General features: G+C 34.6%; 102 protein-coding genes, 5 pseudogenes and 2 riboswitches (1 of these 109 running past the window's edge). Of the genes and pseudogenes, 74 read left to right on the top strand and 33 right to left on the bottom strand.

The genetic code is table 11. The features are described 5' to 3' along the window. From AC1DMU_RS11075 to AC1DMU_RS11065, 3 genes are all read right to left on the bottom strand, one after another. On the bottom strand, positions 1-294 hold the start of the coding sequence (locus AC1DMU_RS11075; protein WP_088064035.1) for a GAP family protein. 363 nt of this gene lie to the left of the window's left edge; 294 of the gene's 657 nt are visible here — the first part of the coding sequence; the start codon lies at positions 292-294; the stop codon falls past the left edge of the window. Between the two features lie 13 nt (positions 295-307). Continuing rightward, positions 308-1,066, bottom strand: coding sequence for a MerR family transcriptional regulator (locus AC1DMU_RS11070; RefSeq protein WP_088064034.1), 759 nt, complete (start codon positions 1,064-1,066; stop codon positions 308-310). Positions 1,067-1,131: 65 nt separating this feature from the next. Then, positions 1,132-1,275 (bottom strand): hypothetical protein, encoded by a 144-nt coding sequence (locus AC1DMU_RS11065; protein ID WP_179196846.1) that lies wholly within the window; start codon positions 1,273-1,275, stop codon positions 1,132-1,134. Between the two features lie 216 nt (positions 1,276-1,491). Here AC1DMU_RS11065 and AC1DMU_RS11060 point away from each other — a divergent pair, with 216 nt between their 5' ends. From AC1DMU_RS11060 to AC1DMU_RS11045, 4 genes and pseudogenes are all read left to right on the top strand, one after another. After that, positions 1,492-2,067, top strand: coding sequence for a TetR/AcrR family transcriptional regulator (locus AC1DMU_RS11060; RefSeq protein WP_088064033.1), 576 nt, complete (start codon positions 1,492-1,494; stop codon positions 2,065-2,067). Positions 2,068-2,116: 49 nt separating this feature from the next. Continuing rightward, positions 2,117-3,338: pseudogene (locus AC1DMU_RS11055) on the top strand (MFS transporter). Between the two features lie 165 nt (positions 3,339-3,503). Beyond that, positions 3,504-3,607, top strand: a riboswitch (purine riboswitch). A 163-nt stretch (positions 3,608-3,770) separates the two neighbouring features. Next, positions 3,771-4,649, top strand: a complete 879-nt coding sequence (locus tag AC1DMU_RS11050; protein ID WP_088064031.1) for a 5'-methylthioadenosine/S-adenosylhomocysteine nucleosidase — start codon at positions 3,771-3,773, stop codon at positions 4,647-4,649. Positions 4,650-5,122: 473 nt separating this feature from the next. Further along, the gene (locus AC1DMU_RS11045) at positions 5,123-5,950 is read left to right on the top strand and encodes an endonuclease I family protein (protein ID WP_048544587.1); all 828 of its coding nucleotides are present in this window, start codon (positions 5,123-5,125) and stop codon (positions 5,948-5,950) included. A 142-nt stretch (positions 5,951-6,092) separates the two neighbouring features. Here the strand turns inward: AC1DMU_RS11045 and AC1DMU_RS11040 are convergent, their stop codons facing one another. Further along, positions 6,093-7,523 (bottom strand): YfcC family protein, encoded by a 1,431-nt coding sequence (locus AC1DMU_RS11040; RefSeq protein WP_088064030.1) that lies wholly within the window; start codon positions 7,521-7,523, stop codon positions 6,093-6,095. A 200-nt stretch (positions 7,524-7,723) separates the two neighbouring features. Here AC1DMU_RS11040 and rraA point away from each other — a divergent pair, with 200 nt between their 5' ends. The 7 genes from rraA (at position 7,724) to AC1DMU_RS11005 (ending at position 15,377) form a co-directional block, all read left to right on the top strand. Beyond that, a complete protein-coding gene (rraA, locus tag AC1DMU_RS11035) occupies positions 7,724-8,203 on the top strand; it encodes a ribonuclease E activity regulator RraA (RefSeq protein ID WP_088064029.1) in 480 nt (159 codons plus the stop codon). Between the two features lie 338 nt (positions 8,204-8,541). After that, positions 8,542-10,377, top strand: a complete 1,836-nt coding sequence (locus AC1DMU_RS11030; RefSeq protein ID WP_088064028.1) for a DUF4430 domain-containing protein — start codon at positions 8,542-8,544, stop codon at positions 10,375-10,377. Between the two features lie 57 nt (positions 10,378-10,434). Continuing rightward, complete coding sequence (locus AC1DMU_RS11025; protein ID WP_088609313.1) at positions 10,435-11,262, top strand: DUF4430 domain-containing protein; 828 nt, start codon at positions 10,435-10,437, stop codon at positions 11,260-11,262. Positions 11,263-11,284: 22 nt separating this feature from the next. Beyond that, the gene (locus AC1DMU_RS11020; protein ID WP_088064026.1) at positions 11,285-12,163 is read left to right on the top strand and encodes an energy-coupling factor transporter transmembrane component T; all 879 of its coding nucleotides are present in this window, start codon (positions 11,285-11,287) and stop codon (positions 12,161-12,163) included. After that, complete coding sequence (locus AC1DMU_RS11015; protein ID WP_097906982.1) at positions 12,136-13,797, top strand: ABC transporter ATP-binding protein; 1,662 nt, start codon at positions 12,136-12,138, stop codon at positions 13,795-13,797. The genes AC1DMU_RS11020 and AC1DMU_RS11015 overlap by 28 nt, the downstream gene beginning before the upstream one ends. After that, a complete protein-coding gene (locus AC1DMU_RS11010) occupies positions 13,770-14,471 on the top strand; it encodes an ECF transporter S component (protein ID WP_000044898.1) in 702 nt (233 codons plus the stop codon). Before AC1DMU_RS11015 ends, AC1DMU_RS11010 begins: the two co-directional genes overlap by 28 nt. A gap of 183 nt (positions 14,472-14,654) precedes the next feature. Continuing rightward, positions 14,655-15,377 carry a YwiC-like family protein gene (locus AC1DMU_RS11005; protein ID WP_088064025.1) on the top strand — a complete coding sequence of 241 codons (723 nt, stop codon included), beginning with the start codon at positions 14,655-14,657 and terminating at the stop codon, positions 15,375-15,377. Positions 15,378-15,409: 32 nt separating this feature from the next. Here the strand turns inward: AC1DMU_RS11005 and AC1DMU_RS11000 are convergent, their stop codons facing one another. Continuing rightward, positions 15,410-15,601: a hypothetical protein gene (locus AC1DMU_RS11000; protein ID WP_000545003.1), complete on the bottom strand. Its 192-nt coding sequence runs from the start codon at positions 15,599-15,601 to the stop codon at positions 15,410-15,412. A gap of 122 nt (positions 15,602-15,723) precedes the next feature. After that, a riboswitch (SAM riboswitch) is annotated at positions 15,724-15,822 on the top strand. 40 nt (positions 15,823-15,862) lie between these two features. Between AC1DMU_RS11000 and AC1DMU_RS10995 the strand changes: the two genes are divergently transcribed. From AC1DMU_RS10995 to AC1DMU_RS10980, 4 genes and pseudogenes are all read left to right on the top strand, one after another. Then, positions 15,863-16,180 (top strand): hypothetical protein, encoded by a 318-nt coding sequence (locus tag AC1DMU_RS10995; RefSeq protein WP_002096439.1) that lies wholly within the window; start codon positions 15,863-15,865, stop codon positions 16,178-16,180. Positions 16,181-16,433: 253 nt separating this feature from the next. Further along, a complete protein-coding gene (locus AC1DMU_RS10990) occupies positions 16,434-16,823 on the top strand; it encodes an SWIM zinc finger family protein (RefSeq protein WP_060487719.1) in 390 nt (129 codons plus the stop codon). Positions 16,824-16,846: 23 nt separating this feature from the next. After that, positions 16,847-17,422: an NAD(P)H-dependent oxidoreductase gene (locus tag AC1DMU_RS10985; RefSeq protein ID WP_088064024.1), complete on the top strand. Its 576-nt coding sequence runs from the start codon at positions 16,847-16,849 to the stop codon at positions 17,420-17,422. Continuing rightward, positions 17,419-17,773: pseudogene (locus AC1DMU_RS10980) on the top strand (group-specific protein). The gene AC1DMU_RS10985 and the pseudogene AC1DMU_RS10980 overlap by 4 nt, the downstream one beginning before the upstream one ends. Positions 17,774-17,813: 40 nt before the next feature. Here AC1DMU_RS10980 and AC1DMU_RS10975 read toward each other — a convergent pair. After that, entirely contained in the window at positions 17,814-19,160 is a 1,347-nt protein-coding gene (locus tag AC1DMU_RS10975) for a short-chain fatty acid transporter (protein ID WP_060487716.1), read from the bottom strand. 412 nt (positions 19,161-19,572) lie between these two features. Between AC1DMU_RS10975 and alo the strand changes: the two genes are divergently transcribed. The 3 genes from alo to AC1DMU_RS10960 all read left to right on the top strand — a co-directional run bounded on the left by alo (position 19,573) and on the right by AC1DMU_RS10960 (position 24,172). After that, positions 19,573-21,111 carry an anthrolysin O/cereolysin O family cholesterol-dependent cytolysin Alo gene (gene alo / locus AC1DMU_RS10970; RefSeq protein ID WP_476941500.1) on the top strand — a complete coding sequence of 513 codons (1,539 nt, stop codon included), beginning with the start codon at positions 19,573-19,575 and terminating at the stop codon, positions 21,109-21,111. A gap of 322 nt (positions 21,112-21,433) precedes the next feature. Then, positions 21,434-22,663 carry a serine hydrolase domain-containing protein gene (locus AC1DMU_RS10965; RefSeq protein ID WP_088064021.1) on the top strand — a complete coding sequence of 410 codons (1,230 nt, stop codon included), beginning with the start codon at positions 21,434-21,436 and terminating at the stop codon, positions 22,661-22,663. A gap of 768 nt (positions 22,664-23,431) precedes the next feature. Next, positions 23,432-24,172: a DUF7225 domain-containing protein gene (locus AC1DMU_RS10960; protein WP_088064020.1), complete on the top strand. Its 741-nt coding sequence runs from the start codon at positions 23,432-23,434 to the stop codon at positions 24,170-24,172. Here AC1DMU_RS10960 and AC1DMU_RS10955 read toward each other — a convergent pair. Further along, positions 24,169-24,267, bottom strand: coding sequence for a YjcZ family sporulation protein (locus AC1DMU_RS10955; protein WP_088064019.1), 99 nt, complete (start codon positions 24,265-24,267; stop codon positions 24,169-24,171). The two genes, AC1DMU_RS10960 and AC1DMU_RS10955, sit on opposite strands and share 4 nt — an antisense overlap. A gap of 49 nt (positions 24,268-24,316) precedes the next feature. Between AC1DMU_RS10955 and AC1DMU_RS10950 the strand changes: the two are divergent. Continuing rightward, positions 24,317-24,562, top strand: a pseudogene (locus tag AC1DMU_RS10950) (DUF5360 family protein); the annotation flags it as partial. Between the two features lie 164 nt (positions 24,563-24,726). On the opposite strand, the gene AC1DMU_RS10945 reads toward AC1DMU_RS10950, so the two are convergent. After that, complete coding sequence (locus AC1DMU_RS10945) at positions 24,727-25,272, bottom strand: transcriptional regulator (protein WP_088064018.1); 546 nt, start codon at positions 25,270-25,272, stop codon at positions 24,727-24,729. 127 nt (positions 25,273-25,399) lie between these two features. On the opposite strand from AC1DMU_RS10945, the gene AC1DMU_RS10940 reads away from it, so the two are divergent. Genes AC1DMU_RS10940 through AC1DMU_RS10930 form a run of 3 tightly spaced genes read left to right on the top strand, consistent with a single transcriptional unit; the run spans position 25,400 to position 27,326 of the window. Next, positions 25,400-25,639, top strand: coding sequence for a PLD nuclease N-terminal domain-containing protein (locus tag AC1DMU_RS10940; protein WP_087984180.1), 240 nt, complete (start codon positions 25,400-25,402; stop codon positions 25,637-25,639). Then, positions 25,636-26,541: an ABC transporter ATP-binding protein gene (locus tag AC1DMU_RS10935; RefSeq protein ID WP_088064017.1), complete on the top strand. Its 906-nt coding sequence runs from the start codon at positions 25,636-25,638 to the stop codon at positions 26,539-26,541. Before AC1DMU_RS10940 ends, AC1DMU_RS10935 begins: the two co-directional genes overlap by 4 nt. Further along, positions 26,538-27,326, top strand: a complete 789-nt coding sequence (locus AC1DMU_RS10930; RefSeq protein ID WP_088064016.1) for an ABC transporter permease subunit — start codon at positions 26,538-26,540, stop codon at positions 27,324-27,326. Before AC1DMU_RS10935 ends, AC1DMU_RS10930 begins: the two co-directional genes overlap by 4 nt. A gap of 63 nt (positions 27,327-27,389) precedes the next feature. Here AC1DMU_RS10930 and AC1DMU_RS10925 read toward each other — a convergent pair whose 3' ends face one another. From AC1DMU_RS10925 to AC1DMU_RS10915, 3 genes are all read right to left on the bottom strand, one after another. Continuing rightward, positions 27,390-28,649: a serine hydrolase domain-containing protein gene (locus AC1DMU_RS10925; protein WP_088064015.1), complete on the bottom strand. Its 1,260-nt coding sequence runs from the start codon at positions 28,647-28,649 to the stop codon at positions 27,390-27,392. A 101-nt stretch (positions 28,650-28,750) separates the two neighbouring features. Next, positions 28,751-29,950 (bottom strand): MFS transporter, encoded by a 1,200-nt coding sequence (locus AC1DMU_RS10920; protein ID WP_087984184.1) that lies wholly within the window; start codon positions 29,948-29,950, stop codon positions 28,751-28,753. A gap of 15 nt (positions 29,951-29,965) precedes the next feature. After that, complete coding sequence (locus AC1DMU_RS10915; RefSeq protein WP_046954781.1) at positions 29,966-30,382, bottom strand: MarR family winged helix-turn-helix transcriptional regulator; 417 nt, start codon at positions 30,380-30,382, stop codon at positions 29,966-29,968. A 174-nt stretch (positions 30,383-30,556) separates the two neighbouring features. Between AC1DMU_RS10915 and phaZ the strand changes: the two genes are divergently transcribed. The 4 genes from phaZ to AC1DMU_RS10895 all read left to right on the top strand — a co-directional run bounded on the left by phaZ (position 30,557) and on the right by AC1DMU_RS10895 (position 33,262). Next, positions 30,557-31,474: an intracellular short-chain-length polyhydroxyalkanoate depolymerase gene (phaZ, locus tag AC1DMU_RS10910; protein WP_142291779.1), complete on the top strand. Its 918-nt coding sequence runs from the start codon at positions 30,557-30,559 to the stop codon at positions 31,472-31,474. 60 nt (positions 31,475-31,534) lie between these two features. Then, positions 31,535-31,768, top strand: a complete 234-nt coding sequence (locus tag AC1DMU_RS10905) for a hypothetical protein (protein WP_088064013.1) — start codon at positions 31,535-31,537, stop codon at positions 31,766-31,768. A 113-nt stretch (positions 31,769-31,881) separates the two neighbouring features. Then, complete coding sequence (locus AC1DMU_RS10900) at positions 31,882-33,078, top strand: MFS transporter (RefSeq protein ID WP_088064012.1); 1,197 nt, start codon at positions 31,882-31,884, stop codon at positions 33,076-33,078. Then, entirely contained in the window at positions 33,062-33,262 is a 201-nt protein-coding gene (locus AC1DMU_RS10895; RefSeq protein WP_000166305.1) for an NETI motif-containing protein, read from the top strand. Before AC1DMU_RS10900 ends, AC1DMU_RS10895 begins: the two co-directional genes overlap by 17 nt. Positions 33,263-33,363: 101 nt before the next feature. Here AC1DMU_RS10895 and AC1DMU_RS10890 read toward each other — a convergent pair whose 3' ends face one another. Then, positions 33,364-33,774 carry a DUF4279 domain-containing protein gene (locus tag AC1DMU_RS10890; protein ID WP_088064011.1) on the bottom strand — a complete coding sequence of 137 codons (411 nt, stop codon included), beginning with the start codon at positions 33,772-33,774 and terminating at the stop codon, positions 33,364-33,366. A 339-nt stretch (positions 33,775-34,113) separates the two neighbouring features. Here AC1DMU_RS10890 and AC1DMU_RS10885 point away from each other — a divergent pair. Then, a pseudogene (locus AC1DMU_RS10885) lies at positions 34,114-34,571 on the top strand (VOC family protein). A gap of 130 nt (positions 34,572-34,701) precedes the next feature. On the opposite strand, the gene AC1DMU_RS10880 reads toward AC1DMU_RS10885, so the two are convergent. Further along, complete coding sequence (locus tag AC1DMU_RS10880) at positions 34,702-35,802, bottom strand: S-layer homology domain-containing protein (RefSeq protein WP_088064010.1); 1,101 nt, start codon at positions 35,800-35,802, stop codon at positions 34,702-34,704. 397 nt (positions 35,803-36,199) lie between these two features. Between AC1DMU_RS10880 and AC1DMU_RS10875 the strand changes: the two genes are divergently transcribed. Next, positions 36,200-36,532, top strand: coding sequence for a DUF3895 domain-containing protein (locus tag AC1DMU_RS10875; RefSeq protein WP_087984191.1), 333 nt, complete (start codon positions 36,200-36,202; stop codon positions 36,530-36,532). Positions 36,533-36,631: 99 nt separating this feature from the next. Here the strand turns inward: AC1DMU_RS10875 and AC1DMU_RS10870 are convergent, their stop codons facing one another. After that, positions 36,632-37,339, bottom strand: coding sequence for a DNA alkylation repair protein (locus AC1DMU_RS10870; protein ID WP_088064009.1), 708 nt, complete (start codon positions 37,337-37,339; stop codon positions 36,632-36,634). A gap of 349 nt (positions 37,340-37,688) precedes the next feature. On the opposite strand from AC1DMU_RS10870, the gene AC1DMU_RS10865 reads away from it, so the two are divergent. Beyond that, a complete protein-coding gene (locus tag AC1DMU_RS10865; RefSeq protein WP_088064008.1) occupies positions 37,689-38,147 on the top strand; it encodes a hypothetical protein in 459 nt (152 codons plus the stop codon). Positions 38,148-38,331: 184 nt separating this feature from the next. Here AC1DMU_RS10865 and AC1DMU_RS10860 read toward each other — a convergent pair whose 3' ends face one another. Further along, positions 38,332-39,564 (bottom strand): MFS transporter, encoded by a 1,233-nt coding sequence (locus tag AC1DMU_RS10860; RefSeq protein WP_088064007.1) that lies wholly within the window; start codon positions 39,562-39,564, stop codon positions 38,332-38,334. 225 nt (positions 39,565-39,789) lie between these two features. On the opposite strand from AC1DMU_RS10860, the gene AC1DMU_RS10855 reads away from it, so the two are divergent. After that, on the top strand, positions 39,790-40,371 hold the full coding sequence (locus tag AC1DMU_RS10855; RefSeq protein WP_088064006.1) for a TetR/AcrR family transcriptional regulator: 582 nt from the start codon (positions 39,790-39,792) through the stop codon (positions 40,369-40,371). An 81-nt stretch (positions 40,372-40,452) separates the two neighbouring features. On the opposite strand, the gene AC1DMU_RS10850 is transcribed toward AC1DMU_RS10855, so the two are convergent. The 3 genes from AC1DMU_RS10850 to AC1DMU_RS10840 are packed head-to-tail and all read right to left on the bottom strand — an operon-like array spanning position 40,453 to position 41,757. Next, positions 40,453-40,899, bottom strand: a complete 447-nt coding sequence (locus tag AC1DMU_RS10850) for a DUF7832 domain-containing protein (RefSeq protein WP_063220963.1) — start codon at positions 40,897-40,899, stop codon at positions 40,453-40,455. Between the two features lie 26 nt (positions 40,900-40,925). Further along, entirely contained in the window at positions 40,926-41,228 is a 303-nt protein-coding gene (locus AC1DMU_RS10845; protein WP_088064482.1) for a contact-dependent growth inhibition system immunity protein, read from the bottom strand. A gap of 49 nt (positions 41,229-41,277) precedes the next feature. Beyond that, a complete protein-coding gene (locus AC1DMU_RS10840) occupies positions 41,278-41,757 on the bottom strand; it encodes a hypothetical protein (protein WP_063220964.1) in 480 nt (159 codons plus the stop codon). 448 nt (positions 41,758-42,205) lie between these two features. On the opposite strand from AC1DMU_RS10840, the gene AC1DMU_RS10835 reads away from it, so the two are divergent. The 3 genes from AC1DMU_RS10835 to AC1DMU_RS10825 all read left to right on the top strand — a co-directional run bounded on the left by AC1DMU_RS10835 (position 42,206) and on the right by AC1DMU_RS10825 (position 47,528). Next, a complete protein-coding gene (locus AC1DMU_RS10835) occupies positions 42,206-43,987 on the top strand; it encodes an S-layer homology domain-containing protein (protein ID WP_088064005.1) in 1,782 nt (593 codons plus the stop codon). A 324-nt stretch (positions 43,988-44,311) separates the two neighbouring features. Beyond that, positions 44,312-45,058 carry a DnaD domain-containing protein gene (locus tag AC1DMU_RS10830; protein WP_476941499.1) on the top strand — a complete coding sequence of 249 codons (747 nt, stop codon included), beginning with the start codon at positions 44,312-44,314 and terminating at the stop codon, positions 45,056-45,058. Positions 45,059-45,137: 79 nt separating this feature from the next. After that, the gene (locus tag AC1DMU_RS10825; RefSeq protein ID WP_476941498.1) at positions 45,138-47,528 is read left to right on the top strand and encodes a penicillin acylase family protein; all 2,391 of its coding nucleotides are present in this window, start codon (positions 45,138-45,140) and stop codon (positions 47,526-47,528) included. A gap of 223 nt (positions 47,529-47,751) precedes the next feature. On the opposite strand, the gene AC1DMU_RS10820 is transcribed toward AC1DMU_RS10825, so the two are convergent. The 3 genes from AC1DMU_RS10820 to AC1DMU_RS10810 form a co-directional block, all read right to left on the bottom strand. Then, complete coding sequence (locus tag AC1DMU_RS10820; RefSeq protein WP_088064002.1) at positions 47,752-49,539, bottom strand: helix-turn-helix transcriptional regulator; 1,788 nt, start codon at positions 49,537-49,539, stop codon at positions 47,752-47,754. A gap of 114 nt (positions 49,540-49,653) precedes the next feature. Further along, the gene (locus AC1DMU_RS10815; protein WP_088064001.1) at positions 49,654-50,232 is read right to left on the bottom strand and encodes a sensor domain-containing protein; all 579 of its coding nucleotides are present in this window, start codon (positions 50,230-50,232) and stop codon (positions 49,654-49,656) included. 354 nt (positions 50,233-50,586) lie between these two features. Beyond that, positions 50,587-51,912, bottom strand: coding sequence for an erythromycin esterase family protein (locus tag AC1DMU_RS10810; protein ID WP_088064000.1), 1,326 nt, complete (start codon positions 51,910-51,912; stop codon positions 50,587-50,589). A gap of 360 nt (positions 51,913-52,272) precedes the next feature. Here AC1DMU_RS10810 and AC1DMU_RS10805 point away from each other — a divergent pair, with 360 nt between their 5' ends. Next, positions 52,273-53,154 carry a CPBP family intramembrane glutamic endopeptidase gene (locus tag AC1DMU_RS10805; protein ID WP_088063999.1) on the top strand — a complete coding sequence of 294 codons (882 nt, stop codon included), beginning with the start codon at positions 52,273-52,275 and terminating at the stop codon, positions 53,152-53,154. 743 nt (positions 53,155-53,897) lie between these two features. Here the strand turns inward: AC1DMU_RS10805 and AC1DMU_RS10800 are convergent. Next, entirely contained in the window at positions 53,898-54,074 is a 177-nt protein-coding gene (locus tag AC1DMU_RS10800; RefSeq protein ID WP_157835323.1) for a SpaA isopeptide-forming pilin-related protein, read from the bottom strand. 752 nt (positions 54,075-54,826) lie between these two features. On the opposite strand from AC1DMU_RS10800, the gene AC1DMU_RS10795 reads away from it, so the two are divergent. The 17 genes and pseudogenes from AC1DMU_RS10795 to AC1DMU_RS10715 all read left to right on the top strand — a co-directional run bounded on the left by AC1DMU_RS10795 (position 54,827) and on the right by AC1DMU_RS10715 (position 80,050). After that, complete coding sequence (locus AC1DMU_RS10795) at positions 54,827-56,056, top strand: helix-turn-helix domain-containing protein (protein WP_088063998.1); 1,230 nt, start codon at positions 54,827-54,829, stop codon at positions 56,054-56,056. Between the two features lie 1,355 nt (positions 56,057-57,411). Then, complete coding sequence (gene hblC / locus AC1DMU_RS10790; protein ID WP_088064481.1) at positions 57,412-58,731, top strand: hemolytic enterotoxin HBL lytic component L2; 1,320 nt, start codon at positions 57,412-57,414, stop codon at positions 58,729-58,731. A 62-nt stretch (positions 58,732-58,793) separates the two neighbouring features. Next, positions 58,794-60,014, top strand: coding sequence for a hemolytic enterotoxin HBL lytic component L1 (gene hblD / locus AC1DMU_RS10785; protein ID WP_002128070.1), 1,221 nt, complete (start codon positions 58,794-58,796; stop codon positions 60,012-60,014). A gap of 36 nt (positions 60,015-60,050) precedes the next feature. Continuing rightward, a complete protein-coding gene (gene hblA, locus AC1DMU_RS10780) occupies positions 60,051-61,178 on the top strand; it encodes a hemolysin BL binding component B (protein ID WP_000591974.1) in 1,128 nt (375 codons plus the stop codon). Between the two features lie 325 nt (positions 61,179-61,503). Beyond that, positions 61,504-62,901 carry a hemolysin BL regulatory component HblB gene (hblB, locus tag AC1DMU_RS10775; protein ID WP_088063997.1) on the top strand — a complete coding sequence of 466 codons (1,398 nt, stop codon included), beginning with the start codon at positions 61,504-61,506 and terminating at the stop codon, positions 62,899-62,901. Positions 62,902-63,313: 412 nt separating this feature from the next. Next, entirely contained in the window at positions 63,314-64,861 is a 1,548-nt protein-coding gene (locus AC1DMU_RS10770; protein ID WP_044444144.1) for a spore germination protein, read from the top strand. A 4-nt stretch (positions 64,862-64,865) separates the two neighbouring features. After that, positions 64,866-65,969 (top strand): GerAB/ArcD/ProY family transporter, encoded by a 1,104-nt coding sequence (locus AC1DMU_RS10765; RefSeq protein ID WP_044444145.1) that lies wholly within the window; start codon positions 64,866-64,868, stop codon positions 65,967-65,969. Further along, positions 65,966-67,069 carry a Ger(x)C family spore germination protein gene (locus AC1DMU_RS10760; protein ID WP_476941497.1) on the top strand — a complete coding sequence of 368 codons (1,104 nt, stop codon included), beginning with the start codon at positions 65,966-65,968 and terminating at the stop codon, positions 67,067-67,069. Before AC1DMU_RS10765 ends, AC1DMU_RS10760 begins: the two co-directional genes overlap by 4 nt. Before the next feature lie 190 nt (positions 67,070-67,259). After that, positions 67,260-67,469: pseudogene (locus tag AC1DMU_RS10755) on the top strand (IS4 family transposase); the annotation flags it as partial. Between the two features lie 600 nt (positions 67,470-68,069). Next, positions 68,070-70,475, top strand: a complete 2,406-nt coding sequence (locus AC1DMU_RS10750; RefSeq protein ID WP_088063996.1) for a PAS domain S-box protein — start codon at positions 68,070-68,072, stop codon at positions 70,473-70,475. A gap of 275 nt (positions 70,476-70,750) precedes the next feature. After that, the gene (locus AC1DMU_RS10745) at positions 70,751-72,967 is read left to right on the top strand and encodes a binary toxin-like calcium binding domain-containing protein (RefSeq protein WP_088063995.1); all 2,217 of its coding nucleotides are present in this window, start codon (positions 70,751-70,753) and stop codon (positions 72,965-72,967) included. A gap of 370 nt (positions 72,968-73,337) precedes the next feature. Continuing rightward, on the top strand, positions 73,338-74,051 hold the full coding sequence (locus AC1DMU_RS10740; RefSeq protein WP_088063994.1) for a response regulator transcription factor: 714 nt from the start codon (positions 73,338-73,340) through the stop codon (positions 74,049-74,051). Further along, a complete protein-coding gene (locus tag AC1DMU_RS10735) occupies positions 74,048-75,106 on the top strand; it encodes a sensor histidine kinase (protein WP_142291778.1) in 1,059 nt (352 codons plus the stop codon). The genes AC1DMU_RS10740 and AC1DMU_RS10735 overlap by 4 nt, the downstream gene beginning before the upstream one ends. A gap of 98 nt (positions 75,107-75,204) precedes the next feature. Next, positions 75,205-75,702: a DM13 domain-containing protein gene (locus AC1DMU_RS10730; RefSeq protein ID WP_002017161.1), complete on the top strand. Its 498-nt coding sequence runs from the start codon at positions 75,205-75,207 to the stop codon at positions 75,700-75,702. Between the two features lie 1,123 nt (positions 75,703-76,825). After that, positions 76,826-77,524, top strand: a complete 699-nt coding sequence (gene sdaAB / locus AC1DMU_RS10725; RefSeq protein ID WP_088063993.1) for an L-serine ammonia-lyase, iron-sulfur-dependent subunit beta — start codon at positions 76,826-76,828, stop codon at positions 77,522-77,524. Positions 77,525-77,546: 22 nt separating this feature from the next. Next, entirely contained in the window at positions 77,547-78,425 is an 879-nt protein-coding gene (gene sdaAA / locus AC1DMU_RS10720) for an L-serine ammonia-lyase, iron-sulfur-dependent, subunit alpha (protein WP_088063992.1), read from the top strand. Positions 78,426-78,730: 305 nt separating this feature from the next. Then, entirely contained in the window at positions 78,731-80,050 is a 1,320-nt protein-coding gene (locus AC1DMU_RS10715) for an aromatic amino acid transport family protein (RefSeq protein ID WP_088063991.1), read from the top strand. Positions 80,051-80,498: 448 nt separating this feature from the next. Here the strand turns inward: AC1DMU_RS10715 and AC1DMU_RS10710 are convergent, their stop codons facing one another. Continuing rightward, positions 80,499-81,812 carry a condensation protein gene (locus AC1DMU_RS10710; protein ID WP_088063990.1) on the bottom strand — a complete coding sequence of 438 codons (1,314 nt, stop codon included), beginning with the start codon at positions 81,810-81,812 and terminating at the stop codon, positions 80,499-80,501. A 500-nt stretch (positions 81,813-82,312) separates the two neighbouring features. On the opposite strand from AC1DMU_RS10710, the gene AC1DMU_RS10705 reads away from it, so the two are divergent. From AC1DMU_RS10705 to AC1DMU_RS10675, 7 genes are all read left to right on the top strand, one after another. Then, positions 82,313-82,522, top strand: coding sequence for a hypothetical protein (locus AC1DMU_RS10705; protein WP_242475724.1), 210 nt, complete (start codon positions 82,313-82,315; stop codon positions 82,520-82,522). A 289-nt stretch (positions 82,523-82,811) separates the two neighbouring features. Beyond that, entirely contained in the window at positions 82,812-83,879 is a 1,068-nt protein-coding gene (locus AC1DMU_RS10700) for a glycoside hydrolase family 113 (RefSeq protein WP_142291777.1), read from the top strand. An 89-nt stretch (positions 83,880-83,968) separates the two neighbouring features. Continuing rightward, positions 83,969-84,160 carry a DUF378 domain-containing protein gene (locus AC1DMU_RS10695; protein WP_000670803.1) on the top strand — a complete coding sequence of 64 codons (192 nt, stop codon included), beginning with the start codon at positions 83,969-83,971 and terminating at the stop codon, positions 84,158-84,160. Positions 84,161-84,370: 210 nt separating this feature from the next. Further along, the gene (serC, locus tag AC1DMU_RS10690) at positions 84,371-85,453 is read left to right on the top strand and encodes a 3-phosphoserine/phosphohydroxythreonine transaminase (RefSeq protein WP_087984264.1); all 1,083 of its coding nucleotides are present in this window, start codon (positions 84,371-84,373) and stop codon (positions 85,451-85,453) included. Positions 85,454-85,465: 12 nt separating this feature from the next. Further along, a complete protein-coding gene (locus tag AC1DMU_RS10685) occupies positions 85,466-86,638 on the top strand; it encodes a 3-phosphoglycerate dehydrogenase family protein (protein WP_087984206.1) in 1,173 nt (390 codons plus the stop codon). A gap of 15 nt (positions 86,639-86,653) precedes the next feature. After that, the gene (locus AC1DMU_RS10680) at positions 86,654-87,901 is read left to right on the top strand and encodes a DUF1015 domain-containing protein (protein WP_088063989.1); all 1,248 of its coding nucleotides are present in this window, start codon (positions 86,654-86,656) and stop codon (positions 87,899-87,901) included. 85 nt (positions 87,902-87,986) lie between these two features. Beyond that, the gene (locus AC1DMU_RS10675) at positions 87,987-88,364 is read left to right on the top strand and encodes a hotdog family protein (protein WP_048544764.1); all 378 of its coding nucleotides are present in this window, start codon (positions 87,987-87,989) and stop codon (positions 88,362-88,364) included. A gap of 187 nt (positions 88,365-88,551) precedes the next feature. On the opposite strand, the gene AC1DMU_RS10670 is transcribed toward AC1DMU_RS10675, so the two are convergent. Beyond that, complete coding sequence (locus AC1DMU_RS10670; protein ID WP_088063988.1) at positions 88,552-88,962, bottom strand: DUF3224 domain-containing protein; 411 nt, start codon at positions 88,960-88,962, stop codon at positions 88,552-88,554. Between the two features lie 126 nt (positions 88,963-89,088). Next, positions 89,089-90,120: a S66 family peptidase gene (locus AC1DMU_RS10665; protein ID WP_088063987.1), complete on the bottom strand. Its 1,032-nt coding sequence runs from the start codon at positions 90,118-90,120 to the stop codon at positions 89,089-89,091. A 290-nt stretch (positions 90,121-90,410) separates the two neighbouring features. Here AC1DMU_RS10665 and AC1DMU_RS10660 point away from each other — a divergent pair, with 290 nt between their 5' ends. The 5 genes from AC1DMU_RS10660 to AC1DMU_RS10640 all read left to right on the top strand — a co-directional run bounded on the left by AC1DMU_RS10660 (position 90,411) and on the right by AC1DMU_RS10640 (position 94,926). Beyond that, positions 90,411-91,052, top strand: a complete 642-nt coding sequence (locus AC1DMU_RS10660; protein WP_088063986.1) for an ATP F0F1 synthase subunit alpha — start codon at positions 90,411-90,413, stop codon at positions 91,050-91,052. A gap of 176 nt (positions 91,053-91,228) precedes the next feature. Then, the gene (locus AC1DMU_RS10655) at positions 91,229-91,498 is read left to right on the top strand and encodes a 2TM domain-containing protein (protein WP_088063985.1); all 270 of its coding nucleotides are present in this window, start codon (positions 91,229-91,231) and stop codon (positions 91,496-91,498) included. A gap of 352 nt (positions 91,499-91,850) precedes the next feature. Further along, positions 91,851-92,690 carry a YitT family protein gene (locus AC1DMU_RS10650; RefSeq protein ID WP_088063984.1) on the top strand — a complete coding sequence of 280 codons (840 nt, stop codon included), beginning with the start codon at positions 91,851-91,853 and terminating at the stop codon, positions 92,688-92,690. Between the two features lie 180 nt (positions 92,691-92,870). Next, positions 92,871-93,548, top strand: coding sequence for a response regulator transcription factor (locus tag AC1DMU_RS10645; RefSeq protein WP_002013739.1), 678 nt, complete (start codon positions 92,871-92,873; stop codon positions 93,546-93,548). 1 nt (position 93,549) lies between these two features. After that, complete coding sequence (locus AC1DMU_RS10640) at positions 93,550-94,926, top strand: sensor histidine kinase (protein WP_088063983.1); 1,377 nt, start codon at positions 93,550-93,552, stop codon at positions 94,924-94,926. 146 nt (positions 94,927-95,072) lie between these two features. On the opposite strand, the gene AC1DMU_RS10635 is transcribed toward AC1DMU_RS10640, so the two are convergent. Then, positions 95,073-96,332, bottom strand: a complete 1,260-nt coding sequence (locus AC1DMU_RS10635; RefSeq protein ID WP_088063982.1) for an MFS transporter — start codon at positions 96,330-96,332, stop codon at positions 95,073-95,075. 69 nt (positions 96,333-96,401) lie between these two features. Beyond that, positions 96,402-97,025, bottom strand: coding sequence for an ArsR/SmtB family transcription factor (locus AC1DMU_RS10630; RefSeq protein WP_000803870.1), 624 nt, complete (start codon positions 97,023-97,025; stop codon positions 96,402-96,404). A 185-nt stretch (positions 97,026-97,210) separates the two neighbouring features. On the opposite strand from AC1DMU_RS10630, the gene AC1DMU_RS10625 reads away from it, so the two are divergent. Next, entirely contained in the window at positions 97,211-98,275 is a 1,065-nt protein-coding gene (locus AC1DMU_RS10625) for an ABC transporter permease (protein ID WP_088063981.1), read from the top strand. Beyond that, the gene (locus AC1DMU_RS10620; RefSeq protein ID WP_000202602.1) at positions 98,275-98,946 is read left to right on the top strand and encodes an ABC transporter ATP-binding protein; all 672 of its coding nucleotides are present in this window, start codon (positions 98,275-98,277) and stop codon (positions 98,944-98,946) included. Before AC1DMU_RS10625 ends, AC1DMU_RS10620 begins: the two co-directional genes overlap by 1 nt. Positions 98,947-98,995: 49 nt before the next feature. On the opposite strand, the gene AC1DMU_RS10615 is transcribed toward AC1DMU_RS10620, so the two are convergent. Both AC1DMU_RS10615 and AC1DMU_RS10610 read right to left on the bottom strand, forming a co-directional pair. Then, positions 98,996-100,114, bottom strand: a complete 1,119-nt coding sequence (locus AC1DMU_RS10615) for an LPXTG cell wall anchor domain-containing protein (RefSeq protein ID WP_088063980.1) — start codon at positions 100,112-100,114, stop codon at positions 98,996-98,998. A 150-nt stretch (positions 100,115-100,264) separates the two neighbouring features. Next, entirely contained in the window at positions 100,265-100,846 is a 582-nt protein-coding gene (locus AC1DMU_RS10610; protein ID WP_088063979.1) for an ATP-binding protein, read from the bottom strand. A 220-nt stretch (positions 100,847-101,066) separates the two neighbouring features. Here AC1DMU_RS10610 and AC1DMU_RS10605 point away from each other — a divergent pair, with 220 nt between their 5' ends. From AC1DMU_RS10605 to cuyA, 4 genes are all read left to right on the top strand, one after another. Beyond that, positions 101,067-101,981 carry a class I SAM-dependent methyltransferase gene (locus AC1DMU_RS10605; protein ID WP_142291776.1) on the top strand — a complete coding sequence of 305 codons (915 nt, stop codon included), beginning with the start codon at positions 101,067-101,069 and terminating at the stop codon, positions 101,979-101,981. A gap of 553 nt (positions 101,982-102,534) precedes the next feature. Beyond that, positions 102,535-104,076, top strand: coding sequence for a serine hydrolase domain-containing protein (locus tag AC1DMU_RS10600; RefSeq protein ID WP_088063977.1), 1,542 nt, complete (start codon positions 102,535-102,537; stop codon positions 104,074-104,076). Positions 104,077-104,272: 196 nt separating this feature from the next. Beyond that, positions 104,273-105,505 carry a DUF4073 domain-containing protein gene (locus AC1DMU_RS10595; protein ID WP_088063976.1) on the top strand — a complete coding sequence of 411 codons (1,233 nt, stop codon included), beginning with the start codon at positions 104,273-104,275 and terminating at the stop codon, positions 105,503-105,505. A gap of 311 nt (positions 105,506-105,816) precedes the next feature. Further along, positions 105,817-106,812 (top strand): D-cysteate sulfo-lyase, encoded by a 996-nt coding sequence (cuyA, locus tag AC1DMU_RS10590; RefSeq protein WP_088063975.1) that lies wholly within the window; start codon positions 105,817-105,819, stop codon positions 106,810-106,812. A gap of 169 nt (positions 106,813-106,981) precedes the next feature. Here the strand turns inward: cuyA and AC1DMU_RS10585 are convergent, their stop codons facing one another. Beyond that, a complete protein-coding gene (locus AC1DMU_RS10585) occupies positions 106,982-107,272 on the bottom strand; it encodes a hypothetical protein (protein ID WP_088063973.1) in 291 nt (96 codons plus the stop codon). A 102-nt stretch (positions 107,273-107,374) separates the two neighbouring features. On the opposite strand from AC1DMU_RS10585, the gene AC1DMU_RS10580 reads away from it, so the two are divergent. The 3 genes from AC1DMU_RS10580 to AC1DMU_RS10570 all read left to right on the top strand — a co-directional run bounded on the left by AC1DMU_RS10580 (position 107,375) and on the right by AC1DMU_RS10570 (position 110,728). Further along, positions 107,375-107,797, top strand: a complete 423-nt coding sequence (locus AC1DMU_RS10580; RefSeq protein WP_097907138.1) for a YhfM domain-containing protein — start codon at positions 107,375-107,377, stop codon at positions 107,795-107,797. A gap of 944 nt (positions 107,798-108,741) precedes the next feature. Beyond that, on the top strand, positions 108,742-110,187 hold the full coding sequence (locus tag AC1DMU_RS10575) for a L,D-transpeptidase family protein (RefSeq protein WP_088063971.1): 1,446 nt from the start codon (positions 108,742-108,744) through the stop codon (positions 110,185-110,187). A 325-nt stretch (positions 110,188-110,512) separates the two neighbouring features. Continuing rightward, positions 110,513-110,728, top strand: a complete 216-nt coding sequence (locus tag AC1DMU_RS10570; protein ID WP_001104093.1) for a hypothetical protein — start codon at positions 110,513-110,515, stop codon at positions 110,726-110,728. A 192-nt stretch (positions 110,729-110,920) separates the two neighbouring features. Here AC1DMU_RS10570 and AC1DMU_RS10565 read toward each other — a convergent pair whose 3' ends face one another. Together AC1DMU_RS10565 and AC1DMU_RS10560 are read right to left on the bottom strand one after the other, a co-directional pair. Beyond that, entirely contained in the window at positions 110,921-112,294 is a 1,374-nt protein-coding gene (locus AC1DMU_RS10565) for a sensor histidine kinase (RefSeq protein WP_088063970.1), read from the bottom strand. After that, a complete protein-coding gene (locus AC1DMU_RS10560; RefSeq protein WP_087984229.1) occupies positions 112,291-112,965 on the bottom strand; it encodes a response regulator transcription factor in 675 nt (224 codons plus the stop codon). Before AC1DMU_RS10560 ends, AC1DMU_RS10565 begins: the two co-directional genes overlap by 4 nt. Before the next feature lie 176 nt (positions 112,966-113,141). Here AC1DMU_RS10560 and AC1DMU_RS10555 point away from each other — a divergent pair, with 176 nt between their 5' ends. Both AC1DMU_RS10555 and AC1DMU_RS10550 read left to right on the top strand, forming a co-directional pair. After that, positions 113,142-113,612, top strand: a complete 471-nt coding sequence (locus AC1DMU_RS10555) for a hypothetical protein (RefSeq protein ID WP_088063969.1) — start codon at positions 113,142-113,144, stop codon at positions 113,610-113,612. Positions 113,613-113,632: 20 nt separating this feature from the next. Further along, the gene (locus AC1DMU_RS10550; protein ID WP_088063968.1) at positions 113,633-113,956 is read left to right on the top strand and encodes a PepSY domain-containing protein; all 324 of its coding nucleotides are present in this window, start codon (positions 113,633-113,635) and stop codon (positions 113,954-113,956) included. Positions 113,957-114,099: 143 nt separating this feature from the next. Here AC1DMU_RS10550 and AC1DMU_RS10545 read toward each other — a convergent pair whose 3' ends face one another. Further along, a complete protein-coding gene (locus AC1DMU_RS10545; RefSeq protein WP_088063967.1) occupies positions 114,100-114,432 on the bottom strand; it encodes a DUF1904 family protein in 333 nt (110 codons plus the stop codon). Positions 114,433-115,343 lie beyond the last annotated feature (911 nt).

The raw sequence follows: 115,343 nt of genomic DNA, 5'->3' as shown, positions 1-115,343 counted from the left end.
TGGAATATAAAAGCTTGCGATGAATAATAGGGCTCCAATAATAAAGAACGTCCAGCTTACGATTTGGTTTTGAAATACGCCAGAAATAATCTCAAACAAAAAATCTAATCCTAGCATGAGTGAAACTCCAACAACAAAATAACATCCAGCTACCGTCAATAAATAAACGAATAAACGTTTCGTGAGACGCTCTTTATCTGTTAAAAGTAGATATATTGTTACTCCTATTGTAGTAGGGCTTAGCGTGTCCAATATAGCTAATCCGCCTATTAGGAGAAGGTGTTCTGTACCCATCGTGCTTTCCCCCTTATTTCGGCTCAGGATTATTTTTTTCAGTCATAAAAATGGCATATGCCTCGTTCATAAACTGAAGCACATCTTGATCAATTGGATATAAACTAAGTTTCTCTGATTGTTTGGGAGACATCCTTATCTCCCAAAGCTTATTTAGAAATTCATCCTCACCTTCAAATTCATCTAAGCGTTTTTCCTCCATTCTTCTTATGATATTTTGAACTTTTGTTGCTTTTGGACCGTCCTTCATATAACGCTTTAACTGGCCGATGAGAGCAATCCATTCAAGTGAATCAGAACAGTCACTTGCCATTTTGGGAACCTTTTCCAATAGTTTTATTTCTTTTTCTTTAAATACAGATTCGCGATAATACTGTTGTATATCTTTATCTTTGCTGGATAATTGCATAATCTTCTGAATCGCAATCCAGCTTTCTTCTCCTTCTATCGCAATTCCATTTATCAATTCCCGTAAGGATAATTCTATTTTCTTTAAATGTTCCTGCTCTTTTATGACATAAGATAATTGACTCTGTAAACTATCCGACCAATTCCACTCATTGAAGTCGAGCATATTTTTAATCTCTTGTAACGGAAATCCAACCTTTTTTAAAAATTGAACTTGCTGTAATTTTTTTATTTCTTCATTTGTATATAAACGATGGCCACCCTCTGTTTTGGATGCTGGTTTTAATAATCCGATTTTATCGTAATAACGCAGTGTCCTTACTGTAACGCCTGTCAGTTCTCCAACTTTATTAATGTGTATCAACGGATAAACCTACCTTTCTGTACGTTAAGATTTTATCGTTAACGATTATTTTCTTCAAACCACATCTATTTTTCTTTACTAAAAATGTTTTTAAGTAAGTATCCTGCTCCTAGCCCAATTAGTACACCAGGAAAGGCATGATCCAATGTCATTCCGATCCCTGCACCTATAATGACGCATCCATAAATAATAATATCGCCTTGCTTCATCTAAAAACCTCCTATTTTTTTAATTTCTTTTATGAAATTGCTAAATAGTAGCTACTTAACAGTATATAAAATGACCCAACGTCAACTTCAAGTGTTTTTGATTTTTATTAATAAATTTATATAACTCTTTAACAGAAGGCTTAGTTTCGAAATGTTTTTATGGACTTATCGTTCCGAAAAATTTATACTAAATTATATAATAGGGGGTGTTGTTAAATGGGTAGAAAGATTAGTTTTAACAAAGAACATGCTTTAAATAAAGCGATGCATTTATTTTGGGAGAAAGGTTATGATGCTACGTATATTTCAGAGCTTATTGAGACAATGGGTATAAGTCGCTCTACTCTGTACGATAGTTTTGGAGATAAGGATGCACTATTTAAACTAGTTTTGGAACATTATAAAAATTATGGCTCTCAAAAGAGAAATTTACTTTTTAGTGGTATAAACACAAAAGCATCACTTCAATCCTTTTTTTATCAACATATTGAAAAATGTTATTCAGATGAAATTCCAAAAGGTTGTATTATAACAAATTCTTCACTGCTTATTGGACAAATTGATCCTTCCATAGAAGAGATACTCATAAATGATTTTAATGAACTTGAAAAAGTATTTAAGCAAGTTATCGAAGAAGGAAAAAAGAAAGGCGAAATTTCACAAGAGGCTGATACTGAATTAGTTGCATATTCTTTATTAAGTTTAAACCACAGCTTGAATATAATGTCCAAATATAAAAAAGAAAAAAATTTAGCCTATCGCCTAGTGGATAAGACTATTGCAGACCTATAGTCTTTCTTTTTTTAATGATTTAGGAATGAACGTTCCAAAAAAGAAAGGAATGGTAAAGTTGAATAACAAGACAAATTTTCTAATATTTATTTTAGCGATTAGTTGTGGCTCACTTGCTGCAAATATTTATTATGCGCAACCAATTGTACAATTCATTGCAAAGGACTTGAATATCTCCTCTGATTTATCTGGATTGCTCACTACTTTTACGCAAATTGGTTATGGATTGGGATTGTTTTTTATCGTACCAATGGCAGATTTATTTAAAAGTAAGAAAATAATAGGGGGTCTTATCGGGCTTACTATTCTTTCATTAATTGGTGCGTTAATTTCGACACATGGAATTGTTTTTTTACTATTAACAACTATAATTGGCATTGGAGCCTGTGCTGCTCAAATGTTAGTTCCGCTAACAATGAGGATTGTGCCTATTGAAGAGACGGGGAAATATGTCGGTAAAGTAATGAGTGGTTTATTGATTGGGATTATGATTGCTCGCCCATTATCGATCGGAATAGCTGAATGGTTTGGCTGGAGAATGGTATTTCTTTTTTCATTAATAGTCTTAGTTGCTGTCTTACTGTTAATTATAAAATTTTTACCCAACTATGAAGTGGTATCGACTAGTAACATGTTATATCCAAATTTAATAGCTTCTATGGTAAAACTACTCATACATACTTCTCCGTTACAACAACGAGCTTTTTATCATGCATGCTTATTCGCAACATTTAGCCTTTATTGGACAGTTATTCCCATTTTATTAAGGTCGGAGCCATTACATTTCTCAAATAATGAAATTGCATTGTTTGGATTTGTTGCAATAGCTGGAGCTGTATTAACTCCTACTATTGGTAAAATAGCAGATAAAGGTTATATGTTTACAATGACTAATCTATCAATGGTGCTCGTACTATTATCTGTTGTACTACTATTTTTTGTTCAAGATCATTCACTGTTTAGTGTGATTTTAATACTTATTTCAGGCATTAGCATCGATATTGGTGTAGCAGGAAATTTATTATTAGGTCAAAAAGTTATCTTTAGTTTGAATCCCGAGATAAGAAACAGACTGAATGGATTATATATGACCATCTTCTTTTTGGGGGGGAGCCTTTGGTTCATGGGTTGGAAGTTATACGTACTATAAATTTAATAGTGAAGTAACTTTACTCATTGGAGCAGCTTTTCCTTTAATCGCCTTAGTTGTTCATTTCATAAAGAATAATACAAAAAAATTATCGAAAACCAAAAGTGAGTTCATATCATGACTATAGTTTAGTGTTTTTGATTGTAAGTTTTTTTGTGGTATTATCCACTGAAAAATGAATAACATCATCTTTTTTTGTGTAAAAACGAACATTTTAATTATTTTTAGTTAAAATGTTCATATTTAGATTGCATGCACACTAAAAGTTTGATATATTACCAATATAATAATTTTACACATCATCACTCGTATATACTCGGTAATATGGTCCGAGCGTTTCTACCTAGTTCCCAATGAAAGAACTGGACTACGGGTTAAAGTATTCGGCCGTGCTATGTAATGTACGCTACCGATTTATAATTTTGCATGTGCTTAATTAACTTTGACTACCGTAGTTCTAGAAAGTAGAGATTCTTCTACAATTTCTAGAACTTTTTTGTTTGGACTAAAAGCATCGAGTATAGAAAACAACAAGAGAAAGAGGAGATTATTTATGAAGAAGAATACGTTGAAAAAATGTGCTGCCCTAGTAACTACTGTTGCATTGTCATTCTCAATACTTGCGGGATGTAATGTGACTCCAAAACAAGTTGAGGCAAAAAGTAATCAACAACCTATTTTAATTCAAGGGCCAATGCCGATAGAGGCTGAGAAGTTTGCAAAAAGGTTAAAAAATGTGAAAGAAGAAAAGTCTGGAACTTTCGTATTTTATAAAGGCACTGTCGACAATTATCCTGTAATCGTAGCGAAAACAGGTAAAGGAATGGAAAATACAGCAGCTGCTACAGCAGTGGCTATTGAAAAATATAAGCCTAAGGCGATTATTAACCAAGGAACATCAGGTGGGCACGATCCAAATTTAAACGTATTTGATATTGTTTTAGGAAAACAAGTAGCAAACATAGGTTCATTAAAAACAACAAATATGGATGAGAATCAAGGGATTGAACCGACAAAGTGGATTTCAATGGACTTAATGGCTTCTGAAGGAAGTGCAGGAGAAGATCCAAATGCTGAGAAAATCCGATACTACGAGGGGGATAAGGATTTACTTGCAGCAGCTAATGCGGTAAAAGATAAATATACAAAAGGTAAAGTGGTTGAAGGGACTATAGGTTCAGCAGATCTTTGGAATAATGAAGTTGATAGAATTAAATGGTTCCATACAAAATACGGTACATCTGTTGAAGAAATGGAAGGTGCTGCCGCAGCGCAAATCGCAAAAGCTTATGACGTACCATTTTTAGGGATTCGAGTATTATCTAACAATAAAACAAACGGCGGAAAATACAATCCAAATACAGCGGCGGCAAATCAAGAATATGTATATGAAGTAGTTAAAAAGTATATAGATTCGATACCAAATAAATAGTAGTAGTTCTGTCTCAATATAAAAATGTTATCATTACTGCGCAATGTGTTGTGAACTCAGAATTACCAAAGTTTCTTTAATTAAAATAGATTGGTGCCTTACATGGTATCCAATCTATTTTTGTACTTATTTTTCAGAGGAAGAAGGGTTTTACACCAAAAAATAAAGACAATTATAGAAAAAGGAAAAGTCGAACGATTTATCAAATATGCATAATTGCATGAAAAAATTGAAATTTATAAGTTAACATTAAACTACTTTTTAATTGTAAAGAATATTTTAATAATCTTTACTAGAGAAGGATATTCCTTGAGAAGTAGATAAACCAAAAGTGTGGAAATAATACAGACTCAATAGAGTTTTGTATTAAATAAAAAGAAAAGGATGGGTATGGCTTTCTAAAAGTTTTTGGGGGTTAGAAAGCATTTTTTAGTTAATGGCTTCAAATTATATGTTAAAGGGGAAATGGGTATATGAAGTTTCGAAATACAAAGCTTGCTATGGTTACACTATCTTCATTTTTTATTTTAAGTACTGCATCTCTATCATTCACAGATATCATACACGGTGAAGTAGCTTCTGCATCACCACAAGAGATTACTGTAAAAAGCTATGATGATACATATTATAATAATGCAATAGGAAAAACGGGTTTAGAGTTAAAGAAGGAACTTCATAATATTATTGATGATCATACAAAGTTATCATACAGTGCGGTTTGGGAAGCACTAAGAGATACTGATGAAGATCCAAATAATAAAAACAATGTGATACTCTTATATACTGGGCGTTCGCAAGGGAAACTTACGAATGGTTCAGGAGTTGATAATTGGAACCGAGAGCATGTTTGGGCAAAATCTCACGGTGATTTTGGAACGACTGCAGGAGCTGGAACAGATTTGCATCATTTAAGAGCGACGGATGTATCTGTAAATAGCTCACGTGGAAATCTGGATTTTGATAATGGTGGTGTGAATCATTCGGAAGCGACAGAATGTAAATATGATAGTGATTCTTGGGAACCTCGTGATAGTGTAAAAGGAGATATCGCTAGAATGCTATTTTACATGGCTGTTCGTTATGAAGGAGACAACGGCGAAATAGACTTAGAATTAAATGAAAAGGTGAATAACAATAAAGATCCATACATGGGCAAACTATCCGTTTTACTAAAATGGAATGAACAAGACCCTGTAGATGATTTAGAGCGAAAGCGTAATGAAGTGATTTTTACGAAATATCAACATAATCGTAATCCTTTTATTGATCATCCGGAATGGGTAAATAAAATTTGGAAGTAAAATACTTAAAGGTATTTTACTTTGAGAGAAGGGATTGATCACTATGATCAATCCCTGTTTATATCTATACTAGAATAAGTGATTTTTATAGGATTGGAGAATAGAATCGATATTTTATTAAGTAAAGTATAATATGAGTCTTTTAATACGGTCCCCACTCAATATTCACGCCAATAATAAGAAAAATAAGTCCGATGATAAACCAAATGAATGCAAGTGGAGCCATGAAGCGAATCCATTTGCCGTAAGAAATGCCGCTCGCTGCGAGTACGCCCATTAAAACACCGGAAGTTGGATTGAGGCAGTTTACTACACCTTCTCCAAGCATAACAGCTTGTACTGTAACTTGACGTGTAATGTGCATGAAATCAGCTAATGGAGCTAATATCGGAATGAAAATAACAGATTCTCCTGTCCCGGATGAAATGAGGAAATGTAATGCGGCACTACTTACATACATGCCGATAACGCCAAATACAGGGCTTTGTCCTTCGAGAGACTGTGCGAGTTGGTTAACGATTGTATCAAGTAATTTGCCTTGTTCTAAAATGACTGAAATACAACGAGCCATTCCGACGATCAAAGCACCGTATATGAGATTTTGGCAGCCTGCTAGAAAAGTAGAAGCGATATCGTTCGCTTTCATACCACCTATTATTCCAGCTGTAATTGCTATGAAAATAAAAGTAGCGGTCATTTCTGCGTCCGTCCAATGTAGACGAAAAGCGCCTATTAAAAATGCAATTAACGATAAAGCTGAAACGAGTAAAATTAATTTGTGACGTATTGTCCAAGGAACTTCAGTTTTCTCTAGTTCTTTCTCACTTGAAAGAGCATTACTTGGAAACCAGTTATCTCCGAGTATGCTTCCTTTATTCGATTTCTTCAAACGTTTTACGTACCAATTAATATATAAAATGGTAGCAATTAAAAAAGAGATATAGATTGCTGTGCGTAAACCAATTCCTGAAAACATCGGAAGTTCGGCGATTTTTTGTGAAATGCCTAAAGGTGAGGGAGATAATATAGTAGCATTAAAACCAGCATAAGTGCCTAAATAAATAATTGCTACACCGACGATAGCATCCCATTTCAATGTGCGTGCAACGATGATGCCGATGGGGATAAAGCCTATAACTGAGTTAACGATAATGCCAGTTGTTCCGAGAATAGAAAAGAGTGCGGCGACAATACAAATGAAAAGTAATTGCTGATTACGAAATTTGTTAATAACATGATAGATTAAACCGTCAAGAGCGCCTGTTTTTTCAAGAATGGCAATGGCTCCACCTGTAAATAAAATTAAGAAGATGATAGGAGCAGCAAGTGTCATTCCTTTTTCAATAGCGGTAAAAAAAGAAACAAACCCTACCGGCGATTGTGGAACGGAATGATAACTTCCTGGTATTGTCGTTGTAACAGTACCGTTTGTAACTCTTTTAAACTCTCCAGCAGGAACGAAATATGTAGCAATGGCACAAAGTAAGGCAATAAAAAATAATAGTACGTACGCGTCAGGCATTTTAAACTTTCGTTTACTCGGCTGCTTTTTTACCTCGGTATGTAATTGCATAAAAAACCTCCTTTTTCACCTAGTTAATTTTTAATATTCTGAATCTTATCTGTGAAATAGATTATAATAAAGGTGGCTTCTTAAGGCAATAGTTTTTCTATCCTTTTCTTACACATACAAATTCTTGCAACATTAGACAGGGAAACGAAAAAAATCAAAGAATATGTTATATAGAAAGAATAAGGAAAAGAGGGAAAAAGATGTGGAAAACTACGGATCTATGTGATGAGTTTGAAAAGGATTTACAAATATGTCGCCAGTCTTTTCGGTCTTTTGGGAAGAAAGAACAATTTCACGGGAAAATTGCAACGGTAAAAGTGAAGGATGATAACGTACTAGTGAAGGAAGGATTGCAAACATTACCAGAAGGAACGGTATTAGTCGTTGATGGCGAAGCGTCTACGAATTGTGCGTTACTTGGCGATAATTTGGCAGCTATTGCGGAGGAAAGAAAGCTGGCAGGAATTATTGTGAATGGATATGTTCGTGATTCTAGTGAACTAAAGAATATTAATATTGGTATTTTAGCGTTAGGAACGATGCCAAATAGAAGTATAAAAGAAGGAAAAGGAGAGCGTGGTATTTCATTGCAATTTGGACAAGTAGAATGGAAGCCGAATGAATATGTGTATGCGGATGAAGATGGCGTCATTATTAGTGAAAAGAGTTTGCATCGTTAAAGGATAGTAAACTACTATTCTTAGAAAATAAATCCGATAAAGCATGGACAAAATTCTTTGTCAATAGTAAAATAATACAGAAATTTATAATTAACAGAATGTATAGGTTTATCGTTTTACGATAACTGAAATGGAAGTAAGTAGTGCCTAGAAAAGTGAATGTTATCACAATGATACGTTCATAAACAAAATTATTTTTCCTATACAAATATAGCCGCGAATGATGTGGGTAGGAGGTGTTGCACAGTTTGTTCGACACTTACAAAAAAAGAGTGTCAATTGCACGCCCTTGAAGGGTCTTTTTTTGTGTGAATAGTAGTAAGGGAGGAAATTTTGGGATGGCAATGTTGAAAAAATGGCTGCTTACGTCGTTAATGGCAGTTACACTCGTATTTGTTTCTTTTGCGAATACAGTACATATTACGTTTGCTGAAGGAAATAAAGCAAAACTTGCAATTATTGGTGAATCACAAAAGGGCATTATGTTATGCCCGAAAGAAGAGCAAATTACAGATGGGGAAACAGCTTTAAGTTTGCTGCAAAAAGTCATGGGGGACAAAGTAACAGCAGAGACGATGTCGTTTGGAACGTATGTTAAAGGCATTGACGGCTTAATGGCTGGGGACACAAGCGGCTGGTTGTATGATGTAAATGATAAATCTGCAGAAGTTGGAGCAGATAGTTATAAATTAAAGTCTGGAGATGTTGTTGTCTTTCGTTTTGTTGCAGACTGGAGCAATATGAGCCAGGAAACATTACAGCAAACATTAGATAAATTTGGTACTTGTAAAACTGTAGAAGAACCAAAGACAGATGACCCAAAACAAGAAAAACCAGAAGAACCAAAAACAGATGATCCAAAACAAGAAAAACCAGAAGAACCAAAAACAGATGATCCAAAACAAGAAAAACCAGAAGAACCAAAAACGGATGATCCAAAACAAGAAAAACCAGAAGAACCAAAGACAGATGATCCAAAACAAGAAAAACCAGAAGAACCAAAAACAAATGTTGAAAAGGTAGAACAACCAAAGCAAGAGAACATTCAAGTTCCAGTAGCGCAAGTAAATGAAGCGATTTTTAAGACATCTGAAAAGATGTTACAAGATGGAATTGAAAGTGATTGGGTAGCTTTAGGCCTTTCTCGTTCTGGAAAGAATGTTCCAATTGAGGCGAAATTAAATTATGTTAAGTCAGTAACTGAAAAAGTAGAAAAGCGCATTAACCGTTTTTCAGCGACAGATTTAGCTAGAACGATTATTATGATGAATGCAATGCAAGCAGACCCTACAAAGGTTGGCGAACATAATTTAGTTCAAAAATTGTACGAATCAGATAAAGTGAATTCTGTTACAGGTTATACATTTGCTTTACTTGCATTTGATACGAAGAAATATGAAGTGCCAGTGAATTCAAAATGGAATCGAGTTGCTTTAGTAGATGCGCTTTTAAACTCACAGCATACAGATGGTGGCTGGACTTACGATAGCGCAAGCAGTAAAGACAGTGCTAGTAGCGTTGATGTAACAGGTATGGTTTTATCAGCATTAGCTCCTTATCAAGAACGAGAAGATGTGAAACCCGCTGTGCAAAAGGCTGTTGCCTATTTATATAACGAACAGCTAGAAAACGGTGGTTTTTCTGCTGATGGACAAGAAAATTCTAATAGTGTTGCACAAGCAATTATTGGATTATCTCTTGTACAAGATGTAGATCAAAATCGTCTACATAAGGCAATGCAAAATCTACTGTCATACCAACTTCCAAATGGTGAATTCAAATGGTTACCAAGTGATCAAAACGGTAGCGGAATGGCTACAGAGCAAGCATTCTTAGCTTTACTTCAGTTTAAAGATCTTGGGAAATCGATTTATGACTGGTCAACTGTATCTGTTCCTGAAATTGATACGAAACCAAATGTGGATGCAGAAAATATTGTAGTAGAAAAAGAAGTTACTGAGCAACCAGAAGAACAAAAACAAGTACAACAAGAAACGAAAGATGACACGCTAAAAGTTGTTGTCGATAACGAACCGGTTAAAAGCAAAAAGTCAGGAAACGGTAGCACGTTACCAAAAACAGGAGCATCTTCTCATAGTGCAGCTACAGAAGTAGGTATGGGTGTATTATGTATTGCTTCTGCATATGTATTATGGAGACGTAAAGCAGCTTAACAAAAATTAGGAGCAATCATTTGCTCCTAATTTTTAATATGAAAGGTGAGAGACAACATGAGTAAGATGAAATGGTTTATTTCTTTAATGCTTTCACTTGGGCTACTTGCCGGGTGTGAAGAGGCAGCTGTAAAGCCTGAGAAGAAAGTAGAACCAAAGCAAGAAGAGGTAGCAAAACAAGAAGAGAAAAAAGATGAAGCGAAACCGGAAGAAAAACCGGAGGAAAAACAAGCTGAACAAGAGCAAAAGCAGCAAGAAGAGCAGAAAGAGAAACAAGAGCAAAAAGTAGAAGAGAAGCCGAAAGAAGAAAAGGCACAGGCACAACCGGAAGTAAAGAAAGAAGAGAAACCTCAGGAACAGCCTGCTACTAAGCAACCAGAACAGCAAAAAGCACAAGAAGAGAAACAACCGAAAGCGCAAGAAATAAAAGAAGAAGCGAAGGTTGTGAATCAGCCGAAAGAAACACCGAAGCAGGAGCAGAAGGTTGATCCGAATAAAGAGCAACAAGCAACTGTACCAACGCCACCAACACCGGTACCAGATCCAGTACCGCCAGTGCCAGTGCCAGATCCAGTAATACCAAAACCAAAACAAGTCACTATCTCAGTAAAAGGTGATAAAGGGTACTTATTAGGTGCGAAAAAAATGGATGTACAAGAAGGCGATACTGTTTATAAAGTATTGCAGCGTACAGGTTTAGATGTGGATGCAATGGGCTCTAAAGGTGATATTTATGTAAAAGGTATTAATGATTTATATGAAAAAGATATTACAGATACTAGTGGATGGAAATATCGTGTGAACGGTGCGTTTCCAAACCATAGTGCAGGTGTAGTAACAGTTAAACCAGGAGATACAATTGAGTGGGTGTATGTATTAAAATAAGAAAGGCATTCGGTAAAGGACTATGAAAATAAGTTTTTCTTCTTTACATCCTTTTGTGAATTTTTTCTATTATATCGGGGTGATGATACTATGTATGATGTGTCTTCATCCTCTTTTTTTAATTGGAGCAATACTATTAATCGTCATAATCAATATAATGCAAGGGAATAGTGAAAAGATAAGAAAGATGTTACCGAGCACAATCGTTTTCTTTTTTATGGTCATTTTATTTAATTCGTTATTAACACATAGAGGGCGAACTACGTTATTTTGGTTAGGTGATAGCCGTATTAAGCTTGAGGCGATTATGTTTGGAGTAGTAATGGGATTATTATTAGTTGCGATTATGTTTACGTTTGCTTCGTATAATGATATTATTTCGAGTCATAAATTTTTATATTTGTTTTCTAGAATTTCACCGAAGGTAGCATTGTTAACGATGATTACGGTGAGGTTTGTTCCTTTGTTTATGAGGCGATTACAGAAAATAACACTCGTTCAAAAAACGAAAGGTGTACAAGTAGACGCAGGTTCCATTGTAGAACGGGTGAAAAATGGTATGCAATTGCTGCAAGTATTATTAATTTGTTCATTAGAAGATGCGCTGCAAACAGCAGATTCTATGCAAGCTCGTGGATTTGGTGTAACGAAGCGTACGACATATATTCGGTATAGAATGGAAAGACGAGATTGGTATACGCTCAGTTATTTAAGTATTCTACTTATCATTGCTATTATATGTAATACGTATGGCGGGGGAAAGCTAATCATTTATCCGAAAGTCGAATCTATTCTATTTCAGCAATACGATGGAGTGATGTTCGGAGTATTTATGATGTTTATTAGTCTACCAATTATAATGGAAGGAAAGGAATGGATATGGTGGCGCATGCAGAAATAAACAATTTATCATTTGTATATGCTGATGAAAACGAATATGCGTTACAGCATATTTCTCTTTCTATTCAAAAAGGAGAGTTTATTGCACTTGCTGGAGGGTCAGGCTCTGGAAAGACGACTTTATTGAAACATTTTAAAAAGGAATTACTTCCAATCGGTACACGTTCAGGAGAAATTTTTTATGATGACGTTTTATTAGAGGAAGTACCTGATTTATTATCTGCACAAGAAATTGGTATGGTATTTCAAAATCCAGAAAATCAGCTCGTAATGGATACGGTCATTCAAGAATTAGCATTTTCTTTAGAAAATATCGGGTTACCATCACAGATTATTCAAAAACGAATAGCAGAGCTTATTAGCTTCTTAGGATTTCAAGATTTATTGCATCAATCTGTTCATACGTTATCTGGTGGACAAAAACAACTTGTCAATTTGGCTGCGGTACTAGTTATGCAGCCAAAACTATTATTATTAGATGAACCGACGGCGCAGTTAGATCCCATTGCTGCGAAAGAGTTTTTAGGATTGTTAAAACGTATTAACGAAGAACTTGGTATTACGATTGTGTTAAGTGAACATCGTTTAGATGAAGTGATCCCACTTGCTACGCGCGTTATTTGTATGAATAATGGTCAAATCGTGTATGATGGAAATCCTAAAACGGTTATCGCGAACATGTGGGAAGTAGAAAAATTCCGTCCATTTATTCCGCAAATTCCAAGATTGTTTTTAGAATGGAATGCGGAAGATATTCCGTTTACAGTGCGAGAAGCGCAAATGAAACTGAATCATTTTTCAGCGATATCATATGTGAATGAGCCAATAGCACAAAGTGAAAAGCGAGAAGTCATTTTAAGTGCAGAGCATATTTCGTTCCAATATGAAAAAAATAGTCCACTTATTTTACGAGACTTAACCGTATCGATTGAAAAAGGAAAATGGGTAGCTCTCGTTGGAAAAAATGGTACAGGTAAGTCTACACTGTTAACGATTTTAGCTGGATTACAAAAAGCGAGAAGAGGGAAAGTAAAGTGGAATGGGAAAGTGATACATAAAATTGATTCGAAAGAACGATTTAAAAGGATCGGGTATGTATCGCAGCATCCGTATTATCATTTTACATTTGATACAGTGTGGGAAGAAGTGTATGAACGTGCACGAGAGTTATACGGAAAACAAGGAAAAGAAATAGCAGAAGATATGTTGAAGAAGTTTTGGTTGTATTCGCTTAAAGAACGCCATCCGCATGATTGTAGCGGGGGAGAGCAACAACTACTTGCGTTATGTACAACGTTATTATCAAAGCCGACTTTATTGTTACTTGATGAACCGACAAAGGGATTAGATCCGTGGAAAAAAGAAAGAGTAGGAGAGCTATTTAGAAAGCTGCAAAAAGAAGGTACAACAATTGTAATGGCAACGCATGATATTGAGTTTGCAGCGAAATACGTTGATCAATGTATGATGTTATTTGACGGAGCAGTCATTATGAATGACACACCGAAAGAATTTTTTAGTGGCAACTTCTTTTATACAACCTCTATTAATCGATTTATTCGAAAAGAGTTACCATATGCATTAACGTGGGAGGATGTGTACGAAGCGTGTCCAAACGATATGTTGCATTCATAATATGTATTTTTGCAGTAATAATAGGCACACTACTCTTTACTACACTTATCATGGATGGTTATTACATGTTAAGTAGTTTGTTTTTATTAGTTGTTATTATGTTGCCGTTTTATATCCGTTTTGAAAGGAAGGCGTTTGTTTCACGTGAAATTGTTCTCGTTGCTGTGTTAGCGGCAATTGCAGCAGTTAGCCGTGTACCATTTTCTATTTTACCAAGTGTACAACCGACTTCTTTTGTCATTATCGTTTCTGCAATCGTGTTTGGAAGCGAAACTGGTTTTATGATCGGTGCAACAGCAGCTATCGTATCTAACATCTTTTTAGGGCAAGGTCCGTGGACGCCGTGGCAAATGTTTTCATGGGGCATGATCGGGTTTATAGCTGGATTACTTCGTAATACATTTTTAATGAAAAAGCTATGGGGAAGGCTTCTATACGGATTGTTTGTTGGATTTTTATTTGGCTGGATTATGAACTTATGGGGGCTTCTCGGTTTCATACGTGAGGCAACGTGGGAAGCAGTCGTTTCGTATTATATTGCAAGTTTTTATTTCGATTTGAGTCATGCAATTTCGAATGTTATTTTCTTACTACTATTTAGTACGTCTTGGATTACGATTCTTACGAGATTTAAAAAGAAATACGGCATATTAGATAAGCATAACATGGCATAGAAAAGCATACTCATATAAGGTAGGGTCGCGACTTACATATTCGTTTGCCTCTTTCATGCTTCTTACACATTGTAAGGAGCATTTTTTATTGTCAAAAAATAGTCCAATATATATACGTTACTATATAAAATTATTTGTATAATAGTAGGTGAGAACTGCTTTCAAAAGGGAGGTGTATAGTTAATGAAGTTAGTTATTCCGAAGCAACACGGTGCATGGGCCATGCTCGTTATACCATTTCTATTAAGTGTCATGCTTGGGAAACCTACTATGTATCATATTCCATTGTTTTTAGCTTGGTTCTTTATCTATTTAGCTACGTATCCATTTCTTACGTACATAAAGCAAAAACGAAAAAAAGAGTACTTACATGCTGCAATTGTATATTTTATCATCGCGTTCGTATTTGGAATGATTTCTCTATTATATGAATGGCGCATTCTTTTATTCGTAGTATTCATGATTCCATTATTTATTGTAAATATGTATTACGCTCGTCAAAAAAATGAAAGAGCGTTACTAAATGACATTAGTGCGATTATTGTTTTCTGTATTGGTGGTTTAGTTAGTTATTATTTTTCAATGAAACTTATAGATAAAACAGCATTATTTATTGCGCTTATTTCATTTTTATATTTTTTAGGAAGTACATTTTATGTAAAAACGATGATTCGCGAGAAAAATAACCCGAAGTATCGTCTTATATCATGGGGGTATCATATTGTATTAACAGTCATTGTCTTTGCTATCAATCCGTGGTGTTCTCTTATTTTTATACCGAGTGTCATCCGAGCAATTATGTTATATGGCAAAAAAATTTCTATTATAAAAGTAGGGGTTTTAGAAATTGCTAATTCTGTATATTTTTTAATTATAACGGTAATAATTATGAAGTATGCCATTTGAAAAAACTTCCCACCTTATGATGGGAAGTTTTTTCAATCTTGTTCTAAAATATGAACCGTGTAATCACAGCGTTGAATAGCTTGTTCGATCGCATAAAGTGATTGTTCAATACGAGCGCGATTAAAATCTTTTTCAACAGTCTGTAGCGCTTCTTCTAAACAATGTTTTGCTTCTTGTAATGATTGAAAAGAATTTTGGACATATCCGCGAGCATTTTCGTGCATTTCATAATCCTCCTTGCATATTCATATATGTATAGTATGAACAGTAAGGAACAAAATATAATTTGTTATATTTGTTTGACAATTAGAATGAAATTACGTATAGTAAGAATTAAGTGAATATTTTCTTATCCAGAGAGGTGGAGGGACTGGCCCGATGAAACCCAGCAACCGCGATGCAGGTGCTAATTCCAGCAGAACATATTTGTTCTGGGAGATAAGACGAAGATATATACGTAACTTCTTCTTATCGGAGAGGTTTTTTTGTTGCAAAAAAACCGATTACGAAAATTTATATTAAGAAGAAAGGGGTTGCGAAGTACTGTGACACTCGAAAAATACGTAAAACTGCGTAGTACAGTTTATGAATATATGATAGAGCAAGATAAGCCAATATCATTGTTAGATATTCAAGAACATATCGTTTCGCATCATGAAGGAAAATTCACGAAAAAGATGTTACATCAATTTTATTTATCAAGACTATTAGATGAACTGAAACTGGATGGGAAAATTACATTAGCTGATGAATATCTCTATACTGAAAAAGGGGTATTTTATAAGGCGGGAAAAGGGAGCTAAGCTCTCTTTTTTTTGGAGTATGTAGCGTAAAAGACTGCTTAAGCAGCCTGATACAAGGGAATGGTGTTGAGTGTGTAGTGTCAAAGATTGAATGTGCCTGAAAGAGGCACTTCATATCGGCTGCAAATGAAAAGAGACACCTCCGCCGAATAGGTGTCAGTCGTTTTGTCATATAGACTTGCTATTTGACAGTTATTAGAATAACATGCAGGGTTTTGGAAGTCAAAAGGGAATTAAAGGAAGAGGTGTTGTTATGTACGCTTACTTACTAAATGATATAACGAAATGGATTCCTAAGTACATTATGGATAAAGGTTATGAATATTATGAAGAAGGACATGTAGAAGATGTTGAAATACAAGAAAAGAAAATATTTGCTTTTGTTACTGGAAATGCAGGAAACTATGAAGTAATGATTGATCTTGAAAATTTTACAGAAAGTAGCTGCGAGTGTCCATATGAGAATTATTGTAAGCATATGGCAGCAGTTGTTTATGATATTCAAAGTGCTGGTGAGAGTACGGTGAAAGAGAAACTGAAAGATTTAGAAAAGGAAGAGTTACTTACATTATTAAATCGTTTATTACAAAGTTCGAAAAACGTGCAAATTGTAGAGAAAATGTTAAAGAAGGGGAAACTTTAACTTATAGAGGGAGTTGTTATGTAGTGAATGTACTAATTGTATACGCTCATCCTAGTCCTTCCAGTTTTAATGCGGGGATATTAAAGCATGTGCAAAAAGGATTACAAGAAACAAATCATTCGGTTACGGTACTTGATTTATATAAGGAACAATTTAATCCCGTCCTTGTATTTAATGAGGAGAAGAAAAGACGTGATTTAGTAAATGAAGAAGAGACAGCTCGGTACAGAACGTTAGTGGAAGAAGCGGATACTCTTCTCTTCATTTATCCAATATGGTGGTGGGGGATGCCAGCTATTTTAAAAGGGTTTATTGATCGCATTTTCGTAGCTGGTTTTGCTTATAAATATGAAGGTGCCCTGCCGAAAGGCTTATTGAAAGGTAAGAAGGCATGGGTAATTAATACGTTAGACTCACCGTTATGGTACGTCGCACTACTATATCGATCAGCCGATTGGATTATAATGAAGAGAGGTATTTTACGTTTTTGCGGCATTCGCGATATAAAACGATCTGTTTTTCAATCTGTGAAAACGAGTAAACGAGAGAAGCGGGAAAAATGGTTATTACAAATAGAAGAAAAGGCTCGTACGTTATGAATGAAATGGAACGTATTATAAATTGTTGTCAGTATGATAACGAACTTTTTCGTACATATATTAATTGCTTAATCCAATTGAAGAAATGTAGTGAAACGTTTCAACAAATACAGATTCAATTAAGAAATGATTATTTAATAAGAGGAATTTGTGAAAGAGAAGTGGATGAGGTAGTAAGAGGAAGTAAAGAGTATGAAACGTATTTTCTTCCTAAAGCGTTACAGTGGAATTTCTTGAGGGAAAATCCACATCTGATTGAAAAAGTATGTGAAGATTTTTTTGCATTTGAGGCATTACAGCTTACGGATATAGAGTTGGAAGATCGTGATAAATTGCGTGGGAAATAAGTGATTTATTATATAAAAAAGCTAGTATAAAACTAGCTTTTCGTTTAAATAAATAAGAAACATAGACTAATGATAAATCCTGCATATAGTAAGTTAACAACGCAAAATCCCATAATATCACGAGCACCTAAACCAGCTATCGCTAATGCCGGTAATGCCCAGAATGGTTGAATCAAATTCGTCCAAGCATCGCCCCACGCAATTGCCATTGCTGTTTTTGCGGCAGGTACACCAAGTTCAGCGCCAGCTGGAATCATAATTGGTGCTTGCACAGCCCATTGACCCCCACCAGATGGAACGAAAATATTAACGATTCCAGCACTTAAAAAAGTAAAGAGCGGGAAAGTCGTTTCGTTTGAAATGCTAATAAAGTAATTCGAAATAGCCCCTCCAAGTGAAAGTCCTTCACTATTCGCTCCAATCATCATCCCCATAATTCCTGCGTAAAACGGAAATTGAAGTAAAATGCCAGAAGCACTTTTCGTAGAGTCTGAAAAAGCGCGAATATATTGAATCGGAGTACGGTGGAAAATAAGTCCAGCAATTAATAACATAAAAATAACGATGTCTAGCGTAAGGTTAAAGCCTTTCGTATAAAAATAATTGAAAATATAAATGAGACCTAACAATCCAACGCAAAGTGTAATAATGATGCTATTTTCCATTTTTTCGGCGAATGTATTGTTTCCTACTTCTTGCGCGGCAGCTTCTTCATGGAATACGCTAGGATCTACCGTTATCGTATGTTTTTCATCTGGATGCATCGCTTTATTAATGAGAGGCATCGTAACGAGAAAAATAATAACTGGTACAAGTGCGTATGGTGAGAATAACGTTTCTGTTATTGGAATCGCTTCTTTAATACTTCCAGCTGTCGTTTTAATTAACGTTTCGCCGCCTGTTGCTAACGTAAGAGGAATAGAAGCAGAAAGCCCCGCATGCCAAATGAGAAATCCAGAGTAAGAAGAGGCAATGGCTAGTCTATAGTCTAATCCTTCAAGCTGCCGTGCTACTTCTTTTGCATATAAAACAGATACAACAATACCAAATCCCCAGTTTATGTATGCCCCTAGTAAACTTACGATTGAAATGGCAATAATACCTTGTCCATTCGTTTTCGGTAGTTTTGCCGCTTTCGTTAATCCTTTTTTAATGAGAGGCGCGTTTGCTAAAGCAGATCCTGTCACGAGTACAAGTGCCATTTGCATAGAAAAGGCGAGTAGTCCCCAAATGCCATTACCCCAGTGATTAATCATTTCCACAGGTGTTTGGTGAGTCGCAAACATGCCGAAGAAAATAACGAAAACAGTTAATAAACATGATAAAATAAACGGCTCTGGCAAGAAACGTTGCACTAAGGCGACGCAACCATTTGTAAAAGAACGAAACAAAATAGATCAACCTCCTTATGTATATGTATATGTATTACAATTATTCGAGGTTGATTCGTTCATAACCTTTTAGAATTAGAAAATTCTGATATTTTTGGAGGGATTGAAATATTGTCAAGAAGAGTAGTACCACCATCACCCTGACAGAAAAAGTTGCTTTTCCTCAATATGAAATATTGCATATAAAAATGAATTGATGCAAATGCAAAAGCTTATTATAATGAAAGCATAAATATACAACGCATCTTAATACAGCAAAGAGGAGGAAGTAATATGGAAATCGCAATGGCAGTTTTAAAATTTTTAGGTGGAGTAATTCCTTTAGTTCAAGAACTTTTAAAAGCGTTTATGTAAGGTTATTAGTTAGCTATCATATATCAATCATTATTATATCTTACTAAAAAAGAACGGGGTGATTTTTCTGAATAATAAGAAAAGTACCAAGAGAAGAAAGTTCCTTGCATGTTTATTAGTTAGTTTATGCACTCTTAATTATTCATCTATTTCTTTCGCAGAAACACAAGCCGGTAATGCAACTGATATAACTAAAAATGCTAGTAGTATTGATACTGGTATAGGAAATCTTAAATACAATAATCAAGAGGTTTTAGCTGTAAATGGTGATAAAGTAGAGAGTTTTGTTCCGAAAGAAAGTATCAATTCAAATGGTAAATTTGTAGTAGTGGAACGCGAGAAAAAATCACTTACAACGTCACCAGTCGATATTTCGATTATTGATTCTGTAGTAAATCGTACGTATCCAGGAGCTGTACAACTTGCCAATAAAGCATTTGCAGACAATCAACCGAGTTTATTAGTGGCTAAGAGAAAGCCTTTGAATATTAGTATAGACTTACCTGGTATGAGAAAAGAAAATACAATCACTGTTCAAAATCCGACATATGGTAATGTGGCTGGAGCAGTAGACGATTTAGTATCTACTTGGAATGAAAAGTATTCTACAACACATACGTTACCTGCAAGAATGCAATATACAGAATCTATGGTTTATAGTAAATCACAAATCGCAAGTGCTCTTAATGTTAACGCTAAATATCTTGATAACAGTCTAAATATTGACTTTAATGCGGTAGCAAATGGAGAAAAGAAAGTGATGGTGGCCGCATATAAACAAATATTTTATACTGTAAGTGCTGAACTACCAAACAATCCATCTGATCTCTTTGATAATAGTGTTACTTTTGGTGAGTTAACTCGTAAAGGAGTAAGTAATGCGGCTCCACCTGTTATGGTTTCAAATGTAGCTTATGGTAGAACGGTTTATGTAAAATTAGAAACCACATCTAAGAGTAAAGATGTACAAGCTGCTTTTAAAGCTTTACTTAAGAATAACAGCGTCGAAACGAGTGGACAGTATAAAGATATTTTTGAAGAAAGTACCTTTACTGCTGTCGTATTAGGCGGAGATGCGAAAGAGCATAACAAGGTTGTTACAAAAGATTTCAATGAAATCCGAAATATCATTAAAGATAATGCTGAATTAAGTYTTAAAAATCCAGCATAYCCAATTTCATATACAAGCACTTTCTTAAAAGATAATGCAACTGCTGCTGTTCATAACAATACAGATTATATYGAGACGACAACTACAGAATATTCAAGTGCTAAAATGACACTTGATCATTACGGTGCTTACGTTGCTCAATTTGATGTATCTTGGGATGAATTCACATTTGATCAAAATGGGAAAGAAGTATTAACACATAAAACATGGGAAGGTAGTGGCAAAGACAAAACGGCTCATTACTCTACAGTTATCCCTCTTCCACCAAATTCAAAAAATATAAAAATTGTAGCAAGAGAATGTACAGGTCTTGCATGGGAATGGTGGAGAACAATTATTAATGAACAAAACGTTCCGTTAACAAATGAAATAAAGGTTTCAATTGGAGGAACAACATTATATCCAACTGCTACTATTAGTCATTAGGTTGGAGTAAAGCGCCCTGGTTATAGGGCGCTTTTTTACTTGTTTGAAAGAATATCGGTGTTTTTAGATGTATCATAATCAATTCGCAAATCTTGTAATCATATTTTTTTATGGCTGTATCAATGTTATTAATGATTGCATTTCCCATTATTAAATCCCCATAAATGTAGCCTATCTTAGGTTGATAGTGATGCATGGTGCCTCAATGTATATAAATGCATTTTGTCGAAATTATTAAAAAGGGGAATTTTTCTATTTGAAGAACTAATAATTGATTGTCAATATGTATTAGAAATCTCAATCTAAACTAAAGGAGAACAAAATGGGACAAAACAATAAGGGCTTTTCTGAAACAGGATTGCGCAAAATGCGCAATATATTGGCGCGGCATGTTGATTCTGGAAAGATTCCTGGGCTCGTCGCCTTAGTCAGCCGAAACGGCGAGACGTATGTCGAAGCGCTTGGAACAATGAGGCATGATGGTGGTGCACCAATGCGTCGGGACACGATTTTTCGATTGGCGTCCACTAGCAAGCCAATCGCAGTTTCACCAGTAATGGTTCTGCTCGATGAGTGCAAACTGCATTTAGACGACCCAGTAGACAAATGGCTACCGGAACTCGCCGACCGACAAGTGTTGAAACAGCCCGATGGCCCGCTAGAAGAGACCGTCCCAGCACGACGTCCTATCACTGTACGAGACTTGTTGACCTCCACATTCGGGCTCGGAGTGGATCTCACGTTGATGGGTTCTCCAATCATGAACGCGTTCTTCGAGAGTGGGATATTCGACACGCCAGGTCAGGATATGCCCGATCCAGATGAGTTTATGCGTCGCCTAGGTGCACTTCCGCTAAGCTATCAGCCCGGAGAGCGGTGGCAGTATCATATCAGTATAGAAGTAATCGGCGTTCTTGTTGCCAGGGTCACGGGTCAGACGTTCGAGTCGTTCTTGCGCGAACGCATATTCGATCCGCTAGGAATGAAGGACACTGGATTCTACGTACCTCAGCTCAAGATTGATCGGCTTCCACCAGCCTTCAACCCCAATCCGCAGACAGGTGAATTCATCGTTTGGGATGAGGGGGCGGGTGGACGTTACAGCAAACCTCCAGCATTCCAAGCAGGCGGTGGTGGACTGCTTGGAACCGTCGACGATTATCACGCGTATTTGCAGATGCTTTTGAATAAAGGGGTGCAYGGTACTAAACGGATCTTGTCTAGGCCCGCAGTCCAGCTGATGACCACCAACCGTCTTACTCCGGAACAACAAGTATACCGAGACGATTTGGCCAAAAATAACGTCCATTTGTCGTTCGGACAAGGGATCCAAGGTGGCTGGGGCTTTGGGATGGCGGTGCGTACCTATCTTGGAGACTACGCGTCTATTGGTCAATTCGGCTGGGATGGTGGAACCGGTACTTCAGCTTACGCTGATCCAGATAAACAGTTTATTGGAATTCTGTTCACCCAGGTTGGGATGTCCACTCCGGCCCCATCGCATCTTATCCAAGACTTCTGGACCACGACCTATCAAGCGATCGAAGACTAGGGTATCGTTTAAAGGAAAACGCCAAGACGGATAGATAATCATAGGCTTGATGGCCACGATCAACACCATGGTTAAAAGTTAGGATAGGACCGTGTTGGAAGTACTGCGGTAATAGTTGGGCATTATTAATAATAGCACAACAAAAAATCCCCTTGGATGCAAGAGGATTTTTTTATTGGGAATAGTAAGGACGAGAGGAGGTGCATTACATATGGGAAAAGGTAGAAGTAATAATGCTGGTAAAAAGCAACCGAATTTCGATGATTCATCTAATTTCGCTAAACAAAGCCAACCGACAGAAAAGAAGAAGAAGTAAAAAAAGGATCTCTCTTGATAAAGAGAGATCCTTTTTTAATATATTGACGTTTCGGCACAACATATCGATTGCTCAACCAAATAGTCATTATAGTCATTCAGGCAAGGCTTAAACTCCTTCGAATGGAAGTTAATTTAATATTATTGCCCTGCTTTTTATAATGCTTCTTCACGTTTACCTTATTTAAAAAGCCAATAAAAAAAAGACACGTTTCCTAAATAAACGAGCTCTTAATGGAGTATTATCTTTATTTTGAGCATTTAATAAAATTCTCCAATTTATATTTTACTCTAATAGTCTATGAAATTTAATTAATTAAATGTAAAATTTATATAGTAAGTTATAAAAATTTATGAAGAACTTTAAATATATTATTCTACAATTAGGCCAAATTATAGAGTGCAAGTTCTACTAGGCTTAAAACTATTGAGAAACATGAGGAGAGGATTACATTGACTATTTATGAGCAATTTATAGAGGCTCTTAAAGAAAAGATAGGCGATACTGTAACATCTGCAGAGATAAAGGACAGATTAATAACAAAATTTAATACAAAACCGGGGAGTATTAATCCTGCTGATTATTGTTATAACCGTTATAACAAAGGGAGAGCTGTTAATAAAAATCTGTTTATATATATAAATAAAAAAACTTTTAGATATGTAGGTGAAAATTATCCTTATACAGGATTAGTTTTTCACAAACCTAAAGGGACAGATTGTGAATCTGTTGTAGGTGAGTGGGATAATGGGAAACTTCTTGTCTATGGGGATAAGGATAAAATAGGAATCTCACAAATTAAAAAGTTATATGAGGCATATTTTGAAATGTTACGATTTGAAATGAATGTTCTTGGTTGTAAGGCGACTGAATTAAGGCATCTTATAGGTCGTCTAGGTGAATCTTTTTGTGTTCTTTATACGAATGGTGAGCTATCCAAAGTGACGAATCAGCATGGATATGATGTCATTAAAGATGGACGAAGAATAAGTGTTAAAACAACTGCCCAAGAAAAAGGGTTTATCACGATCAATCAAAACACATTTGACCAATTTGATGACTTCTTTGTAGTTCAGTATAAAGATGATGAGTTGAAAGTATTATTTTATGGGCCAAAGGAAGAACTTTCGGCGCTTAGACCATATGGGAATAATTATGAGGTCGATATAAATTCTTTTCTTATAGTTTTTTAGCAGAAGCAAGCAGCTCCAACGATGATTAATAAAATAAACAATACAACTAATAAAGTAAAACCTTCAGCAAAATCGCAACTACCACCAAATCCCATAATAGTTCCTCCTTTAATAAGAGGGAACAACAGGGGTATGCTCATGTAATTACATTCTAAAAAAAAACATATTTGGAGCCACTTGGCGTTCTTATCATTAATTTTAACTTTTTGTTCAGGAATACAAGCTCTAGCATTTTGGACAATCCGTTTAGATTTCGATATTTCTTGGTGGATTCCTAATTTATATTTATTAGTTTACCCATGCTTCTTTTTAAAAAGTGTTTGGAGAGAGTGTGGACGGTATGACAGTAGCATGAGAAAAGAAAGAAAAGAAAGAAAAGAATTCATTTAATAAAAGAAAGACAGGGGCTTTAAGCACATTCGAATTCTAGATCAGTTTTTTCGCTAGCCTTACAGCAGAAGTTAAAACAGAAGCTAAACAATTTTTGAAATGAAAATAGCCGATGTTTCCTTAACATAGGAAACATCGGCTTGTATTATTTATATTGAGTTAGTTTACGTTTCTGGAATAATTGTAATAGCGACGGTCCGAACAGGAGCCTCTTTTTCGTCACCTTTACTTTGGGTATGGTAGTATTTATTCATTAATTCATTAAGTTCGTTTTGAAAGTTCATAAAGTGTTCTTCATCTAGCTTTAATTCCACTACAGAAAAAGTAGCATTATCTTCTTGACTGTTTTGTTCCTCTAATTTTTTAAGGTAACTTTGATATTGTGTCATAAGTGATAATTGGTAATAGGAAATGTAATTTAACTTTTCCTCATCACATAATCCTTTCCACTCACTTCCTTCAATTTTTGCATCTTCTTCATTGATTGCGTAATATTTTTCAGAAACAGATTTTACCTTTTTTTCGTTAATTACATGGACGATATCAGAATCAACCATAGTTTGTAGATGTCTATATAGAGTTGCTTGTGGTACATTTTTAATGATTTTTACCATTTCTAATGGTGTTAGTCCATCTTCTTTATTTCTCATTAATACTTGGCAAATTTTCATTCTTACTGGATGCATTAAGATTTCAACTTTATTACTCACTATATATCACCTTATTCATTATTTATTCTCATTATAAATAATGAGAATAATGTTTGCAATGCATCTGCTCTTGATTTATCATTATTATTATCAATAATGATAATGAGTTTAGGAAGGAATGATAAAAATGCAACTACATTATGGATGGAATGATCTTAAAGACATGGATATTATGGCGTTTCTCCCAATCATATTGCCAGTTATTGCAGTCGGGGTACTTTTAGTTTTCATTGCACTAATTGATTTATACCGACATAGAAAAACAAGAAAAAATGTACTTGTATGGGCGCTAATTATTCTTTTTGTTAACGTATTGGGACCTATTCTATACTTTGTTATAGGGAGAAAGGACAGTGAGAAATTATGAAATTAGAGATTAGAAATGTAACAAAATCATTTAAAGGGAAAATTGCTGTCAATACTTTCTCAATGGAACTGCAATCAGGGGAATGTGTAGGGTTAATCGGACCAAATGGAGCAGGGAAATCTACATTAATAAAAGTGATTTCGGATATTATTAATCCAGATGTGGGTGAAGTGTTATTGAATGGGATAAAAATATCAAAAATGAAAAGGGAAATTGGCTACTTACCGCAATACCCTAATTTTTTTCATTGGATGACAGCGCGAGAAACCCTTATGTTTATGGGGCAACTTTCAGGGATGAAAAAAGAAGCATTGTCAAAGTCGATACCAAAAATTTTGGAGAAAGTTGGATTAAGTGGGGAAGAAGATTCGAAGGTGAGTACCTTTTCTGGTGGAATGAAACAAAGACTCGGTATTGCACAAGCATTACTGCATAAACCGGCGCTTATTGTCATGGATGAGCCAGTATCCGCATTAGATCCAATAGGTAGAAGGGAAGTATTAAATCTCATTGAAGAAATAAAAAAAGATACGACTATTTTATTATCAACCCATATATTGAGTGATGCAGAAGAAATCTGTGAACGATTTGTCATGATTAAAGATGGAACAAAGATAGAAGATACAACAATTACTGAGCTTTTACACCGTAATAGCGAAAATAAATTAATCATTGAAATTACAGCTAAAGATCGAGAGTGGATTGACGTTGTAAAAAATTTGCCTTATGTGAAGGATGTAGAAGTGATTGGACTTAAAGTCAAAGTGAAGGTTGAAAGTATCAAAATAAATAAAAATATGTTACTGCAAAATGCACTCGAACATAAAGTGGACATCGTTAAGTTTGAAATAAACAACGATACTTTAGAAGAAATTTTCTTGAAATTGGTGGTGCAAAAATGAATAACTCAATGATATTGATAAAAAAAGAATGTGTTCAAATGTTACGTGATTTTAAGATCATTTGGCTACCAATTGTTTTTATATTTTTAGGGGCAACACAGCCAATAGTAACGCATTACTTACCATCCATTTTAGGAGCATTAGGTGGAGGGCAGGGAATTACCATCGATCCAAGTATGACATCACAAAAAGGAGGCGAAGTATTAGCGAGTACTTTGGGGTCTCAGTTTGATCAGCTCGGACTTATGATTCTAGTGATTTCTATGATGGGTGCTATTCAAACAGATAAAGCTAACGGTATGTTGGCCTTTATTTTAACGAGACCTGTTACGGTTACTTCATATATAGTGGGGAAAATAGTATCAAATTATGTAATAGTAGCGCTTAGTGTAATGATTGGATACTTTACCTCTTATCTATATACAAACTATCTTTTTACTGTTGTTCCGTTTTCGCACATGATTACTGGATTACTATTTTATTTAATTTGGGTTCTTTTTATCGTATCTTTCACAACAATGATAAGTGCTATTTTTCACAGTCAAGGTATTATTGCACTAATTTCAATTGTTGTTCTTTTAGCTTGTAGAATAATCGTCGGTTTGAGTCCAATAATAGATCAAGTTAATCCAGCCAGTATGAGTAAACACGCAATGGAAACGTTAGTCACAGGGGGAGTGAATGCAACTGCAATGGTCAATGTACTACTAACGATTATTTGGATCTTATTGACACTCTTCGTGACAAATTATTGGATTGCTAATAAAAAATTCACGTATGAATAAGAAAAGAATAATCGTGATGAGGGGATTTATTAAAATAAATACCCCAATAAGAAGAAGCTTCCACTACTGTGGAAGCTTCTCTAAATGATGTGCAATATCAATATACATATTTGAGTAGACTGAATGTATTTCATTACTTGGCGTAGCGTTAGAAGAGAAGTGGACAATGACCATATTTGCTTTCGGATCGATGTAAAGTGTTTGTCCGTAACTACCTAACACTTCAAAAGCACCTTGTTCATTGTGCGGAATCCACCATTGATTATGATAAGAAATGGAAGCTCCAGGGCCAACTGCAAGTTCACCTTCTTGGACATTTTTTATATCTTTAGTAATAGAAGAAGGGAGAATTTGTTTTCCATTATATTCCCCGTTGTTTAATAGTAATTGCCCGAATCTAGCCATATCTCTAGCAGTTGCATTTAAACCAGCGCTAGCTTGTTCAACTTTTGTTTCATCGGTGACATAATAAGCATTTTCTTCCATACCAATTTGAGACCATATGCGTTCGCTAACATTTTCAGCTAATGATTTACCCGTGATAGTTCGAATAACCCAAGCGAGTGTTTCGGCTGATCCGTTATCGTAAGAAAAATCGGAACCAGGCGTTGCAGTTTCTTCTGCTTCTCGTAACATATCATAAATTTTCATCGGACCGTCGTAGTTTTTACCTCTAGGTAAAATATTGCTCGCTAAATATAGTTGTGCATCTTGATTTTCTAACGCTGGATGTTCGTATCCGTGAGTAGGGTATTCTACAGAAACTTGCATGTCCATTAATTGCTGAAGTGTGGCATTACCGAACGGTGTATTTTTTAATTCTTTTATATATGCGTCAGCTGTTTTTTCTAAGTCAATACGATTTTCTTCAGCGAGAGATTGTATAATTGCACCGGTAAAAACCTTTGCTAATGACGCCATGCCATGAGGTTCACTCTCGTTATACCCGTTGAAATATCGTTCATAAACAAGTTGTCCATTGTGTACAACGACAAAAGCATCCGTTTTGTTATCGTCTAAAAGTTTTTTTAGAGGAGTTGTATTTCCAAATCTACGCTCTACAGCAAAATCGTCTAAGTTTTGTGATGCGGTAGAGAAGTGGGAAACGTGATCCGGGTTATTATTTACCTCGTTAATTAAAGTGAATTCTTTCATATGTGTGTACGACCAACGTAAGTAAGGATCATCTAACCAATTTTTTTTCGTCACGTTATTTTTTGATGGGATTGTTTTATTATGTTTGAAGTATGTAAAACCGAGCCCTGTAATTACAAATATGAATGTGATTATGAGTAAGAGTAGGGGAGATTTTTTAAGTTTCATATCGGTCCCTCCTTTTTTATTTCTATTATAAGTATACGCTTCTATTAAAAGAAATACAAAATAAGGAAAGTAAACGGGGAAGTTTACTTTCCTTATTCATGTTAAGCGGAAACTTTTCCATCTGTATGTTGTTTCTTGAATTTTTGTTTTCGTCCGTGTAATCCATAATATAGAAGTAAAGTGAAGGCAACGATAATAGCTGCGATAAAATACATATTATGGTAACTGGATTTCGCTGCGACGATACCTAAAATGAAAGAACCAAAGCCAATACCACTATCAAAGAATGAGAAGTAAGTAGCTGTCGCAGAACCACGTCGGTGGTTTGGAGCGGCAGAAATCGCAATCGTTTGGAAGCTAGGAATTAATGTCCCGTAGCCTAAACCGATTAGCATACCTGCGCCAAGGAACCAAAATGAAGTTTGTGCTTGGCTTAAAATAAACATCCCAATTGTGAAAATAATGATAGCAGGGTAAACAAGTACATTTTCACCGAAGCGATCAAAAATCTTTCCTGTAAATGGACGAGAAATTACAACAACAAGTGCGTATACAATAAAGAAGTAACTAGCAACTTCTCCTAAACCGATCTCTTTCGCATAAATAGGAATAAAGGATAAAATGCCACTATAAGAAAAGGCTAAAACAAATCCTGTCAGAGCGATCGGAATAGAGGATGGTTCAATTAAGTCCTTCCATTTCATTTTTTCTCGTTTTTGTTTGTTCACTGGTGCTTCATGCGGAATATTTACAAGTAGTCCTAATAAAAATGCAAGCAATGAAAATACGGAACAAACGATAAATAGTACAGTAAATGAAAAATGAGAAATAATTGTTAAACCTAAAAAAGGACCAATTACCATCGGCAGACTCATGAATACGCCGAAATAGGCAAGTGCTTCGCCTCGTCTATGAGCTGGCGCAACATCTGTGACAATCGTACCAGTTGCTGTCGTTGCCATACCGAACCCAATACCATGTAAGAAGCGAAGGGCAAGTAATAAAAATAAACTTTGCGCACCGAAATACATAACAGTAGCAGCTAAAAATAATGAAAGTGAAATAAATAATATTTTCTTTCTTCCTAAATCATCGAGCCATTTACCTGTAAATGGTCTACATAAAACAGATGAAATAAGAAAAACAGTTGCAACTAAACCAATTTCCTCAGGTTTTCCTTTTAGGCCGTCTATTACATAGACAGGCAGAGTAGTCATAAGCATGTAAAATGTTAAGAAGAGAAATAGACTACTAAAACAAGTTCCGAGGAAATCCTTCGTCCAAAGTTTCTCACTTTGCATCGTCATCCCTCCAATTTAATCTAAATTTTTAATAATTTGTTGTAACACTTCAAATGCTTGATGTAAATCATCTTCGTTAATATCTTCTAGTGTTTTTTCTTCGAAAGTATCAACTTCTTCTTGCCATACCGGAATCATTTTTATCGCTGTCTCTGATAAAGAAATGAGCTTCTCACGACGATCTTTTCCTTCTGTACGAATAATCCAGCCCATCGTTTCCATACGTGTTAACGTACGAGTCATCGTTGGTGATTCAACATTTAAGTACTGGCACAATTCTGTTTGCGTACAAGAACCGGTTTGATTAATGCGGAAAATAACAGCCCATTGCGCACTGAATAGCCCAGTTGGAGATACGCGTTCATTAAATTTCTTTGTGAATTTTCGAGAAGTCTGGCTGACAATGTGAAAAAAATGTTGTTTTTCGTCCATGTATTTTGATCCTTTCAAATTAGTTACCTAGCTAACTATATACTTTTTCATTATAATTGTCTAGTAATAGACATGTTGATTTATGTAAAAATTTCGTATAGGTTTTATGTTGCGAACGTATATTCTGCATGCTATTCTTTAAGTAAGTAAAGAATTTTCTTTCTATTAAAAAGAATGGGGGAACTTGTGATGATTAAGCCTGCAACAATGGAGTTTGTTTCACTATCGAACGGAGAAACGATTGCGTATCAGGAAGTTGGAAGGCAAAATGCAGAAATTCTTGTACTCATTCACGGAAACATGACATCGTCACAACATTGGGATTTAGTAATTGAAAAGCTGCAAGACCGATACCATATTTACGCTCTTGATTTAAGAGGATTTGGACAATCAACATATAATCAATCGATAGATTCATTACAAGACTTTGCAAGAGATGTAAAACTATTTATTGATCAATTAAAACTAGAGAAATTTTCATTAATGGGCTGGTCAATGGGTGGTGGTGTTGCGATGCAATTTACAGCGAATCATCCAACTTTTGTTGAAAAGTTAATTTTAGTAGAATCAGTAGGCATGAAGGGATATCCAATTTTTAAAAAAGATATTAACGGGCAACCGATCGTATCAAGTTTAGTAAAGACGAAAGAAGAAATCGCGCAAGATCCCGTACAAATTGCTCCAGTGCTAGATGCGATAAAAAATATGAATAAATTATATTACCGTACAGTATGGAATCTATTAATATATACACATAATCAACCGGAACCGGATCGTTACGAAAAGTATTTAGACGATATGTTAACGCAACGTAATTTCGTAGATGTGAATTATGCACTCATTACATTTAACATTTCGGATGAACATAACGGGGTTGTAGAGGGAAATAAGCAAATTCATCATATTAAAGCTCCAACACTCGTCATACAAGGTGACAGAGATTATGTCGTACCGCAAGTAGTCGGTGAGGAATTAGCAAAACATTTGCCGAATGCAGAGTTGAAAGTGTTAGAGGATTGCGGTCATTCGCCGTTTATTGATTGTTTAGATGTATTTATAAAACATGTAGAGGATTGGTTAGAAGAGAAATAATCCCCGAAATGATAAGTATTGCATATACTATAACATTGTAGGTAAAAGGGGAGATTATCCATGCATCAGCCGTTCTTAATTGCGCATTCGCCATATAATCATCACTTATATACAAAAATAATGATAGCTCCGATGTATATGCAAGTTTCACCAGCTGTAGTTCCTTTACAAATGCAATACCCGCAGCCACCAATTGCTCATGCACAGCAATACGTGTATGAAACTGCTTTTTATAAACATCCGTATTTCAAGCAATTCCATAACAATGTGAAAGCGCAAGTATGGGAAGGATAAGAAGCTAAAGGATTCATTCTTTTAGCTTCTTTTTTATTCATAATATTCGTACACGCATTTGGAGAAACAGTTTATAATGAAAAGTGGAAAGCGTGAGAAGGAGAGGGAAAAGGATGTCGATGCGTTTTACTTTTTGGATTATGGTTGGAATTGTAGCAATCTCGGGTTTGTCACAAGGGATGCTTTTACCGGCCATTGCAATGATTTTTGAACAAGAAGGGGTAAGTTCAAGTATTAACGGTATTCATGCGACGGCATTATACATTGGGATATTAGTTATTTCACCGTTTCTTGAAAAACCGATGCAAAAGTTTGGAATGAAGCCAATTATCGTTATTGGTGGGTTTCTCGTTATTATTTCATTATTCTTTTTTACACAAACTTTTTCATTTTGGGTATGGTTTATTCTTAGATTTCTAGTTGGAGTCGGAGATCATATGCTTCATGTCGGAACACAAACATGGATTACGACAACATCAGACCCGAGTAAAATAGGGAGACAAGTATCGATATACGGTGTATTCTTCGGAATTGGTTTTGCCGTTGGTCCGTATTTAGCAAGCACTGTGCAGTACGGTCTTGCAACGCCATTTATTATATCTACTATACTTTGCTTAATAGGTTGGCTATTATTACTTCCAACGAAAAATGCATTCCCGGCGCAAGATGAAAGAGAAGTGAAGAGTGAATCATCATTTTCTCGTTATAAACAAGTTGTTGGATTAGGGTGGATTGCATTACTAGGACCACTTGCATATGGCGTACTAGAAGCAATGTTAAATAGTAACTTACCAGTATACGCGCTTCGTAAAGGATGGTCTGTATCAGATGTATCCTTCTTATTACCAGCGTTCGCAGTTGGGGGCATTATTACACAAATTCCACTCGGTATATTAAGTGATAAATACGGAAGAGATCGTATTTTAACGTGGACGTTCAGCGTAAGTACGGGCATTTTCCTACTTGCAGCAGTATTTGATCACTATTACTGGATCGTCTTTGCCTGTATGCTGTTAGCGGGTATGGTCATTGGATCATGCTTCTCACTAGGTCTTGGATTTATGACAGATTTATTACCGAGACATTTACTACCAGCAGGTAATATATTATCTGGAATCGCCTTTAGTTTAGGAAGTATTATGGGACCTGTATTAGGAGGCGTATTTATAGAAAAAATACAGTATACAAGCTTTTTTATTGCGGTTATGATTATAATGGGAATTCTCGCAATGGTATATATGGTCTACATGAAGAATCAATTCGCATCAAGAAAAATAGAAAGTAGGTTAGGGCATGACAAAACAACCTAATAAAAAGAAATTTGAAGTACTCGAAAACGAAACAATTACAGACTGCTTAGCACGTATGGAACAAGAAGGCTATGCACCGTCTCGTCGTATGGAAGAACCAATCTTTCATGAAGTGAAGAAAAACGGCAAAACAGAAGTTGAACCGTGCGGTAGAAAGATTGTCTTTGAGGGGAAATTGAAGTAATACGTTATATAAAAAGAATTTGCTTTTGGGTACAAACAAGATAAAACATAAAGTCACATAAGAAAACGCTATTGATTCCAATATCAATAGCGTTTTTATTTTTAACAAATATATAGATCAAAATGAATTTCTGCTTGAATGGAACTAACAAAATCAATAATGTTTTTTTGTAAATACATCGCGGGTGATTCGTTATTCTCCACTTGCATTACTACCATAAAAAGAAACTCTAAACTATACTTCTTCTTGAGATGTTTTAATTGCTCTGTTTTTCCTTCAAGGGATTTTAGAATAACTTGCAACTGATTATTTATATCGTATGATTCTTGATAGCCGGTGCTGAAAGTCCAATTAGTTTCTTTTCTATATAGGGTTTTGGTGGATACAAGATTCGGATTATCACGTTTTGCAACAACATCACCTTTTTTATAAGTTCTTGTAGGCTCGATACTTAGGGCGTCGGTAATTGCTTCAACAGGGAATATATTACCCGTTGCACTAAAATAAGCCATAACTTTTGTTTTATCCAGAATGGCTCCTCCTCTATTATTAAGATGTTAATCTTATTACATTATAAAAATTTATGAATGTAAATAGAATTTTTATCCTGCTATTTGTGGGCAGCAAAGCTTCTAATGGGAGAAAAGTAGGTGAGAGCCAATTTTTCATAAAAGCTCACTAGTTCCATTGTATTGAATTCCGGCGTTGAGGCATTAGTTAAAGATGGATACCTATACATTTGTAGGACAGAACAATTATACAAAAGTAGGATGCTTAAAAATATAAATATTTGTATGATAAAAACAAAATATATTTTAAAAATCAGAATGTAGAGGAGAGGGAAATATATAATGATACAAAGCATATATGAAACTCATTTACATGTAAGAAATTTAGAAAAGGCGATAGATTTCTATCAAAATAAGTTAGGCTTAACAGTAGCAAAAAACTATCGAAAAGACGAGTTGCGTTCTTTTGGATAGGCGAAAATAAAGAGCAAATGCTCGGATTATGGGAAGTACATACGAATGAAGAGTTTGAGACGAAACACTTCGCTTTTCGTGTAGATTTAGAGTTTTTAAAGATTTCTAAATTATGGCTAGAGAAGCGTGGAATAGAGGTAGTAGGGAGTCAAGGGAAAGGAAATCGAGAACCAATTGTCCAAAGGTGGATGCCAGCTGCAAGTGTATATTTTCTAGATTGTGATGGAAATAAATTAGAGTTTATTTCTATGTTACATGATGATCCAGATGAATTAGAATATGCAACGTATTTAAGTGAATGGGATGCGGAGCATCAAGAAAAATAAAGTTTAAACAGTAGGAGTTATATAGTTTTGGATTATATTAAATAGATAGAGACAAATAAAATCCCTCAAGAAAAAGCACGTTCTTGAAGGATTTTTTATGCTTTATATATTTTATATTGCTTGTAACTTATTAATTGAATTTATTTTTAGATATTTCAGCGCGTTGAATATAACCATCAGAGAAGCTGAAATAAAGAGAATAGCTTCCTCGATTATATATAAAGCCTTCACTAGTCATATCCTCTCCGATTCCATCTGGCTCACCAAACCACTCTTTTAATTCATTAATAGTGATATCCATTTTCACTGAAATATATCTAGCGTCCGAAGGGTACATGTCAATATTATAATCGCCGTATACCGCTATATTAGGTGCATCACATTCTGTACATGATGCTTGCTTCCAAACATCAGGCGCTCCAAATTCTTTTTTCACTTCAGATATATCTTTACCTAGTGCATCTAATTTAAATGGACCAAACGTCCCATTCTGTAAAGCTGTTGTTAACATTTGTTTCATTTCTTCTTTTGTATTGATGTTGAAATTATAAGATCGGTTCTTGGCTATTGCATTATAGAAAAATTGTGCATATTGCTCACGCTTCACAATCATGTTGCCATTAAAATTACCTGATTCGTCACCTTGTGCTATACGGTTACTACGCACTGCATTTACAGATTCATAGGCCCAATGACCTTTTGGTACATCTTTAAAGCTCCCTTGTCCTTTTGATTCTAAATGAAATGCTTTTTGTAACACTACTGCCATTTCATATCGAGTTAATACATCATCTGGACGAAATGTACCTGATCCATCACCTGTCATAATTCCAGCTTGCGCAATGGCTTTAATATCCTTTTCAAACATATGATTTGTAATGTCACTAAACATATTCGCCTGTTTATCATCTGCTATTAAACCTAAATGTCGATTGACTAAAGAAGCTACCTGTCCTCTAGTAACATTGTCCCCAAAACCAAATTTCCCATTTCCGTATCCTTTATAAATTCCTGCTGACGCTAAGTAATCGATAGCATCTTTTGACCAGTGGTCCTTTGGTACATCTGTAAATACAACGTTCGCATTGCTAGCTACCTTATAGCTATTTTCATTACCGTTTGTTTTCGTAGTTGTTTCTGCATTTACTGTACCTACCATCGTTGTAGTTGCTAATGCTGCAGTGATTATGAAACCGAAAAATTTTTTAGCTTTGCTTGTTTTCTTGCCCATTTGCGCAAGCCTCCCCAGTTTAATTTAACTTTATTAAATATACGTATTACACATTTAATATAACTAAATGCATGCATCGTAATTATAACATGTAAATTATAATTATTTGTCATTTATTTCCGCAATATGGATAAATTTTTGATAATATAACTGAAAATGTAATATTTGGATAATGGATATTCAGCTCTATTTAATAATGGTATATACAGTAAAACATTCTGCTTTCCAATCTGTAATAGAAAACAGAACGTATATTTGGTATAATCGAAACATACTATATGAAACGATGTACATGAGTTTGACATTTACGTAATAAGGTAAGTACTACATAATAATAACTACGCTATAGAATTCAGTTCATGTTATACAAATCAATCGTTAGAAAGGAAAAGAAGTAATGAATCAAATTTCATTTGAAGATTTATTTGAAGAAGAAAACAAACCAGAAAAGGTGGAGGTAGCTGATATACCAGTACCTTTATCGCCATTGCAAAAAGATATATTGGAATTAGTGGATTCTGAAGAAATAAGTACACTTGAGCTATGTGAACAATTAATACGATCCGGCAAAATATCAGATGAAAGATTCACAACGAATAAGCCGAAAGCATATGGACAAGTATGCTTAGTATTAGAAGATTTTGTTAAAGAAGGAAAGCTTATTTTTGTCAAAAGCGATGAGAAAAGAGATAGGGTTTATAAGTTAAAAGAAGAAGTTTCTAACATATAAGTTGTCCAGAGGTAAATGAATGTTTTCTAAGAAGAGAGTTCAGTAGTCAAAGAAAAAGGTGGTATCAATCAAGAAAGATTGATACCACCTTTTTCTTTTTTAACATCTTACATACTTACGTTTGAAACCAAGTCTGCCTCTATCAAGTTCTTTCTGAATACTTTCGGAAGCATTTAGCAAACTGCTTTTTTTATTATCACGTTTTACTTCAACTATACCAACTTCTTTTGCAATCTCGACTGCCTTTTCGTGTAGTGGCACATATGAAATTGCTACAGTGTTTAGAAAATTATTCATAGCGGATTTTGTTCGTTCTGGTGAATCATGGATCGTATTTTTTACCATTTCAAGCATAGTGGAAATTTTGCTTTCAGAAAACTCATTGTCTTTGCGATTTCCTAAAAGCCAGCAGTAGCAACTCCAGCCCGCTGACATTCGTAGCTCGTCTCCACTTGCAATCCATTTATCAGCAACATCTTGTGCAATATTTGATTCTGATAAAGTTACTGCCACCACATAATCGGACAACATATAAAAATATGCTCCGTCTATCCAGCGATCAAAATCAGACTCACTCATAGCTTTCGGGTCTGCAATAATGCCTGCAAAATACATAGCATCGTAGTTGCCTGTCGCATACAGTTCTTCAGCTAACTCTTGGTTTAATTTTATTTTTTTAGCGATTGGTTTCATAGCGCCTGTAGCTACGCCGAAAACTGGCTCGTGCGCACCGTTAGATATGTATATTTTTTTCGTTCTTTCCTTACCGAGGGATTCAAGCTCTTGCATAACTGTTTTTAAATCCATAGCTGTGCACTTCCTTCCTTCATATAAAAATCATTTTAATTGCGATCATCTAGTTTAAATTTTTTATCATGTCTTCCATACTTCCTAATTTTAAATCTTATGTGAGTAGGATGTCTACTTTCTGTAATTTATCGATAATTCAGTTATTGATTTTGAAATTCTAGCTATCTATAATTGTAAGGGTACTATATGAAAGTAGACGGGAAGGAAATACAGAAGTATAGCTTTTTACATAGATTGTTGGGATGAAAATAATATTTTACCTTTGGCTCTTTCTCGGTATTATCATGTTATTATTTGGAAAGGGGATAAATGGAATTTAAAGTTAAACATGTGAGGTTGGTTATAAGTGATAAAGAAATTTACTAGAGTAGTATTAACTGCAATTATGCCAATTGGTATAATTGCGGGTTGTGGAAATACTGAAAAAACTGAAGCAAAAGAGCCGAAAGCGGTACAATCGGAGAAAAAGGATTATACGGATTACTCGTATGGAAGCAAAGGTATAGTAGTAAGCGGCAAAGCGAAAGAACGTCAACAATACGAGGTTGGATATATGGATGACAATAAGTTAATTGGAATTGATGAAAATATTGAGGATTGTATTATTTTAGATAATAAAGATGAAGCAGGTCTCGTTTGGAAACAAATAGAGCGTGGGTCTATTATTGAAGTGCAATATGGTAAAGACCGCAATGATATTGTAGGCGTACAATTAGTAGGAGATCGTGAGCCATACGAAATTAGTGATAAGTTTGATCGGAATACGATAAACGAGATTGTCGAAAACGTTAAAGGGAATTTGTAATAGATGTACTTCGCTAGTATAGGATTTATTATTATAAAATGATGAATCGCATATGTGAAAATTTAGAATCAACGGCATTTTTTATATGAAAATGCCGTTGATTTGTGTTAAAAAGTAAATGCTATTCTATAGTCTTGTAGAAAAACACGTATGAAACATAAATGAATTATTCTTCTTTTAGCTGTTATGATCGCCGTAAGGTTATTATCCAAAATAAAAGAGCACAAGCACTAACAGATACACCTAATATGCATACTCCATCCCAACCATATTTTGCATACGTATTTGTTGAAAGAATTGCACCTGTTGCACTACCGATAGAGTAAAAAATCATGTAACTGGCAGTGAGTCGACTTCTCGCTTCAGGACGCACTGTGAAAAGCATACTTTGATTGGTGACATGTACAGCTTGCACCGCTAAATCTAAAAGGATAATTCCGAAAATTAGTAATAATAGAGAATGGTTAATAGATTTAATTAGGAGCCATGAAAGTACTAATAATGATAAGGCTATGCCAGTTGTTCTTTGTCCGAATCCTTTATCAGCTAATTGTCCAGCTTTAGTAGCAGCTAATGCACCTGCAACTCCAGCAAGGCCGAATGCGCCAATAGCTGTATGAGATAGATTATGTGGTGTAGCACTTAGAGGTAATACTAAAGAAGTCCATAAAATACTGAATGAAGTAAAAATGAGAAATGCTAGTATTCCGCGAACGCGTAAAAGTCGTTCTTCTACAAATAATAAGAGAACAGAGTGTATTAATTTTCGGTAAGACATAGTTGTCACTTTTTTAAGTTTAAGAGTTGGTAAGTTCCGGTGTAACAAAACAGTTACGAAGAGTAAAAGAATAGCGGAGGTGAGATAAACGGATCGCCATCCAGCTAAATCTGTTAATGTGCCTGCAAATGTACGAGCAAGGAGAATACCTATTACAACGCCACTTGTAACGAAACCTACTATGCGTCCACGTTCTGCTGGATTAGCTAAAATTGATGCATATGCGACGAGTGTTTGCGTAACCGTTGCAAGAATACCTACTAAGGCCATACCTATAAAAAGTACGGTGCTTGAGGAAGCGCACCCGATTATAATTAAAGCGAAAACAGATAAAAGCATTTGGAGAATTATTATTTTCTTTTGGTTTAATAAATCACCAAGTGGAACTAATAAAAGTAAACCGAGTGCATAACAAACTTGAGTAATAGTAATCACAATACCGATAGTTGAATGACTAATCTTAAATTCATTTGACAATGAATCAAGTAGTGGATGAGCGAAGTATATATTTGCTACAGCCATCCCACAAGCGATTGCGAATAATAGAGTCATATAGCGAGACATGGTTGCATGAACAGGTGGATGTATCTGAGTGTGAGTATGTTTTAGAATGGGCATCATTTTTTCTTTACTATTCATAAAAACAGCTCCTTTTTGCATTACTTACAAATAATGTACCGAACGGTATGTTATTTGTAAGTAAAATATAATCTCGAAGAAACATATATGTCAAGTTTATTTTGAGTTAATTATAATTTTTTTGACATGTCGTTTATAATCTAATACGATATATAACATACTGATTGGTACATAAATGACGATGTGTAATCTTAATAACTAGATATAGAAAGGATATGGTTTTAAATGGCACGACTACGCGAATTTGATGAAGAAAAAGCTTTGGATGCTGCTATGCAACTTTTTTGGGAGAAGGGATACGCAGCTACTTCATTAAGCGATTTAACTGCAAAAATGGAAATACAAAAGCCGAGTTTATATTCAGCCTTTGGTGATAAAGAGGGTTTATTTGAAGCGGCATTAAGGAGATACACAAATTTACATGCGGCTAATATACGAACAAAACTTCAAAACGAACAATCTGTAAAAGGAGCAATTCGGACGTTTTTTGAAAATATGGTGGAAGAGGAATATAAAAAAGAGTTCAGTAAAGGTTGTTTTTGTATTAACACAATGGTTGAACTTGCTCCTCATAATGAAAAATTTGAAGTACTGACTAGAGAACATCAAATGTATCTTGCAGTTATTTTTCAAGAATTAATTACGAAGGGAATACGATCAGGTGAACTGCAAAGTGATTTGAACGCTAAAGCATTAGCGCAAACATTAGTCACGTCCTTAATTGGATTAACAGTGTTAATGAAATCACGTCCAGAACGTTCCGTTATAGAAAATTCGATATCGATAATAGTATCGTTAGTAAAATGATCTTTGGGCGAGGTGTTAATCAGCAAATTAGATATTAAGAAAGTCGATTCCTTATTAAAATAAGAAATCGACTTATTATAATTATTTATTTTGTAAGTTGTCTTTCCAAAAATTATAGCTATTATCAATAACGTTTTTTAATTTGAAATAGTTTTCCCAAGTATCTTGCACATGGTAGAGAGTTTCGCCTTCGTCTATAAAAACATCACTGTAATCATTTATATATTTCCAGTCCTCGTCATGGTTAAAGTAGTACTTTGCGAATTGGTTGCCCTCATCATTTAACATGTCGTCTGCTAAAACGCCATCCCAGTTCATATAAATTTCTGTGCCAGTCATTTGTTTAAGTTTAAACTGATTAATTTCGTCTTGAGACTCTTCTTCAAATTCTTCACTAAATAAATTATGTTCAAGTATCCATCCTAAAAACATACCAGTATGTACAAAAGCTTGATCAATTGGTAAGTCCTCAGGGAAATCACCTTGATAATGGTACTTCGCTTTATCATAAACGATCGTATTTAACAATTAGGTCATCCCCTTTAATGTATAATCTAATAAACTTGTATGGTTTGTTTTAATATTTCAACTATGTTTTCAAGCCATTCTACCGGTGTGATTTCTAGCCCTTCAAAATATATCCCATCTGCTGAATATCGAATGTACGCTTGTTTTTCTTCAATGCTATAATCATTTTTTAGAAATTTAGATAGAAAAACAATAGAGTCTTGTAAATATTCCTTGTGTGCCTCTTCTAATAATTCTTTAAGTGCTTCTTCGTAGAAAGTATCTTGATGGAAAGTGCCAGCTAGAAATTGGAAAACTTCATCATCTTCCATATTTTCTATTCGTAGCATACTCATACTCATCCTCCTTGTTTCGTATGTAGTGATATTTCACAATTAATTAATCTAGAATAATTAATTGTGAAAATAAACTTTCTATGTCTTTAGCATCTTTCTTGAAAAATTTAAGTATGCGTGCCATAACGTAGTAATTTTCCCCGCCACGCTCTGATACTAGAACATTCTTTTCGTTTTCTTTTGTCACTTCATTTTCTAATACAGAGTAGATGTGTTTGAAATCGCCTTTTTCAAATACTACACAACATGTTAATAATGCTATGCTGTAGTAATAGCCAATAACATCATACATAGCAAATTGATTGTTTGGCATTAAATCTAATTGGTAAGAGTGTACTGTATTGGCAACGAGTCTAGTTATTCCTTCAGATTCAATAAAAGGTTTCATACGTAAGCAGTGATTTTTATTTAGTGGTGCATGAGCAAAAGATTTTAACTTATTAACTAGTTTCTTTACAATTTTTTGGTCTTCTTCATTTAATGTATCAATATTAGTGAGTAAAATATGAGCAATTTCTTCCATATAAAAACTCCTTTCAATGTAAAAAGATGACAACTATATTATAACGAAAAATTGAAAAGCTTAGTATTTTCAAATAGGGAAATTACATTAAATCAGGATCTAATTAATAGATACATAGTATTTATGAAAAAACGTAAAGGTCCTTCTTGGTGAAGAAAATCAGTAAAAGGTATCCTAATCTATTTTTTGAGAAGTAGTAGTGTGTAAGGGGATAAGTGTTTTTGACGGCAATTGCAATTGGTTATAAAATAATGTCTGTTAAGGGATTTTATAGAAACTATCATTCACCTGCTGGGGATAAAATGAAAGCATGTATAAAAGGATGAATATACATAGGTGATGAAAAAGTTTTGTTACAAGTACATAGTAGATTCATAGTCTTTCACGAGTGAGAATAGAAAGGGAGGTTGAGGTATTTACACGAACAATGTAGATATCGATTACAGCAATGAATAAAATTATAAAAAAAAGAGTAATTGCACTATCAACAAGTTTAGTAATGTTAGGGAGTGCACCTTTAGCGATATCAGCAGAAGAGAGCAAAAACCTTCAAACGGATCAACTTCGTATCGCACAAGGGGAAGGTGGAACGAGCGGATTAAGTTATTCGAATTTCAATCTAGAAACTCCTGATCACATGCAAATTAACGAAGCAGAAGTATCAGAAAACGAGAAAATACTTCTAGAAGAATATAAGCATAAACATGATGAAACAGAAGAACTAAATAAAATGAAGGAAGCTAAAAAAGGTCAAGTAGCAGAAGATGAAGCTATTTCAAACATTGAAAAGGCATTTGAACATGTAGACGGTAAAAATGATGGCTCTACTCGTGAAATGAAGCCGGTTGAAAAGCCAAGAGCCATTCAGTATAGTGCATCGATGACTACAAAGAAATATGGAACACTTGCAGGAACTCCATTTGTAGAGTGGATTGTTCCAGCAGGAAACCCTGATATTCGCCCTGCTAATCCGATGAAAGCACGCTACATTACAATTCATGAGACTGCAAACACAGCCCGTGGTGCGAATGCTGAAAATCATGCGAAATATTTGTATAAACAAGCAACGGAAGGTACGTTCCGAACAGCTTCATGGCATTTTACTGTAGACGACAAACAAATTTATCAGCACTTACCAACAAATGAAAATGGATGGCATGCAGGAGATGGCGATGGCTCAGGAAATAGAGAGTCTATCGGTATCGAAATTTCAGTTAACCAAGATGGAGATTACAATAAAGCATTAGAGAATGCAAAGAGACTTGCAGGTTATTTAATGAACAAAGAAGGTATTAGTGCGGATCACATTTACAGGCATCAACAATGGAGCGGAAAAAACTGTCCTGATATTTTAATTTCTCGTGGGAATTGGACTGGCTTCGTACAAGGTATTCAATGGTATGCAAATGTTAATGCGCAAATTGACTCGCCTTTACAAGAAAGAGATGAGCTATTTGATTCAAATGAATATAATCCAGCTGAACCTAATATGGAGCTTGTAGTGAATGGTGACGGTATAAACGTACGTAGTGGCGTAGGACTTGAGCATCATATTGTTCGTAAAGCTTCAAACGGAGATCGTTACAAAGTGTTAGCAGTTAAAAATGGTTGGTATAAAATAGGTAATGATGAGTGGATTTTCTATAACCCAAGTTGGATTAAGATAAACTATAATGTGCCAAATAAAGAAGTGCAAAAACCAAAAGATGATATTACAGGTGGATGGTTTGAAGGGCATATTCGTAAGCTGAACAGCCTAGGAATTATGCACGGTGAAGGAAATGGTGTATTTGCGCCTTATCGTAATGTAACGAGAGCTGAGTTTGCGACATTAATCTCAAATGCTCTAAAGCTACCAGAAGGAAATAAGTCATTTGTAGATATTAACAAAGCGCATCCATCACTTCATAGCGGTATTAAACGTAGTGCAAGTGCAGGAATTATTAACGGTCGTGGCGGAGGGATTTTTGATCCTAACGCATCTATCACACGTGAAGAAGCATCTATCATGATTGACAACGCATTACAGTATAAAGGTGTTACAGGTAAATTAGTCGTATTACCATTTACAGATCAACATTTGATTACATACAAACAGCCAGTTCAGCGGTTATATAGCTTAAAGGTAGTTACAGGTGTTGGAAATAATGAGTTTAATCCTAAAGGGACAACAACTCGTGGTGAAGCAGCTGCCTTTTTAGTGAAGATGTTAGACTCTATGCAGAAATAAATGAATTGTATGTAGTAGTTTGTACTGGTACAAGAAAAAGTAATAAGGATTTTAAAGGAGCTATTCAAATGGAACAGCTCCTTTTTATATTAGCCACTATTAAGCCCCTTCCAAGCCCCTCATAAGCACCTACCAAGTAATAAATCACTAAGAAAAAACAAAACAAAAACAACTACAAGAACAAAAAAGCGCGAAAAAATAAAACCGGCGTTGTAGTAGTTAAAAAAATTTGGAATTCAAATGCAAAAACAAAGCCCTCATTCCTATATGTATATTGAAGGGGTGAATTCTGCCTTTTTATGAATAAAAGGAGGAGGGAAATATATGGCGGTGTACCGTAATGTGCAGGTGAACTTTTGGCAAAATGAATTCATATTAGATTTAACGCCAGAGGAGCGTTATTTTTATATATATTTGTTAACTGGTACGAAAACAAAGCAATGTGGAATTTACGTATTACCGAAGCGTGTGGCAGAACTGGAAACAGGCTACAGTATGGAAACTGTTGAGAAGCTGTTAAATAGATTTGTTGAATACGGAAAGATTTTATACGATGCGGAAACGAAAGAGTTATACATACTAAATTGGCTACACTATAACCCTATTTTAAATACAAATGTAGAGAAGTGTGTGTTACGTGAGTTAAAGACTGTAAAAAATAAAGAGTTCATACATATGTTTTTACGTAAATGTCTTGAAGAAGAATGGAAGATTCCATYGTTATTGCAGCATTTTGGTATGCTGAAAGAAGAGGATAATAGTAGTTTACAAGAAGTTGTTGAGGAGAAGGAAGAAGAGATAGAAGAGACAGAAGAGGATACGTCGCATAGTGAAGTTTATAAGTTTTACAAACAAAATATAAGTAGTCTATCTCCATATATCGTGAAGGAATTAAAAGAGTGGATACAAAAAGCTTCAGGAGAGACAGTACTAAAGGCACTTAAAGTTGCGTTTGAACATAATAAGCGAACGTTTGCTTATGTGAAGGGGATTTTGAGGAATTGGTGTAAGAAAGGGCGGGGAGATTTCAGTGGAAGAAAGGAAGGAGAAGTCTGTTTACATGATCCATAGCATAAGAAAAGATGGATTTTTCCTATTCAAAAAGGTTCTTTCAAAATAGAAGCGAATAGTTTGAGAAAGGAGGGGTTATATGGAAGTCGTCATAAAGAAGAAACGAACTAGAGGGAAGAAAATTTTTATTTGGTCTAGTAGTATCGTTCTTTTGGTAGTTATTTGTACAGTGATTTTTTTGAACATATATACGCTTAGTTCTGTGCCAAAGATAGATGGGACGATAAAGCTAGAGGATTTACAACATGCTGTTCAAGTAAAGCGAGATAGTAAAGGGGTACCTCATATTAAAGCGGAAAATGTACATGATTTATATTTTTCGCAAGGGTATGTACAAGCGCAAGATCGTTTGTTTCAAATGGATTTAAGTAGAAGGCAAGCTTCTGGGATGTTGAGTGAAGTTGTAGGGGAAGCAGCTGTTGATCGAGATAAGTTGTTTCGAACGCTCGGTTTACGGCGAGCAGCCGAAGCGTCTGTTAGTCAATATGACGGGGAAGCGAAATATGCCTTGCAGTCATTTGCTGATGGAGTGAACGTTTTTATACGTGAGGCAAAAGAAGAAAAGAAATCGCCAGTTGAGTTTACTATATTAGGCTATGAGCCTGCTGAATGGTCTATTGTTGATACGTTAACGATTGGAAAGTATATGGCGTTTGATTTAGGTGGACATTGGCACGGACAGGCGTTTCGATATTGGGCGCTGAAAAATTTGCCGAAAGAGCAAGCAAATGAGCTATTTCCTACATATCCGAAAGATGCGCCTAGATTGTTAGCTGAACTGAAAAATACAAATGTGGACGTAGCACAAAGTTTTGCAAAAACGATTATTCCGCCAGAGTTTAATGGTAGTAATAATTGGGTCATAAGCGGTGAGAAAAGTGCGTCTGGTAAGCCAATCTTAGCGGATGATCCTCATTTATCTCTTGCGACGCCTTCAATTTGGTATCAATCGCAACTCGAAATGAAAGATTTACATGTGAGTGGTGTTATTTTCGCTGGAGTACCGGGTGTTATATTAGGTCACAATGACAAAATAGCATGGGGCGTTACGAATACAGGTCCTGATGTGCAAGATTTATATATTGAGAAGCGAAATCCTAATAATGAAAATGAATTTTTGTATAACGATAAGTGGGAAAAAGCTACAGTTGTTGATGAATCTATTAAAGTAAAAGGCGGGAAAACAATTCCGTATAATGTGACGGTTACGAGGCATGGTCCAGTTATTTCAGAGTTTGCGGATAAAGTAAAAGAGAAAACAAGAACAGTATTCGCTTTGAAATGGACTGCTTTGGAGCCTTCTGCTGAATTAAAGGCTGTATTAAATATGAATAAAGCGAAAGATTGGAATGAGTTTGAAACGGCACTTCAAGATTTTCATACACCAACTCAAAACTTTGTATTTGCATCAAATGACGGCACAATTGCGTATAAAGCGAATGGAAATATACCAGTGCGTAAAAAAGGTGATGGAAGTTTGCCAGTGCCAGGGTGGACAGATGAATATGAATGGGAAGGGTATATCCCATATGATCAACTTCCAAAAGTAATAAATCCAAAACAAGGGTTTATTTCAACTGCGAATAATAAAATTGTGGATGATAATTATCCGTACCATATTAGTAATACGTGGGCACAGCCATATAGGCAAATGCGTATTCAAGAATTTTTACAAGAGAAAGAAAAGTATACGGTGAAAGATTTAGAAGAGTTACAGATGGATCAAAAAAATTTATACGGGAAAGAATTTGCCCTTATATTTTTAAAAGAGTTAAATAAAGCATCTTTAAATGAAGTAGAGAAAGAAGGCGTAAAACAATTAACAAAGTGGAATTTTTACGATAGTAAAGATGAAGCGGCACCATTAATATTCCATTTGTTAATGAAAGAGATTTCGAATACGTTATTTTCAAAAGAAATACCGAAAGATGTGATGGAGTTATTTGAAGGGAAGTCACAAGTTGTTGATGAATTGATTCGAAAAGAAGTAGCGGGAGAAAACGGCGCTTGGTTTACGAAGTACGAAGGCTTCACAAAAGTTGTGCATACATCGTACGAAAATGTAATGAAGAAACTGCAGAAGGAATATGGCCCTGATGTTGCGGAGTGGAAGTGGGGCGATTACCATCAACTGGCGTTCACACATCCAATTTCAAAATCATCTAGTATGCTAGCACTACTTGCATTTAATCGTGAAAAACCAATTCCAATCGGCGGAAGCCAAGTTACCGTTCAAGCAGCGAGTTACGGAGAAAATGGTATTGTAAATCACGGAGCTTCTTGGAGATTTGTTATTGATACAAAAGATATGTCAAACGGTTATCATATTGTAGGACCGGGACAATCGGGACATTTTAGAAGCGATTGGTACCATGATCAAATAGATGATTGGGTAAATGGAACGTATCATACGACTACATTGAATACGGAGGGGATAGAGGGGAAAGTGTTAACTTTAGAGCCGAAGTGATAATATTTCCACTGATTAAAAATTATAAATTAGAATATAACCCAGTTCTTAAATGATTTTAAAAGCCTACTATCAGTTAAGTGGATAGTAGGCTATTTTATAGGATAAGATTCAATAATTTTATTATGACAAAACAGTAAGTGTTTTAACATTTACTTATACGATAACGGGCCTTATTTACTCTGTTACAGTTGCTCATTTTTATACACCGCGAAACATTTTGTTATTCAATAATTCCAATTTCTAGAGCCTTTTGAACAGCTTCTTCTTTGTTACGGACTCCTAGCTTTGTATAAGCTGTGGAAGCATAATTTCTGACCGTACCACTCGATAAATATAACCTTGATGCTATGGTAGTGTATCGAAGGCCTTTTGCTACTAGCTGCAATATTTCTATCTCCCTAGCTGTTAGCTCATAAGCGGTTGCTTTTGATTGTGGTGTCTCTTTTTGCACATCAAACTTCTCAAATATTTTGTGAGACATTCCCTGATCAATTAGTGTCCCACCTTTGTGAATAAGACGTATCGTATTAGCTAGCTCCAACGTTTCAATAGATTTAAGTAAGAAACCATCCGCACCGTTGCGAAGCGATTCTAACGCCTGTTCGGTATCCTGAAACGTTGTAAAGATCAATACGCGGATATGTGGCCATTGTTGCTTAATCTTTTTGGTTGCTTCGACTCCATCCATGTGCTGCATATCTAAATCCATAAGTATAACATGGGGTTGAAGGCGCCCACACAAATCGATGGCTTGATTGCCATCCTCAGCCAAACCGACTACATTTAAATCTTCATATCTATCGAGTAGTGTCCTCAAACTTTCTCGAACAAATGGCTGATCGTCTACAATTAATAAACGAATAAGTCCATCTTTTATTTCAGTTTGTCGTGGTATGGTACATGTAACAAGCATTCCTTCCTCTGGCTTTGTATATACAGACAATTGACCTTGCAAGTTCATTGCCCGTTCTTTCATCGCATTCATACCGAAGCCTTCCTGCCATTCTACATTTCCTTTTCCATTATCTTGAACTTCTAATCTCGTATATTGTTGTTCAAACTGCAATGAAACTATAATTTCAGTTCCCTGTCCATGACGTACTGCATTCGTAAGGGACTCTTGTAAGCAACGAATGAAGGCTATCTTCGCTTGCCGAGACAATTCATATTCCTCTCCGAATATCCTAAAACTTACATTTACTTGAGCGTGCTCCTGAAATTCGGCTCCAAGATTTTGTAGAGATTGAATTAAGGAAGGCGATTGACACGGAGAATCCATTTGATGTAGGTAACCTCTCACGTCCTCGATGCTTTTCCGTCCCATTTCAAGCAGAGAATCTAGCCTCTGTATACCCATTTCAGTAGCAAGTTCGGTACGCAATGTTTCCATCCCCATAATAATAGAAGTATAAGCGTGACCAACTGTATCATGAAGCTCACTCGACAGTCTGTTCCGTTCTTCTGCCAGTGTAATGCGTTCAATCTGAGACATATATTGCTCAAGTACCGCGTTTTGTTTACGAATCGCTTCATTTTGCTTATGATTGACGATTAATAAATGGAAAGCGAAGCCCATTACATAAGCAAGTCCATAGTTGGTAACCATAATCCAATAGCTATTACTTGGCGCAACCGCATAGAAAATTCCAGTTGTTATAAAAACTGTTGTTGGAGCTGTCCAATAATAGGACAAATGCTGACTATTCGCAGCAATCAGAAAAACCGATATAAGAAATGTAACGTTAGCTCCCGGAAATAAAGAAGTTAAATATATACACAGTCCACCATATAGCAGTATTTCTGTGAACAAATAATATTTATAATTGAATAGTAAGGCTACCCATGGAACAGAGAAGGCAATAATTTCCCAAAGAATAATAATCCAAATTGGCAATGTTAAACTATCCTGAAAATCTAATGTGGTTATGGCGATAGAGACACTAACAAGTATACGGACTCCTAACATAATCCAATCGTACCAAAACCAATACTTAACCATATCTAACAAGTCATTTACCCCCTAAGTAGCCTACCTTTTTACTTCCTATATTATAAATTAATCCTTCATACATTGTTATACTTTTTAATTTTACACTGCAATTCTCTTACAGAAGGCAAACTTCTATTGATTTAGTTGCCGGATCATGCTACGTGTATAGCCCCCAATTTTCTTTGTTAAACCATCTACTATTTTAATACTTATGGCGGTAAATACTATACCCATAAACATTACAAAGAGTGACTTGGCAAACGTATCTATCTGTATGAATATGATATTCATTTCAATGTAGCGATACAGTAGTGGTGCTAACAGGAACATGAGTGGCATTACATAAAAAATGGTTGCACTAATGAGACTAAAAATGCCAATCGCAAATTTCTGCATTAACCAATAGACAGCAGACCAAGTGCGACGATCAGTAAGCACTAATTTCACCTGAGTCCAGTTCGATGTATCTATTGTTATACTTTTATCATAAGAGTCTGTTGAAATATCTGTATAAATTTTCGTCTGTATGCGCTCGAATTGGATAAAAGGTGTAGTAGTCTGTAGTACACGTATAACTAGTGGAATCCCAATTACCGTAAATGAAAGGGTGAAACTGAATAGCAGTGCTATTAGATAAAAACAAAAATAAAACAATCCTGTAACGAAAGTTAGCAATAAAAAATAACCATTCTGGATGAATCTTGATTTCATAAAGTTCATCGCTCCTATCTATGTAATAACCGAATTGTACTGCTTTTTTTTTCATTCTCACTAGTGTAAAAGTGTCATATGACATTTCTAAATGATGCTAAAAAGGGGAGAGTAACCTACTTCTGGTTAAAAAAGATGCTTATATTAATCTCCATAAAACAATCCCGTTCTTGCAGATGCAAGAAGGGATTGTTTTGTACTTTTATCCCGCTTTAATGGGCAGTAAGACCCCCACCTGAAAATGCAGCAAAAGCAAAGAATTTAGGTGGGGGATCAACTGCCCATAAAAGTCTGATTGGTTCAACTAATAATCAGTGGGGGATGAAGAAAATCCCCACTGATTAAAGTTTCACTTTATTTAATATGAGATGGACTTGTTTTTCGAATGTGAAAAATAATATCAAATTGCTCAAGCAATGACTTATCAAAGTATGCCAATTGGTTCGGTAAGAGTCGTGCCCCTATACTTAGTAATGGTCTTTTTGCTTTAACCCATTTCTCTGCCGGTCCTTTAAGGTGACGGTTATCCAATAAAAACATTTTATATGGTACTTTTCCGAGGGTATAATTGAAACTATTTACATCTTGTGGAATCGGATCTGTTATAATCTTATCTCCGGTGTCGTTGTATAAGGTGAAATTCCCCTCCGTAGTTGTACTGCCAATTGTGACATAATTATTGTCTAAACGTTCCTTCAAATTCTGCCCTGCAGCATAAGGGTATAATTCCTCATCGATAATTCCTTTAGCTATATGAATATTGTGTCCCCATACTATCGTTTTACCACCCAATGTCTCTTGTGCCCACATTGCATGATCGGCCAAGTATTGCTCATGTAGCTTTAACATACTTGGATAGTCGTTAGGAATTAGCATTGTTGTATATTTCTCTATTGCACTTGCCGTTGCTTTCGCCCAGATGTACTCGGGTGAAGCCATTTCTGTGTTGGCTTGCCCATTCTCATCTTTTAGTAATTGGGCTACTCTCTCAGCGTTTGCTTTGAACTTTTCTTTTATTTCAGGAGCGAGGTCCATATATTCCTTTGTACTTCCATTAAAAGCCGACAATTCTTTATAATTTTCTTCTACTTCTGCCAGCAAATCTGGTCGATGCAGCCTTACATAATCAATTACTTTATTAAAGCAACCTTGGTCCATCTCCTTTAAGTCAAGCCCAATAAATTGTATCTTTTTTTTATTGGATGGATTAGCATTATAATCTTTCATCCACTCAATCATGGCTATAATTTCATCAGTAGGATATAAATAATTTAAAAATTCCCTAGGGTTTCCTTTTCCTGTTTGGATATATTCATTTAGTTTTAAGCCGTTTCCCCAATCTTCTTCCATTGTGAAATTTGTAAAACCCATCTCAGTAACCAAATATTTCACAAGGCGAAACTTCATAGTGAAAATTTCAGAGCTTCCATGAGTAGTCTCTCCTAATCCTACATATTGTGCGCTCCCAATCATTTTCTTAAGTGGTTTTAAATCCTCAAATTTTTTTGACGGCTCTATCGTTTTTAATGGGTAAGCCTGTGATTGTATGGATTTAACTATATTTTTTTGGATTGATTGATCTGAATTTTCGACTGCTACTGTTTGAGCCTTTCCTACTTCTACACATCCTGTGACTAATAAAGCTGTACTAACCATTGCAATTATTCTTTTCTTATTCATTTTTTTCCACCTCAATTGAATTATTTGTAAAAGCAAGATTGATTCATGTACTTGCACGAATCAATTGCCTTAATTCAATTGTTATCTATCCCATATCATATTTTCTAGTTACATATTGTCATAAGGTTAATTGACACAGGTCATAGACTAATCATTACACTTTTGTACTATCGGCTATGACAACTTATAAATAATAATTACATTGATGAGTCGTAAGTAAGACTAGATTATAAATTGGGGAGGGATTTTAAAGATGAATGAATTTGTATACAAAAATATTTTTATTCTAAGTTGTGTCTGTGGAAATGACAAGAAGTATATTCGATAAACAAGTGAATTATAGGGGAAGGGCGGATTACAATGATATTACACGCAAAATCGTTCCACAATAAAGATAAAATCCAACGTGCTAAAGTAGGACTTCAACTTTTTCTGAGTATCTTAATCATTACTTCAATTATCCTAAATGTAGTAGTAATAATTACGAAAAGTATGCCGCTTATTGTGGTATATATGTTTACCCCAGCATTATCTTCTATTTTGACTCGCATAATACTGAAAGAAGGGTTTAAAGATGTATCTTTTAGTCTCGGTAACTTAAAGATATGGAAGGGGATTGGTTTTGCTCTGCTAATCCCTATGATTATTTGTGGAATTACTTATTCTATCGCCTGGTTGAGCGGAATTGCGGGGTTTCAGCATCCCGAAGGTGGTATGTTAGAACCGATCTACAATTTACTTGGGCTTCAGTATGTAACGGCACCATTCAGTTTCATTTATCTAGTAGTATTGAGCGGCATTTTCGGAAGTTTGCTTAACTTAATCCCAGTTTTGGGAGAAGAAATGGGTTGGCGAGGTTATATGCTCACAAGGCTAGTCGATGCAGAGTTTTCACGGCCTATCCTTATTAGTGGATTGATTTGGGCAACGTGGCATGTTCCAATAGTTATTGCTGGTCTATATGTAGAGGGACCATCTGTCGTTCTTTCAGTACTGGGCATCTATCTTTGTATTGTACCATTCGGTTATATTACAGCTTATTTACGACTTATCACAGGTAGCGTTTGGCCTTCGGTTATCATCCATACTACTTGGAATGCCATTATTCAAGGACCTTTCGCACGTGCAAGTACAGGGTATCAAACTGAGATTTGGATTGGAGAATCTGGCTTGATAACCGCTATTATTATCTTGATTACGGCAATAATTGTGTCTCGGATAATAAGATTTACTAAATATTGATTTTTCACATAAATTTTTAAAAAATGATTGTTAATCAGAAAAAACGGACTCTCAGATTGCTTTTTAAGGGTTTTTAGCGGTCGTGTGAATGTCATATGTATCGATAAGGATTAAATTTCACACGATTGAAAACAGGGTGTTTAAACGTTATTTTGTTTTTATTCGTAATTTTAAATCTGAAATACTGAAGCCAATGTAATACAATTTCATTGGCTTCAGTATTTTGATTCTTAACTAAAAATAGAGTGGAAAATTAAGGGTGTCATATATATTAATTAAAAGTAGCATACAAAGAATGCTTAAGTGACATTTCTTTTGTTATAGAATAAACAAATCCTGATATTGCAGTAACTATTATTTTGAGGTCAATTTACTGTGAAATAAGTGTCTAATGTCTACTATTAATTTGGATCTATGTGACTGCATCTCTTAATTAGGGGTGTTGTTTTTGTTAAGTAATAGCCATTGTACTTAGAAAATAAATAATATGTTTATGTGATGGAGTAATAAAGCTAGGTAGCATAAAGATTGATACTACAAAGATTAACAACATATAAAAAAATATTTATATGTTGTGTCACCGCTGCTATCCCTAATAATTTTTGAATCTATTTATTTCTTCCGCTTTTGCGGAAACTAAAACTAATGTTGCGACCAGTAATATAGTGCCAATTAGATAAAAATAGTTGGCACTATATCGTCAGTATTTTTAATATTCCATTCGCTTTTTGTGTTTTCTATTTTTATTTTTGTACTGATGATAAGACCTTTCCCTCAATTAGATCTTTAAATAACGTAGACCTATTTGGTGCTTGAATTTCTTCCAACGTGAATTTTCCGAAGCACAGTGGTTCAGAAATAGCTTTATCATTTTCATCTGCTGTTAAATTTTCGACTTCTTTATTATCTTTGTCAAAAATTTGGAATACAGCAGTTTATCAGTTTTATATTCGAATTTGCAGCATCCACTTTTTTAATCTCAGTTTGTCCAAGTGATTGAATTTTTGGCTGTTAGTTCTTACGGTGATACAGTATCTCCTTGGACTTTCACTGTATTTTTAATCTTTTTTCCAGCTTGTCCCTCGCATGGAGTACCATTGTATGCCACTCTGTATGTGTCACATCCCAAAATTCTTCGTTTTCTTTTCCTACATTAAATTTACTTTTGTCTGTATCGAATTGTATCTGTCACTGTTTAGCCTACTATTTGTAATGTACCTGGGGCATATTCTAGTTCGTCTGGCAATGTATCCGCAAAGGCTAGATTTTTCGCAGGATTAGCAAGAAGCTATTACTTACTAGAGTTGTATACTCCAATCATCCCTTGTTTCTGTATTTTGTAGGTTCTTCACTGTTTTCCCAAGTTCTATGATTAGATCTTGGAGAATTAAGAAACGACCTCAGCTCATTTCATTGTCGTTTAGAAAATTATAAGAAAAGAATCTATTTCTTTCACACTTTTCCTAACTACTCTGATATTTAGATGCTACTTACAAATAAATAATATATGATTTTCATAAAAAAAATATAGTAATATTTTGTCGTGAATTGTACTAATTTGATATTTTATAGTAATATTTTGTCTTGAGTTATACCTGACGGAAAATAATTTATGAATTTATACAGGAACGATGTAAAAATTTATCAGTAATCTAATTAAGAGGAGAAGGTAATGAATAATTCAATCGATATACAACACTTGTGTGATCTCGCACATAAAGCCTTTAATGTACCTGTTCACATTTTATCCACAGACAAAAAAATCTTATATCATTCTAATTCTGAGGATATTTGTAGTCCTTTTTATTCTTCTAAAGAAGAATATCTTAGTGACATTTATCAAGAAAATGATCCCTATAATTTGCCCCTTTTCAGATGTAACAGTTATCTTGAAAATTTCATCCTAATTCATATAGAAAATCATGATTATATAAAAGGGACTATAATAATTGGCCCCACTATACATCCAAAGGGATCGGATGATGTAACCTTTAAACTTCGAAAAGAATTTAACTCAAATGATAATATTCAAGAAAGACTAACCTATTTTCAATCCCTACCTGAGGTTAAAAAAACTTCTTTAATTGATATGGGAATTTTATTGCATTACATGATTTTCAATGAAAAGTTAGATGTTGATATTGTGGTAGAAAAAAATAAAGTGTTAGAGGAAGTTCCCTATAAAATTGTGAAACCTGATCTATATATTTTAAAACGTCAACAAAATAAACCAAAAACTCACAACATGGCATTAGTACATAATTATTTTTCAGCAATCAAAGAGGGAAATAAAAAGAAGTTGTTGCAATATATGTATGCAGTTTCGCAGGAAGATACGGAATTAATTTTAACAGCGGATCCACTCAGAAACCAAAAAAACCATGGGATTATTGCGATTACTTTAGCAACTCGATATGCGATAGAAGGTAATCTCCCACCAGACATTGCTTTTGCTCTTAGTATTTTGTATATCCAAACCATGGAACAACTAGAGAACGTGGACTCTGTAAGGCGATTGTCAGGAGATGCCTTACGTACTTTTGCAGATCGAGTGAAAGAATTCAATGCGCAAAAATTTTCAAATGCGGTTACTACATGTATGAACCATATTAGTAAAAATGTTTACGATGGAATATCTCTCAATGAACTCGCTAATCATTTGGATATTACCCCTACTTATTTATCTAAATTATTTAAAAAAGAAGTGGGAATTCCTTTAAGTGAATTTATTCAAAGGGAACGAGTGGAAGAAGCAAAAAAATTATTAACACTCACTACATATCCACTATCAGATATTTGTGCTTGGCTTAATTTTAACGACCAAAGTTATTTTACAAGGGTTTTTAAAAAATCAACTAACATGACACCTAGACAGTATCGTGAAAAATATACCGTAATATAAGCTTAGTATCAGTTTCTTGTGAAAAAACTTTAATATACGCGCAAGTAACTCTAAAACTTGAGCATACTGTTTCTTTTACTCTAGAAAGGGTATGTGATTGATCTAGAAAAGGAATATGTATTCAAATAGATCTTGAAGAGTCCATGAAACATTTAGTGAAGCCAAAGGACAAGGGTAAGATTTATAACATGTTGTTAATTTTAAAGAGTACACTATCCGTTATTTTTCTAAGGAGATAAAAAAACAGAAGGCTGCAAAGGTTCTTCTCGAGAAAGCTTTGCGGCTTTTTTTATATTTTAAAACCCATAGTTATAACGAGGAATAAGTTTATAGATTAATATCTTCATGTTAAGTATTTAATAATAGTGATATTAGGGACTATTACATAAAGTTTAATAATATAACATATATCACTTGATATATCTATATTATATGCAATTATACATAACCAAATAAAAGGAAAAAAGTATAAAAAAACCTATTAAATTATTCTATAAGTATTTTTTTAAAAATAAAATTGCTTGGTTGAGCTAAAATGGTTATTTACTAACCGTATACACTTTAATTTGTAATCATTACAATTACAGAGCTGTAATTCCTAATTAATTATATTGGTATAATTAATTAGACTCGTATTTTTACTTAATAGTTAAATTATCGAGCTCAATCGACAAAATTTTGCTATTTACGCATTGGAGATTTAATGTTTTAATGAACAACATAACTGGTATGACCACACAGAAGGGAGAAGAGCAAGCTAATAGAGATAGAGGTTATTAAATTTGCAAGTAACATTATGTTGTGGATAATTTTCTTAATAATCAGTTTATTTTTAAGGTATTTAGAATCTCAAAAGTAGTATTTTTGTAAAAATGGGTTTTAAGTTTCTACATAGCAAAAGTGAATTTATTCCGCAATAAAAGTATAAGCAATGTACAGTATAATTTCATCTTTTGTAGTCTTGTAAGGCTATTGCTGACAAAACTAAAAACCATATTATGAAATTGATATTAAAAAAAGGTCATGACAGGATTAACTCTAGAAGCAATGGTTATCTATCTTCACGGATCTGTAAGTTAAACAGCAGCTCTAAGGGGGAAATAATATTTTACTACTTATTGGGCAGCTAATTCAAATATAGCTGATGAATTTTTATCGTTTACTATTTGAAAAATAGAGTATCTAAATGAGAGGGAAGTAAAATCCTTAGATCCTCTTAGAAGTAAATAATAACGATAACACCCTATCCGAAAGACTTCCCATTCCCCATGCGTGTGCAAGGAGAGAGCCTAGCGCTAGGGCGTACAAGTTATATGAATCAAGTTATAAAAAACAATGGTAAAGGAGTGTACGGAATGAAAAATAAAATAATGACAGGATTTTTAATAACATCCATTGTAACTGGAGCAACTATTCCTATCAATACTCTCGCAGCACCAATCGTTCAAGCAGAAACTCAACAGGAAAGCATGGATATTTCTTCATCATTACGAAAATTAGGTGCGCAATCTAAATTAATCCAAACGTATATTGATCAATCTTTAATGAGTCCTAATGTACAGCTAGAGGAAGTCCCAGCTTTAAATACCAATCAATTCCTAATTAAACAAGATATGAAGGAATGGTCATCGGAACTCTATCCACAGTTAATTCTATTAAATTCAAAAAGTAAAGGATTTGTAACGAAATTTAATAGCTATTACCCGACATTAAAATCGTATGTAGACAATAAAGAAGATAGAGAAGGGTTTTCGGATAGACTTGAAGTTCTTCAAGAAATGGCTATGACGAATCAAGAAAATGCGCAACGACAAATTAATGAATTAACAGATCTTAAATTACAGCTTGATAAAAAATTAAAAGATTTCGATACTAATGTGGCAACTGCGCAAGGCATATTAGGTACAGATGGAACAGGAAAAATAGATCAGTTAAAAAATGAAATATTAAATACCAAAAAAGCAATTCAAAATGATTTACAACAAATTGCATTAATACCAGGAGCTTTAAATGAGCAGGGATTTGCTATATTCAAAGAAGTTTATAGTCTTTCAAAAGAAATTATTGAACCGGCTGCTCAAGCAGGGATGGCAGCGTATAACAAAGGAAAAGAAATTAACAACTCTATTCTAGAAGCGGAGAAAAAAGCGGCGCAAGAAGCGACAGAACAAGGTAAAACTGCTCTAGAGATTGAATCGGCCAAAAAAGCAGCTCGTGAAGCAATTGAGAAAAGCAAACAAGGTGAAATAGCTGCAGCTGCAGCCGCAAAAACGCAAGAATATGACCTGATGAAAGCCATTGATACTGAAAAGATTAAGAAAACATTTGGTGTCTTCGCAGAAGTAAATAAACTAACAGCAGAGCAGCGAGCATATTTAGATGACTTAGAGAAACAAAACCAAAAAATATATGATTTAACAACGAAACTATCAATAGCAGATTTACAAAAATCAATGCTTCTTCTTTCACAAAATGATTTGCATACGTTTGCAAACCAAGTAGATGTAGAACTTGACCTACTAAAGCGCTATAAAGAAGATTTGGATCTAATAAAAAATAACATTACAAAATTATCTACTAATGTTGATGCAACTAACGAGCAGTCTCAAAAAGATACATTAAGACAATTAAAAAATGTAATAAGTTACCTTGAAGAACAGGTATATAAATTTTGATATTACGTTTTTCAAAAAAACTATAAAGATTATAAGAATCTAGCGAAAGAAGGAGAATAGTTATGAAAAAATTCCCATTCAAAGTGCTAACTTTAGCCACTCTGGCAACGGTTATAACTGCTACTACTGGTAACACTATTCATGCATTTGCACAAGAAACGACCGCTCAAGAACAAAAAGTAGGCAATTATGCTTTAGGTCCCGAGGGACTGAAGAAAGCATTGGCTGAAACAGGGTCTCATATTCTTGTAATGGATTTGTACGCAAAAACAATGATTAAGCAACCGAATGTAAATTTATCTAATATCGATTTAGGATCAGAAGGAGGGGAGTTGCTCAAAAATATTCACCTTAATCAAGAACTGTCACGAATCAATGCGAATTATTGGTTAGATAAAGCGAAGCCACAGATTCAAAAAACAGCTCGTAATATTGTAAATTACGATGAACAATTTCAAAATTATTACGACACTTTAGTAGATACTGTACAAAAGAAAGATAAGGCAGGTCTAAAAGAGGGCATAAGTGATTTAATTACTACAATTAATACAAATTCAAAAGAGGTTACAGATGTAATTAAGATGCTACAAGACTTCAAAGGGAAACTATATCAAAATTCTACAGATTTTAAAAATAATGTTGGTGGTCCAGATGGCAAAGGTGGATTAACTGCAATATTAGCAGGTCAACAGGCAACGATTCCGCAACTTCAAGCTGAAATTGAGCAACTTCGTTCTACTCAGAAAAAACATTTTGATGATGTATTAGCATGGTCAATTGGTGGTGGATTGGGAGCAGCTATTTTAGTTATTGCAGCTATTGGAGGAGCAGTTGTAATTGTTGTAACTGGTGGTACAGCAACACCAGCTGTTGTTGGTGGACTTTCAGCTCTTGGAGCAGCTGGTATCGGTCTAGGAACTGCGGCGGGTGTCACGGCATCTAAGCATATGGACTCCTATAACGAAATTTCTAACAAAATCGGAGAATTAAGTATGAAAGCAGATCGTGCTAATCAAGCAGTTCTTTCGCTTACTAACGCGAAAGAAACATTGGCATATCTATATCAGACTGTAGATCAAGCGATCTTGTCTCTAACAAATATTCAAAAGCAATGGAATACAATGGGCGCAAATTATACAGATTTACTGGATAATATCGATTCTATGCAAGACCACAAATTCTCTTTAATACCGGATGATTTAAAAGCTGCTAAAGAAAGTTGGAATGATATTCATAAAGATGCAGAATTCATTTCAAAAGATATTGCTTTTAAACAGGAATAGAACTGAAAATTAAAACCTAAATTGGAGGAAAATGAAATGATAAAAAAAATCCCTTACAAATTACTCGCTGTATCGACGTTATTAACTATTACAACCGCTAATGTAGTTTCACCAGTAACAACTTTTGCAAGTGAAATTGAACAAACGAACAATGGAGATACGGCTCTTTCTGCAAATGAAGCAAGAATGAAAGAGACCTTGCAAAAGGCCGGTTTATTTGCAAAATCTATGAATGCCTATTCTTATATGTTAATTAAAAATCCAGATGTGAACTTTGAAGGAATTACTATTAATGGATATGTGGATTTACCTGGTAGAATTGTACAAGATCAAAAGAATGCAAGAGCACATGCTGTTACTTGGGATACAAAAGTAAAAAAACAGCTTTTAGATACATTGACTGGTATTGTTGAATATGATACAACATTTGACAATTATTATGAAACAATGGTAGAGGCGATTAATACAGGGGATGGAGAAACTTTAAAAGAAGGGATTACAGATTTACGAGGTGAAATTCAACAAAATCAAAAGGTTGCACAACAACTAATAGAAGAATTAACTAAATTAAGAGACTCTATTGGACAAGATGTTAGAGCATTTGGAAGCAATAAAGATCTCTTGCAGTCGATTTTAAAAAACCAAGGTGCAGATGTTGAAGCCGATCAAAAGCGTCTAGAAGAAGTATTAGGATCAGTAAACTATTATAAACAATTAGAATCTGATGGGTTTAATGTAATGAAGGGTGCTATTTTGGGTCTACCGATAATTGGCGGTATTATAGTAGGAGTAGCAAGAGATAATTTAGGTAAGTTAGAGCCTTTATTAGCAGAATTACGTCAGACCGTGGATTATAAAGTAACATTAAATCGCGTAGTTGGAGTTGCTTATAGTAATATTAATGAAATGCACAAGGCACTTGATGATGCTATTAACGCTCTTACTTATATGTCCACGCAGTGGCATGATCTAGATTCTCAATATTCGGGCGTTCTAGGGCATATTGAGAATGCAGCTCAAAAAGCGGATCAAAATAAATTTAAATTCTTAAAACCTAATTTAAATGCAGCGAAAGACAGTTGGAAAACATTAAGAACAGATGCTGTTACATTAAAAGAAGGGATAAAGGAATTAAAAGTGGAAACTGTTACTCCACAAAAATAGGGAAATATTAATTCTGTTGCAAAGTGAACCATAACATAGAGAGTCTATGATTACACTGTTAAACAGTAAAGCATTAATTAATAAATCCTTATATATTAAAAAGGCGGAGTCTCATTAAAGACTTCGCCTTTCACTTATATATAAGTTATATCCAAATAAAAAGATAGCCATGTAGTTTACTTGTTTTTAAAAATTTGTAACAGAATCGATTAATAGGGGACAGGTTATATAGATTTGCTTAATAATATTGAATCTATGCAACTACATCGTCTTTTAATAAGAATAGGACTTGAAATCAAACTCTATACAGGAGGAATAAGAAAAGATGAAAAAAAAACCTTATAAAATACTGGCTGTATCAGCATTTTTAATTATGACAACTACCTATGCAGTCACACCAGTAGCAACCTTTGCAATTGAAACTGAACAAACGAACACTGGAGATATGTCTCTTTCAGCAAATGAAGAAAAGATGAAAAAAACTGTACAAGATGCTGGGTTATTTGCAAAAGCTATGAATGAATATTCTTATTTGCTAATTAATAATCCGGATGTGAGTTTTGAAGGAATTTCTATTAATGGGTATGCAGATTTACCTAGTAAAATTGTACAGGATCAAAAGAATGCAAGAGCACATGCTGTTACATGGAATACAAAATTAAAAAAACAGCTTTTAGATACATTGACCGGCATTATTGAATACGATACAAAGCTTGAAAATTATTATGAAACATTAGTAGAGGCGATCAATAATGGAAATGGGGATACTTTAAAAAAGGGGATTAAAGATTTAAGGGGGGGAATTCAACAAAACCAAAAGTCTGCAAAAGCATTAATAGAAGAATTAACTAAATTTAAAAACGCTATTGGAGAAGATGTTAGAGTATTTGGAAGCCATAAAGAGACCTTGCAATCGATTTTAAAAAACCAAGGAGCTGATGTGGAGACTGATCAAAAGCGTTTAGATGAAGTTTTTGGACAAGTAAACTATTATAAGAAATTAGAATCTGATGGATTAATAATGGTGAAAATACCTTTTATCCCCACGCTTATTTCTGGTGGCATAATGATAGGTACTGCTAGAGATAATTTAGGTCGATTAGAGCCTGCTTTAGCAGAATTACGTAAAACTGTAGATTATAAAATTACATTAAATCGTGTAGTCGGAGTTGCATTTCATAATATTAGTGATATGCATAGTACGATTGATAGTGCTATTACTGCTCTTACTTATATGTCCACACAATGGGATGATTTAGACTCTCAATATTCGGGTGTACTGGGGCATATTGATAAAGCAGATGAAAAAGCTGATCAAAATAGATATAAATTTTTAAAGCCTAACTTGAATTCAGCTAAAGATAGTTGGAAAATATTAAGAACAGATGTTGTCACATTACTAGAAGGCATAAAAATTGCAGAGAAGAAAGAACAGGATTTTATGAATCTACTTCGTCCATCAAACGTTTTTTACTTTTATAAAAAAATCCATAACGCATACACTTTTGAAATAAAGACTGGAACAAATGCACCAAATGCGTCTTATAAAGTTATGAATTTAACTAAAAACACTGTTCATCATATGTGGAGTGGAGGTGCTAGTACAAGCATGTGGGCTGACTGGCTTTCATTCAATCCAAATGATGAATTTGCGGTGGTAGCAGTAGTGGATGGGAAAGAATATGTTGTGTATAAAGACAAAGTAGAAAATATAATGAACTGAACCCCAAAAAATGTATTAATTGGGGATGGTACACATCGCTATCAAGCTAAGAAAAACAAATACCCCCAGAACGAAATTTTGTGCTAATTTTTAACAGAAAAGCTCATTTTTTCGTTTTGGGGTGAAWCTATTTTCTTAAGTTGATGGGCATGGGGGGTATCTCAAAATCTTAGCTTGATGGGCATGTGGCGGTACCCCACATCCATCAACTTAAGGATTTACACTATTCTTGAAGTTAAAAGCAGGTTACTATTTTCTTATGTTAATGAGAATTGCAACCTGCCTTTATGAAATATGCACCAAAAACTTTATAGTAATAAGTCTGGCGTTATCTCTCTAATTATTAGGATATTTTTTCTTCATATATGCATACTAAACATACTATAGAAGGTGCATAGAAGGTGAGGAAGCCATGACTAAATTTCTGAAATGGTTAAAATATAGAGAAAATCCTAAATCATGTTCAATACGAGACGATACTCCTGTTCCCCAAAAAAATATAGAAGACTCTCTCTTAGAAGCTAGTTTATCGAAGAATATAGCTGAGCTTCAGAATGTATTTCATCAATCACCTGATCTAGTGATTCGACGGTTTCAAATGACAGAAGCTGGACTAGAAGCCGCTTTAGTATATTTGTCTGGATTAACAGATAAAGAATTGATTCAAAATCATGTTCTAAGTCCTTTGATGAATAGTGATTTTGATACCAATACAGAACTTCCCATTACATTAGGACAAATTAAAATTATTAATACGTGGAGTCAGAGTGAAAATGCTATTTTAGAAGGGGATAGTGTTTTATTAATTCACGGTCGAACTACAGCGTATCAATTGGACACAAAAGGATGGCCGCAAAGAAGTATTGAAGATGCTCATAACGAAATATCTCTAAAAGGTGGGCATCAAGGATTTGTAGAAACCGGAGCTCAAAATATCACAATGATTCGAAGGTATATTCCACATCGCCAATTAATGATAAAAGAGATAACAATTGGTTTACGAAGCAAAACAAAGATTTCTATTTTATATTTAAAAGATGTAACTTCTGAGGATGTGCTAAAGGAATTAGAAACACGGATTCAAAGTATAACAGTTGATGCTGTTACTAGTACAGGTGAACTTATTGAATTCATTGAAGATAACCCGTACTCACCATTTCCACAATTTATGTTAACAGAAAGACCTGATTTAGCCGTATCGCACATTCTACAGGGCAGATTTGTGACTGTAGTGGATCATTCGCCAAATGTATTAATTGCTCCAACAAATTTCATCTCTTTTTTTCAAGGGGTGGATGATTACGGTACAAGATGGCTAGTTGCTTCGTTTATTCGTATACTTCGTTTTATCGCCTTTTTGGTTGCTCTATTTTTGCCAGCGAGTTATGTTGCGTTTATTTCCTTTAATTTCGAAGTTATTCCTGTAGAGCTTTATTTATCTATTGCAGAGTCAAGAACAAGCGTACCTTTTGCTCCAGTAATGGAAGCATTACTTATGGAAATAACGCTGGAAATGATGAGAGAAGGGGCCTTACGCCTGCCTACCCCGATTGGTCAGACAGTTGGAATGGTAGGAGGTATTATCATTGGACAAGCAGCTGTTCAGGCCGGAATTGTAAGTAACATTATGATTATTGTTGTTGCTGTTACAGCCATCTCTTCTTTTATTATCCCTAACTATGATATGGGATCTGCAGTTAGACTTTTACGATTCCCCATGATGATCTTAGCTGCATTATTTGGAATTGTAGGACTGGTTATCGGGTGGATGACATTAATTGGACATCTTATCAGTCTTGAATCGCTAGGAACTCCTTATGGAACACCGTTAGCACCGTTTCGCTTTGCAGATATGAAAGATACTTTTATACGCTTTCCTTTATGGGCAATCAGAAGGCGTCCTAAGGGTACAGGAGCTATTCAATCTATTCGACAAGGTAAGAATCATAACAAAAGGTGAAATTATGAAAAAATATGCCTATAATGACATCACTCTTATGCAGTATATTGTTTTAATCAATGGAATGCAGGTCGGCACTGGCGTTCTATCTCTTCCACGTGTGCTTGCAGAAAAAGCTGGAACAGATGGATGGATAGCTATATTGATTGGCTGGATATTCTCCACAATATCAGGTGTTTTTATTGTGAAAACAGCTGCAAAATATCCCGAGGACACACTTTACGAAATTCTTATACGATTTTTCGGGAAAATAATAGGGAAAACACTTGTTGTTATTTACATGATGTACTTCGCTTTTTATTCTTGTACTGTTCTTGTGAACGCTATGCTTTATCTTAAGGGATGGCTTCTTCCAAAAACGCCTGATTATCTAGTTATCTTTTTGTTTTCGATTCCTACCTTTCTTGTCGCACGTAACGGCCCTCGTATTATAGGGCGGTACTCCGAACTTACTTTTTATATGTTGCTTTGGATTCCGTTATTTTTTTTGGTACCTCTTAAAGAGAACGGAAGTTGGATGCCATTCTTTCCGCTCTTAAAAGAGGGGTGGAAGCCTATATTAACGGCTGTGCCGACCACTATCTATGCTTATTTAGGATTTGACATTGCGTTCTTTTTATATCCCTTTTTACGAAAAAAACAGTATGCAGTCCATGGAATGGTTATTGCAAACACTTTAACGATGTTATTTTATTTATTCGCTACTATTGTTTGCTTTGCCTATTTTAGCCCTGATAGCATTACGCAATTTAACCAACCGGTACTAAATTTACTTAAAGTAATTGAATTTCGGTTTTTAGAACGTTTTGACATGATTTTATTGGCTACTTACTTGCCCGTTGTTTCTACATGCTGGATTCCTGCAATATTCTGTTCTGTATTTTGTTCAAGCCGATTACTTGGGAAACAAGATCACAGCTCTCATGTAGTTATTCTCTTATTACTCATTATCGGCTTCGTATTCTGGATTAGTCCTAGTTGGAATCAAGCCGAAACGGGACTACAGGTGTTATCGAATGCTGGGATTGGGTTAACCTATATATTACCTATCATTTTATGGATGTATGGCTGGCTATATGAGAAGTCTCATTGGGGGAAGATACATTGAAAAGAAAAGTACTATGTTGTATTTTGTTATCGGTGTTCATGATGACTGGATGCTTTGATCAAACAAATATTGAAGATGTTTCCCTTACTCTTGTACTTGGTATCGATTTAGATCGTAATAATAATCTATTGGTGTACATGTCAAGTCCTGTTTTTAATAAAGAAGCCAAGGTAAAAGAAGAAGTTACGGGTGTGAAATCTGCTACGATTCGAAATTCTAGAGACAAATTTGATGCTACTGTTATGGCACTTACCTCGGGAAGTAAAACACAGGTGATTTTAGTTGGAAAACGGCTATTGAAACAAAAAAATTGGATGAAATATCTCGATCCATTTCAACGAGACCCCAAAAATACAGTTACTACAAGGGTTGTTGCTGTTGATGGACCTGTTTCGGACGTCATCTTTTATAACCCAAAAGATAAGCCGCGTCTTCCTCTATATTTAACAAAACTAGTTGATACAGCCTCTTTAAGAAATATCACAGTAAAAACAAATCTTCAAGAACTACATGAACAAATGGCAGACAAAGGGGTAACAGCGAATATTACTGAAATGAAAAAAACGAATAAAATATTTGTGGCAGGTACAGCTTTGTTAGATGAAAAAGGAAGGCATAAATTAACGCTAAAACCTGATGAAAACAAACTATTACGCATTTTGCAACAAGGAACTACAGGTGATTTTTCATTTACAATCCCAATTAAACTAAAGTCGGATAGCCAGGATAAAGATTGGATAAGCTTTGCTGCCTATAACATTAAAGTAAAGACAAAGGCAAGATATGATAATAAATTTATATTTAATACAGATATAAAGATGAAGGTCGGCATTACAGAACAGCTTTTTTCGTTCAATACAAGAAAGGATGGAGTAAAATTACAAAAGGCGATTGAAACTAAGCTGGAAGCTGATTTCAAGCAATTAATAAAGAAAATRCAAACTGCCAATATTGATCCTATTGGGCTTGGGAGATATGCAAGAACTTACACATATCCAGAATGGAAAAAAGTCCAAAATAAATGGAATAATGAATTAGCAAAGGGCGATGTAAACGTCAAGGTAAATGTGAAAATTGGTGGGATGGGGACAATTAAGTAACAGGAGTTCAACTGAGATTCGTACTAAATTTACAAGTATCTTCAATTTTAGAATGGGAATTTTCTTTAATAGGAGTACCCCCCCGTACCCATCAACTTAAGGATTTAGACTATTCTTAAACTTAAAAGCACGTTACTATTCTCTTATGTTAATGAGAAAGGGTGACGTGCTTTTTATGAATATGCATCAAAAACAAGAGCGATTAGAATGCCACCTTTATGGACAACTCATTAGTATCCTATTATGTTCTTCTACTATGTTTAAAATGAGAGAACTCCTGTTACGTAAGAAACAAAAAGAACTAAGTGAATATAAAGCGATGTACATAATTAAAGATTATTTCTTACTTTTTCATCAAGCACTACATAAAAACACCCTAAGCAAAAAATACAATAGGCTGCCCATATGGACAGCTCATTTACATAATTCTCGTTATTAATAGACAACAATGGATAGAATTTTCGTTTTGGGGTGAATCTATTTTCTTAAGTTGATGGGCATGGGGATGGTACACTAAACTAGACACCAAGTTAAGTGAAAAATTGAACGGCATAAGGCTCCTTATTTCCTAGAACACCTAGCTAAAGCAAAAGAATTTGTACAGCAAAAAAGTGAATATTGAATCAAGGTGCTGGTTGCTTTATGTGTATGGCTTAACCAAAAGATTGCAAATACATTAAAAGAGTAACTTGTAATAAAGATATTGCAATATTTTTAAAGCGAAAAGCCGAAATTGAGGAATTTGAAGAATTGTAATAGTGAAGGAATTGATTAATTTATAAAAAACATTTAAATAAAAAGAGAGAATAAATACCTTATTTTTGGGGTGTTTGAAGGTTCAAATGGAAGATTCTCTGGTTTTCGATTTGAATCAAAATGATACTATTTACATGTACTGTCATGTAGGGAATTATATTTTTTACACCTGAACTGTTTGTACTATTTGTAGGATTTTCAGTTTTTTTGTCGAATATATCTTTAATGCAAGGAGGGACATTACATGATTATTAAAGACTATTTTATCAATCTTTCTATTTTTTCTTTATTAGTTAGCGCAGCGATATTTATTCAAGTGTTTTTGATTCATTCCAGGCGATATTTCGAAAAATTCTATGGAGGGATTATTGCAGTTACTTTGATGCTCTTTTCTTTTCCATACATGGGATTTTCCTACGATCTTCGAGTTGTTCCTCTTATTCTATCTTTTATTTACTTTGGTCGCATTGCTGGTTGGATTACATTAATTAGCATTATTATAATGCGTATCTTTTACATTGGAGGTTACTGGGAACCTCCTGTGATTGCTTATTTAGGTTTGGGTATCCTATTTGTTACTTTTAAAACATATTTTAAAAACCTTCATCCTTTTAAAAGTGCATCTTTATATTTTTTTGTTTTTGTCGGAATAAAGTGGTTAGTTGGTGTATTCTTTAATACTAAGTTACTTTACACTGGAGGCTTATTATATATAGCTTTAGGGCTTTTAATTGGGCTATTTCTTATGGAAGCCTACCAGAGATTATATTATTTAACACAGGACTTATCTAAAATGAATCGGGAATTAAAAAAATCCAAGCAAGAACTCACAGATACCGTACATGAGCTTCAAGGAGGGATTTTTAAATTTAAAAAAGTGGGTAAGCACTTTATACACACTTTATGTGATGGACAGTTTTATTATCAAAAAGGATTTTATTCTGAACAGGTGGTAGGGAAAAGCTTACGGACTATTGATGCTTCTATTGTTCCACCACATTTAGTTCCACAATTGATGAAGTATTATCTTCAGGCATGGGAAGGGAAAGAAATTATATTCGAATTACCCTGGCCAGATGATAAAACGATTATTCTTATTGCACTTAGGCCGATTAAACGAAATGGACAAGTTATGGAAGTTGTTGGTTCTATAGTCGATATAACCGAAAGGAAAAAGGTAGAATCAGAATTAAGGGCTACCAAAGAATTACTAGAATCATTTATAAAGCATAATGTAGATGCTATTACCATTTCTGATCGAGAAGGGCATATTTTACAAGCAAATAAAGCTTATGAAAAGATATTTGGATGGTCATTACAAGAAATCATAGGTAAGAGATTACCCTGTGTACCAGATTTCTTAATGGAAGAATCACTTAAAAATATTCAGAAAATTCTAACGAGTGAATCCGTAGTTACCAGATTAGAAACTGTTAGACGACGTAACGATGGAAGTCTTCTTGATGTCAGTCTGACAGTTTCTCCTATACTAGACGTAAGAGGAAATGTGATAGCTTTATCTGCAATATGTAGAGACATCTCTGAAAGAAAACAAGCAGAAAGAGAACGACAGCGATTACACCAACAATTAAAAGATAGTGAAATGAAGTACCGTGCACTAATCGAACAAGCAACTGATGCAGTATATGTAGTAGAGCTGAATGAAAATCATGTTCCAAGTCGATTCATTGAGGTAAACCCTGTTGGTTGTAAAAGATTTGGATATAGTAGAGAAGAGCTGCTCTCGTTACCATTTCCAAATGTAGTACCACAAGATTCTAAAATGATTGTAAGGTTGTTAGAAAAAATTAGAGAGGGACAAACTTCCTTCACTTTGCAAGATGAATATGTTTTTCCAACAGGAAAAATAATAACAACTGAGTTTAGTGTCCGTGTTTTTAACTTAAATGGTAAAAAAGTTTTCCTAAGTATTTCTCGTGATATCACTGAACGGCTAAAAACAGAAGAATTACTACGGAAATCTGAAAAACTTGCTGTCGTAGGACAATTAGCGACTGCAATGGCTCATGAAATTAATAATCCATTAACCGCAATGAAAGGGTTTATGCAATTACTAAAATCAACGGAAACTGAGAATAATCGGGGTTATATAAATATAGTATCATCAGAGATTGAGCGTATAGAAAGTATTACTAATGAATTTATGGCGGTAGCCAAACCACAGGTGGTAAAGATACAACCTAATGATATTAGTGTGCTAATGGATCAAGTTTTAATGCTACTGCAACCTCAAGCAATGATGAATAATATAAAAATTAGAATTGATTTTACACCTGGTATTCCACTGATTCCATGTGAAGGAAATCAATTAAAACAAGTATTTGTTAATATTATAAAAAATGCAATTGAATCCATGCCAACAGGAGGAGAAATTTTGATTCAATTTGATAAACTTGATAATAATCAAATAAGGATTCGCTTTATCGATCAAGGATGTGGGATTCCAAAAGAACGTATACCATATTTAGGAGAACCTTTTTACAGTATTAAGGAAGAGGGAATCGGCTTAGGATTAATGGTCTGTTATAAAATTATTGAAACACACCAGGGGAAGGTATTTATTGAGAGTGAAGTGAATAAGGGGACTATAGTTGAAGTCACTCTCCCAATTTGCACACTTCAAAATTAATACATTCTTTTACTGAAATTTTGTAAGTTAGTGAGCAGTTAGCTTTGGCTAGCTGCTTTTTTGTATATATTGTAATCGATTCTTCATATTACGGCTTTTTGATGTTTCATATATAGATTTTATGGCTTTTAAAAACTCTGTAAGTGTTTTGTAATATTTACGAGAGACTTTTTTAACAGTTATGAGAGAGAAAAGAAAGATTTGTTATATATGATGAAATTAATCTTACTAGTAGGTGTTCTAATGGATCTAGAAACAAAGGAGGAAAAATAACAATGAAACAATTGAAGCCAGCAATTAGTGTATTAGGTAGTGTATCAATGGCACTGACTTTAGCATCTCCTGCTTTAGCAGATGTAAAACAACCGAATCCAGGAGGTACAGTTGAAATATTCAAAGAGAATGCAGATGTAAAAAAAGAAGATAAGAATTTCACGCTCGGATCTGATGGAGAAATAGGTTCACTCATTACACAAAACATTGAAATGGCAAACAACGATTGGGATAAAGATGGTATTTCCAACGACTTAGAGATTAATGGATATAAAATTGAATTCAATTCACAAACTGGAAAAAATGAAGCGAAAGCATGGGATCCCGAGAAGGATAAAGGGAAACCAAAATTTATATCGAATCCTATGAATGCAAATACGGATGGTGATCCTTTTACTGATATGTATGAGGTTGAGAATTATAACAACGATTCTGATACTAATTTCAATCCGATAGTTGCCAACATGCCGAATTTGCAAATTGGTGTCAAACGAATTGAAGTAATTCCTATTGCAACCATTACGGATAATAATGGTGGATCAGTTAGTAGAGGATGGGAAAAAAGTGTATCTACACAACATTCATTTAATGTAGGTTTAAGTGGTTCAGGTGGTGTAGAAGGCTCAGCAGCCGGTCCTGTTCCTTCCGGAAGTGTTTCAGCAAATGTGGGATACGGATATTCAAAAACAACTACGGAAACGGAGAGTTATACAAATAATTTTGATTGGTCTACTGCAACAACTGTGGATACAGCGAACGCAGCAAAATTACGTGTACATTTGGAATATAAGAATGTAGGAACAGCATCCGCTGAAAATGTTTCGCCTCATTTTAATATTCGTTTAGGAAACAAAATTATTAATACTGTAAAGGCAACACAAGATCGTTATAAAGCAAACTACTTAAGTACAGAAAAAGGTGGACGGAATAAAACAGAAGTAGTAATTGACAGTTTAGAAGGACAAGCAGATGCGAATATTGTCTTATCTTTGGATGAATTGAAAGCTGTTGAACAAGGGGAACTTCTTTCGATTGAAGTTTTACCTACAAGTACAATGGATTTATCTATTGAAAAAGGTGAAGAAATTATGCATTTGGGGGATTCAGGGAGATATGAGTCTAGAGTAAATGCAGCTACTGAACAATTAGAAACAGATATAGGAAATATACCAAAGTTTAGGGTATATACTCCTAAAGACAAATCTCTTGCTGATAAGCCAGTTTTATCCTATAACGAAGTTTTTCAACAGGTAAATATAGATACGAAAAAAGTAAATCATATTGTAAACAAGGCTAAAAGTACTAATAACGTATCAGTGGTTTCAGCTAATAATGGAACTGATGCATTGAACGATTTAAAAGCGGGACAGGGAGATCGCGGTTATTTACATAAAGACTCTGTACACGGAGCTTTTGCAAAACTACAGCACCCAACATTAGTAGAAGGTAGTTATGATTCTGTGACGCAAAAGATTAGGGCAACAATTTTACCTGGTTTATTTGGAGTGAGTAAAGATATTCCTACTACTTATAGTAAGAAATGGAATGCTCCGTCACAAACAGTAACACTGGTTAAACGTGAAAATGGATTTACATATGAGTCTAGAGAAAATATACACCCTATTAAATCTGAAATTGCTGCGCACAGAAAAGTTACATTTGAAATCAATGACGCACACAATCTAACGCCTACACAAAAGATTGATACTGAAATTAAAGCTAATAAAGAATTTGAAGATTATGTAGTAGATAATTCAGGTGAATTTGTTACAGAAGGAGTTCCTTATACCGTGGCTTCATATGGAAATACAGCTTATTTGGGAAGTCATCATGCAGGGAATAAATGGGAGTATCTTTGGGCTGAAAAATCTAGCGATGAAAAAGTGAATGTAATTATTGAAAGAGTAGGTCAACCTAAACCTGGAAAACCAATTAAAAAGGATGAAGAGGTATTAATTAAATTTCAAAATCCTATTTATTCAGATTATGCATATTTAAAACTTCAAGATAGTTATATCCATTTAGATCAAAAACAGAACGCAAGTACTTTTAAATTTAATCATGCATATCCAAAGAATTTCACTGGACACCATAAGCAATGGAACATACTATCTAATGGTAATAAGTTAAAGGTAGGATATTTAATCGATTATATGAAATATGGTAATGGAGAGAATGGGACTGATACTATAGCATGGAATCTATCAAGAGTTCAGTAATAGGTAACAGTTCTGTTGCTAAGTTTGAAAAGAGAACCGGAAATGAATTGTATCTGAAAAGTTAGATGCAAAAATTTAGGTTACTATTAAGGAATGAGTTCGATGTTGAATCGGACTCATTCCTTTTAATTTATATATGATTTAGAAACTACTATTTTAAATACTTATCTAGTCATATAAGTAATCAAATGTTAAGATTACTATCTGTATTACATGATTTATTTTCCGAATTTTCATTCGTTTCGAGGGTGAAATGTGGAATTCTGATTTATTTATGTGATTAGTTTTTATATCTTTACCTATAAAGATATTTTTATTGGATAATAGAAAAAATTTTTTGTTATTGGTGAAAAAGAAGTGAGGATAGTATATGAAGAAAAGAATTTTAATCGTAGAAGATGAAGAAAATATTCGAGAAGTATGCAAACGGTATTTAGAAAGAGAAGAATATGAAGTTTATACCGCTGTAAATGGTAAAGAAGGTTGGGATTTATTTCTTACACATCAACCAGATTTAATTATATTAGATTTGATGATGCCAAAAAAAGATGGATGGGGATTATGCGAGGAAATTCGTCAACAATCAAATGTCCCTATTATTATGTTAACTGCTAAGGGAGAGGAAAGGGATCGAATTTTAGGCTTAACAATGGGGGCAGATGATTATTTAACAAAACCATTTTCCCCTCGTGAATTAGTATTAAGGATTCAAATTATACTAAGAAGAGGAAGCCATGTACAAATACAAGCGAAAGAATCCTTATTGGAAGTGATAGAGTTTCCAGATTTAAAAATATATCCAAAGACAAGATATGTACTTGTTTGTAATAAGGAAGTGGAGTTAACGGTGAAAGAGTTTGAGGTACTTTATCTCATGGCAAAGCATCCAAAACAAGTATTTTCTCGCTCGCAGCTTCTTGAATTAATTTGGGATTTTGGACATGAAGGGGCATCAAACACAGTTACTGTGTTAGTGAGTCGTTTACGTGAAAAGCTCGAGAAGCATACGATAAAGAATCGTTGGATTCATACGGTTTGGGGTATAGGATATCGCTTTGAGCCAAATGGAGGAAATGAAACATGAGATTACGTATTCAATTGTTACTCATGAATCTATTAAGTACTAGTATTATGGTAATTGCTATATGGTATAGTGATACGAAAATGTTACTTGAACCGGAACAAACGCGGTTATTAACAGTAATTGCATTTGTGGCATTCATTATTTCAACGTTTATTTATTGGTTAATGACACGTCCTATCATGAGATCTATACAAAATTTAATAAAATTGACGAAACAATTTAGTGATAGACACTTTGAAACGATGTATATAATTGGGCAAGAACCACGTGAGTTTAAAGAATTGGCAACAGCCTTTCAACAGATGGCAAAAAAATTAGAAGAAGGGTTTACTAAGTTAGAGGAACAGGAAAACTCTCGTAAGGAGCTAATTACCAATATCTCACACGACTTACGAACACCTATGACTAGCATGCAAATGATGATAGAAGCATTACAAGATAACCTGATTGAAGATCCTGAAATGAAAAAGCAATACTTAGCAACGGTTTTAAAAGAAATAGAAAGATTAAATGGATTAATTAACGACTTATTTGATCTTTCAAAGTTAGAGTTTGAGCAAGTAGATTTTCACCCAAGTTTCACACATTTAGATAAAGTTCTATTAGATGTATTAGAGTCACATTCTGTCTTATTAGGAAACAAACAAATCCATGTGCAATTGGATGTCCCTGATACATTACCTCGACTTTTGATTATGCCTTGTAAAATAGAAAGGGTCATAGGTAATTTATTACATAATGCAATTCGATATTCTCCTATCTCTGGAACAATTGAATTGACTGTAGTGGAAAATAAACCAACTCAACAGGTCCAATTCACTTTGCGGGATGAAGGAATGGGAATTTCTCCAAATGATCAATTACGCGTATTTGAACGTTTTTTTAGAACAGATCGATCAAGAAGTTCACAATCTGGAGGTTCCGGACTTGGATTAGCTATTGCAAAATCATTGATTGAAATGCACAAAGGGGAAATTGGTGTAAGGAATCGCACAGATGGTAAGCAGGGAAGTGAATTTTGGTTCACTCTTCCCATCACATCAGTAAAAAAATAAGACGGCTGAAAGACTTTTGTAACATTTACGTTAGAAAAATGAAAGACCTTCTTGTTAACATACTACTACACAGTATGTTACAGGAGGTTTTTTACTTTATGAAAAGAAAATATGTATGGCTTATAGGTGGTTTGATAATTGTATTGGGGATTTTATGGTCATTGTTCCGACCAGAGAAATTATTTATTGATAAGCACGTAAATGAATCATTGCCACAAGCAGAGATACAATCAACTGAAGTAAGGCAACAAAGTGATCGAGTAATAAGGGAAGGTCAGTTTCAAAACGGTGTCCATGAAACAACTGGAACGGCAAAAATTTACCAATTAGCGGATGGAAAACGTGTTTTACGACTTTCTGATTTTGCAACATCTAATGGGCCAGATGTACGAGTTGTATTAGTTCCTACAAATCGTTTGAAAAATAATGAAGACGTGAAAAACTATCAGTATATTGAATTAGGAAAATTAAAGGGAAATAAAGGAGACCAAAACTACGAAATTCCTGAAGGGATAGATGTAAGTGAATATGGTTCGGTTTCTGTTTGGTGTAAAAGATTTAATGAAAACTTTGGTGCGGTTTATTTTAATAATTAAATATGAACTTAAAATTTCCTCTTACAGGCGAAATTCATCGGGGTAATGATAATAGTTGCAGCGGACTTAGTTGCTAAGAAGGGCACTCATAAGAGTGTTTTTTTCATATTCTTCAATTTTTGTATATTTTAGAGCTATTGGACGTTTACGGAGAGATTTTATTTAGTGTGGAAGCGTACTGTCTGTGAATAGAAGGATGAATAATATGTTACAGGAAAACATTACTCTTTTATAACTTAATTTTGAAGGAACATATACTTTTTTCATTTATCGGCTTGTAAAGAAGTATGGAAATTAAAGTTTATAATTTAAAAGTCAGCTTAAAGATGCAATAAGCAATTTGAATAGTAATCTTAAGTAAATAAAAAAGAGAGAGGAGCATCGATGAGCTCTTCTCTCTTTTTAAATCTAATTAGGGTTTCCATAACTGTAAAGGGGATGGTGTAAATTGTTGGATATTACCAAAATATCACTTTAAGTTAAGATTATAAAAAAGAAGTTCCTTTTTTCTGACAATGAATATTAATACAAAATTAATGATTAATATTCAAAAATGATTTTATAGTTCATTAATTTATTACTTGCTATCTATATTAATCATTTATTGCAACAGCTTTCATGTCCAAAATTAAATGTTTCAACAAAGGATAATATAAGTATCATTATAATGATTTTCCAATATAATCAATGTGTTAATGAAAGGAACTCTGTGTTATTTTTGCTTTTCTACTAACTAATACAGCTTCAAACAAAGGACACAATTGCTACATGCTAAGTGTAATCTATTACCCATTCAAGATTCTGTTTATTCAATCTTTCTAAAAATAAAAAAATATTGTACTCATAAATATACAAGCTATAATGAGGGCGTCGAGAAAGAATTTATTACCTCTAGAGAAAGTATCAAACCTAGTTTTTTTGCAAAAATCCTAATGACATTGTAAGTAACCTTTTAAATTTGGACATACTCACATGATTACTCTAAGAAAGGTATGTGATCAAAAGGAAAAGTGTATTTGACACGAGAATGAAAGCGCATTCAATTAGATCTTGTTTTGAATCAGTCATTTTAATAACTTAGATTCAACTGTAATTAAAAATAATAAATTATGGGGGTGCTTATATGAACATGAATGTAGCATCTATTAAAGAAAAAAAGGTTGTTAAATACAAAAGTTGTTTTGATGTGATTGGGCCCATAATGATAGGTCCTTCAAGTTCACATACTGCAGGTGCTTTGGCTATTGGAACGGTAGCCAATAAATTATTTCAAGGTCTTCCAAAAAAAGTCGTGGTAAGGTATTATGAATCATTTGCTGAAACCCATAAAGGTCACGGAACTGATTTTGCAATTATTGCTGGGATATTAGGATTTGCTGCCGATGACAGCAAAGTGCCAGATGCTATTGAAATAGCAGAATCTAAAGGAATTGAAATTACCTTTATTGAAGAAGCAGGTGATAGTCCTGCTGGCCATCCAAATACGGCAGATGTATATTTAGAGGATGAAAATCGAAGTATTAGAACGATGGGGATTTCGGTTGGCGGTGGATTAATTGAAATCAAACATGTTGAAATTGACGGATTTAGTTTAGATCTGCAGGGGCCATTGCCAGTTATTATTGCGATTTCTGAAAGAGCTGACTTTGAATTTGTCTTACGCAGGATCTTTAAACAATATGATGTGGAAATAAACAACTTTCATAGTTTAGAAGAAAACAGGAAATATTTATATGCATTCGCATTGGATTCGCTATTGCCTGGTAATCTCCAGGAGGAATTAGGAAATTTAAGCAATATAGCTAAGCTCATTATTCTTTAGTTACATTAGGGAGTGAAAAAATATGTATATGGCCATAAAAGAAATTGTGGATGCAGCTAATAAAAGCCAAAAGACAATTTATGAATTAGCAATTGAACAGGAAATTGAACAAACTAAATCTACTTATGAAGAAGTTTGGAGTAAAATGGAACGAAATTTAGCGACTATGCAAAATGCTATAAATAAAAGTATCGAGGGCGACGGTGTATTTTCTCCAACTGGTTTAACCGGAGGTGATGCTGTTAAAATTAAAAACTATCGAGAAAATAGGAAAACCCTTTCTGGAGATTTGATGGTGTTAGGGATCCAAAGTGCTATCGGTGTTAATGAAGTAAACGCTGCATTAGGAGCTATTTGTGCAACTCCAACAGCAGGTGCGAGTGGGACGATTCCGGGAGTCCTATTTAGTATTAAAGATACGTTGCAGTTAAGTCATGAAGATATGATTCATTTTCTATTTACTTCAGCGTTATTTGGAACGATAGTCGCAAACAACGCTTGTATTTCAGGAGCGTACGGAGGATGTCAAGCTGAAGTAGGCAGTGCCTCAGCGATGGCGGCTGCAGCTGCGGTAGAAGCTGCAGGTGGAACGCCACAGCAATCTTCTGTAGCTTTTTCGATTGCATTACAAAATTTACTCGGTTTAGTTTGTGATCCGGTCGCTGGTTTAGTAGAAATTCCTTGTGTAAAGAGAAACGCCATTGGAACGGCAAATGCTTTAGCAGCAGCGGACATCGCATTAGCCGGCGTAAACAATATCATCAATGCTGACGAAGTTATTGAAGCGATGTATAGAGTTGGAAGACAGATGCCTCGCGAATTAAGAGAGACAGGTTTAGGTGGAATTGCAGCTACACCTACAGGGATTGCCATTAAAAATAAAATCTTTGGAGAGAAATAATCAAATCAATGAACAATTACCGGATATATTGTGAAAAAATTAACAATCTATTCTCTATTGTTCGCCTAAGGATGTCTGTATATTGGGGGAATTACTAATAAAATATACCACTATATAATTGGGATATTTTATAATTTGTAACAACCCCGTCAGGTTGATGCTTCGCCAATTTTTTGATTTTGATTAACTTAGAAGAAGGATATACGATGTGGCGCACTTTATAAGCAATTCATTTTTCAAGAACGGTCTATATTCCGATGCCTTAAATAGAGAAGTAAGAATAGAAAACTAGGAGGAATTATTATATGAATGGGAATACTGCAAAAAACATAGAATTTCAAGTTGATAATACTGCAGTAAAAAATGAGAAATATCTAGACCCTAAAAAGTGGCATAAACAGGATACTACCTGGGCATTGAGTCTATTTGGAACAGCAATTGGAGCAGGAGTACTCTTCTTACCTATTAATGCAGGTTCAGGTGGTTTATTATCATTGCTGTTAATTACCATACTTGCATATCCTGTTATGTATTATTCACATAGGGCACTTGCTAAAATGATATACGCTTCTAATTCTGCCGATGAGGGGATTACAGGTACAATAAGAGAGTATTTCGGAAATAAGGCAAGTATCATTTTTAACATTGTATATTTCGTTTCAATTTATACGATCGTGCTGATGTATTCGGTTGCACTTACAAATACTGCAAGTAGTTTTATTGTGCATCAATTGCACATGCCGGAGCCTCCAAGGGCCATTTTATCGCTTGTATTAGTACTCGGTCTTATCACTATACTAAATTTTGGTCAAGATATTACTGTAAAGATAATGAGCATGCTAGTATATCCTTTCATTGTTTCTCTACTTTTTATCGCAATATCTTTAATTCCACAGTGGAATACGTCAATGCTAAGTTTTTCAAGTGTTTCTACTGCTTCAACTGGAACAGGATATTTTGGAACAATATGGATGATACTACCAATCATCGTATTCTCGTTTAATCATTCTCCTATGATTTCGTCATTCGTTATGAAACAGAGAGCTACGTATGGAATAGATGCTACTGATGCCAAGTGTGCTCAAATACAAAAAGTTTGTTATATCATGACATTCGTTGTTGTTATGTTCTTTGTTTGGAGCAGTACTTTAAGTTTGACTCCAGATGATCTTAAGGTGGCAAAAGAACAGAACTTGTCAATCCTATCATATCTTGCTAATGAGCTTAATTCGCCAGTAATTACTATTGCGGCTCCTATCATTGCGTTTGTGGCTATTACAAAGTCTTTCCTTGGCCATTATATAGGAGCGTATGAGGTAATGCGTGACATGATTATTAAGTCCGGTAAAAAACGTGGGAAAGATTTAGGAGAGAAAACAGTTAAGACAATGATTCTTACTTTTGTCGTATTAACATGCTGGTATGTTGCTTATACAAATCCAAGTATTCTTGGAATCATTGATGCCCTTAGCGGTCCGTTAGTTGCTGCTATCTTATGTCTATTACCGATGTATGCAATCAATAAAGTACCAGTACTGGCTAAATACAAAGGGAAAATGAGTAATGTATTTGTAATTGTTATAGGAATACTTACTGTTCTAGCAAGTATTAAGTCATTATTCTAATTCTCTATTGTTCGTTCGGATGCAAAAATAGTAGGATATGAAAAGAGAGTAAAAGACTTTTAGCGGAACTGAATTATATATTGTTAAACCATAGAGTTTATGGTTTTGGACAAACTATTCACCTTGGATAGTTTGTCCTTTTTTGATTATATGCATAACTTCTATTGCAGCATTTTTTTTAAGCTGTTTGTAATGATTTTAATCCAAGCATTTGAGGGCGCCTAACCATGTGCATCAAGCTAATATTTTAAAGTATCTCACATCTGTTTTCTTAGGTTAATGGGAATGGGCCGGTACCCCATGTATGGCGAACAACTAAACTGGCTTCCTTATATCCTATGTCCGAAGCCAGTTCATCTCTCACATACTCATTTCGCGTTCCTTGAGGAAGTACTCTTCTTGGCTAGATTTATAAACTTAACTTATTGAGCTTAGGGTGATACTCCCGTTACAATTTTGATAGTTCATTGACCACACTTTCTAAAAATTGCTCTACCTTTTCTTTTGTAGTATCTGGCGAATGATAACCAATTGTAAATGTAAGTCTCCCATTATAAGAGCTTGCCCCCATTGTAAAGAATGGTGCATACATAATTGGTGATGTTATATACCCGTCCTGAGCTTGAACTTCACCAAACTTAATAGGTTCATCAGCTATCGATCCGAAATTAGTAAGTAACGGTAAAGCCATTCCCATTTGTAAAGCCCATTCATATTGCTGTTTATACATTTCCTTAACTTCAGATAGCTTTTTACTTGCCAGTAACTCCATTCCTGCGGCTGAAGAAAGACCTGGATTTTGAGATTTTATTGTATCCATTGATTCTTTGACTCGAACTAGAGTTTGATTAAATGAGTCATCATTTTCCATTTTAATCACTGGCATTTCCATCCCGGATAAGTTGCAAATTGAACCAGTTGTATGATTAGGGAGATATCGGCGTAAATCAATTGTTAAACCAACCATTTTTTCTGCGGTACGAGGTTCTGCATACACAGCGAAATGTGATAAAGAGCGGAAGTATGCAGTCAGGATTGCATCATTTAAGGTAGCTTGTTGTGCCTTTGTCCATAGGGTTAAACGTAGAGTTTGCTCACGGCTTAACCGTCGCACGGCCATTTTTGGATAAGTATTTTTGTTAGGTTGAGATGGAAAAGACCATAATGCTGCTTGTTGTTCTTGGCTGGGACGATACGCACTTTTTATGTCTGTTATTCCAGTATATTTGAATACAGGTGATTGATCGCGAAAACCCTCATTTTTTGCATTAAATCTCTTTATAATTTCATCCTTAGACTGTCCCAGAGAAAGGTGAGTATAAATTGCTCCCAGCAAATTAATATATTCCTTGACTCCAGCACCATCTGAACAAAGATGAGATAATTTAACAACTAATATATTTGTTGAAGTGCCTCGTAATAATTTTGTCTGAACCATAGGCCCTTGAATAGGATCTCCAGATTCCTTTATAAAATCTATTGCCATCACTTCAAGATTTTGATCATCTCCTTCTGCAAAAAAACAAATTGGTGAGTTAGTACTAGATGAATGTTCCTCCCAGTAAGGCATATCACTTTCTACAAAACGGCTGTTTAAAACGGGCTGTAATTGTAACGTTATTCTTACTGATTGTTCAAGTACTTTTTTTGATATACCTATAGGGAAATAAAGAACGGCATTAATTTGTTGATTTGCGGAATAAAGACCAAGTATATAATTCATTCGATCTTGAGGTGTTACTGAATATTTCCTTTGTTCCATAATTTTCTCCCTCTTTTCAAGCTATTTTTGGTTACAATCTTGTTTTTCATAGGGTTGTAACTTTTTTAAAGGATCCATATTGTTTTATTTTCACTTTTTTAGTATTTCACTTATGAAAGTATGATTTCTGTATTGGTTCATGTTGTTATTGGTATTAATAATATTCATCAATTTTGTTTGGTTTTTGTATAAAAAGTAGATAAATTGTATTTTCGTTTGATTATATATAAACATTTTACATAAATGTTTGTGTATAATCTACAAAAAATAATCGAGTCATTTTTATCTTTTTTCGACAGTATCTCCCATCTATTTACTAACGCTATCCCAACATCAAACAAATTAAGGAGGGGGTCTTCTGACATAAAATATACACGTTGTAACTTCTAATCTTACAATATTGTAAGATTAGAAGTTAGATAGTTAGATAGGAGTCATTAACTTATGAAAAAATCACATCTATAATCCAGATATAAATCATTAATTAAAGGAGTATTCTAGTGAAAAAAATTATAAGTTATGTGGTGGTTATTGCTATCTTTATAGGAGTAAAACGTTATGTGCAAGGTCCAGGACAACCAGTCGATGGGATTCTAGTTAGTGGTACTGCAGCTGATATAGAAAAAGTCAAACAAGAATTTAAAGATGATATTAAACAATCTAATGAAGTAAATATAAAAGTAATACAAACAAAAAGCGAATATAGATAAAAATTTTTTGATACATTTATGAGTATAAAAATTTATTTATATAAAAAATTAGATGTGGTTAGGTTATCAGAAAAAATCCAATAACTTCAATTTTAAAAAGATAAAAAAGGAGCGGAAATACGCTCCTTTTTTATTTATCTTACTATTTTTAGGAGGTTAGTATGAATAAGATATGGATAAAGGGTGAATAGCATTTTTATTGATGAAATTTCACTAAATATTCTTGTGGAATATATGTGAAACATTGTATAGAATAAGCAAGAATGCCAAAAATTATAGGGGGAAAGTTGTGAAGAAAAATAAGAGTTTAATAAGTTTTTTAGGAGTGTTTATTATGTTGTTTTCTTTTTGTTTTCAAGGAAATATACAGGCTGATGTAAATACTGTTCAATCTGGAAAAATCAAATCAGGAAATGTAACGGTATGGGAAGTTGGAAATGTGGCGAAAGTGTTAGCTGATGTAGAGCGCTTAAATTTAAATACAGTAAATGTACCGATTCAGGTAGATATTCCGAATGTAACTTCTACGAACATGGTAATTAATCAAGCGCAAAAGCAACAGGCTATTCTTTTAATTCAAGAATTATTAAAGCGTAATATTCAAGTTATTGTGGAACCGTTCCCATATATTCAGCAAGGAAATGTTGGGGAAACGGAATGGAATCCGAGTAATATTAATGATTTCTTCTGGAATTGGAAAACGGTTATTCTACAAGATATTTTTAATTCGATTACAAGTAAATACAATGTGTACGGGCTCAAGATTGCCTCTAATTTCGTGAATATGGAATATGCAGAAGGATATTGGAGCGATACGATTGATTTCGTCCGTCAGCAATATAAAGGAAATGTTTTGTATCAAATGAATTGGTGGTTAACAGCAAGCTTTGATCCATCTTATGAAGCGAAGTTTATAGAAAAAATAAATCGTCCATATTTAAAAAAGGTGGATATTGTTAGTATTGATAGTTGGTTTGAAGTTTCAGGAAAAAGAAATCCATCATACGAAGAAGTGAAGCAAAGTTTATTTGCCACAACAGTATATAATCGTGGGCAAAATGTTGTGCAGCAGTTAGAACAATTACATAATGCAACAGGAAAACCGGTTTATTTTGGTGGATTTAACGTTCCAGCACGTGAACTTGGACTACAAAATCCGTGGAATCCAGATGTATCTAATGTGTTTTCAAAGGACGTACAATTAAACGGATGGCGTGCTTACCGAGATATATTAGAAACGAAACCGTATTTTAAAGGTTTTTCAATTTGGTTTATTGGCTCTTATAATAGTACGCATGCGTATCAAATACATAGTAAAGAAGCAGAGGCAGTTATTAACGGCTGGTACCGAAAATAATTTTTATTAAATAGGTAAGTTTTGAATTTTACCACATATATTTCTAGTGAAAGGCCTTTCACCATCTTATCACCTAGGGGGCAATCATAATGAAATTTTTGTCTTACCTTACAGTAATTTTGGTGATTCTTGGCGGTTTGAATTGGTTGTTTGTAGCGTTAGATTACAATGTAGTTGAGAAATGGTTTGGTTCTATGCCGGCGCTTGTGGACACTATTTATTGGCTCATTGGTCTTTCTGCTATTTATCAAATTTTTGATCGGTTCTTCACGGACAATTAGCAATTATACTTTATTACTAGAGTGTTAAGTACGATTATGTACTTAACACTTTTTTGTATGTTTATAAAAAGTAGTTTGCACATGCGAGCGATTCCATTGCGTCTTACGCCGTAATAATAGAAAACAAATTGACCACGTATTATATTTTAGGTTATAATTCAGAAAGTTTAAAAATTAATAAAAATAAGAAATAGGGAGGTTATCAGGGTGATGGAGAGAGTATATAATTTTTCAGCTGGACCATCAATACTCCCTTTGCCAGTTTTAGAGAAAGTGCAAAAGGAGCTTGTAAATTATAACGGGACAGGCATGTCTATTATGGAAATGAGTCATCGATCTTCTTATTTTCAAAGTATTATAGATGAAGCAAGTAGCCTAATTCGTGAATTAATGAACATTCCTGATGAGTATGAAGTACTGTTTTTACAAGGCGGTGCGTCATTACAATTCTCTATGATACCGTTAAATGTAATGAATACGTACAAAAAAGCAGGGTACGTATTAACTGGCTCATGGTCTAAAAAGGCGATGCAAGAAGCTGAAAAAATAGGGGAAGTACAAGTGCTTGCTTCTTCTGAAAAAGAGAAGTTTACTACAATTCCTAAACTGGATGGTTTACCAAATGATGAAAAACTAGATTATGTACATATTACAACGAACAATACAATTGAGGGTACGAAATATGTGGACATTCCACGTTTAGATAGAGTACCGCTCGTTGCAGATATGTCCTCAAATATTTTATCAGAACAATATGATGTTACGAAGTTCGGCCTTATATATGCGGGAGCGCAAAAGAATTTAGGACCAGCGGGCTTAACGATTGCAATTATAAAAAGAGATTTAATTGGGGGAGCAGATCGCTCTTGTCCTACAATGTTAAACTATGAAACTTACAGCAAAAATAACTCCTTATATAATACACCGCCATCCTTTAGTATTTACGTAACGAAACTTGTACTAGAGTGGTTGAAAGAGCAAGGCGGGGTATCTGCGATTGAAGAACAGAATAGAATGAAATCTTCACTTCTTTACAATTTCTTAGATGAATCAAAATTATTTACTTCACCAGTTGATCCTACGTATCGATCACTTATGAACATTCCGTTTACAACACCGTCAGAAGAGCTGAACAATGAGTTTTTACAAAAAGCGAAAGAACGCGGCCTTGTTACGTTAAAAGGGCATCGCTCAGTCGGTGGTATGCGTGCAAGTATTTACAATGCGATGCCAGTACACGGTGTACAGCAATTAGTAAATTATATGAAGGAATTTGAGCTTGAGAATAGATAGGGAGATGGGGATATGTTTCGTGTTCAAACGTTAAATCAAATTGCGGAAAAGGGTTTGCAAGTACTTAGCGGAGAGCGTTATGAAGTAGGGGATAGAATGGACCACCCAGATGGTATTTTACTTCGTAGCTATTCTTTACACCAAGAAGAATTTTCAAAAGACTTAAAGGCGATTGCAAGAGCTGGTGCTGGTGTAAATAATATTCCTGTCGAGCGATGTACAGAAAAAGGGATTGTAGTATTTAATACACCAGGAGCGAATGCCAATGCAGTAAAGGAACTTATTATCGCCAGCCTTATTATGTCTTCACGTAACATTATTAACGGTGTAAGCTGGACGAAAAATTTAGAGGGTGAAGAAGTACCGCAGCTTGTTGAATCAGGAAAAAAACAATTCGTTGGATCAGAAATTGCAGGGAAACGTCTAGGTGTAATTGGCCTCGGCGCAATCGGTGCTTTAGTTGCGAACGATGCGTTAGCTTTAGGGATGGACGTTGTCGGATATGATCCTTACATTTCAGTTGAAACAGCATGGCGCCTTTCTACACATGTACAAAGAGCATTTAGTTTAGATGAAATTTTCGCAACATGTGATTATATTACACTTCATATTCCTCTTACGAATCAAACGAAGGGGATTATTGGTGAACACGCTGTAGAGAAGATGAAAAAAGGTATGCGTTTATTCAATTTCTCTAGAGGAGAACTTGTAGATGAAAATGTTCTTCAAAAAGCGTTAGAAGAAGATGTTATTACGCATTACGTAACAGACTTCCCGAATGAAAATGTGATAAAGATGAAAAATGTAACAGCGACGCCTCACCTTGGTGCATCTACATCTGAATCAGAAGAAAATTGTGCAATCATGGCAGCGCGCCAATTACGTGAATATTTAGAGACAGGAAATATTCGTAATTCAGTAAACTATCCAAACGTCGAACTCCCTTATATCGGAAAGAAACGTATTACAATCATGCATCAAAACGTTCCGAACATGGTAGGACAAATTACAGGATGTTTAGCAGAACATCATATTAATATTGCGGATATGATTAATCGTAGTAAACATTCTTGGGCGTATACAATGATTGATATTGATAACGGAATTGATGATATAATAAAAGAGAACATTGTGGAAAATATAAGCAAAATTACAGGTGTTGTAGCCGTTCGAATGATTGTGTAAAGGAGAGAGGAAAACTTGGCAAAAATCCGACCGTTTCGGGCCATTCGTCCAGTAGAAGAAAAAGCAGCGGAAGTTGCAGCTTTACCGTATGACGTATTAAATAGTAAAGAGGCAAGAGAGGTTGTAAAAGGGAATCCGTATTCTTTCTTACACGTTGATAAAGCAGAAATTGATTTAGACCCGGCACTTTCACCGTACGATGATCGTGTATATGAAAAAGCGGGTGAAAATTTAAATCGATTTATACGAGAAGAAGTATTCATACAAGATGAAGAGCCATCACTGTACATTTATGAACTGACGATGGAAGGAAGAACGCAGTCAGGTCTTGTCGTTTGTACATCTATTGATGAGTATGAAGATGATACAATTAAAAAACATGAAAGAACGCGTCACGAAAAAGAATTAGATCGTATTCGCCACGTAGATGTGTGTGATGCAAATACGGGGCCTATCTTTTTAACGTATCGTACGAAAGAAGATGTGAAACGTATCATTGCAAGCTGGAAAGAAGAGCATGCGCCAATCTATACATTTACAGCAGAAGATGGCGTGGAGCATGTTGCCTGGAAAATAGTTGATGAGGATGTAATTGCTACTTTAGTAAACGCATTTGAAGATATTTCTAATCTTTATATTGCAGATGGGCATCATCGCTCAGCATCAGCAGCAAAAGTAGGGCTCATGCGAAGAGAACAATATCCGAATTACACAGGAGAAGAAGAGTTTAATTTCTTCCTATCTGTATTATTCCCTCACGATGAATTATCCATTTGGGACTATAACCGAGTTGTGAAAGATTTAAACGGCTTATCAGAAGAACAGTTTTTAAAGCAAATTGCACAATACTTTTATGTAGAAGAAGCAGCTGTTTCTCCGTATAAACCAAATGAGCCAAAAACATTTGGTATGTATGTAAACGAGAAATGGTATAGACTCACAGTGAAAGAGGAAACGTTTGATGCGAATGATCTCGTTAAAGGTTTAGATGTATCTATTCTGCAAGATCATTTATTAAGCCAAGTACTTGAAATACACGACCCGCGATCTGATTCACGCATTGACTTTGTCGGAGGAATCCGCGGATTAGAAGAACTAGAACGCCTTGTAAATAGCGGTGAATATAAAGCAGCGTTTTCATTATATCCGACATCAATGGAAGCTTTACTATCAATCGCAGACGCTGGAGAAATTATGCCGCCGAAGTCAACGTGGTTTGAACCGAAACTGCGTAGTGGGTTGTTTGTACATTCTTTAAAGTAAATATAGACTTCTTTAGATTGAAAAACCGAAATGATTATAGTTTCGGTTTTTCTTATTTATAAAGTGTTTTTGAGGAGGGGTATAGATGAAATTGCAAGTAGGGGAAAAAATCACCTTTGAGCGAACTTTTACGAAAGAGGATGTTGTTTTATTTACGGAAGTATCGAAAGATGAAGGTGTTCATCATGTTACACCAGATGAGCAGGGGAGATTTGTTGTACAAGGACTGTTAACATCAACGTTGCCTACAAAAATTGGCGGTGATTATAACGTACTAGCTCGCAAGATGGATTTTGAATTTGTACGTCCTGTTTTTAGCGGTGATACGATTCGTTGTGACGTAACTATTGAACAATTTGAGCCCGATGAAAAAAATCGTACAAAAATTATTGCGATGTTTATATGTAGGAATCAACTTGAAAAAGAAGTTATGCAGGGGAGTTTTTCTGGGATTATTCTTTAGTTAGTAGGAAAAGTAATGAATAGGTGGGGGGCACATGCCTCTCGGGCTTAGATTTTTAATTCCCCCATAATGAAAATTTTATGTATTATACTCTGTTCTTTTCTTAACTAATAGAAGAATAGTTGAATAAGCTTGTCAACAAAAAAAGGACATTCCTAGTATTACAAGAAATGTCCTTTCCACTAAATTATAGGATATTTTGCTGGAATTCAAACTCTAAAATTAGTTTACTAGTTTGACCTGTAAACTGATAATTATAGGACCCTCTCAGATTTTCTAAGTTACCAGTAGCTTTAATAATTGTTCCTGGGGAATTTAGATTTCCTTTATCAAATATTCCTTGCTCTATAGCTGTAAATGTCCCTTGTTGCCCCTTATAAATTCCTTCAAAGTGTAAAAATCCAGAAATTTTAGCAGTAGCCAAGTGACCATCATTTATATTTGAGTCTAAATAATATAATAAGTATTCAACAAAAGCTTTTCCTTTTAATTCACCATCAATATCATATTCAACATGGGCAATATTAATAGGGAAATCTTTTCTAGTATCATCAATTAGTTTTTCATCCCATTTACTTACTGTAAATGTTGCTTCCATACACGTAAATCCCCCTTTATCATTAGATAAGTAATCTGCCTAAAATGAAAAAATACGCTATTCTTCCTGTAGGATCAGGAAAACATAATTATAAAACTTATGGCTATACTTATTTAAAGTTTTCCTTTATTCCACGCCACTCTCTAAAATAGAGAAAGACCCATTTTCACAATCAATTTCTGCCATCGCACCGTAAGGTAAAATAAACTTCGGCTCGGTATGACCAAAATTTAAATTATAAAGAATCGGCAAATCTTCTAAGTTATGTTCTTTCATAACTTGTAGTATTTCATGTTTATATTCTTCATAATACATTTCGTCTTTTGGTTTACCAAAGATGAGACCCTTTGCTTTTTGGAGAATGCCTTGCGCTGCGTAATTTCGTAACCAATACTTTATATAGCTTGGTTCTGGATGGTCTTCAGAAGTTTCAAAGAAAAGGATACTATTTTCCCAATGTTTTTTCTCAGGCCAAAGCTCCGTTCCTTTTGCAAATTCCAATACTTCTATACAACCACCAATTAAGCGTCCTTGTACGGTAGTAGAGCCTTGAAGTAGTTCATAGCCATTGTTTTGTTGCATCGTACGCCTTGTATCTTTATTTACCTCTATCCATTCTAAACGCTCACTCGTCCATTCATGAGCTGGTTGAATTTCGCCAATTGTCTCATTTGAAAAGAGAGTCCGATTTACCATTTCAACTGTATATGGATCCATCTCTATATTTTCGGCAAAATCAGTTAAAATTGCTGGACCGTAAAAAGAGGAAATTCCTGCTTTATGACAAAACAAGTGTGAAATGGTAACGTCAGAGTACCCCATAAAAATTTTCGGATTTTCACGTATTACATTAAAATCTATATAGGGAAGTAAGCGAATGCTATCTTCACCGCCAATATTCGAAATAATTGCTTTCACGCGCGTATCCTTAAAAGCTGTCATTAAATCTTCCGCACGAGCCTGTGGATTGTTATAAATGAATTCGCTACCTTTTAAACTATTTGGCATTGGGATAACCGTAAGACTGAAAACTTCTTCTAATCTCTTTACCCCTTGTTCATAACGCCATCTTATCTCAGAATCACCTGCGCCTCCCCATGAAGGACTTACTGTTGCTACGATATCACCTGGCTGTAATCTGTTTGGTTTCTTTAACATATTAACTCCGCTCCTACATAATGTAATGGACTACGATTATACAAACTGTAGTATTGAAAAAATATGATGCATCACATTAGTTTCTTCATCATCAATCCGTTTCCCTGCTGTGATTCAAGAATTTAGCACTCGTGTTGAATATAGGAATAATCGATTCATATTTAAAAGTTACAGTATGCAACATTGCATAAGAAAGATGGTTGCTATTTTATACAACCTGTAACTATAATAGTTACAGGTTGGTCGTATCCAATCAAAAAATATAATCATCATGAATGGAGAGGTTACATATGGGTATGAAAAAATTAATTTTAGCAGGTGCTTTAGGGATCGCAGCATTATCAGGAACGAATTTACCAGGATTAGAACTATCAAAAGCGAGTGCAGCTTCTATTGAATCGAATTTCTCGACGTTAGAAGGACGGGTAGTAGAAGTAGATAACGGTGTAATTGTCGTAAAATCTAAGCAATATGAGGAGCCTGTAAGTGTATATATAGATTCTCTTTCAAATGTGAAAGTAGGAGATGAAGTAAAAGCTACTGGATCTATGATGCGTAATTTTACTGAATATATGATTGCAAATACAGTTGAAAATACGTCAAATAAATTAGGTATGCACATGAAAGAAGATGGTTCTCCTGATTATGTGATTGGGGAAGTATCAAAAGTAGGAACTAGGGAAGAGGAAGGAGAAGGTTCTACTAAATATGTCGTAGTTGAGTATCCAACACTAAATGGGAAGAAAGTTATTATTGATATTTTCTTAACGAAGGGACAAGTATTTAATACGGGCGAGAAAGTAAAAATTGATATGAAGTATGTTGGCTGGGGCGGAAGTTCTATTAACTGGAACACAACGGATCATATTGAAAAAGTGTATGAGGTAAAGAGCAACGTTGAAAATAATGATGATGTTTGGATTTGGTCTTAATTAGACGCTTGTAAATAACAAATGTATCATGCAGTACCCATCGAATGATCATATGTATGACAATTCGATGGGTACTTTTTGTTTTGTGTTTTTTGAGAATAACGGATTTCCGATTAGAATATGATGTTAAGACTGGAGTGAAGGTGAAAAAACAATATGGAAAGAGGTGTTTAAGGGTGGAGCAAGATGAGGTTTATTTACGAGCTAAAAAAAGGGTGGAGAATTTAAAAGCTTTTTACATTCATTTAACGGTTTATATACTAGTGAACTTAATGCTTTTTATTATAAATATAATCTCTGATTCCAGTAAATTATGGTTTTTATATCCACTTGCAGGTTGGGGAATCGGTATCGTTATACATGGTTTGACAACTTTTCCAGTTGGGATATTCGGAAAAGAGTGGGAAGAACGAAAGATTAAAGAATATATGGAGAAGGATAAGTAAATTTATTTCTGGAAATTATGAATATAAAATCTCATATGAATCTCTATGATCACACGCTTGATGCGAAGTTTATTCTATAGCTTCGCCTATTTGTTTTGTATTTGAAGTTTGTGCGAGTGAGAGTGTTGATATACATTTTTTAGGGTGAATTGCATGTGAAATCAAAACTTTATTTGTCGTACATAAATAAATACAGTTGTTTTACTTTTTAATTACATGTGGATATAGGATGAAGTTGATTTATTACCCTATATTAAAATAAAAATAAACCACTGTTCGATTTGAATATTCCACGATATAATGGTGAGAGTTTATGACAGAATAAATATTTACATAAGAAGTGAGGTACTGTATGAAAAAAAGAACGACAGACATTATTTTTATTATTATTGGTGCATTTCTTTTTGCGTTAGGTGTCAATTTGTTTGTTATCCCGAACGAGTTTGGTGAGGGTGGAGTAACTGGTATCACGATTATTACGTATTATTTATTTGAATGGTCACCAGGCTTAGTTAACTTAATTTTAAATGCGATTTTGTTAATAGCTGGTTATAAATTTTTAAATAAGATTACAACAATTTATACGATTATCGCTGTAGTTACGAACTCGTTATTCCTTCATTTGACAGAAGGTTGGACGGTTGCTTCGGATGAAATGCTCGTAAATGCCATTTTCGGAGGAATATTTATTGGGTGCGGGATTGGTCTTATTATTCGTGTTGGCGGAACAACAGCAGGTACTACCATCTTAGCAAGGATGACGCATAAATATTTAGGATGGAGCATTAGCTATGGTTTACTGTTCTTCGATTTAATCGTTGCGTTTTCGTCTTATTTCATCATTGGTGCAGAAAAACTGATGATAACAATTATTATGCTATATGTAGCAACGAAAGTGATGGAATTTGTAATTGAAGGTTTAAATCCGAAGAAAGCCATTACGATTATTTCTGATAACCCGAATGAAATTGCCGGAAAGGTAACTACATTAATGGGCAGAGGGGTTACTGTGTACTCAGGTCATGGCTATTACACGAAAACGCCGAAGGAAATTCTTTATGTTGTTATTAATAAGCAAGAAGTAGTCAAGCTAAAACGGATTGTTCAAACTACAGATCCGGCTGCGTTCATTGCTATACACGATGTTCGTGACGTATTTGGAGAAGGATTCGTTGATATTTCTAAAGCATAGAAATTACTTTTCATTAAAATAATCTTAATACTAAAACGTAAGAATCTATTTTGAATAATCTTTTTTCAAAATAGATTCTTTTTATTTATCTTAAAATGTTGGTTTGTTTTTCTTTTTCTTGCAAAAAATCCAATTGTTTCTTAAGGTAAGGATGTAGAAGGATGAACAAGAGAGGGTTTAATGAAGATGATACATATTTTATTAGCTGATGATGATAAGCATATTAGAGAATTGTTACATTACCATTTGCAAAAAGAGGGGTTTAAAGTTTTTGAAGCGGAAGATGGAAAGGTAGCGCAAGGCGTATTAGAGAAAGAAAATATTCATCTTGCGATAGTAGACATTATGATGCCGTTTGTTGATGGCTATACGTTATGCGAAGAAATCCGGAAGTATCATGATATACCTGTTATTTTATTAACTGCAAAAGATCAGCTAGTCGATAAAGAAAAAGGATTCATTTCTGGTACGGACGATTATATTGTAAAACCATTTGAGCCAGCTGAAGTTATTTTCCGTATGAAAGCATTATTGCGTCGTTATCAAATGCTTAGTGCTGATATTATTACATTACACGGAACGATAATTGACCGAAAAGGGTTTGAAGTGAAGTGTAACGGTCAGACAATTTTGCTTCCATTAAAGGAATTTGAATTATTATCACAACTTGCTAGTTATCCTGGAAGAACCTTTTCAAGAGAAGAATTAATTGAATTAGTATGGGGAATGGATTTTGAAGGAGATGAACGAACAGTTGACGTTCATGTGAAGCGACTTAGAGATCGTTTTTCAAAACGAACAGATGATTTTCAAATTACGACAGTACGCGGACTCGGTTATAAGTTGGAGTTGAAATAAAATGAAATCACTATACTCTAGATTTGTTTTTATGACGGTTGGAATCATGCTACTTAGCAGTATTATCGGTTTTTTATTAACAAATGTGTACTATCAAGTGAAGTTAAAACCGTACAATAGTGAAAAGATTTTAATGTATGCGGAAGAAGTAAAATCGTTATATGAAAAGCAAAGTGAAGAAAATCAAGAGGCATACTTACAGTCTATTGCGAAGTTAGGATATGAAATTTATATTGTCGATGATAAAAAGAATGGAAAACGTATCGGCAACGCGTTTCGTAAGACAACAATAAGTGATGATACCGTTCATAAAGTATTGAATGGCGAAACGTTTAATGGTGTTTCTACGTATCCAACACGTCTCTTTATTACAGGTTTTTTCGATAATGAATTAATAAATAGTGTCGGTGTACCAGTGCAACACGGTGATAAACAGTACGCTTTATTTATTCGTCCTGACATTCAGAACCAATTTGGCGAGATGCGAATTTTCTTAGCGGTATTACTTGGGTTTATCGTACTATTAAGTATTATCTTTATAGCGATTGCAGCAGGTTATATCGTTCGTCCCATTCGAACATTTACGAAAGCGACTCAAAAGATTGCAAGTGGTGAATATGATATCGAATTAGATGAAAATCGAAAAGATGAAATTGGTACATTAGCAACTAATTTTCAAAAGATGACGAAAAGTATAAAAGAATTAGATGAGATGAGACAAGAATTCGTTTCAAATGTTTCTCATGAATTTCAATCGCCGCTTTCTTCCATACAAGGGTTCTCAAAAACGTTACAGTCAGAAGAGATGAGTGCGGAAGAAAGAAACCATTACTTACAAATTATTGAGGGCGAAAGTAAGCGAATGTCTAGTTTATGTAAACAGTTACTTACGCTAGCTTCACTAGATAAAGAAGAAAAAGTATTACAAATAAAAGAATTCAATTTGCAGAAGCAAATTAAAGACGTTATTTTTATGCTCGAATGGAAATGGCGTGAAAAAGATATCGCCGTTGAATTTGATGTGCCGGATATTACAATACAAGGTGATGAAAACTTACTTCATCAAGTATGGAGTAATATTTTTACGAATAGCATTAAGTTTTCAAACGACGGCGGAACGATTGAATTTGTTGTAGAAGAATTAGAGTCGAGCGTGATGATCTCTATATCAGACAACGGAATCGGTATGGAAAAAGAAGAAATGGATCGTATATTTGATCGTTTTTACAAAGTAGATACTGCAAGGGCAAGAAACGTAGAAGGTAGTGGTTTAGGATTATCGATTGTGCAGAAAATTGTTGAACTGCATAACGGAAACGTTTCAGTATATAGTACGAAAGGGGAAGGGACTACTGTTCAGGTGGAGCTTCCGAAATAGATGGAAGAGGCTGCTTGGGAACAGCCTCTTCTTTTTGTCATTTTTTGTCGATAAATCGATATAATCGGAAAATCGCTGATATAATTTGAGTTGCGCCGATATATTATGAAAATCGCCGATATAAATTTCACGTACTGCCACTTCTGCTATAAAGCTGTACTTTTCCCGCGCTCTTCTTTAAACCGAACTTCAAAAGTATCCGCTGTAATTTCATCAGCTTTCGGCAAAGCCCGTAACTTTGGATGAAGTAGCCATACGAAAGAAATAAATAAAATCCCGATGCTAGCGAACGCGAAAATGAGTTGGCTACTAAATACATTTGCAGCATATCCACCAATTAAAGAACCGAACGGCATAGCAATTGTGCCCATACTTCGCATGACTGAGTTTATGCGTCCAATATACTGATTTGGAATTACAATTTGACTAATTGTCGCAAATAATATGTTGGTTGCACCAATTGGAATCCAGGCTAGACCGAATAAGAGAATAGACAACCACTGAAACGGTACGATCGTGGAGAGAAACCAAAAGATAGCACCAGTCGCAAAGCCAATAATAGAGACACGGCCAACATTACGTTTACCAACCCATGAACTGAATAATGCTCCAATTAAACTGCCGGCTGATATAGCGGCTAAGAAGAAGCCATATGATTTCACGCCTCCTAAAGAATCAGCGAAAGAAGGGAGTATCGCCATCGTCATACCGATTGAAAAATTAGCGACTACTGAACCGATTAAGAATACGCCCATTAATGAACGGAAGACGATCGAAAAACCTTCTTTTAAATCAGTGAAATATTGTTTAGTTGAAAGTGATGTATTGGTTTCTGCTTGCTTTGGCATTTTCAATGAAAAGAACAAAAGGGCAGTAATCGCGAATGTAATAGAGTCAATTACATATAAAGTGATTGCGCCAAGTAGTGCTACTAATATGCCAGAAAGCGTCGTGCAAATTAAATCAATGCCTTGATACGCAAATGAAAAGAGTGAATTTCCTTTTAATAGTTGTGTTTTATGAAGTAGAAGTGGTAAAGCTTTTGATTGTGCGGGATAGGCGAATTGTTCGATAAAGGCTACGATGGGCATGATGATGAGTAGTAGTTGAACTGTTAATAGATCGAAGTAGTGTGTAATAGGAATGATTAAAATAAGCATGCATTGCAAAACTTGTGTAATGACGAGGGTGTTTTTTATTGCCCATCTATCAACGAATGGGCCGGTAAGGAATTGTAATGCAGAAGGTAATAATGTAAGGAAACCAGCCAATCCAGAATAAAAAGGATTACCACTCAGCTTATATACGAGCCACATYGCAGCTACATAATATAAGCTATCTCCTATGTTTGTAAAAATTCTCCCTAAAAAAAGTAAGAGGAAATTTCGGTTTTTTAATATGTCCATTTAATCTACTCCTTTATAAAAAAATTATTCGGTAAAATAAATTTGACCGTCTATGTAAAAAAAATCGTATTACGATTTTTCTTCTTTTTTCACAAAGCGCTGCATTGCTTTTTCATCGATTTGTAGTGCAGTAGTAGAAATGTAATAAGATTTACTATTTGGATCTTTATCTGCGTCTTTTGCGATATCATTTAATTCAGCCATTAATTCATGAAATTTTTTCACCCACACTTGAAATTGTTCTGGCGTGGCATCAAACTCCCAGCAAGATGAAACGTAATTCCACTCTGCTGGGTCTTCGCTTACTTTTCGTAATGTAAAAGCTTCTTCTGGTGCAGCGAGAATATGGCTTTTCGTTCTTTCTGTCATTTGTAAAAAGATTTGGCGACCTGATTCGCTTAATATTTCTAAATGAGGTAATAGGTCCGCGGCAGGGGTGAAGCCTCTAGCGACAGATTGATAAAACTTTTGAATGATGCCATTCTTTTCTTCTGTATAAACAATTTCTATAAAACCATTCTTTTCTAATTCTTTTAAATGATAATGAATTTTAGCCCTTGGAATGCCGAATTTATCAGATAGTAGTTGTCCTGTATAAGGACGTTCGCATAGACGCATCATCATTTCGACACGAAGTGGATCGCTTATTGCTTTTAGTTGGCTATAAGTAGTTAGTGTTAACATGGGCTTCAACAAGATCAACTCCTCAAATAAAATTACTCGGTCAAGATTATTTGACTGAATTGTATCAAGGATTCTGATTATTTTCAATACTTTCCGAAAATTAAATCTTCTCCTCTGTAATCTTCTGTTCATATTCCGTTCATATTTCTTTTTTATGATAAGTGCATAGAAAGAAAGAGGAAGGAGCGAGCGAAATGTTTTTAGCTCTGCGTGAATTAAAACAATCAAAATTAAGATACGGATTAATCGGACTGATTATGGTGTTATTATCATTTTTAGTTCTTGTTATTTCAGGATTAGCAAATGGATTATCATATGATAATGCTTCATCGATTCAAAATATGGAGGCAAATAAGTTCGTTTTAGCAGATGATGCGGAAAATAAATTACTTCGTTCACAAATTAAGAAAGAAGATGTAGATAACGTAGTCAATCAAGTAGGCGACAAAGAGGCCGTTCCGTTTCGTGTGAAAGTTTCAACGTATGAAAAGAAAGATAGTTCGAAAAAAGTGGATGTTGCTATTTTCTCAAGTGAACGTGATTCATTTTTAGAACCGAACATTGTAAAAGGTGAGAAATTAGGCACAGCAAATAACGAAATGGTTGCTGATGAATCTATTAAAGAAAAAGGAATCGATATTGGGGATACAATTATTGATCCTGTTTCAAAGAAAGAATTTACAATCGTTGGATTTACGAAAGATCAAATGTTTAGCCATACACCAGTCGTTTATGTAAATGAAGACGTATGGGGATCTATTTCACAACCAAACCAAAAAGATTATAGTGCAATTGCGCTGAATACAGATAAAGAAATTAAAAATGCACATGTTATCGACAAAAAAGAAGTACTGCAAAGTATTCCAGGATTTAAAGAAGAGCAAGGAACATTAACGATGATCATTGCATTCTTACTTGTTATCGCTGCGTTACTAATCGGTGTATTCTTCTACGTCATTACATTGCAAAAAACACAGCAATTAGGTGTATTAAAAGCAATTGGTACAAAGAACTCTTATTTAGCAAATAGCTTAGTCGTGCAGGCGTTATTCTTATCAGTCGTTGCGATGGTAATTAGTATTGTTCTTGTACAAGGATTAGAACAAATTTTACCAGCGGGTATGCCGTTCTTATTAACAACACCGATGATTGCACAATATGCAGCAATCTTCATCGTAATTAGTATTTTAGGAACACTTATTTCGTTATACCAAGTATTAAAAGTTGATGCATTAGAAGCAATTGGAGGCGGGATGTAATGACTTCATTATTAAAATTAGACAAAGTAAGTAAAGTGTACGGAGAAGGGAATACGGAAGTAACAGCCCTTCATCCGATGTCGCTTGATGTGAAAGCTGGAGAATTTATCGGAATCGTCGGTCCTTCTGGATCAGGGAAAAGTACGTTATTATCAATCGCGGGTGCGTTATTATCACCATCAAAAGGGGATATTTACATTCGTGAGCAAAATATTACGAAGCTATCAGAAAAGGAAATGACAGACATTCGTTTGAAAAAAATCGGCTTCATTTTCCAGTTTGCAAATCTTGTTCCATATCTAAATGTAAAAGAACAATTGCTTTACATTGCAAAGCTTAAAAAAGAAAACAAACAAGACTCAGAAAAGCGTGCGGATCATTTATTAGCGGCATTTGGATTAGGTGAAAGAAAAAGTCATTATCCAAATCAACTATCTGGCGGGGAAAAACAAAGGGTAGCAATCGCTCGCGCGTTCATGAACAACCCAGATTTAATATTAGCGGATGAACCAACAGCAAGCTTAGACTCAAAACGCGCACGTGAAGTTGTAGAAATGATGAAACGTGAAGTGAAAGAGAGCCAAAAAGCAGCAATTATGATTACGCATGATGAAAGAATGCTTGATGTATGTGATCGTATATTGACGCTAAGAGATGGGAAGTTAATATAAAGAAAAAAGACAATCGCACAAGTGTGCGGTTGTCTTTTGTATAATTGCTTTATTTTGAGAATAACGCTTTAATTTTATTTCGTGTAATTAATAAAACGCCGCCTAATACAGATAACATACCTAAAGCCATATTGTTTGATTGCTCACTACCAGCGTTAGGAAGTTCTCTAGCGTTATTGTTTGTGTTTGTAGTACCAGTCTTTGTTTCTGTTTGTTTTGATTGAGATACTTCATTAATTTTGTTATCTACATTTTGCTTCGTTGTATGTACCTCAGCTAATTTGTCCTCAATTTTTTTCTCAGTATGCTTAAAGTCGTTAATTTTAATATCTAAGTCTTGTTTTTTCTTTGTTAAATCATCTGAAACAGTTTGTTTCGCTTGTTTAATTTCGTTAATTTTATTTAGTAAATCTTCTCTAGCTTTTTGTAATTCAGCTAGTTTGTTTTTTACATCTTGTTTCGCTAGTTCTAAGTTAGCGGAAAGACTATCTAAATTGCCTTTAATTTTCTTAAGTTCCTCTAACGTATTTCCAGTATGCGGCTTATTTTCTTTTAACTCAGCAAGTTTGTCCTCAGCAGTTTGTTTTGCTTTCTTTAACTCAGCTAATTTTTCATCTACCTGTTTTTTAACTTCCTTAAGTTCATTAACCTTTTGATCGATGTTCTCTTTATGTTGCTTCATTTCATTCACTTTTTCATCGACAGTTTGTTTATGTTCTTTAATCTCATTCACTTTATTATCGATATTTTGCTTATGTTCTTTCACTTCAGCAACTTTTTCTTCTACTTGTTTTTTATGCTCTTTTATTTCAGCGATTTTATCTTCGGCGATTTGCTTGTCTTGCTGAAGTTTTGCATCTAGCTCTTCTTTACGTTGCTTTATCTCGTTAATTTTTTCATCAGCAACTTGTTTACGCTCGTGTAGTTCATTCACCTTCGTATCAACATTTTCCTTAACTTGGTTAAGTTCATTCAACTTTTGATCCACGTTTTCTTTGTGCTGCTGTAATTTCGCATCTAATTCTTGTCTATGTTGCTTAATTTCAGCTAATCGATCTCCTGTACTTTGCTGAGGAGTAGCATCAGTTACTTCCGCATGAGCAGAATTTGCGCCAGCAATCATTGCTAAAGCTAGTGTAGACGCAGCGATTGTTTGTTTTGTTTTCATATTTTTGTACCTCTTTTCTTTCATATGCATGAGTTGTTTTGTGTAGAATTGAGCATATAGAAGTAGATTATCTTATCATTATATACCATGTAGGATGTCTAGAGGAAGTATTTGCATAATAATCTATCATTATGTAATTCTTATAGTCTATTATTTTTGGGTAGGGGAGAGATCTTTAGCTAGATGAACAATTTCTTCTATAGTAGAGTTTACATCCTTACGATTACGAATAACAAACAAATAATCAGCCTCGTTTTCTATCGGATCGACCACATCTTCATGTTGCAATTCAGCTTGTTGTCGATCGAGTACTTCTTTGAAATTAGAATATCCACCTCTAAAAATATTGGTACTTCGCGTGCTTCGAGCTACTCTTTCATAAAGTACATCATTTGGAATGTCAAAATGAACGAGTATACGTACATATTCCTCTTTCTGAAACAATTCATTTAGCAAATACATCCGGCCGTTTCGGCTTCTATTTGAGTTGCAAATAATAAGATGTAAACTTGTATGTTCTTTTGCATAATCAACAATGAATTTCGAAAGACCGTGTTTAAATGTATTTGGGCCTTCGTCCGGCTGTAATTTTTCATAATGCGTGTTAATGAATTCAGCTTGGTTATCTTGATCCATAACGAAAGCGTGGGGTAACTCTTTTTCTAGTTCTTTAGCAAATGTAGTTTTTCCGCTGTGTGTTTTTCCTACTGTAATGATCACTAATCGTTTCATATTGGCCTCCATATGTATTGTTATCATTTGGGACATTCGATGTGAATTGACAATTTTCCTGCTAGAGAATATACAAAATGTCGGAGTAGTAGTAGGCTGAAAACTTGACAAAAAAACTTATTTATGCTATAATTTACCAATATAAAAATAAAGTGTATAATAGGGTTCTCCTGGCCAGGGGAACCCTATTTTTGTTGTGAAAATGAAGGAGTGTATGTGCGTGAAAAAAGATGAAGCGAGTGTAACGTCGCTAGTATCAGCTTTCGGAAGGGCGTACCATAGTGAATTTGATAGTCCTAAAATCTTTGATGATTATGTAGCTAAAGATTTCATTTCAAAAAAAGAACGTAACGATATTGAAACAAATATGGTCCAAGGAATCCATTTTTTCAATACAGACATTGCACAAAAGTTTCAAGACAATCCACAAGAAATATTAAAATGGATTACACAAGTTCAATTATCACCAACACCTTTGGCACGTGCGGCATATTGTGAAAGAGTATTGCTACATGAAATTACATTAGGCGCAAAACAATACGTCATACTCGGTGCAGGCTTAGATACATTCAGCTTTAGACACCGAGAATTAGAGAATGAAATAGAAATATTTGAAGTAGATCATCCTTCTACACAAAGGTTTAAGAGGGGGAGAATAAAAGAAGCAGTACTTGAAACTCCAAACAACCTTCATTTTGTTTCGATGGATTTCACGAAAGGGTTTTCCAGTGAACAGTTACGGAATGAAGGATTTGAAAATAAAAAGACTTTCTTTAGCCTATTAGGTGTTACGTACTATTTAACGAAAGAGGAGCTTTCTAGTTTAATAGAAAATTTATTCGAGATGGTTCCAGTGGGGAGCTCTATCGTATTCGATTATCCGGATGAAAACTTATTTACGGAAAAAGGATTGTCCAATCGAGTTGAAAATATGGTAAAAATGGCTGCAGTAGGCGGAGAACCGATGAAATCGTGTTTTTCTTATGCTGAAATGGAAGCACTGTTAGAGAAGGTAGGCTTACTCATTTATGAGCACTTATCACCAGAGGATATTCATACATTATATTTTGAAGGACGAAACGATTATTTAAAAGCTTTTGAGACGGTGCATTATGTGCATGCGGTGAAGAAGTAGGAATTAGTAGGCATGGGGAGAAATCTCTGTGTCTTTTTTTGGGGGAGAACAAGGAGGTATTAATAGGAAGAGAAATTCGATAATGTAAAGAATATGAAGTATGAATGTAATAAATTAAGTAGCAATGATAAAGGAGAACATAATGTACACAATTGGACAAGTTGCTAAATTTTTAGATGTATCTAGAGATACTTTGAAGTTTTAATCAAAATGTGTGGGGTTCTTCTTTTTATAGAATAAATATTTGCAGCAATACTTTGGTCAAATTCTAATTAAAACTAAAATCCACCTTTTCTATTATAAATTTTTGTAGTTTGGAATATATCTATTTGATTAACCAAACTAGTATTTTAGGGGCCTTAACTGAAACAATAGATATAACTTCATATCAATCTTGTTAATGAATTTCATTGCCCTCAGATAAAGGACAATAGTAGATCTTTGATTTTTATTACAATTTTGTAAGGTTAAGTAATAAAAATCGATAGAACAGGATATTAGAATGGGATACTCTGATTGATGGATAGAATATTCTGAAAAAAAGGTGGAGCAAATGAAGAATAGACAAAAAGCATCGATAATATGCAAAAGTATTTTATGTTTAATGATTTACATATTTATTACGAATGAAGCATGGTTTACAAATGTGGTGAGGGCAGAATCGGGCACGTTGACTGATAGGAGTATAGAGGATTTCAAAAAAAAGCTGGATGAACAGGTACCAAAATGGCAAGAGAATTATGAGGTACCAGGGGTTGCAATAGGGATTGTACATGAGGGGCGTATTGCTTATACACTTAACTACGGTTATGTAGACAAAAAGACAAAAAAAGCGGTGAGTGACGATACATTGTTTCAAGCTGGTTCCATATCTAAAAACCTTACAGCGTGGGGAATCCTACATCTTGTAGATGAAGGGCATTTATCACTAGATGATCCCGTTGGAAAATATCTGACCAAATGGAAATTACCTAATTCAGAGTTTAATAATAATGAAGTCACAATAAGAAGATTGTTAAGCCATACAGCAGGGCTGTCTGCACATAAAGGATACCTCGGGGTTACACCAGGGAAACATCTTGACTCTATTGAGGAGTCTCTGTCTGGAAAAGGATGGCTTAATGAACCAGTGGAGGTTACCAATAAACCAGGTTCAGAAACAATTTACTCTGGTGGCGGATATACAATTTTACAACTTGTAATTGAAGAGGTTACCGGAATACCGTTTGATCGTTATATGGAAGAACAAATTATGAAACCTTTAGGAATGAAATCTAGTTCATTCTTACAACGTCCTGAAAACCATAACCTTTCGAAAGCTTATGGATATTTTGGAGAGGAGCTCCCTAGTTACCAATTTACCGAACAGGCTGCTGCAGGTCTTAAGACAAATGTTACCGATATGATGACATTGATACTTGCAAGCATGGATGCACATAATAAAGGGAATGGTGTCATCAAAAGTGAACGTGTTACGGAAATGCAAAAGCCGGTATTAGGGGAGAATGGTTTAGGTATATTTGAAAAAAAACTATCTAATCAATGGAAATTAATTTATCATTCTGGTGATAATCGAGGGTGGCATTCTTTTTATGGTTTCATTCCTAATACAAAGGATGGATTGGTAATCCTCACGAATAGTGAAGGTGGTATAGACTTACGACAGGATATTTACCACGCATGGATTGAATATGAAACTGGAAAATTACCTGAAAGTTACTTCTCTCTAGCTGAGCAGAGAAAAAACAACTCTATTACATCAATTGTTATTGGAGCCACACTTGGTTTATATTTGCTGCTATTTGTGATTAGATTGTACAAAGGTAGAAGAACTTTCATTTTTAAGCAAGAGAAGAGATCCTACATCGGATTAGTAGTTAGGACATTTTTACTTATTAGTACTGCTATCCTCGTTTTTTGTGCTGCCTATTTTTGGAGAGTTTTCAGCTTGAATTCCGGTAATACAATAAATTTTATTCTAATAATGGTATGGATTATAACATTATTAATTAGTGGATTTTTCCCGAAAATTAGAAGTAATAAAAAACAACGTATGAAACGAAAAGATTTAACATCAAAATTTACATGTATGTAATGTTAAAAGCTAGAAAGCTAGATTGACGTAAATCGCTAATTGTGGTTTGCAAAAAACGACAAAATCTCTTAAAAAACACTTAACTTTTAACGTCATCTATCTTTACAATCCCTCCCTATAATGTGAATTGGACAAGCATCTAAGAGAAAGCAGAACATGGCAGTTTGTACATTCTATTATTAGGGGGAGAATTTGTATGAAAAAGACAGTTGCTTCGTTAGCAGTTATGGCGGCATTATTGCCGACGTTTTCAGTGTATGCAGAAGGGAAAGAGCAAGTTCGAAAATCAGCTACAACTTTTAATGTTATTAGTGACATTCAAGGGGATTTAGGAGACTTTGATCATGTGTTAAAAGATATGAACAAAGTGACGCCACTTTCTAGAGCGCTTATTATGAATGGGGATATAACGCCAACTGGACAACAGTCACAATACGATGATGTGAAGCGTGTGTTAAACAAAAATAAGCATCCAGAGAATGTATGGTCAACTGTTGGGAATCATGAGTTTTATGCTGGTAAATGGACAGCTGATGGAAAGCTCTCTCAAAGTACATGGCCAAATGGTGTAACGGAAGAAACGCTATTTAACCGCTACTTACAATTTAGCGGGCAAGAAAAGGTATATCATAAAAAAGAATTAGACGGTTATCCGCTTTTATTTTTAGGAACTGAAAAATATATGAAATACCACGATTCAAAAATGTGGGATGAAGTATTTATGAGTGATGAGCAATTAGGTTGGTTAAAACAAAATTTAGAAGAATATAGCCAAAAAGATAAAAATAAGCCCATTTTCATTTTCTCTCATCACGTTTTACCGGATACAGTATCTGGATCAAGACAATCACCGTATTTAAATGACTATTTAAACGTGGATAAATTGTACGATATATTAAAAGATTACCCGCAAGTTGTTTTCTTCACGAGTCACACGCATTGGGATTTAAACTTACCGGACTGGGCTGGAAAAAAGAAAATTGCAGGCGGAGATGAAAAAGGATTTACAGTTGTAAATACGGGCGGTATTGAAACTGGATGGATGTCGGCTGGACCAAATGGCGGAGAGAAGACTGCTCCTGATGGCTATTCATTTAAACAAGGATTACAAGTGAAAGCATATGGTAACGATGTAATGGTAACAGCTTACGATTATAAACGTGATAAGGATATAAAGAAGCTATTAATTAGTGATGCGAAAGTCGCACAAATGGCACCAAATGTAACAGCTGACGATAGTAAAAATGTAATTGTCGGTGCAACGGAGTATATGGAGTACTCTGTAGAAGGAACGAACGAATGGTTGACGTATAATCCAGGGAATGCTCCGAAATTTGATGGGAACAAGGTTGTACACGTACGTCATAAAGGCGAAATGAATTTAGAGCCAGGATTAACACAGCTTCTTCGATTTTCGGCAAATAAGTGATTAGTAAGGGCCTACTTTTTAATAAGTGGGCTCTTTTGTGTTGTCGTTTTTTATCGGTAAGTCGATATATTTCAAGTTATGGACGATATATTTGAAAAAATCGTTCATATAAACTTCATGTACCGAAATAAAGTGAAAGTTATTAATGTAATTTCACGTACCGTATTGGAGTTAAAATTATTAATACAATTCCATTCACAAAAACCGAATTCCAACACATTTTTCACCCAGAAAGATGACTTCATCATTTTTACATGTAATAATAGTATCGTTACATACATTGTGAAAGAAGTACAAAAGGAGCGTTATTAATGAATTTAGCTAAATTCCCGAGAAAAAAATATACAGAGTCATATACTCCAATTGAAAAATTAAACAATTTTTCTGAAGCACTTGGTGGGCCGACTATTTATTTTAAACGAGATGATTTACTTGGTTTAACAGCTGGTGGTAATAAGACGAGAAAGTTAGAGTTTCTAGTTGCAGATGCACAGGCAAAAGGTGCAGATACGTTAATTACAGCTGGTGGTATTCAGTCAAATCATTGCCGTCTAACACTGGCAGCTGCGGTAAAAGAAAAAATGAAATGTATCCTTGTATTAGAAGAAGGGCTTGAGCCAGAAGAGAAGCCAGACTTTAACGGAAACTATTTCTTATATCATTTACTAGGTGCTGAAAATGTAATTGTTGTACCAAACGGAGCAGATCTTATGGAAGAGATGCATAAAGTAGCGAAAGAAGTAAGTGAAAAAGGTAATACACCATATGTAATACCAGTTGGTGGATCAAATCCTACTGGTGCAATGGGATACGTTGCTTGTGCGCAAGAAATTATGGCACAATCATTTGACCAAGGAATTGATTTCAGTACAGTTGTTTGCGTAAGTGGTAGTGCTGGTATGCACGCTGGTTTAATTACTGGTTTTGCTGGAACACAAAGTCACATTCCTGTAATCGGAATCAACGTAAGTAGAGGAAAAGCAGAACAAGAAGAGAAAGTAGCAAAACTTGTAGAGGAAACGTCAGCTCACGTTGGTATTCCGAACTTTATCCCGCGCGAAACTGTTACATGCTTTGATGAATATGTAGGACCAGGTTACGCGTTACCAACACCAGAAATGGTGGAAGCTGTTCAATTACTTGCGAAAACTGAAGGTATTTTACTCGATCCAGTATATACAGGTAAAGCAGTAGCGGGACTAATCGACTTAATTAAAAAAGGTACATTTAATAAAGAAGACAACATTTTATTCGTACATTCAGGTGGTTCACCAGCGTTATATGCGAATACGTCTTTATTTGCGTAAGTGTGAAAAGCATTGGGTATCCAATGCTTTTTTGTTATATAATGGAATTATTATGAAGTGAGAAGGGGGAGTATATGAGTACAAATGCAAAATGGACCATATATACGGTACTTAGCATTTCTATGTTACTAATTTTATTTGTGGCTTATGGAGTTTATTTATATTTCAATTAAGTGAAATGGTAACCAAACCAAAGGAAAAATAAAATAATTACTGTGTTAAATAGAGTAAAACATAAACCGATAATGGCTAAAATTTTCTTCTCAGATCGGCTACAAAAAGAGATAACTGCTAATATTATTACTATAACAGCAGAAGCTAATATGAAATAGGCGAAAGGTACAACATATTCTACTCCAACTCTGTCTAAAATAGGTGAGAAGAGAAAGAGATTAATAGTAACGAATATACTTACAATGAGAAACGTATAACTTTTCCAAGTGTATGTTTGTAACTGCATGGAACGATACTCCTTTCTCTTTATTATGTATATTTTTAAGTTTAAATTAATTACCTTTATTTTACAAATTAAAATATTTTGTATTGAAAAGAGGGTATGAATATGAAAATTAGAAATTGGTCTCTAGTCTTTATTGCGATCTGTATACTCATAATAACCGGCTGTTCAAATATATCAGGCAATGAAGATCAAAGAATCCAAGTGCAAAAACATATTGGTGATAATGAATATGAAGATCTTAAGGTAGTGAAAGATAATAATGAAGTGTTGCAAGTAAAGAAAATATTAAATGATATTACTTTTGAAAATAAAAAAGTGGAAATGTCTCGTCCAGCTGATTATCACTTTATTTTTCAATTTAAAAATCCGAAAATAGAGGCGAAAGCTGTGTCGTATCAAATTTGGGTAAGCCCTAATAAGGATAAAATAGAAATCAAGACGGGGGAAAATCGGTACGCTCAATTAGAAGGGAAACATGCAGCCACTTTGTTTCAGATTGTTACAGGGGAGAAACTAGTTGAATAAACGTATATAGGGTTATAGGAACTCAGCTCGTATTGTTCATTTTGGAGATAATTAGTATTCAACAAAAATAGCTATCTTTTTATATTGGAATAAATATTGAGAATCGGATAAAATGGAAATTGGACATTGACTTGATGAGCATGAGGTTCTCCGCTTATAAGCAGATTAATGAACATTAAGGTGTCCATTAATCCGCCATTGAATAATAATGCTAGGAAATATATTGTTTTTACAAAGATTCGATGTTATGTTTAATTTTCTCAATATAATATTTTCCTTATATAGGAGTGGCTATTTGAAGAAGTTAATATTATTAGTTTTATTGGCTACATGCTGTCTCACCATTGCAGGATGTTCTAATAATAGGATTACACCAAAGAATGAGTCTAAAACTTCAACATCTGTAAAGATTAAACGTATCAACAAAGCGTGGTACAAACATATTTAATAGTTTTAAGAAACTTGAAATTGTTGATGATAAAGGTCATAAGGTGAAATTCGTTAGACTGATAGTAGAGGTTGTGAAACCTGGTGAAAAGCGGGAAGCATAGTTTGCATTTGAATTTATAAAAAATGCGACATTAAAATATTCACAAAAAAGAGTCTACATGTAGTCCTTTTTTTGTGGATATTTTTCATAAATAATAGACATTCTATGGTGCCTTCCTCTGATTTGAACCATCCGGAAATTATTTTACCAAGTTAAGTAGTGTCGCCCTTCAAAATTCGGCGAATGCGAGGGACCCGTAGTAGCTCGATTGATATGGTCCTTTTTTCACTTTATCTATCATCTTAATGTATCTGTCTATTAAAAAATCTAACTTTAATCGATTAAATGAGATGAAATCTGTTAAAAATAATGAAATTTCAGGAAAAATAAGGTACACTATTCAATGGTTTTGGTTTAAAATCGATTGACGTTAATGTATACGGGGGAAAGATTAATGAACAACAATACAGTAAATGAATCTGTTGAAGAAGTTGAGAAAAAACGGGTAAGATCAAAAAAACGCTTTACAAATTGGAAGCTTATCGCAGCGGGTGGCGGTTTAATTGCACTTCTTATTGGAGGAATGAGTTATTATCAAGCAACTCACTTCAATTCGAATGTTACGATTAACGATACAAAAGTCGGTGGTTTGAGCGCTGATCAGGCAATACAGAAATTAAAAACGTCTGGGCTAGCAAATAAAGTCTATATTGATCAACAAGAAATTTTAGATGAACAAGATACAAAAACGGAACTGACGGAAAAAGATTTGCCACAAGTTAAGAAACTATTAAAAAGTCAGTGGACATTTTTCCCTTCTGCAAAGGAAAAAGATTATTCATTGCTACCGGAAAAAGCGGATCAGTATCGTAGTGAAACGATGAAAAAACTTGTAGAAGAAAAGCTCGTTTCTATGAATGAAAAATTAAAAGCACCTCAAGATGCTATGGCGAAGCTTGAACAAGGGAAAGTTGTAATTTCGAAGAGCGTTGATGGAAAACAGTATGACGTTACAAATCTACTAAAAGATTACGACAAGCAGAAGCATAAAAGCGAAATTCATCTGAAGTCTGCATACATACAGCCTATTAAAGAAGACGATCCAATCATCAAAAAAGAAGAGAAAGCATTACAAAATCTTCTTACGCAGTCTGTTGATTATAAAGTGCAGGATGAAGTGTATTCATTAAAAGCGAAAGATCTAATTCAAAATGCTACTATGTCAAAGGATATGAAAGTAAAAATCGATGCGAGCGACATTAAGAATAAGGTTGCTGAAATTAATAAGGCTAAATCTACATTACATAAAGACTTTGCTTTTAAAACACATTCTGGCTCGGTTATTTCAGTAAAGGGACAAGGATACGGCTGGGCACTAGATGTGGAAAAAGAAACAAAACAAGTTCAACAAGCCTTTGAGAAAGGCGAGAAATCGCTTTCTGCTTCTAATATTCACGGGAATGGTTGGGAGAAGGAAGGGATCGGCTATAAAACAACATCGAATAATGGCATTGGAGACACATATGCAGAAGTTTCTATTGCAGATCAACAAATTTGGATTTATAAAGATGGGAAATTAGTTGTCACAACCAATGTAGTAACGGGTAAACATAGCACGAGTGAAGATACATCACCAGGTGTGTGGTACGTTCTATATAAACGAACACCATACACGCTTAAAGGAAGCGCAGTAGGTAAAGCTGATTATGCAGTGAAAGTAGATTACTGGGTTCCATTCACAAATAGCGGTCAAGGATTCCATGATGCAGGCTGGCGAAAAGACTGGGGAAATAATGCTTATTTAACAGGAGGATCAGGCGGGTGTGTAAACCTTCTTCCTAACGTTGCAAAAACTGTATATGATAGTTTGAACACGTATGACCCAGTTATTGTTTACTAATAGCTATGTATTAAGACCATAAACGAATAAACAAAGCAAGAAATCTTACTTGATGTATATGAAAAAAAACCTCTTGAATTCGCATGCAAATTCAAGAGGTTTTTTTGTTTGAAAACAAGAGTTCATTGCTTCTAAGAAACAAAGTAGAAAGAGATTGAGATGAAGAAACAGGTATTCAAATAGTCAATAAAATTGACATTGAATATCATTTTCACTTATTATAGAATCATTGCATTTAATTAGACATGACTTTTTTATTAATATAATAGATTTTTAATAAGGTGTCCCATTAAAGAATTTAAACGTAGGAAAGGGTAATATAAAAATGAACTGGAAAAAAGGCGGATTATGGATCATTATTTTTTTCATTGTAAAAGGTACGATTTCTACACTGTTAATCGTTACAGGTGCTAAATATTTTAATTTATCATTTATGCAACTTTTCGCACTAGTACTGATCTTATTACTGATTTCTCTCATAAGCCGAAAATTGCTGTATAAACATAAACAAAACAAAAAGCAAAAAGAGCTAAATATATAATGAAGCCCCAGAGACCTTTGGATTTCTGGGGTTTTATTTCTATAGTTTTTTCTACATGTATATCAACTTAACAGAAAAGGTTGTCCAAAATGATAAAATCGATGTTGTTTAAAATGTGTCAATTATTTTTACATAAGGATTGAAGAGAGCTTTTGAATCAATCTTTATTTGGAAGCTACAGATGCGCATAAATTATGCTTGTTTTTCCATTGGTAGTTTAAATGTAAACGTACTGCCTTCTCCTAATTTACTTTCAACTGTAATTTCTCCTCCGTGTAGTTCGACAATCCATTTTACCATCGACAATCCTAAACCTGTGTTTCCGGTGCTTGAAGATGTTCGTGCTGCGTCAACTCGATAGAAGCGATCCCATATTTTCGTAATATGTTGCTCGCTGATGCCTATGCCATTATCGGAGACTTTACCTATTATGTTGGTTTCATCACGGAACAGTTGCATATGCACAGTGCCGTTCGCTTTGCTATAAGCAATCGCATTCGTTAGTAAATTCATTAATAAACGCATCATCAATGTTTGATCTGCTTTCATAAACAGGTTTTCCTCTATATGAGTTGTTATATCAATCGAAGCTTCTTGAACCATTAATGAAAGCTCTTCTACAACGATTTCCGTTAATTCACTCATATTGATACATTCAAATTGGAAAGTATTATGGTTTTCTTGGTCAGCTCTTGCTAATAATAAGAGTTGTGAGATTAGCGCGGACATTTTACGTGATTGCTTTAAAATTACTTCTAACGATTCTTCCATTTCTTTCGGATTATTCCTCAGTGATAAAGCGTATTCGCATTGCGAAATAATAACAGATGTTGGTGTTCTTAATTCATGAGATGCGTCAGATGTAAATTGTTTTTCACTTTCGAATGATGTCTCCAATCGCTCAAACATTTTGTCAAAGGTTTGTGCTAAATGATACATTTCGTCTTTCGGTGAACCTTGTAAATGAATTCTCTTGGAAAGGTCTTTACCATCACCAATTTTACTAGCTGAATCACTCATTTGTTGCACAGGTCGAAACGCTCTTTGTGTAATAAAATACCCTCCCACTGCGGCAATGAGAATAAGTAATGGGAATGAGATGAGTGTTATCACGATAAGCGTATTCATCGTTGATGATAATTGGCTCATAGTCATTATTCCACGAATCCAGACTTGCTCATCGCCGCCTGCATTATGGAGAAAATCATATACAATCCATTCTTTATTACCGTCTTTAATGGTTTGTATTTCATCGGATTTAAGCGATATCTTTTTATTAAAGCTTGTTGGACTATTTCCTGCCAGCAGCTCACCTTGTTTATTATAAATAATGATATTTACTCCATCTTCTAAGGGTTCAAAATCATCGTCCATCTTTAATTGTCTATGCTTATATTCAATATCTTCCATGCTTTCTTTTACTGTGCTCTTCAATTGATCTTTCATATTAAAAAGCAAAACTTTATCTGAAGAAGTTAAAATAAAAGCTAACACGAGTGCCATAATAATTACAATTAGCCCTGTATACCACAGGGTTACTTTCATTTTAATTGATAGTCTTTTCATGATTCTACTCGCAATACATAACCAGTTCCTCGTATTGTATGAATTAACTTCGTTTCAAACTGGCTATCAATTTTTTTACGAAGATAGCGGACGTAAACATCAATAATATTCGAGCCACCTTCATAGTCGTAATTCCACACATGTTGTTCAATTTTATCTCGTGTCAGCACAACGTCTTTATTACGAATCATATATTCTAAAATAGCAAATTCTTTACTGGAAAGAGTGATAACTTGGCCTCCTCTTGTTACTTTATGCATATTGCAGTCTACCACTAGGTCAGCGATTTCAAACACATTAGATGTGCTTCCTGTATTTCTTCGCATTAACACTCGAATTCTTGCTAGCAGTTCGTCAAAAGCAAACGGCTTTACTAAATAATCGTCCGCACCTAAGTCGAGTCCTGTTACGCGATCATCAATTGTATCTTTAGCTGTAAGAAGCAAGACAGGGGTTGTATGATTGTCCGCGCGTAATCTTTGTAATACTTGTAAACCATCTATTCCGGGAATCATAATGTCAAGCACAATCAAATCGTAGGTAGCCATGTTTATATAATCCAAGGCATCTTCGCCATTCCCACATGCATCGACACTATAATGTTCTGCATTTAATCGTTTTACTAATATATTTTGTAAGTCTTGTTCATCTTCGACAATAAGAACTCGCATTACCATTCTCCTTTTCTTCTTATTAATATGTATCAGTATAATTCCAAAACATTAAAGAAAGATTAGAAACTATTTAATTATATCATTTTATTTTTTTGTATATTAATCTTCCTTTAATGTTTGTTCAGTAATATAAAGGCAAGGATAAGATGCACATGTAAAGGGAGGAAAAAAGAATGAGAAAGTGGATGGTGATTGGAGCAATGTCTTGTTTATTCTTAACAGCTTGTTCTACTCAAGCTGATAACAATACAGAAGTACAACAACTGAAAGTGGAAAATGATACATTGCAAAAAGAAAGTGCTCAACTACAACAAGAACCACACAAAACAGGGCCTGCTGCGAATGATACGAAGCAAATACAAGATTTTAAAAATGAAGTCACATCTATCGTTGAAAAGGCAAATAATACGAAACCAGTTGGAGCAAAAGAAGAAAACTTAAATACGTACTTAGCAGCAAAAAAAGAAATTGATCAATTAGATGACAAAATAGATCTATCTGATAATCAGCTTGAAGCAGATTATCGTGCTGGAACGATAACTGTTGAACAATATGAAACGCAAGAAAGAGAACACGATATACTAGAAGATCAATTAGAGCAAGCAGAAAATGCACTTGAAGCAAGATTCGGAATAGATGATTAATCATGAAGGAGTGGATGAAAATGTTAAAACATAAAAAGAAAATAATGATAAGTATAATTGCTATTTTAGTAAGTGGTATTGCTATTGTTGGGGGATATTATGGTATGGGTTACAATTATGCAAAAAAGAATGAAAACTACACAGAGAAACAAGTTCGTGAAATTTCTTTATCTCATACAAAAGGAGAAATTATTAATGTGAAAAAAGAATTCGAATTAGAAGATGACAACTTAACACAATCTACATTTGAATATGAAGTGGAAATCAAAACACCTGATAATCTGTTAAATAGTTTAAAAGTTAGTGCTAGAACAGGTACAATAGAAATCAATAGTGAAGATTAAAAAAATATCGCATATTTGAAAAAACTCCTAACAAAATTTGTTAGGAGTTTTTTCATGTTTTGTGTTTGGATATTCGCTTTTCTTAGCTTGATAGCAATGTGGCTCTACCCCTTATAAACCGTACAAAAACCTTTCAAATAGCTCTAACTTGCACAATGCTTCCCGTTAATATAATACGCCGATTCTGTGAAAACCGTAAATACAACCTCTACTTCTGGAAGTCCAAAATCCATTACATATGTAGTAATGGCCTTGGCAAATCGATCACGAATTTCCTGTCCGCGCTCGAACCATTTCACTTCAATAAGAGGAAACGCTTCTATTTCTTCTCCATTGAATACAAACGTAGAACTTGGTAGTTCCAACGTAAAATTATCCGTACCACACTCACAAATCTCTGCGAGCTCTTCTACTAATGGCTTGCTTATGCGTTTTAATTGTTCAATAGTAATTCCACGAAATACAACATGCGGCATATGAATCCCTCCGTTAAATAGCTTTATATTTGCTCACATCATAACACAATTTATTTTACTGCACTAATATCTATTGGTACATTTCAATGACATTCTTAAGAATGATCATATGTTATTGAAGCAATACATGTATTATAACTATTTAAAACATTTGAGAGCTCGGTAATTGGGTAAATAAAAAAAGCCTTATCATTCTCCCTGTAAGGAAGCATGAGGGGAGGCCTCTGTTAGGAAAGGGATAGTACGCTTATATATTTTAAAAAGAAAAGACACCTTAAGGTGCCTTCCTCCGACTTGATAACCACTTTAATTTTAATAACATTGGATTCGCATCCGAATACTATTTTACTATGTTAAGTAATGTTGGTCATTGAGAAAGTCAAATACGTAGTGTTCATATATAGTGACACCTAGGAGGATGCAAGATGTAATACAGTTTTTTATTTATACAACAACAAAAAAGAATCCTAAAACCGTGCCGGGATAGGAATGTATAAAAAAATGCATAGATCGATAGAACAAAGAAAGGGGGTTCCCTTGTAAGGGGAAGATGCCTCCTTGTCCTTGCTACCGATAATAATGCGTTATGTAGACAATATTTGTATAGATAGGATATATAGTCCATACCCATCAACTTAAGAATTTAGAACTCCCCCAAAAAATTATGAGTTTTTTGTTACAAGTTATCACAAAATTTTCGTTTTTTGGGTAGTTTTATTTTCTTAGCTTGATTGCGATGAGCGGTACTCCATAAAGGCCCCTGATACATAATTGATGTTCTGCCATTTGTAGAAAACAATCCACTTATACCATTTTAACAAGAATAAATATCTCGTCCATGTTGTAATATTGGCTTACGTTAAGCTTGTGAAAAAAACATATTCATGTATAATACAATTGATGTATGATAC

Source organism: Bacillus sp. 01N45 (assembly GCF_056399205.1).
The sequence above is the reverse complement of the archived record's forward strand: the minus strand, read 5'-3'. Positions and strand labels throughout refer to the sequence as shown.

Coding starts and splice junctions, on each gene's coding strand:
- AC1DMU_RS10930 (WP_088064016.1), top strand. CDS start 26,538: ATGAATAACTCAATGATATTGATAAAAAAAGAATGTGTTCAAATGTTA.
- AC1DMU_RS11040 (WP_088064030.1), bottom strand. CDS start 7,523: ATGCAATTACATACCGAGGTAAAAAAGCAGCCGAGTAAACGAAAGTTT.
- AC1DMU_RS10925 (WP_088064015.1), bottom strand. CDS start 28,649: ATGAAACTTAAAAAATCTCCCCTACTCTTACTCATAATCACATTCATA.
- sdaAA (WP_088063992.1), top strand. CDS start 77,547: ATGTATATGGCCATAAAAGAAATTGTGGATGCAGCTAATAAAAGCCAA.
- AC1DMU_RS10855 (WP_088064006.1), top strand. CDS start 39,790: ATGGCACGACTACGCGAATTTGATGAAGAAAAAGCTTTGGATGCTGCT.
- hblC (WP_088064481.1), top strand. CDS start 57,412: ATGAAAAATAAAATAATGACAGGATTTTTAATAACATCCATTGTAACT.
- AC1DMU_RS11065 (WP_179196846.1), bottom strand. CDS start 1,275: ATGAAGCAAGGCGATATTATTATTTATGGATGCGTCATTATAGGTGCA.
- AC1DMU_RS10685 (WP_087984206.1), top strand. CDS start 85,466: ATGTTTCGTGTTCAAACGTTAAATCAAATTGCGGAAAAGGGTTTGCAA.
- AC1DMU_RS11015 (WP_097906982.1), top strand. CDS start 12,136: ATGGATATGGTGGCGCATGCAGAAATAAACAATTTATCATTTGTATAT.
- AC1DMU_RS10915 (WP_046954781.1), bottom strand. CDS start 30,382: ATGGACGAAAAACAACATTTTTTTCACATTGTCAGCCAGACTTCTCGA.
- AC1DMU_RS11060 (WP_088064033.1), top strand. CDS start 1,492: ATGGGTAGAAAGATTAGTTTTAACAAAGAACATGCTTTAAATAAAGCG.
- AC1DMU_RS10955 (WP_088064019.1), bottom strand. CDS start 24,267: ATGGGATTTGGTGGTAGTTGCGATTTTGCTGAAGGTTTTACTTTATTA.
- AC1DMU_RS10870 (WP_088064009.1), bottom strand. CDS start 37,339: ATGGATTTAAAAACAGTTATGCAAGAGCTTGAATCCCTCGGTAAGGAA.
- AC1DMU_RS10595 (WP_088063976.1), top strand. CDS start 104,273: ATGAAAAAGACAGTTGCTTCGTTAGCAGTTATGGCGGCATTATTGCCG.
- AC1DMU_RS10560 (WP_087984229.1), bottom strand. CDS start 112,965: ATGCGAGTTCTTATTGTCGAAGATGAACAAGACTTACAAAATATATTA.
- AC1DMU_RS10940 (WP_087984180.1), top strand. CDS start 25,400: ATGCAACTACATTATGGATGGAATGATCTTAAAGACATGGATATTATG.
- AC1DMU_RS10745 (WP_088063995.1), top strand. CDS start 70,751: ATGAAACAATTGAAGCCAGCAATTAGTGTATTAGGTAGTGTATCAATG.
- AC1DMU_RS10575 (WP_088063971.1), top strand. CDS start 108,742: ATGAACAACAATACAGTAAATGAATCTGTTGAAGAAGTTGAGAAAAAA.
- AC1DMU_RS10580 (WP_097907138.1), top strand. CDS start 107,375: ATGAAAATTAGAAATTGGTCTCTAGTCTTTATTGCGATCTGTATACTC.
- AC1DMU_RS10845 (WP_088064482.1), bottom strand. CDS start 41,228: ATGCTACGAATAGAAAATATGGAAGATGATGAAGTTTTCCAATTTCTA.
- AC1DMU_RS10600 (WP_088063977.1), top strand. CDS start 102,535: ATGAAGAATAGACAAAAAGCATCGATAATATGCAAAAGTATTTTATGT.
- AC1DMU_RS10610 (WP_088063979.1), bottom strand. CDS start 100,846: ATGAAACGATTAGTGATCATTACAGTAGGAAAAACACACAGCGGAAAA.
- hblB (WP_088063997.1), top strand. CDS start 61,504: ATGAAAAAAAAACCTTATAAAATACTGGCTGTATCAGCATTTTTAATT.
- AC1DMU_RS10890 (WP_088064011.1), bottom strand. CDS start 33,774: ATGGCTTATTTTAGTGCAACGGGTAATATATTCCCTGTTGAAGCAATT.
- AC1DMU_RS10570 (WP_001104093.1), top strand. CDS start 110,513: ATGAACTGGAAAAAAGGCGGATTATGGATCATTATTTTTTTCATTGTA.
- AC1DMU_RS10840 (WP_063220964.1), bottom strand. CDS start 41,757: ATGGAAGAAATTGCTCATATTTTACTCACTAATATTGATACATTAAAT.
- AC1DMU_RS10835 (WP_088064005.1), top strand. CDS start 42,206: ATGAATAAAATTATAAAAAAAAGAGTAATTGCACTATCAACAAGTTTA.
- phaZ (WP_142291779.1), top strand. CDS start 30,557: ATGGGGGAACTTGTGATGATTAAGCCTGCAACAATGGAGTTTGTTTCA.
- AC1DMU_RS10555 (WP_088063969.1), top strand. CDS start 113,142: ATGAGAAAGTGGATGGTGATTGGAGCAATGTCTTGTTTATTCTTAACA.
- AC1DMU_RS10795 (WP_088063998.1), top strand. CDS start 54,827: ATGAATAATTCAATCGATATACAACACTTGTGTGATCTCGCACATAAA.
- AC1DMU_RS11020 (WP_088064026.1), top strand. CDS start 11,285: ATGAAAATAAGTTTTTCTTCTTTACATCCTTTTGTGAATTTTTTCTAT.
- AC1DMU_RS10990 (WP_060487719.1), top strand. CDS start 16,434: ATGTACGCTTACTTACTAAATGATATAACGAAATGGATTCCTAAGTAC.
- AC1DMU_RS10665 (WP_088063987.1), bottom strand. CDS start 90,120: ATGTTAAAGAAACCAAACAGATTACAGCCAGGTGATATCGTAGCAACA.
- AC1DMU_RS10860 (WP_088064007.1), bottom strand. CDS start 39,564: ATGAATAGTAAAGAAAAAATGATGCCCATTCTAAAACATACTCACACT.
- AC1DMU_RS10810 (WP_088064000.1), bottom strand. CDS start 51,912: ATGAATAAGAAAAGAATAATTGCAATGGTTAGTACAGCTTTATTAGTC.
- AC1DMU_RS10765 (WP_044444145.1), top strand. CDS start 64,866: ATGAAAAAATATGCCTATAATGACATCACTCTTATGCAGTATATTGTT.
- AC1DMU_RS10715 (WP_088063991.1), top strand. CDS start 78,731: ATGAATGGGAATACTGCAAAAAACATAGAATTTCAAGTTGATAATACT.
- AC1DMU_RS10935 (WP_088064017.1), top strand. CDS start 25,636: ATGAAATTAGAGATTAGAAATGTAACAAAATCATTTAAAGGGAAAATT.
- AC1DMU_RS10615 (WP_088063980.1), bottom strand. CDS start 100,114: ATGAAAACAAAACAAACAATCGCTGCGTCTACACTAGCTTTAGCAATG.
- AC1DMU_RS10695 (WP_000670803.1), top strand. CDS start 83,969: ATGAAATTTTTGTCTTACCTTACAGTAATTTTGGTGATTCTTGGCGGT.
- AC1DMU_RS10920 (WP_087984184.1), bottom strand. CDS start 29,950: ATGCAAAGTGAGAAACTTTGGACGAAGGATTTCCTCGGAACTTGTTTT.
- AC1DMU_RS10730 (WP_002017161.1), top strand. CDS start 75,205: ATGAAAAGAAAATATGTATGGCTTATAGGTGGTTTGATAATTGTATTG.
- AC1DMU_RS10875 (WP_087984191.1), top strand. CDS start 36,200: ATGAATCAAATTTCATTTGAAGATTTATTTGAAGAAGAAAACAAACCA.
- AC1DMU_RS10825 (WP_476941498.1), top strand. CDS start 45,138: ATGGAAGTCGTCATAAAGAAGAAACGAACTAGAGGGAAGAAAATTTTT.
- sdaAB (WP_088063993.1), top strand. CDS start 76,826: ATGAACATGAATGTAGCATCTATTAAAGAAAAAAAGGTTGTTAAATAC.
- cuyA (WP_088063975.1), top strand. CDS start 105,817: ATGAATTTAGCTAAATTCCCGAGAAAAAAATATACAGAGTCATATACT.
- AC1DMU_RS11045 (WP_048544587.1), top strand. CDS start 5,123: ATGAAGTTTCGAAATACAAAGCTTGCTATGGTTACACTATCTTCATTT.
- AC1DMU_RS10770 (WP_044444144.1), top strand. CDS start 63,314: ATGACTAAATTTCTGAAATGGTTAAAATATAGAGAAAATCCTAAATCA.
- AC1DMU_RS10675 (WP_048544764.1), top strand. CDS start 87,987: ATGAAATTGCAAGTAGGGGAAAAAATCACCTTTGAGCGAACTTTTACG.
- AC1DMU_RS10585 (WP_088063973.1), bottom strand. CDS start 107,272: ATGCAGTTACAAACATACACTTGGAAAAGTTATACGTTTCTCATTGTA.
- AC1DMU_RS10550 (WP_088063968.1), top strand. CDS start 113,633: ATGTTAAAACATAAAAAGAAAATAATGATAAGTATAATTGCTATTTTA.
- AC1DMU_RS10660 (WP_088063986.1), top strand. CDS start 90,411: ATGGGTATGAAAAAATTAATTTTAGCAGGTGCTTTAGGGATCGCAGCA.
- AC1DMU_RS10815 (WP_088064001.1), bottom strand. CDS start 50,232: ATGAAATCAAGATTCATCCAGAATGGTTATTTTTTATTGCTAACTTTC.
- AC1DMU_RS11050 (WP_088064031.1), top strand. CDS start 3,771: ATGAAGAAGAATACGTTGAAAAAATGTGCTGCCCTAGTAACTACTGTT.
- AC1DMU_RS10670 (WP_088063988.1), bottom strand. CDS start 88,962: ATGGAAGCAACATTTACAGTAAGTAAATGGGATGAAAAACTAATTGAT.
- AC1DMU_RS11000 (WP_000545003.1), bottom strand. CDS start 15,601: ATGCACGAAAATGCTCGCGGATATGTCCAAAATTCTTTTCAATCATTA.
- AC1DMU_RS11030 (WP_088064028.1), top strand. CDS start 8,542: ATGGCAATGTTGAAAAAATGGCTGCTTACGTCGTTAATGGCAGTTACA.
- AC1DMU_RS10750 (WP_088063996.1), top strand. CDS start 68,070: ATGATTATTAAAGACTATTTTATCAATCTTTCTATTTTTTCTTTATTA.
- AC1DMU_RS10620 (WP_000202602.1), top strand. CDS start 98,275: ATGACTTCATTATTAAAATTAGACAAAGTAAGTAAAGTGTACGGAGAA.
- hblA (WP_000591974.1), top strand. CDS start 60,051: ATGATAAAAAAAATCCCTTACAAATTACTCGCTGTATCGACGTTATTA.
- AC1DMU_RS10740 (WP_088063994.1), top strand. CDS start 73,338: ATGAAGAAAAGAATTTTAATCGTAGAAGATGAAGAAAATATTCGAGAA.
- AC1DMU_RS10880 (WP_088064010.1), bottom strand. CDS start 35,802: ATGGGCAAGAAAACAAGCAAAGCTAAAAAATTTTTCGGTTTCATAATC.
- AC1DMU_RS10640 (WP_088063983.1), top strand. CDS start 93,550: ATGAAATCACTATACTCTAGATTTGTTTTTATGACGGTTGGAATCATG.
- AC1DMU_RS10735 (WP_142291778.1), top strand. CDS start 74,048: ATGAGATTACGTATTCAATTGTTACTCATGAATCTATTAAGTACTAGT.
- AC1DMU_RS10805 (WP_088063999.1), top strand. CDS start 52,273: ATGATATTACACGCAAAATCGTTCCACAATAAAGATAAAATCCAACGT.
- AC1DMU_RS10650 (WP_088063984.1), top strand. CDS start 91,851: ATGAAAAAAAGAACGACAGACATTATTTTTATTATTATTGGTGCATTT.
- hblD (WP_002128070.1), top strand. CDS start 58,794: ATGAAAAAATTCCCATTCAAAGTGCTAACTTTAGCCACTCTGGCAACG.
- AC1DMU_RS10645 (WP_002013739.1), top strand. CDS start 92,871: ATGAAGATGATACATATTTTATTAGCTGATGATGATAAGCATATTAGA.
- AC1DMU_RS11005 (WP_088064025.1), top strand. CDS start 14,655: ATGAAGTTAGTTATTCCGAAGCAACACGGTGCATGGGCCATGCTCGTT.
- AC1DMU_RS10565 (WP_088063970.1), bottom strand. CDS start 112,294: ATGAAAAGACTATCAATTAAAATGAAAGTAACCCTGTGGTATACAGGG.
- AC1DMU_RS10625 (WP_088063981.1), top strand. CDS start 97,211: ATGTTTTTAGCTCTGCGTGAATTAAAACAATCAAAATTAAGATACGGA.
- serC (WP_087984264.1), top strand. CDS start 84,371: ATGGAGAGAGTATATAATTTTTCAGCTGGACCATCAATACTCCCTTTG.
- AC1DMU_RS10905 (WP_088064013.1), top strand. CDS start 31,535: ATGCATCAGCCGTTCTTAATTGCGCATTCGCCATATAATCATCACTTA.
- AC1DMU_RS10895 (WP_000166305.1), top strand. CDS start 33,062: ATGACAAAACAACCTAATAAAAAGAAATTTGAAGTACTCGAAAACGAA.
- rraA (WP_088064029.1), top strand. CDS start 7,724: ATGTGGAAAACTACGGATCTATGTGATGAGTTTGAAAAGGATTTACAA.
- AC1DMU_RS11025 (WP_088609313.1), top strand. CDS start 10,435: ATGAGTAAGATGAAATGGTTTATTTCTTTAATGCTTTCACTTGGGCTA.
- AC1DMU_RS10900 (WP_088064012.1), top strand. CDS start 31,882: ATGTCGATGCGTTTTACTTTTTGGATTATGGTTGGAATTGTAGCAATC.
- AC1DMU_RS10710 (WP_088063990.1), bottom strand. CDS start 81,812: ATGGAACAAAGGAAATATTCAGTAACACCTCAAGATCGAATGAATTAT.
- AC1DMU_RS10545 (WP_088063967.1), bottom strand. CDS start 114,432: ATGCCGCATGTTGTATTTCGTGGAATTACTATTGAACAATTAAAACGC.